This is a genomic window from Streptomyces sp. NRRL F-5135, assembly GCF_000719775.1.
Lineage (GTDB): Bacteria > Actinomycetota > Actinomycetes > Streptomycetales > Streptomycetaceae > Streptomyces > Streptomyces hebeiensis.
Genome location: NZ_JOHR01000014.1, coordinates 1 through 113,775, shown reverse-complemented (window position 1 = coordinate 113,775; position 113,775 = coordinate 1). Strand labels below are relative to the sequence as shown.

Below are 113,775 nucleotides of genomic sequence, written 5' to 3'. Positions count from 1 at the left end.
CCCAGGTGGACGTGGGCTTCTGGGGCGGTGCCGTACCGGACAACCTGGCGGATCTCCGGCCGCTGCACGACGCCGGGGTCTTCGGCTTCAAGTGCTTCCTGTCCCCGTCCGGTGTGGCCGAGTTTCCCGAGCTCGGCCCGGCGGAGCTCGACCGCGCGCTCACGGAGATCGCCGGTTTCGACGGGCTGCTGATCGTGCACGCGGAGGACCCGGGCGCACTGGCCGCGGCGCCCGCGCGCCCGGGCCCCGCCTACGCGGACTTCCTGGCGTCCCGGCCGCGCGGTGCCGAGAACGCGGCGATCGAGACCCTGATCACCGTCGCGAGACGGCTCGACGCCCGGGTGCACGTCCTGCACCTGTCGTCGTCGGACGCGCTGCCCCTGATCGCCGCCGCCAGGAGCGAGGGCGTACGGATCACCGTCGAGTCCTGTCCGCACTTCCTCACGCTCACCGCCGAGGAGGTTCCGGACGGGGCCACCGAGTTCAAGTGCTGTCCGCCGATCCGGGAGGCCGCGAACCAGGACGCGCTCTGGCAGGGGCTCGTGAACGGCACCATCGACTGCGTCGTCTCCGACCACTCGCCCTGCACCGCCGATCTCAAGACGCCCGACTTCGCCACCGCGTGGGGCGGCATCTCCTCGCTCCAGCTCGGGCTGCCGGCGGTCTGGACCGAAGCGCGCCGGCGCGGGCTGCCTCTGGACGATGTCGTCCGCTGGATGTCGACCGGGCCGGCGGAACTCGCGGGACTCGCCTCCAAGGGGGCGATCGAGGCGGGCCGTGACGCCGACTTCGCGGTCCTCGCCCCCGAGGCCACGTTCACCGTCGACCCGGCGGAGCTGCACCACCGCAACCGGGTGACGGCGTACGCGGGGAAGACCCTGTACGGCGTCGTCCGCTCGACCTGGCTGCGCGGCAGCCGGATCTTCGGTTCCGATGTGTTCGGCGCCGGTGTCCCCGGTCGCCGTCTCTTCGCCGAGCCGCCCTCCGGCCGACTGCTCGAAAGGACCTCATGACCGCGCCGGCTCCCGTCCCCCCGACCACTGCGGCCACGGCCCCGGCCACCGCCGTGCCCCCCGCTCCCGCCGTCCCGACGTCGTTCACCGGCGCCGCGGCCCCGTACCGCGGCGGCGACCCGTACGCCGACTACCGGACGGCGGACCTCCCCTTCACCCACCTCGTGGATCTCGCGGACCGGCGCCTGGGCGCTTCCGTGATCGCCGCGAACGACGAGTTCTTCGCCGAGCGCGAGAACATGCTGAAGCCGGGCCCCGCCGCGTTCGATCCGGAGCGCTTCGGCCACAAGGGCAAGATCATGGACGGCTGGGAGACCCGGCGCAGGCGCGGCACGGACGCCGGGCGGCCCCACCCCGCCGAGGACGACCACGACTGGGCGCTGGTACGGCTCGGCGCGCCCGGGGTCGTCCGCGGGATCGTCGTGGACACGGCCCATTTCCGGGGCAACCACCCGAAGGCCGTCTCGGTCGACGGCACCTCGCTGCCGGGGGCGCCGTCGCCGGACGACCTGCTGGCGGACGAGGTGACCTGGACGCCGCTCGTCCCGCGCACGGACATCGGCGGTCACGCGGCCAACGGCTTCGCCGTCGACGCGGAGCGTCGCCTCACCCACCTGCGGGTCCGCCAGCACCCCGACGGCGGGATCGCCCGGCTGCGGGTGTACGGCGAGGTGGCACCGGACCCGGGCTGGCTCGCGGCCCTCGGTACGTTCGATCTCGTGGCGCTGGAGAACGGCGGCCGGGTCGAGGACGTCTCCGACCGCTTCTACTCACCCGCCGTCCACACCATCCTGCCGGGGCGCTCCCGGAGGATGGACGACGGCTGGGAGACCCGGCGCCGCCGGGACCGGGGGCACGACTGGATCCGGTACCGGCTGGCCGAGCAGGGGGAGATCCGTGCGGTGGAGATCGACACCGCGTATCTGAAGGGGAACGCGGCGGGCTGGGCGTCCCTGTCCGCGCGGGACGACGGCCCGGCGGCGGACGACTGGACGGAGGTCCTGCCCAGGACCCGGCTGCAGCCGGATACGAACCACCGCTTCGTGCTGCCGGCCCCGGTGGTCGCCACGGAGGTGCGCCTGGACATCCTCCCGGACGGCGGAATCTCCCGGCTCCGCCTGTTCGGCTCCCTCACGGACGCCGGCGCGGCCCGCCTGACGGCCCGCCACCGCCGGCTGGGCGGCTGAATCCGGCCGGTCCGGCCGGACCGGCCGCCCAGGGGCCCGGTGACCGAAGTCGGTACCTGCGCGACTTTGGTGGCCGCCTCGCCGCCGCGCGCCCGGCACCGCGCCCGAGCTGCGTAGATTGGGCGCCATGACACGTACGGAGTACCCCTGGCTGCTCCCCGCCGAGCTGATCGGCGCGGACGGCCCCGAGCTGCCCGGCGACCGGGGCCCGGCCCGGACGCGCCGTACCGTGCGGGACTGGTGCGTGGACACCCTGATGTTCCTCGTGGCCGCCGCCATCGGCCTGCTCGCCGTCGAGTCGACCGAACAGGCGGGCAACAGCGAGACCGTCGTCGTCGTCGACCTGCTCGTGGGCGGTCTCGCCTGCTGCGCGCTGTGGGCGCGGCGGCGCCGGCCGACGGAGGTCGCCGTCGTGCTGGCCGTGGTGTCCGCCGTCGCCCCCGCCGCCTCCGCCGCCGCGCTCGCGAGCCTGTTCGGGGTGGCCGTGCACCGGCCGCTGCGACCCGTGCTGGTCGTCGGCGGGCTGTCGCTCGTGGCGGGCAGCGCCCAGACCGTCCTGCGGCCCGACCCGTCCGTGTCCCTGTACGCCGCGCTGGCCGCCACCGTCGTCATGCTCCTGCTCGCGATCGGCTGGGGCCTGCTGGTGCGGGCCCGGCGCCAGCTCGTCGTCGCGCTGCGCGAGCGGGCCCGCCGCGCGGAGGCCGAGGCGGAACTGCGCGCGCAGCAGGCGCAGCGGCTCGCGCGAGAGGCCATCGCCCGGGAGATGCACGATGTGCTCGCCCACCGGCTGACACTGCTCAGCGTTCACGCGGGCGCCCTCGAATTCCGGCCCGACGCCCCCGCGCCCGAGGTCGCGCGGGCGGCCGGGGTGATCCGGGACAGCGCCCACGAGGCGCTCCAGGACCTCCGTACGATCATCGGCGTCCTGCGGGCACCCGGCGCCGCCGACGAGGGCGAGCGCCCCCAGCCCACGCTCGCCACCCTGGACGACCTGGTCGCCGAGTCCCGCGCGGCCGGGATGAAGGTCACGCTCGACCGGCGGATCGGGGACCAGGCCGCCGTCCCCGCCGCCCTGGGCCGTACGGCGTACCGCATCGCGCAGGAGGCCCTGACCAACGCCCGTAAACACGCGCCCGGCACCGAGGCCACCGTCGAGCTGGGCGGTGGCCCCGGCGACGGGCTCACGGTCGCGGTGCGCAACGAGGCGCCCCTCGGCGAGGCTCCGAAAGTGCCCGGGTCCGGCCAGGGGCTGATCGGCCTGACCGAGCGCGCGGCGCTGGCCGGCGGGCGGTTCGAGCACGGTCCCACGGACGACGGCGGGTTCACGGTCCGTGCCTGGCTACCGTGGACGCCATGACCATCCGGCTGATCGTCGTCGACGACGACCCACTCGTGCGCGCGGGACTGACCCTGATGCTCGGCGGCGCCGACGACATCGAACTCGTGGGGGAGGCGGCCGACGGCGCCGAGGCCCTGGCCCTCGCCGAGCGCGCCGCGCCCGACGTGGTGCTGATGGACATCCGGATGCCGGGCATGGACGGGCTGACCGCCACGGACGCGCTGCGCCGGCGCCCGGACGCCCCGCACGTCCTCGTCCTGACCACCTTCCACGCCGACGAGCAGGTGCTGCGGGCGTTGCGCGCCGGCGCGGCGGGCTTCGTGCTCAAGGACACGCCGCCCGCCGAGATCGTCACCGCCGTACGGCGGGTGGCGGCCGGTGACCCGGTGCTCTCGCCCGCCGTCACCCGCCGGCTGATCGCCCAGGTGGCGGGGGCGCCCGCCGACGACCGCAGGAACTCCGCGCTGGCCCGGCTGGCCATGCTCGCCGAACGCGAGCGGGAGGTCGCGCTCGCTGTCGGACAGGGCCGCTCCAACGCGCAGATCGCCGCCGAGCTCTATATGAGCGTGCCCACCGTCAAGGCTCACGTCTCCCGGGTGCTGGCCAAGCTCGGTCTCAACAACCGTGTCCAGATAGCGCTGTTGGCGCACGACGCGGAGCCGGCCGCGGAGGAGGGGGGCGCCCCGCCCCGCCCCGGCCCGTAGGCTGGGCCCATGGCCATCATCGAACTCGCGGCGTTGGGCGCGGACTTCACCGCCGACCCCCATCCGTTCTACGCGAAGCTGCGCGACGCGGGCCCCGTCCACGAGGTGCGCGGCGCGGACGGCGGGCGGTTCTGGCTCGTGGTCGGGTACGAGGAGGCCCGCGCGGCCCTCGCCGATCCCCGGCTGTCCAAGTCGATGGCCACGGTGGGCGGCCATGAGGCTGCGGAGTCGATCATGGGCCCCCATGTGCTGGTCCTCGACCCGCCGGACCACACCCGGCTGCGCAAGCTGGTCGCCCCCGAGTTCACCACACGCCGCGTCGAGGCGCTGCGCCCGCGCATCCAGCGGATCGCCGACGAACTGCTGGACGCGGCGGTCCCGGCGGGCAGCGGCGACCTGGTCGACGCGTTCGCCTTCCCGCTGCCCATCATCGTCATCTGTGAGCTGCTCGGAATCCCGCCCGGCGACCGGGAGAGCTTCCGAGCCTGGTCGAACAAGATCCTCACACCGACCGGACCGGACGACGCGCGGGAGGGCTCCCTGCTGCTCCGCGCGTACCTCGACGACCTCATCGAGGACAAGCGCCGCTCGGAACCCGCCGACGATCTGCTCTCCACCCTGCTGCGGACGCGTGCGGAGAACGGCGACCGGCTCTCGGCGGAGGAACTACGCGCCTCGGCGTACCTGCTGCTGATCGCCGGTCACGAGACGACCGTCAACCTGATCTCCAACGCCACCCGGTCACTGCTCACCCATCCCGCCCAGCTTTCCGCGCTGCGGGCCGACTTCGGACTGCTCGACGCGACGATCGAGGAGGCCCTGCGCTACGAGGGTCCGGTCGAGACGAGCACGCTGCGGTTCACGCTGGAACCGGTGACGATCGGGGACACGGTCGTCCCGGAAGGCGACAAGGTCCTGGTCTCACTGGCGGCGGCGAACCGCGATCGGACCGTCTTCCCGGCCCCGGACACCTTCGACATCAGGCGGTCGGAGCAGCCGGGCCGGAGCCGCGGCCATGTCGCCTTCGGCCACGGCATCCACTTCTGTCTGGGCGCGCCGCTGGCCCGGCTGGAGGCCCGGATCGCCCTGCGCACGCTGCTGGAACGCTGCCCGGACCTGGCGCTCGACACGACGGCGGGACCGTACGAATGGCTGCCGGGCCTGCTGCTCAGAGGAGTGCGCGAGCTGCCGGTGCGGTGGTAGGGGCGCGCCCCGCGCCGTGGTCGCCCCGTGGTCGCCCCTGCCTCAGTCGTCGGCGCCCGGGATCTCCGTCAGCGCCACGGGGCGGCGCTCGCGCCGGGAGAGTTCGCACGCCTCCGCGATCCGCAGCGCGTGCAGCGCCTCCCGGCCGTCGCACGGATTGGCCAGCTCTCCGCCGACGACCTGGAGGAACGCGTTCAGCTCCGCCTCGTACGCCGGGGCGAACCGCTCCAGGAAGCCGGGCCACGGGTTGTCGCAGGGCGGCGGGCCCTTCGGCTCGGTGGAGGTGATGGGCGTACGGTCGTCCAGGCCGACCGCGAACTGGTCCAGCTCACCGGCCAGTTCCATCCGCACGTCGTACCCCGCGCCGTTGCAGCGGGTCGCCGTGGCCGTCGCGAGCGTGCCGTCGTCCAGGGTGAGCACGGCGGCCGCCGTGTCCACGTCGCCCGCCTCCCGGAACATCTCCGGCCCCGCGTCCGAGCCCGTCGCGTACACCTCCACCACCTCGCGCCCGGTGACCCAGCGCAGGATGTCGAAGTCATGGACCAGACAGTCGCGGTAGAGACCGCCGGACAGCGGCAGGTAGGCCGCGGGCGGCGGCGCCGGGTCCGAGGTGATCGCCCGGACCGTGTGCAGCCGCCCGAGCCGGCCCGACCTGACGAGTTCGCGCGCCGCGCCGTACCCCTCGTCGAAGCGGCGCATGAACCCCAGCTGCAGCAGCGTGCCCGCCGACTCCACCGCGCGCAGCGCGCCCAGCGTGCCCGTGAGGTCGAGAGCGATCGGCTTCTCGCAGAAGGCGGGCAGCCCCGCCCGCGCCGCGCGGGCGATCAGGTCGGCGTGGGAGGCGGTGGCCGAGGCGATCACGACGGCGTCCACGCCCCAGGAGAAGACCTCGTCCACCGAGGGGGCGGCCGTCGAACGGGTCCGCTCGGCGACCCGCGCCGCCTGTGCGGAGTCGGTGTCCGCGACCACCAGGGAACCGACCTCGCGGTGCCGGCTGAGCACGTCAGCGTGGAAAGTGCCGATACGGCCCGTGCCGATGAGTCCGATGCGCATGGCCATAAGGTGGCCGGGCAAGGTCACGGTGTCAAGCGTTTGTCCTGACAACCGGACTTCTCGACTTCCGGTCAACATGCCGGGCGACTACGCTCGCCCCGTGTCCCATCAGCCGAGATCAACGCACACCGGACAGGACGGCCCCGCCCCGGACCCGCACGCGTCCCTCCCGCTCACCGTGGACCGCACCAGCCCCGTCCCGCTCTACTTCCAGCTCGCGCAGCAGCTGGAGGCGGCCATCGAACAGGGCCGGCTGGCCCCGGGCAGCCTGCTCGGCAACGAGATCGACCTGGCGGGCCGGCTCGGGCTGTCCCGCCCCACCGTCCGGCAGGCCATCCAGTCCCTCGTCGACAAGGGGCTGCTGGTGAGGCGTCGCGGGGTCGGCACCCAGGTCCTGCACAGCCAGGTGCGCAGGCCGCTCGAGCTGAGCAGCCTCTTCGACGACCTGGAGGCCGCCGGTCAGCGGCCCACCACCCGGGTGCTGCGCAACACGCTGGTGCCCGCGCCCGCCGAGGTCGCGGCGGCGCTCGGGGTGAGCGAGGGCACGGAGGTGGCGTTCGTGGAGCGGCTGCGGTACGCGCACGACGAGCCGATGGCGTATCTGCGCAACCACCTGCCCGCGGGCCTGTTCGCGTGCGACACCGAACGGCTGGAGGCGACCGGCCTGTACCGGGTCATGCGGTCCGCGGGCATCACCCTGCACAGCGCCCGGCAGCGGGTCGGCGCCCGGGCGGCGACCGCCGCGGAGGCCGAGCGGCTGGCCGAGCCGGCCGGGGCACCGCTGCTGACGATGGAGCGGACGACGTTCGACGACACCGGCCGGGCCGTGGAGTTCGGCTCGCACACGTACCGCGCCTCGCGCTACACCTTCGAATTCCAGCTGCTCGTCCGCCCTTGAGGAGGTTCGGACACATCCCTTGACGGGCGGTGCCGCCCTCGCTAGAACTCCTCGGGAGCGGTGCGGGGCCTCGGACGGGCGGGCGGGACCGGTCCGGACCGGCCCGCGCGGACGGGCCCGCGCCCGGACTCGTTTCGATGCCCCTGGTAACCGAAGACCGGTGCCCAGGTACCCGATGACCGGACGCTGAACCGCGATGAACCATACTTGGGCGGCCGGGCCGGCAGGGAACGCGTTCCGGCCGCACCGAGGAGCACCAGCGAGAAGGGCACGGCGTCGTGGCAAGGGTTCGGACAGGGGTACGCGCGGTATGCGCCGTGCTCGCGGCGGCACTCGGGGTGTCCGCACTCGCGGGGTGCAGCAGCACCGGCGGCAAGCGCGCCGAGGATCGGGCCAAGCAGGCCGCCGCCGAGGGACGGTCCGCCGTCGACACCCCCAAGTGGACGGTGGCCATGGTCACCCACTCGGGAGACGGCGACACGTTCTGGGACATCGTCCAGAGCGGCGCCAAGCAGGCCGCCGTCAAGGACAACATCAACTTTCTCTACGCGCACAGCGACGAGGGCCAGCAGCAGGCCCAGCTCGTGCAGTCGTACATCGACAAGGGGGTCGACGGTCTGATCGTCACCCTCGCCAAGCCCGATGCCATGAAGGGCGTGGTCGCCAAGGCCGTCAAGGCCGGGATCCCGGTGATCACCGTGAACTCCGGTACCGAGCAGTCCAAGGCGTTCGGCGCGCTCAGCCACATAGGCCAGGACGAGTCCATCGCGGGCGAGGCCGTCGGCGAGGAGCTGAGCGAGCGGGGCAGGAAGAAGGTGCTCTGCGTCATCCACGAGCAGGGCAACGTCGGCCACGAGCAGCGCTGCGGCGGTGCGAAGAAGACCTTCGACGGGACGCTGCAGAACCTGTACGTCGAGGGCACCAACATGCCCGGTGTCCGGGCGTCCATCGAGGCGAAGCTCCAGGCCGACCCGGGTATCGACGCCGTCGTCACCCTGGGGGCGCCCTTCGCGGACGCCGCCGTACAGGCCAAGAAGACGGCGGGCAGCAAGGCCGAGATCGACACCTTCGACCTCAACGCCAAGGTCGCCGCCGAGCTGAAGTCCGGCACGCTGGGCTTCGCCGTCGACCAGCAGCCGTACCTCCAGGGGTACGAGGCGGTCGACCTGCTCTGGCTCTACCGGTACAACGGCGATGTGCTGGGCGGCGGCCGGCCGGTGCTGACCGGACCGCAGGTCATCACGCGGAAGGACGCCGCGGCGCTGGAGGAGTACACGAAGCGGGGGACGCGATGACGGCGACCGCGTCACCGGCGCGGGGCACGCCGGAGGGGCCGCGGGTGACGGCGGGGGGTGGCGACGAGCGGCTGCTCCGTGTCTCGCCCCTGCGCCGGCTGCTCGGCCGGCCCGAGCTGGGCGCGGTCGTCGGCGCCGTGGCCGTCTTCCTCTTCTTCTCCTTCACCGCGGACTCCTTCCTGCGGCCGTCCAGCATCGGGACGGTGCTGTACGCGGCGTCCATCCTCGGGATCATGGCGGTGCCGGTGGCGCTGCTGATGATCGGCGGGGAGTTCGACCTGTCGGCCGGCGTGATGGTGACCAGCTCGGCGCTGATCTCCTCGATGTTCAGCTTCCAGATGACGGCGAACGTCTGGGTCGGGGTCCTGGTGTCGCTCCTGGTCACGCTGGGCCTCGGGGCGTTCAACGGGATCATGCTGACGCGGACGAGGCTGCCGAGCTTCATCATCACGCTGGGCACGTTCCTGATGCTGACCGGCCTCAACCTGGGCCTGACGAAGCTGATCAGCGGCACGGTCTCCACGAAGACCATCGGCGACATGGAGGGCTTCCCCGCCGCGCGGAAGCTCTTCGCCTCGTCCCTGACCATCGGGGGCGTCGACCTGAAGGTCACCATCCTGTGGTGGGCGGCGCTGGTGGCGCTGGCGAGCTGGATCCTGCTCCGTACCCGCTACGGCAACTGGATCTTCGCGGTCGGCGGCAACGCGGACGCGGCGCGCGCCGTGGGCGTCCCGGTCCGGGGGACGAAGATCGGGCTCTACATGGGCGTGGCCCTGTGCGCCTGGGTGGCGGGGCAGCACCTGCTGTTCTCGTTCGACGTCGTCCAGTCCGGGGAGGGCGTCGGCAACGAGCTCAAGTACATCGTCGCGGCCGTCATCGGCGGCTGCCTGATCACGGGCGGCTACGGCTCGGCCGTGGGGTCCGCGGTCGGCGCGTTCATCTTCGGCATGACCGACAAGGGCATCGTGTACGCGGAGTGGAACCCGGACTGGTTCCAGTTCTTCCTGGGCGCGATGCTCCTGCTGGCCACCCTGCTCAACGCCTGGGTACGCAAGCGCGCGGAGGCTTCACGATGACGGCTGGGACAGCTGAGACGGCCGGGACTGGCGGGGCGGCGGAGACTGGTGGGACCGCCGGGACGGCTCTGGTCGAGCTCGACGGCGTGGCCAAGTTCTACGGCAACATCCGCGCCCTGGAGGGCGTCTCGCTGGAGGTCCACGCCGGCGAGATCAGCTGTGTGCTCGGTGACAACGGCGCCGGCAAGTCCACCCTGATCAAGATCATCGCGGGGCTGCACCGGCATGACGCGGGCGACCTGCTGATCGACGGGGTCACGACCACCCTCGGCTCGCCGCGCGAGGCGCTGGACCGCGGCATCGCCACGGTCTACCAGGACCTGGCCGTCGTTCCGCTGATGCCGGTGTGGCGCAACTTCTTCCTCGGCTCGGAGCCCACGAAGGGACGCGGCCCCTTCAAGCGGCTCGACGTGACCCTGATGCGCGAGACCACGCGCGCGGCGCTGCTGCGCATGGGCATCGACCTGCGCGACGTCGACCAGCCGATCGGGACCCTGTCCGGCGGGGAGCGGCAGTGCGTGGCGATCGCCCGCGCCGTCCACTTCGGCGCGAAGGTGCTGGTCCTGGACGAGCCGACCGCGGCGCTGGGCGTGAAGCAGTCCGGGGTGGTGCTCAAATACGTGGCGGCCGCGCGGGACGCGGGCCTGGGCGTGGTGCTGATCACCCACAACCCGCACCACGCGTACCTGGTCGGGGACCGTTTCGTACTGCTCAAGCGAGGCGCGATGGCGGGCAGCCATACGAAGGACTCGATCACGCTGGACGAGCTGACGCGCCAGATGGCGGGCGGCTCGGAGCTGGAGGAACTGAGCCACGAACTGGAACGGGCGACGGGACCGGAGCCGGACGTGACGGCGTCGAACGTCTCGGCGTCGGACGGGACGGCACCGGGCGAGGCGTCCGGGAAGCCTCTGCGACCCGCCTGACGTCGCCGTACGGCCCGTGCCGGGCGCGAGGAGCGCCGCGCGCCCCGCACAGCCCCCGGGCTCTGTTCGGGCCGCTCGACGCCCGCGCCCGGGGCGGATGGCACAATCTGCGACGGCGGGCGCCGTCCGCCGCCGGTGCCCGCCCGGGCCAGCCGGCCCCCGACCCCGCAGGGACGACACCACTCGTGCGAGTACCCAGGCCGTGTGTCAGAAGCAGCGCCGTCCGCCCCCGGGGCGGGCCCCGGCGTGTCCGGCCCGCTGTCCGGGGTGGCGCACCGGCGGCCGACGCCGGGGGGCGGACCCGATGAGCACCTACCGTGACTTCGCCGCCGCCCACCGCGGCGCCGCCCGCGCCACCGTGCTGCGTACCGTCGGCGCCAGGGAGCGCCGCTCCCTGCTCACCGCGCCCCGCGTCCCGACCGTCGGCATCGACATCGGCGGTACGAAGGTGATGGCCGGGGTCGTCGACCCCGACGGGATCATCCTGGAGAAGGTCCGCACGGAGACGCCGGACAAGTCCAAGAGCCCACGGGTCGTCGAGGACACCATCGTGGAGCTGGTGCTGGACCTCTCCGACCGCCATGACGTGCACGCGGTCGGCATCGGCGCGGCCGGCTGGGTCGACGCCGACCGGTCCAAGGTGCTCTTCGCGCCGCATCTCGCCTGGCGCGACGAGCCCCTGCGCGACGCGCTCTCCGCGCGGCTCGCGGTGCCCGTGATGGTCGACAACGACGCCAACACCGCCGCCTGGGCCGAATGGCGCTTCGGCGCGGGCCGGGGCGAGGACCACCTCGTCATGATCACGCTGGGCACCGGCATCGGCGGTGCCATCCTGGAGGACGGCCAGGTCAAGCGCGGCAAGTTCGGGGTCGCCGGGGAGTTCGGCCATATGCAGGTCGTGCCCGGCGGCCACCGCTGCCCCTGCGGCAACCGCGGCTGCTGGGAGCAGTACAGCTCCGGCAACGCCCTCGTACGGGAGGCCAGGGAGCTGGCCGCCGCCGACTCGCCGGTGGCGTACAACATCATCGACCGCGTCAAGGGCAACGTCCACGAGATCACGGGCCCGCTGATCACCGAGCTCGCCCGCGAGGGCGACGCCATGTGCATCGAGCTGTTCCAGGACATCGGACAGTGGCTCGGCGTCGGCATCGCCAATCTCGCCGCCGCCCTCGACCCGTCCTGCTTCGTCATCGGCGGTGGCGTGAGCGCGGCGGACGACCTGCTGATCGGGCCCGCCCGGGACGCGTTCCGCCGCCATCTCACCGGCCGTGGCTACCGCCCCGAGGCGCGGATCGTCAAGGCGCAGCTCGGCCCCGAGGCCGGCATGGTCGGCGCCGCCGATCTCGCCCGTCTGGTGGCCCGCCGCTTCCGCCGCGCCAATCGCCGCCGCGTGGAGCGCCACGAACGGTACGAGCGCTACGCGCAGGCCATCCGTACCGCCCGCTCGACCCAGGGGCCGCCGTCATGACCGTGGACCGTACCCCCGCCGCCGTGGACCGCACCCCGGCGGCCGCCGACCAGGTTCCGCCGGCCGACGGGCAGCCGGCGTCCGGAGAAGGCCCGCCGGCCGCGGGCGGCGGCAGGCCCCCCGAGGACCGCCGCCACCGCAATCGCCGCCGCTGGCTGACGGCGATCGTCATCGTCCTGCTCATCGGCATCCCGGCCGGCTATCTGGTGATCTCCGCGGAGCAGAGCCGGGACAGCGGCCGGAACAAGCAGGTCGAGTCCTCGGCCACCGGTCTCCAGCCGACGCGCCCGTCCAGGATGAAGCAGCGCGTCTTCGAGGTGCCGATTCCCCACGGGGCCACCCGTGTGCGCTACTTCGAGACGAGCAACTGGAAGACCAGCCGGCTGTACGTGCAGTTCGACGTGACCTCCGCGCGGCTGGACGGCTTCCTGAGCGAGCTGGGGACGAGCCGGTCGGCGCTCGAGGACGGCTCCGTCACCATCACCCCCCGCGACCGGCGCACCGTGGGCTGGAACTTCGATCTGCCGGGCCACCACTGGGCGGGCGTCCGCCATGTCCAGCAGGACCCGCGGCCCAGCCAGGACGTCGTCGTCGATCTGACCGACCCCGGCTTCCCGCGCGTGTACGTCGTCTCCACGACCACCCCCTGACGCCCCCGGGGCCCGGACGGTCCGGCGGCCGTCATCCGTCCGCCTGCGTCGGGGCGGGCGCGAGCGGACCGATGACCGCAGGACGCCGCCGGGCGTGTTGTTCGTGCTCTGTAGCGGAATGCGGTGGGAGGTCCTGCCGCCGGTGAAGGGGCAGGCGGGCCGTCCGCGCCGCGAGCCACGGGCAGTGTCGTGCAACATGCGCACAAACAGTGTGTGTTCTGCTCAGCAGCGGGTTGACTGCGCCGAAACACTTCGGCAGGGCACCTGCCGTGCAAAGGAGCACGCATGCCGGACAACCCCGTGGTCGAGAGAGCCGGCGTCGACCACGATCCCCAGCGCCGGACACGGCGCCGCAACGCCATGGCCGCCGTGGTGGGATCCGTCCTGGAGTGGTACGACTTCTTCCTGTTCAGCACCTCCGCGGCGCTGGTGTTCAACAAGATCTACTTCTCGGGTGAGTCCGAGTTCGTCGCCACTCTCGCCTCGTTCGCCACCTTCGCCGTCGGTTTCGCCGCACGTCCCGTCGGCGGGCTGATCCTGGCCCACTTCGGCGACCGCTGGGGACGCAAACCGGTGCTGATGGTGACACTGCTGATGATGGGCTTCGGCACCCTGGCCATCGGCGTGCTGCCGACGTACGAGCAGATAGGCGTGTGGGCACCCGCGCTGCTCGTCGCCTGCCGGATTCTGCAGGGACTCGGTGTCGGCGCCGAACTCGGCGGGGCCTATGTGTGGACCACCGAGAGCGCCAAGCCGGGCAACCGGGGCCTTTACGCGTCGCTGCCCGGCGCCGGCGAGTTCCTCGGCGTGGTGTGCGCGTCCGGATCCATGGCGGTCGTCGCCTCGCTGCCCGAGGAGCAGTTCCTCAGCTGGGGGTGGCGGCTGCCCTACCTTGCCTCGGTGCTCGTGGTGATCGGCGGCGTCGTCCTGCGGTACGTCTCCGAGGAGAGCGAGAGCTTCCAGGACGCCGTGGCCGAGGGAAGGACGGAGAAGGCTCCTCTGGTGAAGGCGGTCCGCCACCACGGCCGGCGGATTCTGCTCATGATCGGTGCCGGCTGTGCCACCGCCGTCGCCTCGTACTCGATCCAGGGCTACCTGCCCGCCTACGCCACCCAGGAGCTCGGGCTGCCGAGCAACGTGGCCGTCATCGCCATCACCGTCGCCTCCGCCGTCTCCATCCTCGGTGTGCCGCTCTGCGGCTGGCTGTGCGACCGGATCGGCCGGCGCCCGCTGATGATCGCCGGCGGTCTGGCCATCGCCGTGTTCGCCGGACCGTTCTGGCTCCTGGTGGGCACGAAGTCAACGCCACTGATCGTGATGGCCGTGGTCCTCGGGTTCGCCGTCATGCTCAATTCGATGATCTTCGGACCGGCGGGCTCGTTCTTCTCCGAGCTGCTGCCCACCGAAGTCCGCTACACCGGTCTGGTCCTAGCCCGCGAAACCACCGCCGTGCTCTTCTCCGGCACGGCGCCGTTCATCGCCACCCTGCTGGTACACGCGGGCGGCGGAAGCCCATGGCTGCTGGCCGGATACATGGCCCTCTCGGGAATCGTCACCGCCGTGTCGGTGCTGCTGCTCCCGGAGACCGCGCCCCGCGCCCTGCGCCGCAAGGCGCTCAGGAGCGGCGCCGGGGACGGCCGCGCACCGGCCGACAACGAGTACACAGAGGTGTGAGAAGAAGTGGCAGAGCCAGAAGTGCTGTGCGTCGGTGAGGCCATGGTCCTGGTGGCCCCCGCGCGGGGCGAGCGTCTCGCCACCGCACGCGGTGCGGCCATCGGGGTCGCCGGAGCCGAGTCGACCGTCGCGCAGTACCTTTCCGACCTCGGCCACCGCACCGCGTGGGCGAGCCGAGTGGGCACCGACCCACTGGGGGAGCGGGTGCTGGCCGCGATCGCGCGCTCAGGCGTCGACGTCGGCCACGTCGAGCGGGACCGCTCGGCACCGACCGGTGTGTACTTCAAGGACCCCGGCCCGGAGGGCACCCGGGTGCACTACTACCGGACCGGCTCGGCCGCCTCCAGGATGACCCCCGCCTATCTCGACCGCCTCCCGTTGTCCACGGCGCGCCTGGTGCACCTGTCCGGGGTGACGCCCGCCCTGTCGGACGGCTGTGCCGCGACATCGACAGCCTTGTTCGAACGCGCGCGTGCGGCCGGGGCGAGCTGCTCGTTCGACGTCAACTACCGGGCCGCACTGTGGAGTACGCGGCAAGCCGCCGGGCCGCTGCTCGCCCTGGCACGCCAGGCGGACGTCGTCTTCGTCGGCCTGGACGAGGCCCGGCACGTCTGGGGAACCGGGACCGCCGAGCAGGTGCGAGAGCTGGTCGGGCCCGGGGTGCGTCTCGTGGTGAAGGACGCGGACATCGGCGCCACGCACTTCCCGCCCGGGGGCGGCCCGGCCGTCTTCGTCCCCGCGAACCCGGTCGAGGTGGTCGAACCCGTCGGTGCGGGGGACGCCTTCGCGGCCGGTTACCTCTCCGCCTGGCTGCGCGGCGCCGAGCCGGCCGACCGGCTGCGGTTCGGTCACCGGTTGGCCGCTTTCGCCCTGGGCGTGGTCGGGGACCACGCGGACGCCTCCGTCCTGCGTACGACGGGGGCCGCCGGATGAGCCAGACCGTGGAACGCGCCATCCGTGTCCTGGAGCTGATCAGCGAGAGCCCCCGGCATCCGGTGGACGTCGCCGCGAGCCTGGACGTCCACCGGACCACGGCGCTGCGCCTGTTGCGGGACCTGTGCCAGGGCGGGCTCGCCCGGAAGCGGGAGGACGGCTCGTTCGCCGTCGGCTACCGGCTGGCCGGCCTGGCGCAGTCCGCACTCGAACAGTTCGATCTGCGGACCATCGCCCACCCGCACCTGCTGGAGCTGGGCCGCAAGCTCCGCCTCACCGTGCACATCGCCACCGTCGAGGAGGGCCGCGTCTTCTACGTCGACAAGGTCGACCCGCAGAGTGGGGTACGGCTGTACTCGCAGATCGGCAAACCAGTCGTGCTGCACACCTCCGGCGTCGGCAAGGTGCTCCTGGCCTACATGCCCGCGGAGGAGCGCGCCCATGTCCTGGACGGCTACGCCTACGAGCGGTTCACCGACGCGACGGTGACGACCGCCGACGACTTCGCCGCCCAGCTGCGCGAGATCCGCGGACGCGGCTGGGCGACGGACGACGGAGAGTACGAGCCCTTCATCAACTGCGTTGCCGTCCCGGTCCGGGACGGCACGGGCGCGGTGCGCACCGCCCTGTCCGTCACGGCGCTGAAAGCGCAGGTCGACCTCGCCCGGCTGCAAGAGCTGCTGCCGACGATCCGGACCACCGCCCACACCATCTCCCGAGCACTTGGCTGGACCCAATGACCATGGACCCAGTGGCGACGAACCACACCACCGCACACGACCGGCTGTTCCAGGAGGCGTTCGAGAACATCCCCCTCATGGCGATCCTGCGCGGTTTCGACCCGCAACGCACGGTGGAGGTGAGCCGGCGGGCCTGGGAAGTCGGCATCCGGCTCGTCGAAGTGCCCGTCCAGAGCGATGCCGCGGTAGCGGCGCTGGAGGCGGCGGTGGCAGCCGGCGAGGAGCACGGCGCCGCGGTGGGCGCCGGCACGGTGACCACCCTCGACCGCCTGGAGCGAGCTGTGGCGGCCGGGGCACGCTTCACCGTCGCCCCCGGGTTCTCCCGCGAGATCGCGGAGGCTTCGCTCGCCGCGGGCCTGCCGCATCTGCCGGGCGTGGCGACCGCCACCGAGATCCAGCAGGCCCGAGCGCTCGGTCTGACCTGGCTCAAAGCCTTCCCCGCCACCGATCTCGGGTCCGGCTGGATCACCTCGATGGCCGGCCCGTTCCCCGAGGCTCGCTTCGTGGCGACCGGAGGCATGGGCCCGCGGAACACCCTGGAGTTCCTCGACGCCGGAGCCGCCGCCGTCTCGCTCGGCTCGGCCCTGGCCGACCCCGCCCAGTTCGAGCGGCTTCCCAAGCTGATAGAGGACCTCAACCGAAAGGCACAACGATGAGGATCACGGCACTGGAGACCTTCTCCGTCGCACCACGCTGGCTGTTCCTGGCCATCCGTACCGACGAGGGGATCACCGGCTGGGGCGAACCGGTGATCGAAGGCCGCTCGGCCACCGTCGCGGCCGCCGTCGAAGAGCTCTCGGACTACCTCATCGGCGAGGACCCGTACCGGATCGAGGACCACTGGCAGGTGCTCACCAAAGGCGGCTTCTACCGCGGCGGCCCGATCCTGTCCAGCGCGGTGGCCGGCATCGACCAAGCACTGTGGGACATCAAGGGCAAGGCCCTCGGCGTGCCCGTCTACGAGTTGCTCGGCGGCGCGGTGCGCGACCGCATGCGGACCTACTCCTGGATCGCCGGCGACGAGCCGGACCGGGTCGCCGAGCACGCCCGCGAGCGCATGGAGCAGGGATTCGACGCTGTCAAGATGAACGGCACCGGCAGAGTGCGCGCCCTGGAGTCCAAGGCCGAACTCGACATGCTGGTGGGCCGCGTCGCCGCCGTGCGAGAGGCCATCGGCGACGCGGCCGACATCGCCGTCGACTTCCACGGGCGCGTTTCCCCCGCCCTGGCCCGCGAGGCCTGTCGTCTGCTGGAGCCGCTGCACCCGCTCTTCGTCGAGGAGCCGATCGTGCCCGAGCTGACCGGCGACTTCGCGCGCGTCTGCGCCTCCACGGTCGTCCCGATCGCCACGGGCGAACGGCTGTACTCCCGCTGGGACTTCCGCGAGGTTCTCGGATCCGGCGTCGCCGTCGTCCAACCCGACCTGTCACACGCGGGTGGCATCTCGGAGGTCCGCAGAATCGCCGCGATGGCCGAGGCGTACGGCGTCACCCTGGCCCCGCACTGCCCGCTCGGGCCGATCGCTTTCGCCGCCTCCTTGCAGATCGACTTCGCCACACCCAATGCCCTCATACAGGAAACGAGCCTCGGCATCCACTACAACGCCGACCACGACCTGCTGGACTACCTCCTCGACACCAGCGTCTTCGACTTCGCCGACAGCCACATCGCCCGACCGACCGGCCCCGGCCTGGGCATCGAGATCGACGAGAACGCCGTACGCGAGGCCGCCGAGGCCGGTCAGCGGTGGCGCAACCCGATATGGCGCCATGCCGACGGCTCCTTGGCCGAGTGGTAGGAGCGACCCGATACGAGCATGCGTCGCACACGTCCGCCGACGGGGGCGGGTCCTCGTCGGCGGACGTGCGGCCGGAGTTGAGATCGCGGGGCGAGTCCGCCCGACCGCGTCGCGCGGTGGCGCTGTCAGCCAGGGTGAACAGGTCGTGTGCCGCCCGGATGAACCGGTAGCCCGGCGCGGAGGACCTCGGTGGCCCCCGGTTTGACGGTCCCGAGCGCCCGCCGGCTGTGGGATCGCGCCGTCTCCGTCCTCACGAGTGTGTCGCGATCTGTCAGTGTGTCGCGATCTGTGCACGGGCGAGCTGGTCGAGGTCTGTGAGGGCCTTGGCGAGCAGGCTCAGCATGGTGAGTTCGGCGCGGGTCGGGTCCTGGTCGCGGATGGCATCGAGTACCGCGCGGTGGCCGGGAACGGGGTCGTCGGCGCCGCCGTGGCTGTGAACCACGCGGTCACGTTCCCTCAGGCTGGGTTCCAGGAGCATGTCCATCCGCCGCAGCAGTTCGTTGCCGGTGGAGGCGAGCAGCGCGCGGTGGAAGGCCGTGTCGGCCTCGGCGGCGGCCGCGGAGTCCACCTTCGCCTGTCCCATGGCTTCCAGGGCGGCTTCGAGGGCGGCCAGGTCGGCGTCGGTGCGGTGCAAGGCGGCCCGGTGCGCCGCGGCGGGTTCGATGATGGCGCGGACGTCGGCGAGGTCGCGCAACAGCTGGGTGCCGTCGCCCGCCTCCATCCGCCAGCGGATGACATCGGCGTCGAGAAGATTCCACTGTGCGCGTTCCCTGACGAAGGTGCCGCGCTTTTGCCGTGCGTCGGTCAGGCCCTTGCCGGCGAGGACCTTGAGCGCTTCGCGCATGACGGTCAGGCTCACGTCCAACTCCGCTCCCAGGGCGCCGATGGCCAGGGTCTCGCCCTCGGCGATCTCACCCCTGACAATGCGCGCACCGAGTGAGTGCACGACCTGTCCGTGCACACCACGGCCGGAGTAGGACGCCATGCGGTTCTCCTCGGGTTGGAAGGCTGACGGGGCGCTTGCCGGGGTGGTGGGTGAGCCTTCGGCGAGCTTGGCGTGTCGTCGTCCCCAAGTCCACCGGTGAACATTATATATGAATACATTGTGACAGAGGGTTGGGTCGACCTGACGATGACTTCACCCCGATCAGCGACGACCACGCCGTCGACTGCCTCCGGAGCCGGCGATGACTGAGCTGGGCCGCCGGTCGGTGCTCAAGGCAGGGGCGGCCGCGGGGCCGGGGCTTCTCGCCGCACCGGCGCTCGCGGGATGCGGCTCCGGTTCGGCCGGCTCGGCACCCTGATGAAGCCGTCTACGCCGTACACCCCACCAGCATCGGGGCGCGCGTACCGTACGGGGCAGGAAGAAGGCTCACCGTGGACGCCACCCTCAAGACCGTCATCGGCCGCGACGGCGGTGACCTGCGAGGAGACCGGAGAGGTGCTGCAGGGCACGGCTGGACAGATCGACGTATACCTGGGCTTTCGTCGGCAGGTCCGGCAGTGCCGGAGCGGGCCATGGCCCGCTAGGTCCACCCCGGCGATGTGACATCTCGTGACAGATGAGAGGGTCTGGCGGGTGAGTGAGACACCGACGCGCACCCTGCAATACCGCTTTGACGGGCCGGAACAGGCCCCGGTCCTGGTCCTTGGTCCCTCACTCGGTACCACATGGCATATGTGGGACCGGCAGGTCCCCGAGCTGGCCCGCCAGTGGCGGGTCCTCCGGTTCGACCTGCCCGGTCACGGGGGCGCGCCCGCCCATGCCGCCACCAGCGTCCCGGAGCTGGCGGAGCGGCTGCTGGCCACGCTCGACGGGCTCGGGGTGCAGCGCTTCGGATACGTCGGGTGCTCCATCGCCGGTGCCATCGGCGCGGAACTGGCACTGCGCAGACCCGACCGGATCGCCTCGCTCGCGCTGGTGGCCGCCTCGCCCCGGTTCGGTACGGCCGACGAGTTCCGGCAGCGGGGCGTGATCGTCCGGGCCAACGGTCTGGACCCGATGGCCCGCACCGCACCCGAGCGCTGGTTCACCCCCGGTTTCGCCGCCGCTCAGCCGGCCATCGTCGAATGGGCCGTCCAGATGGTCCGTACGACCGACCCCGGCTGCTACATCGCCGCGTGCGAGGCGCTCGCCGCCTTCGACATCAGGGCGGAGCTGGGCCGGATCGGGGTGCCCACGCTGGTGCTGGTCGGCGCCGAGGACCAGGTCACCGGACCGGCCGAGGCCCGTACCCTGGTCGCCGGGATACGGGACGCCCGGCTGGCGCTGGTCCCCGGGGCCTCCCACCTGGCACCCGTCGAGCAGCCGGCGGCGGTCACCGACCTGCTCGTCCACCACTTCTCCACCGCCTGGTACAACCCGTCCGACACCGCCACCGGGCTCACCGTGATGCCCGACCGGCCGGCCGGGCCGGCGGCCTCCGCCGCGGTCGGCCCGGTCGCCGAGATAGCCCCCGCCCCGGAGCAGCCCGCGGCCGTCCCCGCGGGGCGGCCCGACCCGTACGACGCGGGGATGCGGGTCCGCAGGGAGGTCCTCGGGGACGCCCACGTGGACCGCGCCGCGGCCACCGCGGCGGCGGACGGGTTCGGCGGGGACTTCCAGGAGTTCATCACCCGCTACGCCTGGGGCGAGGTCTGGACGCGGGACGGCCTGGACCGCCGTACGCGCAGCGCCGTGACCCTCACCGCACTGGTCTCCGGCGGTCACCTGGACGAGCTGGCGTTCCACACCCGCGCCGCCCTGCGCAACGGGCTCACCCCGGACGAGATCAAGGAAGTGCTGCTCCACGCGGCGATCTACTGCGGCGTCCCCGCCGCCAACACGGCGTTCAAGGTCGCGGGCGCGGTGATCCGGGAGGAGACCACGCCCGACGCGTAGCAGGATGGCGGGGGGAAAGCCGGGAGGGAGGAGGACGGGGCGCGCCTCGTCCCGTACGCCCCGCGCGGCGAACGACGCACAGGAACGAAAGGGTGGTCAGCGGTGCGGTTCACCAAGAAGACGCATGCCTGTGTCCGGCTCGAGAAGGACGGGCGCACGCTCGTCATCGACCCCGGCGCCTTCACGGAGGAGGACGCCACGGACGGCGCGGACGCCATCCTCATCACGCACGAGCATCCGGACCACTTCGACGAGGGCCGGCTCAGGGCCGGTCTCGACGCCCGTCCGGGCGCCGAGCTGTGGACGCTGCGCAGCGTCGCCGAGCGGGTCTCCGCCGCCTACCCCGGGCGGGTCCACACGGTCGGCGAGGGGGACACGTTCTCGGCGGCCGGCTTCGACGTCCGGGTGTACGGACAACTGCACGCCGTGATCCACCCCGACCTGCCGCGCGTCACCAACGTGGGTTACCTGGTGGACGGCTCGCTGTTCCACCCGGGCGACGCGCTGACCGTTCCCGGCCACCCGGTGGAGACCCTGTTGCTGCCCCTCCAGGCGCCCTGGAGCAAGATCTCCGAGGTGATCGAGTACGTGCGCGAGGTCAAGCCCGTGCGCACGTACGACGTCCACGACGCCTTGCTCACGGAGCTCGCCCGGCCCGTCTACGACACCCACCTCGGCAATCTGAGCGGTGCGGAGCACCACCGGCTCGCCCCGGGCGGTTCCGCCGACCTGTGAGGACCTGTGAGGAGCCGGGAGGACCTGTGAGGAACCGCCGCGGACCGTGACCCCGCGTGACGGCCGTGCCGTGACTGTCGTACCCCGCCGATAGGCTGTTTTCATGCGCATCGCCACCTGGAACGTCAATTCGATCACCGCCCGGCTGCCCCGGCTGCTGGCCTGGCTGGAGAGCAGCGGCCCCGATGTGCTCTGCCTCCAGGAGGCCAAGTGCACCGAGGAGCAGTTCCCCGTCGACCGCCTCCGGGAGCTGGGCTACGAGAGCGCGGTCAACGCGACCGGCAGGTGGAACGGGGTGGCGCTGCTGTCCCGGGTCGGCCTGGAGGACGTCGTCAAGGGCCTGCCGGACGGCCCGGACTACGAGGGCGTTCAGGAGCCCCGGGCCGTCTCCGCCACCTGCGGACCGGTCCGCCTCTGGTCGGTCTACGTGCCCAACGGCCGCGAGGTCGGTCATGGTCACTACGCGTACAAGCTGCGCTGGCTCCAGGCGCTGCGCGCGGCCGTCGCCGCGGACTCCGCGGGCGCCCGGCCGTTCGCCGTCCTCGGGGACTTCAACGTCGCGCCGACGGACGAGGACGTGTGGGACCTCTCCCGCTTCGAGGGAGCCACACACGTCACCCCGGGCGAGCGGGCGGAACTCGCCGCCCTGCGCGAGGGCGGCCTGTCCGACGTGGTGCCCCGGCCGCTCAAGTACGACCATCCGTACACCTACTGGGACTACCGCGAGCTCGGCTTTCCCAAGAACAAGGGCATGCGCATCGACCTGGTGTACGGGAACGGGCCCTTCGAGGCGGCTGTCAAGGACAGCTATGTGGACCGCGAGGAACGCAAGGGCAAGGGCGCCTCGGACCATGCTCCGGTGGTCGTGGATCTCGACGTCTGAGATGTCCGGGACATCTGGCACGCTCTTGCGCGAGCGGCCGAGTCCCCGTCCGGCGCGCGTCGCACGGGGCTGACACGCCTCCGCGGCGACGGGCGGGGGCCCGTGCCGCCATGCCGCCGCGTCGCTCAGGGGAAGAACATGATCCCGAACGCGGCCACGACGATGATGGCCAGGATGATCAGGACGATCGTCCACGTCCCCCGGTGCGCCGCCGGCTGCCCGCCCGTCCCGCCGCGGGGCCGGTCCTCCGGGAGCCGCGCGTGCTCCGGCCTGTCCCGGGTGTAGAAGTCGTTGTCGCTCATGAGATTCCCCTTGGTCGAGGCCGGCAGGGCCACGTCCGGGCAGGGGCCCTGCGGAGTGCGCTGTTCCGCCGTTTACCCGTGACGAGAACGCGTAGACGTCCACGCGCCGCTCGCTCAGGATGTCTCGGACAGCGCTCCCTACTCCTTATAAAGTATGACCAATCGGGCGAAAAGTCGCGGGTGAGGGAACGCGTCCCTCGTTGGGCGCGTCTTCCCTGCCACGAGCGGGGACAGGCTGGTTACGGCGGAGCGCCGGACACGGCGCCAGGCGTGACCCGGCGCCACTCGGACGCCGACCATCGAAAGGGCGGCCATGAACATCTCCTTCTTCCGCGGCCGGCGCGACCGGCACGGGGCCGGCTCCGGAGCACCGCGTGCGGAATCGGCGGGCGGCGAGCCGGCCGGCGTGGCCGCGCTGCTGTCCGAGTGCGAGCTGCTCCGGGCGAGGGCCGGGCAGGACGGACTCGTCCTGGACGACTCCCCGGCCTCGCTGGCGGCGCTCGACCAGCTGCCTCCGCGCTGGCGGGACGACCCCGAGGAACTGCCCTGGCTGGGCAACGACGCGGGCCTCTACCTCGGCACGGTGATCGTCCGTACCGTCCCGGGCGCCGCCTGGCACGTCTGGCCGAGCGGCCATCCGGTGGTGCGACTGGCCTCCGGACGGGAGATCGAGGTGGTCGAGGCGGGCGTCGAGTGGGCGGGCACCGGCGCGCCCGAGCTCTCCCAGGTGTACGGGGAGGCGGCGGAGCGATGAGGCACGGCACGGGCCCGAGGCGGAGGCGGCCTCGCGCCGAGGGGTGCCTTGCCCGCCGACGTGTGCCTCGCCCCGATGGCGCCTCGCGCTGAGGCGGGGCCGTGCGGTGGGGGCATGCAGAGGAGCAGTAAATACGGCTTATCCCCGCTGGTGCGTGTCGGGCGCGAAGTGCCCCGGGCCGCTGGATAGCTTGCGCTGACCTCGACACAGCCGAGAGTGGGTGGGGCAGCGCATGGCCGTCGATTCGTTGATCGAACTGCGGGGCGTCAACAAGTACTACGGGCAGTCGCACGTCCTCCAGGACATCGACCTCACGGTCAGCCGCGGGGAAGTGGTCGTGGTCATCGGTCCCTCCGGTTCGGGCAAGTCGACGCTCTGCCGCACCGTCAACCGGCTGGAGACGATCGAGTCGGGCCGGATCCTGATCGACGGCCGGCCGCTGCCCGAGGAGGGCCGGGGGCTCGCCCGGCTCCGCGCCGAGGTGGGCATGGTCTTTCAGTCCTTCAACCTCTTCGCGCACCGGACGGTGCTGGCCAACGTCTCGCTCGCCCAGATCAAGGTCCGCGGGCGCAAGAAGGAGGACGCGGACCGGCGTTCCCTGCGCCTGCTCGACCGCGTCGGGCTCGCGTCGCAGGCCGACAAGCTGCCCGCCCAGCTCTCCGGCGGTCAGCAGCAGCGCGTGGCCATCGCCCGGGCGCTGGCGATGGACCCCAAGGTCATGCTGTTCGACGAGCCGACCTCTGCCCTCGACCCTGAGATGATCAACGAGGTGCTGGAGGTCATGCGGCAGCTCGCCCGCGAGGGCATGACCATGGTCGTCGTCACCCACGAGATGGGATTCGCCCGCTCCGCCGCCAACCGCGTCGTGTTCATGGCGGACGGCCGCATCGTCGAGGACCGCACGCCGGACGACTTCTTCACCGCCCCGGAGAGCGAACGGGCCAGGGACTTCCTCTCCAAGATCCTCAAGCACTGAGGGGTGCGGCTGATGACGACCCGCTGCACGCCGGGTAAGGGACGGCGTACGCGACGCGCCTCCACGGCGCTCCGGCTCGCGCACCTGCTCCGGCTCGCGCACCTGCCCCGCCTCGCGCACCTGCCCCGGCCGGCGCGCCCGCTCGGGCCCGCGCTCCGGCGCCTGCTCACCCTGCTCGTGTCGTGTCTCGCCCTGGCCGCCGCCGGCTGCGGGAAGGCGGGCAGCCCGCCGGCGAAGGGCCCCGCACCCGGCTCCCTGCCGCACTACCGGGTCGACCACGGCTTCCGGCTGCCGGCCTCACCCACCTGGAACAGGGCCGAGCGGCGCGGCCACCTCGTCATCGGCGTCAAGGAGGACCAGCCGTACATGGAGGAGAGGGACCCCGCCACCGGAACGTACTCCGGCTTCGACATCGAGATCGCCAGGATGACCGCCGCCTCCCTCGGCTTCGACCCCGGCACCATCCAGTTCCGGACGATCGCCTCGGCCAACCGGGAGACCGCCCTGCAGAACGGCCAGGTCGACTACTACGTGGGCACCTACACCATCAACGCGAACCGCAAGAAGCTCGTCGGCTTCGCCGGTCCCTACTACATGGCGGGCCAGTCCCTCCTGGTCCGCACCGGCGAGCACGACATCCACGGGCCGCGGGACCTCGACCACAAGCGGGTGTGCTCGGCCGCCGGCTCCACCCCGTACCAGCGGATCGAGCACGACTACCCGCGCGTCCAGCTCGTCGGGTACGACACGTACTCGGCCTGCGTGGACAACCTGCTCACCTACCAGGTCGACGCCGTCACCACCGACGACACCATCCTCCAGGGCTACGCGGCCAAGGTGCCGGAGGAACTGAAGGTGGTCGGCAACCCCTTCTCCAAGGAGCCGTACGGCATCGGCGTGCCCAAGAACGACAACGCCCTGCGCCTGGCGCTGGACGACGCGCTCGCCGCCAACGAGCGCGACGGCAACTGGCAGAAGGCGTACGACGCGACCCTCGGGCTCTCCGGCCGTCCCGCCACCCCGCCCCCGCCCATCGACCGCTACCCGGCGAGCTGAGGGCCGCCATGGACGTACTCACCCAGAACTTCTCCCTCTACGCCAGGGGCTTCCTCGGCACCCTGGAGCTCACCGTCTACGCGTCGCTGCTCGCGCTGGCCCTGGGTTTCGTGATGGCCGCCTGCCGGGTCTCGCCCGTCGGGTCCCTGCGGGCGCTGGGCACCGTGTGGGTCACCGTGCTGCGCAACACCCCGCTGACCCTGCTGTTCTTCGCGGTCGTGCTCGGACTGCCGCGCTTCGGCCTCGTGCTGCCCTTCCAACTGTTCGCGGTCCTCGCGCTCGGCTGCTACACCTCGGCGTTCATCTGCGAGGTGCTGCGCTCGGGCATCAACACCGTGCCCGTCGGGCAGGGCGAGGCGGCCCGCAGCCTGGGGATGAGCTTCGGGCAGACGCTGGGCGGGATCGTCCTGCCCCAGGCGTTCCGCTCGGTCATCCCGCCCATCGGCTCGACCCTGATCGCCCTCGCCAAGAACTCGGCCATCGCGGGCGCGTTCAGCGTCACCGAGCTGCTCGGCACGTACAAGCCGCTGAACGAGATGGGTTACGGCATCGTCTGGACCTTCGTCTGGATCGCCGTCGGCTATCTGATCATCACCCTGGCCATCAGTGGCCTCTTCCACGTCCTGGAAAAGCGTTACGGAGCCGCCCGATGAGCCGGTCGAGCAGCGTGGGATCACCGACCCCTCCGAGTCCCCCGAACCGGAAGGGGCGCGCGGGCGGGACCCGTACGGCGGTCCGGGGGGACCGGCGGACGGCGCTGTACGACCTCCCGGGGCCCCTGGCCCGCCGGCGCCACCGCGCGTACGGCCTGCTGACGGCGGCGGCGCTCGCCGCGCTGCTCGGCTGGCTGGTGTACCTGCTCTTCGCCACCGGCCAGTTCACCGCCACCAAATGGGCCCCCTTCGCGTACGTGGGCATCCAGGACCTGCTGCTGCGCGGCCTCGGCAACACCCTCAAGGCGTTCGCGTACGCGGCGGTGCTCTCGCTCGCGCTCGGCGCGGTCCTCGCCTGCGGCCGGCTGTCCGACCACCGGGCGGTGCGCGTCCTCGCCACGCTCGTGGTCGAGTTCTTCCGTGCCATGCCGGTACTCGTGATGATCTTCTTCATCTTCGTGGCGCTGAAGGTGCAGCCCCTGCCCGCGCTGGTGGCGGGGCTGACGCTCTACAACGGCTCCGTGCTCGCCGAGGTGTTCCGCACCGGCGTCAACTCGGTCGAGCGCGGTCAGCGGGAGGCGGCGTACGCGCTCGGCATGCGCAAGACGCAGGTCATGACGTACGTGCTGGTGCCGCAGGCGGTACGCGCCATGCTGCCCACGATCATCAGCCAGCTGGTGGTCGCTCTGAAGGACACATCGCTCGGGTTCCTGATCACCTATGAGGAGTTCCTCCATGCCGGAAAGCTCATCGCTTCGAACCTCGACTACGATTTGCCGTTCATCCCCGTGGTGATGGTGATCTCACCGATCTACATCGGGATGTGCATGCTGCTCTCCTGGTTCGCCCACTGGCTGGCCGGGCGGCAGCGGCGCAACCCGCGGACGAGGGCCGCGGGCGCCGTCCCGGCGTCTCCCGAGACGCTGTTGCCGGGCGTGCGTTAGTCCGTCCGGTCCCTGGCACCAGGGCCGGCGGCCCCCCGGCGCGGCAGCCGGAGATCACTTCTCGTACGGCGGTACCCGCGCGGTGACGGCGGGAGCGCCGCCGGGCGGGGAGAAGGTCAGCTGCGCGCCGGGCGGGTCGTGCCCCGTCTCAGGCGGCACCGGCCACCGGGGCCGGTTCCCGGGCCGCCCGGGTCACGTCGGCGACCAGCTCCACCACGTCCGGGCCGTACGCGTGCGAGTTGACCACCTTCAGCAGCAGGCAGAACGAGTTGTCCCCGTAACGGCGGCTCAGCCGCTCGTGGTGGCGGGCCAGGTAGCGCGAGGCCGCCTGGTTGGTGATGGCGCGCTGGCCGCAGAAGAGGAACACCGGCCGCCCGCCCTCACCGGCGGTCAGCCGCGCCAGCAGCACGTACTCGACGACACCCGAGTCCACGCGGTAGACCTCGGAACCGATCCGGAAGGAGCCGCGGTCGGGACCGGACTCGGTCGTGGTGTCGACCGTGACACCGGGCAGCAGGGAAGCGAGATGGGCGGCCGTACGGCGGTTGGAGTAGGGTCCGCCGAGACAGAACTCCGTACGCTCACCGAACCCTTGGCGCGCGGTGTCGTGCCGCGCGATGTCGGCGTGCGCCCCGCAGTCCTTGATCAGCGCGGCCAGCTCCAGCAGCGCGAAGACGTCGTAGCGGTGCACCGCCCCCTCACTGGCCGACTCCCGGTTGACGACGAGCAGACATTCCGAGTGGCCCGGCAGCCCGAAGAACGCCTGCTTCCTGCGCAGCCTGCGCCGCAGCCCAGGTAGCTCCGCTACAAGGGCTTCCGGCCGCCTTGCGATCACACGCACCGGACGCCGCTCCTTGACGGGCAAACCTTGCCGGTCGCGGCACTAGTAGTGCTTCGCCGCACGGGGCCCCTCGACCGTACGAGGTGCGGGCGCCGCGACCGTACGAGGTGCGAGCCGTGCGACCGTACGGCGTGCCGCGCCGTGTCCGCACCGTCCGGCCGAACACGGGTCTCACTGCAGCCCGGTCGTGAGACATGGTTATCTTGCGCGGAACGGTTTTCCGACGGGTCCGACAGGAGGTCCCTATGCGTCGCTCGGCTGCGCGGAAGGTTTCGGCGGTGCTCGTCACCGCGGCCATGGTCTCGGTGGGCGCCGCCGCGCCACCCTCGGCCCGGCAGCCCGACCGGACGCCGGAGAAGACACCGGTGGCGGCGGGCTACGGGGGAGCGGTGGCGAGCGTCGACGCCGACGCCTCGGCCGCGGGCATCGAGGTGCTCAGGCGCGGCGGCAACGCGGTGGACGCGGCCGTGGCCACCGCCGCCGCGCTCGGGGTCACCGAGCCGTACTCCGCGGGCATCGGCGGAGGCGGCTACTTCGTCTACTACGACGCCAAGTCCCGTACGGTGCACACGATCGACGGCCGCGAGACCGCGCCCGCGTCGGCGGACAGCTCGCTCTTCCTGGAGAACGGCCGGCCGATACCGTTCGCCGAGGCGATGACCAGCGGCCGGGGCGTCGGTACCCCCGGCACGGTCGCCACCTGGGAGACGGCGCGGGCGGCCTGGGGGAGCCGGTCGCTGGGACAGCTGCTGAAACCGGCGGAGCGGCTGGCGAAGGACGGGTTCACCGTCGACGCCACGTTCCGCTCGCAGACCGAGTCCAACCAGGCGCGGTTCGCGGACTTCCCGGACACGGCGAAGCTGTTCCTGCCCGGTGGCGAGCTGCCCGTCGTGGGCTCGGTGTTCAAGAACCCCGACCTGGCGCGCACCTACGGGGAGCTGAGCCGGAAGGGCGCCGGCGCGCTGTACCGGGGCGGGCTGGCGCGGGACATCGTCCGCACGGTGCGGACGCCTCCCGTCGACCCGGCCGCGCAGCGGACCGTACGGTCCGGGGACCTGACCGAGCGGGACCTCGCCACGTACCGGACGAAGCGGCTGGCGCCGACGAAGGTGTCGTACCGCGGCCTCGACGTCTACGGCATGGCGCCGTCGTCGTCGGGCGGCACGAGTGTGGGCGAGGCGCTCAACATCCTGGAGCGCACGGACCTCTCGCGGGCGACCCAGGCGCAGTACCTGCACCGCTTCATCGAGGCCAGCCGGATCGCCTTCGCCGACCGGGGCCGCTGGGTCGGTGACCCGGCGTTCGAGGACGTCCCCGTGAAGGGGCTGCTCTCACAGCGCTTCGCCGACGCGCGCGGCTGCCTGATCAAGGACGACGCGGTGCTCAAGAGCCCGCTCGCACCGGGCGATCCGAACGACCCGACGCCGTGCGCGACGGGCGGAACGGCGGCGCCGACCACGTACGAGGGCGAGAACACCACGCATCTGACGGCCGCCGACAAGTGGGGCAACGTCGTCGCGTACACGCTGACCATAGAGTCGACGGGCGGCAGCGCGATCACCGTGCCGGGACGGGGCTTCCTGCTCAACAACGAGCTGACGGACTTCTCCTTCGCCCCGGCGAACCCGGCGGTGCACGACCCGAACCTGCCGGGCCCCGGCAAGCGGCCCCGCTCGTCCATCTCGCCGACGATCGTGCTCGACCGGCACGACCGGCCGGTCCTGGCGGTCGGCTCGCCGGGCGGCGCGACGATCATCACCACCGTGCTCCAGACCCTGACGGGCCGGCTCGACCGGGGCCTGCCGCTGGTCGACGCGATCGCGGCGCCCCGGGCGAGCCAGCGCAACACGGCGGCGACGGAGCTGGAACCCGGCCTGTGGAACAGCCCGCTGCGCGGCAAGCTCGAGGCGCTGGGGCACACGTTCACCCAGAACCCGGAGATCGGCGCGGCGACGGGTGTGCAACGCCTGCCGGACGGCCGCTGGCTGGCGGCGGCCGAGAAGGTCCGCAGGGGAGGAGGCTCGGCGATGGTGGTCCACCCCGCGGGAGGCGGACAGTAGGGTCCGTCGGTACGGGCGGGGCGGTCGCCGTCCCGCCCGCGCGCCCCTCGGATCCGTCCGGGGACGTGTCCCGGTGCTCGTTCGCGTGCTCGTCCGGGAGTCGGCCGGGGCCGGCCGGGCCCGGCGGCCGGGCCGGCCCGCCGAACCCGTCCGGGCGCCTGTCCTGGTGTCCGCGCGGGTGGGCCGCGTAGTCTCCCCTCCGTGACGACCAACCTCGAGGAAATCGGCCGCAGCCGCTACGTCAGCCTCACCACCTACCGCAAGGACGGCACGGGGGTCGCCACCCCCGTCTGGCACGCGGTCGCGGGAGGGGAGCTGTTCGTCTGGACGAACACCGACTCCTGGAAGGTGCGGCGGATCCGCGCCAACCCCCGGGTCACCGTGAGCGTGTGCGATGTGCGCGGACGCGTCAAGCCGGGCACCGAGACCGTGGAGGGCACGGCACGGCTGCTGGACGCGCCGGGCACGGAGAAGGTGCGGGGGCTCATCTCCCGCAAGTACGGCTGGCAGTTCTGGCTGGTCGACGTGCCGGCCAGGATCGTCCGGCGCGGCGGTCGTCCGCACACGGGCATCGCCGTCTCCTTCTGAGGCCCTGGTCGTCCTTGCGCCGGGGCGGCGTCCCGCCTCGGCGGAACGGCGCCGTCCGGCTCCGGCGGTGAGGTCGCCGCAGCATCGCCGAAAACCGCGCGTAGCCGCCCCGTAACACGACTGAGGTCGAATCCTTACGGACCCGGGACGGCTCACACGGTGGGAGCGGCGATGGAGGGACGGCAACTCCCGGCGGAAACAGTGGTGTTCGCGCGGTATCTGAGAGAGCTGACGGCCCGGCTCGACCCGGGCGGCGGCTGGTACGGGGTCTTCGTCCGGCGCGACCCCGACGGCCTGCGCGCCTGCCTCGACGGGGCCGACGTCCCGCCCTGGGACGTCGTGGAGTCGTTGCTCCACGACCTCACGGCCGGGGGTGACGCCCGGGCGCACGCGCGCGAGTCCGTGCGGGCGCGGGCGCTGCACACCGCCTCCGCCGCCGCGCACGACCGGCGGCCCGGGGGCGCCGAATCGCTTTCCGAGCGGCTGCGGTTGATGACCGGCGAGCGGGCGCGCGCGGCGGGCCGCGCCGAGGAGCTGATACGGCTGATGCGCGCGGCCCCCGAGGGCTCGCCCCGGGCCGAACAGCTCGCCGGTGACCTCGCCTGGGTCCGTGACGACCACGCCCGCGCCGCCGCACGCTGCGCGGAACTTCGGGAGAGGTGGGCGGCGTTGGCGACGCCGGGCCGGACCGACGGCACCGGGGCCCGTGCCCCCGTCACGCCGGGCGGCTCCGGCGAACAGACCGTCGACACCACCGCGTCCCGGAGGAACAAGCGGGACGCGGCGGCCCGGCGGCGGCCGCGCGGCGCCCGGTTCGCCGGACTCGACCTCGACGACACGGCGGAGCCGGGCATCGACGAGGCCCCGCCCGTGCCGCTCCCCGTCGCCCCCGCCGCGCCCCGTGGGGCACGCTTCGGCGGGTCGGCCGGCACGCCCGCGGAGCGGGTGCCGCGCGACCGGGCCCAGGCCCACCCGCACGCGCCCGAGGACCTGCGGGCCGCCGCCGAGACGGTCGCCACCCTGGTCCGGCTGCGCGCCGACGGCCGCACCGGGGAGGCGCACATCGTCCTGTGCGAGGCCGCCGGCCGGCCGGCGGGACAACTGCCGCCGCTCGCGGCCGAACTGCACCGGGCCGGGCTCGACGCGGACTGGTCCGAGGTGTTGTGGGAAGCCGCCTCGTTGCCACCCGTCCAACTCGCCGCCGCGGCGGGCGCGCTCGCCGGAGCCGGCCGGGACGCCGACTGCCGGCACCTGCTGCGCCAGGGAGTGTCCCGGCCCGCCGAGGAGATCGCCGGAGCGGCGCTGGCCCTGGGGGAGGCGGGCCGGGCGCGGGAGGCACGGGCGCTGCTCACCGCCTTCGTACAGGCGCGCACACCGAAGGACGCGGCGCTCGTCGCCGCGCTCGACCCGCGCACCCTGGTGCCCCAGCTGATCGACGCGGCGCGGGCCGTCTCCGTGTCCCGGGAACGCGATCTCGTGCATGCCCTGCGCATGGCGGGCATCGCCCCCGCCTGAGCCGGGCCCGCGGCCGGCCGTTCCGACACCGTTCCGGCGCCGGCCGAACGACGCCGGAACGTCCGAGGTCCGAGCGCGGCCCCTGCGCCGTATGCCCCCTGATCGCGGGCGTTTCGCCCGATGTCGACCGCTCGGGTGTGAAACGTGATCGACTCTGCGGGTTGCCGACGATGGTCTTGCCCCTGTCTGTGGCGGGGCTTACGTTCTCCTCCTACGCACGGGCTCTACGTGCGTAGCGCTCATCGACGTACCCGCCGAAGGAGCAGCCCATGGCCAGAGTCGTACGCGCCGCACTCGTCCAGGCGGCCTGGACCGGCGACACCGAATCCATGATCGCCAAACATGAGGAGCACGCCCGTGCGGCGGCCCGGCAGGGCGCGCGGGTCATCGGTTTCCAGGAGGTGTTCAACGCCCCCTATTTCTGCCAGGTGCAGGATCCGGAGCACTACCGGTGGGCGGAGCCCGTGCCGGACGGCCCGACGGTGACCAGGATGCGGGCGCTCGCCCGGGAGACCGGGATGGTGATGGTCGTCCCCGTCTTCGAGATCGAGGGGCCGGGCTTCTACTACAACACCGCGGCGGTGATCGACGCCGACGGCACCTACCTCGGCAAGTACCGCAAGCACCACATCCCCCAGCTCAAGGGATTCTGGGAGAAGTACTACTTCAAGCCCGGCAACCTCGGCTGGCCCGTCCATGACACGGCCGTCGGCCGGATCGGCGTCTACATCTGCTACGACCGCCACTTCCCCGAGGGCTGGCGGCAGCTCGGACTCAACGGCGCGCAGCTGGTCTACAACCCCTCGGCCACCTCCCGCGGCCTCTCGGGTCACCTCTGGCAGCTGGAACAGCCGGCGGCGGCCGTCGCGAACGAGTACTTCATCGCGGCGATCAACCGCGTAGGCCAGGAGGAGTACGGCGACAACGACTTCTACGGAACGAGCTACTTCGTGGACCCGCGCGGTCAGTTCGTCGGCGATGTCGCCAGCGACAAGGAGGAGGAACTCGTCGTCCGGGACCTGGACTTCGAGCTGATCGACGAGGTCCGCCGGCAGTGGGCCTTCTACCGGGACCGCCGCCCCGACGCGTACGAAGGGCTGGTACGGCCATGACGCGGCCCGTCTCCGCCGGGTCGGAGCCCGGTGCCGTGGCCGCCGACGCGACGGGAGCCTCCGCCGCGACGGGAGCCGCCAAGACGCCAGGAGCCGCCGACGCGCCAGGAGCAGCGGGCGGGACCGGGGCGGCGGGCGCGGCCGGAGCCGCGGGCGGGGCCGGGGGCGCGGGCGGGGCCGGGGGCGCGGGCGGGGCCGGAGCCGCGGGCGCCGGTCTGCACAGCCGCCACCGCGCGGTCCTCCCCGACTGGCTGGCGCTCTACTACGACCGCCCCATCGAGATCACCCACGGCGAGGGGCGCCACGTGTGGGACGCCGAGGGCAACCGTTACCTCGACTTCTTCGGCGGCATCCTCACCACGATGACCGCCCACGCCCTCCCCGAGGTCACCAAGGCCGTGAGCGAGCAGGCCGCCCGCGTCATCCACTCCTCCACGCTCTACCTCAACCGCCCCATGGTCGAACTCGCCGAGCGGATCGCCGCCCTCTCCGGCATCCCGGACGCGCGGGTCTTCTTCACCACCTCGGGCACCGAGGCGAACGACACCGCGCTGCTGCTGGCCACCGCGTACCGCGGCTCGAACCAGATCCTCGCGATGCGCAACAGCTACCACGGCCGGTCCTTCTCCACCGTCTCCGTCACCGGCAACCGCGGCTGGTCGCCCACCGCGCTGTCCCCGCTCCAGACGCTGTACGTGCACGGCGGCGTCCGGCACCGGGGCCCGTACGCGGGGCTCACCGACGAACGTTTCACCGAGGCGTGCGTCGCCGACCTGGAGGACCTGCTCGGGCACGTCCGTCCGCCCGCCGCGCTGATCGCCGAGCCGGTCCAGGGCGTCGGCGGCTTCACCGCCCCGCCGGACGGGCTGTACGCGGCCTTCCGTGAGGTCCTCGCCCGGCACGGCGTCCTGTGGATCAGCGACGAGGTGCAGACCGGCTGGGGGCGCACCGGCGACCACTTCTGGGGCTGGCAGGCGCACGACCGCAACGGCCCGCCCGACCTGCTCACCTTCGCCAAGGGCATCGGCAACGGCATGTCGATCGGCGGGGTCGTCGCCCGCGCGGAGGTCATGAACTGCCTGGACGCCAACTCCATCTCGACCTTCGGCGGCAGCCCGGTCACCATGGCGGCCGGCCTCGCCAACCTTTCGTACCTGCTGGAGCACGACCTCCAGGGCAACGCCCGCCGGGTCGGCGGACTGCTGATCGAGCGGCTGCGCGCCATCGGCGCGGGGGCGGCCGCGGTACGGGAAGTGCGCGGCCGGGGGCTGATGATCGGGATCGAGCTGGTCAGGCCCGGCTCCGGCGAAGCGGCTCCGGAGGCCGTCTCGGCCGTGCTGGAGGCGGCGCGCGGGGGCGGGCTGCTGCTCGGCAAGGGCGGCGGCCACAACACCAGCGTGCTGCGGATCGCCCCGCCGCTGTCGCTCACCGTCGCCGAGGCGGAAGAGGGCGCGTCCATCCTCGAACGGGCCCTGCACTGCGCCTGACCACCGCGCCGGATCACACGGCCTGATCCCGGGCCGGGTCGTGGCGTCCGCCCGGCCCGGCCCCTCCCCGGTCCGCTCCGGTCCCGCCCGGCCCGGTCCGGCCGACCGTACGAAAGGGAGCGCCACCACCATGAGCAGTACCCGCACCCTGATCCGTGGCGGACTCGTCATCACCGCCGCGGAGGAGACCCACGCCGACGTGCTCATCGAGGACGGCCGTATCGCGGCCCTCGCCGCGCACGGTTCCGGCGCCGCGGAGGGCTGGACCGCCGACCGCACGATCGACGCACGCGGCAAGTACGTCCTCCCGGGCGGTGTCGACGCCCATACGCACATGGAGATGCCGTTCGGCGGCACCTTCGCCGCCGACACCTTCGAGTCGGGCACCCGCGCCGCCGCCTGGGGCGGTACGACCACCATCGTGGACTTCGCCGTCCAGGCCCCGGGGCAGGCGCTGCGCGAGGGGCTGGACGCCTGGTACGCCAAGGCCGACGGCGTCTGCGCGATCGACTACGCCTTCCACATGATCATGGCGGACGTCAATGAGAGTTCGCTCAAGGAGATGGACCTCCTGGTCCAGGAGGGCATCACCTCGTTCAAGCTGTTCATGGCGTACCCGGGCGTCTTCTACAGCGACGACGGCCGCATCCTGCGCGCCATGCAGCGGGCCTCCGGCAACGGCGGGCTGATCATGATGCACGCCGAGAACGGCATCGCGATCGACGTCCTGGTCGAACAGGCCCTGGCCGCCGGCCGTACCGACCCGCGCCACCACGGCGAGGTGCGGAAGGTGCTGCTGGAGGCCGAGGCGACCCACCGGGCGATCCAGCTCGCACGGGTGGCGGACGCGCCGCTGTACGTCGTGCACGTCTCGGCCGAGGAGGCGGTCGCCGAACTGGCCGCCGCCCGCGACAAGGGTCTGCCCGTGTTCGGCGAGACGTGCCCGCAGTACCTCTTCCTGTCCACCGACAACCTCGCGGAACCGGACTTCGAGGGCGCCAAGTACGTGTGCTCCACCCCGTTGCGCCCCAAGGAGCACCAGGCGGCGCTCTGGCGCGGGCTGCGCACCGACGACCTCCAGGTCGTCTCCACGGACCACTGCCCGTTCTGCTTCGCCGGGCAGAAGGAACTGGGCCGGAGCGACTTCTCCAAGATCCCCAACGGACTGCCGGGGGTGGAGAACAGGATGGACCTGCTCCACCAGGCCGTGGTGGAGGGGAAGCTGACCCGCCGTCGCTGGATCGACATCGCCTGCGCCGCCCCCGCCCGGATGTTCGGCCTCTACCCGCGCAAGGGCACCATCGCCCCGGGCGCGGACGCCGATGTCGTCGTCTACGACCCGGACGCCGGGCAGACCCTCTCCGCCGCGACCCACCACATGGCCGTCGACTACTCGGCGTACGAGGGCAAGAAGATCACCGGGCAGGTGGAGACGGTGCTCTCCCGGGGCGAACTCGTCATCGACCGGCGGGAGTTCACCGGCAGCGCGGGACACGGCCGGTTCACCCCCCGGGCCACCTGCCAGTACCTGACCTGAGCGAACGGGAGAGACCGGACCATGGACTTCGGACTCGTTCTCCAGACGGACCCGCCCGCCTCGGCGGTCGTGGACCTCATGCGGCGCGCGGAGCGCAACGGCTTCCGCTACGGCTGGACCTTCGACTCGGCCGTGCTCTGGCAGGAGCCGTTCGTCATCTACAGCCGCGTCCTGGAACACACCACCGACCTGATCGTGGGCCCCATGGTCACCAACCCGTCCACCAGGACCTGGGAGGTGACCGCGTCCACCTTCGCCACGCTCAACGACATGTACGGCAACCGCACGGTGTGCGGCATCGGGCGCGGCGACTCCGCGATGCGGGTGATGGGCCGCAGTCCCAACACACTGGCGCGGCTGGGCGAGGCCATGGACGCCATCCGCGACCTGGCCGAGGGGCGCGAGGCGGTCGTCGACGGCCGGGCGGTCCGGCTGCCCTGGGTGCGGGAGGGGAGGCTGCCGGTGTGGATGGCCGCGTACGGACCCAGGGCGCTGGCCCTGGCGGGGGAGAAGGCCGACGGCTTCATCCTCCAGCTCGCGGACCCGTTCCTCACCGAGTGGATGGTCCGGGCGGTCCGCACGGCCGCCTCGGACGCCGGGCGCGACCCCGGCTCCGTCACCATCTGTGTCGCCGCGCCCGCCTACGTCGGCGACGACCTCGCGCACGCGCGGGAGCAGTGCCGGTGGTTCGGCGGGATGGTCGGCAACCACGTGGCCGACCTCGTGGCGCGGTACGGGGCACGGTCCCCTCTGGTGCCGGACGCGCTCACGGACTACATCGAGCGGCGCGCGGGCTACGACTACGGCCACCACGGCCGGGCGGGCAATCCGTCCGCGGACTTCGTGCCCGACGAGATCGTGGACCGGTTCTGCCTGCTGGGGCCCGCCGAGGCACACATCGAGAAGCTGACGGCGCTGCGGGCGCTGGGCGTCGACCAGTTCGCGCTCTACGACATGCACGACGCGAAGGAGGCGACGATCGACGCCTACGGAGCGCGGATCATCCCCGCGCTCACCGGGTGAGCGTCCGCCGAAGGGCGGACCGGGGGGCCCCTACGGCCGGGGCCAGGGGTGACCGGTGAGGCGTTCGATGTCCGTGTTGAACTGCTGGAGGTCCTCGATGAAGCGCCGCAGCCGCTCCGGAGACCAGTCCGCGACGACATCGGCCACGCCGGAGACGATGTGCTCGCGCTGTTCGGCGAGGCGCCTGCTGCCCTCCTCGGTGACGCGGTACTTGCGGGCCACCCCGCCCTCCGGGTCGAGCATGCGCTCCACCAGTCCCTTCCGGAGGAGGGCCGACGTCTGCCGGGTGAAGGTGGATGGGGCGAGCCCGAAGGCCTCGACGAGGTCCGGAATGGACATCGGGCCCTGAGCTTCGAGCCTGCCGAGCAGCACGTACGCGCTGCGGTCCAGAAGGTTGCCGCCGCGCGTGCCGCGGAGCGCCGTCTGCTCCCTGTGTCGCACCAGGATCAGCAACTCCTGCTCGATGTGTCGCGCCGCCGCTCGGGCATCCACGCCGCTCTCCTCCGTCTCAGCACGCCGATGTCGCCCCACCCTAAGGCCAGGAATGCGCCATCCGGCGAGAGTGCATCATGCACCCTTGATGCATGATGCACAGCGCCGGTAGCGTGCGCGGCGTGACATTCCGGCCCGTGCGAGCCGGGAGCGAGCAGCGCCGACTCACCGCGCGAGGAGATGCCAGATGGCTGACAACGACCAGATCCTGCGACTGCCGATGCCCGGCCCCACCCCGCTGGAGCCGCCCGCCGAATGGGAGGGGCTGCGCCGGCGGTGTCCGGTCGCGGACGTCGAACTCCCCAGCGGGGACAGGGCGAAGTTCCTGTCCCGCTACGACGACGTCAGGGCCATCCTGTCCGACCCCCGGTTCGCCCGCCCGACCGCGGCCGACGAGGGCGCCGCCCGGATCGCCCCCGAGGGCGCGGGCGGTCCCGCCGCCGACGGTGACAGCTCACTGGCCATCCCCCAGACCGGCGAACCGCACCAGCGGTGGCGCCGCCGGGTGAGCAAGTACTTCACCGCCAAACGGATGGCCCAGCTGCGTCCCGCCATGACGCGGACGGCGGAAGCCCTCATCGACGACATGGTCGCCCAGGGACAGCCGGGCGACCTCAAGGCGGCGCTCGGCTTTCCGCTGCCCGTCTACGTCATCTGCGACATCCTCGGAGTCCCCGCGGAGGACCGGGACCGCTTCTCGCACTGGTCCGACGCCTTCCTCAACGTCACCCGTCTCTCGGGCGAGCAGAGCGCGGCGTCCCAGGCCGAGTTCACCGCGTACATGTCCGCGCACATCGCCGCCACGCGCGCCGAACCGGGCGAGGACCTGATCAGCATGCTGATCAAGGAGACCGGGACGGACGGCGCGGGCATGTCCGACGCGGAGCTGCTGACCACCGCCATGGGCCTGCTGGTGGCCGGTCACGAGACCACCGCGAACATGATCGGCAAGATGACCGCCATGCTGCTCGCCGACCGCGGGCGGTGGGAGCGCCTGCTGGAGGATCCGTCCCTGGTGCGCGGCGCGGTCGAGGAGGCCCTGCGCCTCGACGCCAACCTCGGCTTCGGCCTGCGGCGCTACCTCACCGAGGACGTCGAGGTCGCGGGCGAGGTGTTGCCGAGCGGCACCACCGTCGTGTGCGGCATGCCGTCCGCCAACCGTGACGAGCGGGCCTTCGACGACCCGGACGACATGGTGCTCACCCGGACCCCGAACCCGCATCTGACCTTCGGCGCGGGGCCGCACTCCTGCCTGGGACAGGCGCTGGCCCGCACCGAACTCCAGGTCGTCCTCGAGGTCATGCTCCGCAAACTGCCGGGCCTCCGCCTGGCCGTGCCCGTCGAGGAACTGCCGCGCGTCGAAGGTCTCCTCGTCGGCGGGCTGACGGCGGTACCCGTGCGGTGGTGAACCGAGCCGACGGATCCCCCCCGATGACCGCGGGCCCGGGGAACGTGCCCGTGGCGCCCCCTCCCCGGACCTTTCCCCGGTCCTCTCCCCAAACCTCGGGTCGAGCGGCGAGGCGCCGGCTGTCGGCAGCAGCACGCACCGGACCCGTACGGTCCGGTACGTTCCGGACGCCCGGCGTCAGGCGGTGTCGCCGCGGAGGCTCGCGGCCCGCCGCTGGACCGCGAGCAGAGCGCCTTCCCTGTGCCCCGGCACCTGGCGGCGCAGCTCGGTGAGCGCCGGAGCCAGCGAGCCGGCCGCCGCCGGCTCGCGCAGCTGCTCCCACTGGTGGTGGGCGCGGTCGACGGCGGCGACGACGTCGTCGTCCTCCGGGCGCTGACCGGCCGCGAGCCGGGCCTCGGCGGCGGCCATCCACCACGCACAGCTGCGGGCCGGGTCCCGGGCGAGGCGGGCGAGGTCCGCGCGCACCTCCAGCCAGTGGACCGCTTCCGCCGAGCCGGGGCCGTGCAGGCGGATCGCCTCGCTCTCCCACAGGGCCACGATCGACGCGGCCTCGGTGTACCGGCCGGCCCGGGCGGCGGCCAGGATCGCCGGATGCGGGTCGTCCGGGCCTGGTTCGTGCGCAGGTGGCTCGTGGGGAGGCTGTTCGTACGGACGCGGCTCGTGCCCAGGCTGTTCGTCCGCGGGCGCCTCGGTCGTGCGGGCGCCGGCTACGGGTGCGCCGTCCTGGGGCGTTCCGGTCCGGGGCGTTACGGTTCGGGACGCCCCGGACCGGGGTGCCCCGGACACAGGGGCCGGGGGCACGGGCACGGGTGACTCGATCTCGTGGTCCTCGGCCCGGAACGCCGCCGCCTCCGCGGCGGGCACGCTCTCGCCGGTGTGCGTCGCGGTGCCCGGATACGGCGCCGGTGCCGGCTCATGGAACCCGGGCGGGGCGCCGTGCCCGGCCCCGGCGCCGTACCCCGGCACCACCGCGGGCGGCGAGGCATCGACCGCCAGGAACACCGCGCCCTCCACCGCCGCGCGCGCGGCGGCCTGCTCGTGCAGGTGAGCGAGGGACGGTCGCGCCCCGCTGCGCCATATCGCCGCCCATGCCGTCACATAGGCGGGAGCGGCGACCGTACGACGCGGCGGTGGCTGCACGCGCCCGTAGAGGCGCGTGCCGTACCCCACGGCGAGCCCTTCGACGCCGAGCAGCTGCCAGGCGTCCGCGTCGGCCACCAGGTCGACGACCACGGTGGTGGTGCCCGGCCGGCGCAGCTTCAGCTCGCTGGTCAGCCAGTGCCAGGGCAGCCCCGTGTAACGCAGCGTTTTCGGCGTCGTACGGGCCAGCGCGAGGTGCATCAGGCGCTGCTTGTGGTCCAGGTGCAGTTGCCCCGTGATGTAGAGGGACAGCGGCCCATTCGTCGCCGCCGCGGCGCGTATGCGCGTCAGGACGGTCTGCGGGGCCGCCGGATCGGCGAGTTCGATCACCGTGGCGGCGGCCGTCCCCGTCAGCGCGCTCGGGGCCACGGCCGCGAGCGGCGGCAGCGCCGACGCCGCGTCGATGAGACAGCCTTTGCCCGCCGGGGCCGCCGCGAGCAGCAACGCGGTCCCCGCCTCCATGTCCCCTTCGGTCATCACCACCCCAGAACAATAATTCTCCGGCGAGGCCCGCCGTTCACCGCGTCGGCCCGAGGGGCGCGCCCTGATCCTCCGCGGTCCCTGTGCCCGGACCGGGCCGTCCACGATGAGCACCTTCCGGGGCCACTTCCGGCGGCCGTCGCCGGGGACCGTCTCCTGTGAGCAAGGACACTCGGGGACCGAACTCCCAAGAAGGGCAAGGAATGTGAGACCCGCCGACCCCGGTACGGCGTGGCCCTCGGCGGCAGGGATCTCTCGCCCTCGGCCGGGTCTGTGACGATGTGACACCGTCGCGCCCGGGCGGGCCCCGTCCCGCACGGACCGCCCCGGCCGGCAGTCGCCCCTGTCGGTGGTGCGGCGCCGGGCACACCGCCGTGCCCGACGTCCCGCCGATCCGCTTCCCCGAGCCTGCCGGGCTCTTCACGAAGTCTCCGCCGCCGTGCCTTCACCCGCGCCCGTATCCCCACCCGCGTCCCCGTCCGGACCCGGGCCCGCCTCCGGGCCCGCCCCCGCCCCTCTCCCGGCCTCTCCGGCGGAGAAGGCCGTACCACCCGGCCGCCGTCCGACGGCCGCGGTTCGCTCCCTCGTCGCCCGCCGTCGGCCGGCGGGCGGGGAGGACCGCGCGCCGTGGCGCTCGTTGCGCCACCGCGGCATGCGCTGGTGGTCGGCCGCCAACCTCGTCTCCAACGCGGGCACGTGGATGCAGCTCACCGTGCAGAACCTGCTGGTCCTCCAGGTCACCGGCTCCGCGACGGCCACCGGCCTGTCACTGGCCGTACAGGCGGCGCCCGGTCTGCTGCTGGGGGCGGCGGGCGGCGCGGCCGTCGACCGCTGGCCCCGCAAGGCCACCGCCGCGGTCAGCCAGGCGGTCCTCGGCCTCGTCGCCTTCACGACCGCCGCGCTCGTGGCGTTCGACCAGATCAACTACGGGTCGCTGATGGTCCTGGCCGCGGTCACCGGCCTGATCGCCACGGTGGACGGCCCCGCCTGCGCCCTGCTCGGAAACGACCTGGTGCCCGCCGAGGACGTACCCTCCGCCATCGCGGTCGGCTCCCTGGTGCACAGTGTGGGGCGGCTGGGCGGCACGGCCCTGGCCGGTCTGGCCGTCGGCTTTCTCGGCACGCAGGCGGCCTACGCGGCCAACGGGCTGTCCTTCCTGTTCGTCGCCGCGGTCATCCCCTTTCTCCGGCCCGCCCGCGCGACGTCCCCCGGCCCCTCCGGCCGGGCGCACGCGCCGTCGGACCCGTCGGCCGGGCCCGTGAGCGCCCCGGAAGTGTCGATCGGTCCCCGCACGCGGGACGGGCTGAGGTTCTTCCTGAGCCGGCCGCGACTGGTGGCCCTGACCGCGGTCACCGGACTGAGCGCCGTCTTCGGCCGGAACTACGGGCTGACCCTGGCGGTGCTCGTCACGGGGCCGCTGGGCGCGGGTGCCGCCGCCTTCGGCACCGTCTCCTCCGTACTCGCCGTCGGCGGCATGCTCGGCGCGGTCCTCGCCGCGCGGCTGCGCGCTCCCTCGGTCACGCTCGTCGCCGCCCTGGCGGCCACGGGCGCGCTGCTCCAGGTCTTCGCGGGGCTGTCCCCGACACTGGCCGTGCTGCTCGCCCTGGTGCTGCCGATGGCGGTGGTGGAATCGGTCTCCGACACGGCGGGGAACACGGTGCTGCAGACCGATCCACCGGCGGCTCTGCGAGGCAGGGTCCTGGGAGTGTGGCGCAGCGCCGGCACGCTCTGGGGGTTGGTGGGGCCACCGTTGCTCGGTCTGCTGCTGGAGGTGGCGGGGGCCCGCGGGGCCCTGGTGATCGGCGGACTGATCATCGTGGGCGCCGTGGGCGCGGGAGGCGTGCTGCGCGTACGCGGCCCCGTCGGCCGGGCGGCCCCCGCCTCGGCGCCCTGCCGCTCCCCGGCCTGACTCCGGGACCGCCGCCCGCTCCGTCCATGGGCGGCGGGGCGGCGGTGGAAGCTGTCGTCCGGGCCGTCCGTTCCGTCAGCGCCGCGTTCGTGGACGTACCACCGTCGGCGGGACCGGCTGACGCCGGCGGCCGGCCGTGGGCCGGGGCCTTCGCCCGGGCCCGACCTGGTCCTGGGCGGCCGCGCGGTGATGGGGCGGGGCCTGCCGGAAGAGCGCCGGGTCGCGGACGAGGCCCCGGAACCCGAAGCGGGCAGCGGCCGGGCCGGTACTCGGCTCCGCTCGCCGGGGAGGTCGGCCCCAGGCGGCTGTCCTGGCCGCGGAACGCCGGATCAGCGCCTCGCGGCCGTGAACGACCGGGGCCCGGCCCGGCTGGTCAGGCCTGACCCCCGGCGCGAAGGGCCCGCGCCAGCCACGTCAGCTCCTCGGTCGCGTCGGGCCATGAGTTCTGCCCGCGCACGCGGGCGACGAGCCTGCGGTAGCGCTCCGCCCCTGCCTCGATGCCGGCCTCCAGACTGCGCAGCACGGCGGCCCGGTCGGCGTCGCCGAACAGTTCGGACAGCACCTCGGCCGCCTCCGGCCCCTCGGGAGCGAATCCGCGTTCTCTGGCCTCCGCGACGGTCAGCACGACCTGCCTGGCCCACCAGATGGACGCCCCGGGCGGACGGGCCTGCCCCGGTACGGGCGTGTTGAGCTCCAGCCACGTGCGCAATCGGGTGCGGAAGCCGGGGTCCCGCACCAGTTCGGCCAGTTCGATCCAGGCGTCGACCTGCTCAGGTGCGGGATCATCGGGCAGTTCGACGCTGAACGTACGCATGCGGTCACGCAGGTGCGAATCGACGCCGAGACCGCCGAACACCTCCTTCTTGAACTCGTCGATGATCTGCTCACGTTCGGCGGCGGAAAGCCGCGCCAACCGGTTCATCAGTGCTGTCTCCTCAGCGGTGGAACCACGTTTCGCCACGGTGGACAGGACGGCCCGGCTCACTTTGAGCGAGCGGATCCGCGCGTCGAGCGCGGCCACGTGCGCGTCGGCGACCTCGGCGACCGTGGCCCGGCCGCTCAGGACCCGGCACACGTCGTCGAGCCCGAGGCCCAGCTCCCGCAGGGTGCGGACCAGCTCGACGCGGGCCACGGACCCGGCGTCGTACAGCCGGTAGCCGCTCGCGGAGCGGGCCACGGGCGGTACCGCTCCCTCGTCCGACCAGAAGCGCAGGGTACGCACCGGAAGTCCGGTGCGGTGCGCGAGCCGGCCGATGGTGAGCAGGTCGGGGCGTTCGTCGTCCATGGGCGAGATCCTGGACCCTCCAGCCACTGGAAACTCAAGCGCCTTGAGCGCCCCGTCCGCGAGTTCTCCCGTTCGCCCCTGGTAGAACTGCTGTGCGCACAGCGCCCGTTGGCACGTCGTACGCCAGGAGCAGCCCGGATGAAAACCCAGGGCGACCACCTTCAGGAGCTGTACGGTCTCCCCGCCTTCACCTTTCCCCGCCCGGCGAGACGGCGAGGCTGCCCGAGCCCGACGCCGTGGCCTGGCGGATCGGCCACGAGAGGTGGTCGTGCCGAGAGGTGTGGGAGGACACCTTCGGCCGGTTCCGCGGTGCGCGCGGGAGATGACGTGGACGCCATCGAGTGGGGAGGAGACGGCGAGGCGCGCGATGTCGTCCTCGGGCTGAGGTTTCCCGCACTGCGTCACGACTCGCTGCGCAGGCTGGTCGTGGAGAGCAGTGGTCTGTCGGCCCACGTCGTGCGCGGCGTGGGGGGCGAGCGAACTGCCCGCCCTGGTCCACCTCGAACTGTGGCTGGGCCGCTCGGACGACGGTGGGGACTGCGAGGTGGCCGATCCGGAGCCGATTCTGTCCGGTGCCCGGTTGCCCCGGCTGCGGCGCCTGGCCCTGCGCAACAGCGAGATCCAGGACGAGGTCGCCGCCGCCGCGGCGTCCGCCCCGGTGGTCGCCCGGCTCGACGTGCTCGACCTGTCCATGGGCGTCCTGAGTGACGACGGCGCGGCCACGCTCCTCGACGGCAGGCCGCTGACCCACCTCAAGAAGCTGGACCTGCATCATCACTTCCTCAGCGAGCCCTTCCAGGACCGCATACGCCAAGCGCTCGAACCCGCGGGCGTCGAGGTGGACCTCGACCAGGACTGCGTCCTGGACATCAACGGCCTCCGTCTGCCCGGCAAACGGTACGAACTCCGCGAGCCCGACATCTGTGTCGGACCGGACAGTTACTGAGGGGGTGACTCCTCGGCGAGCCGCGTGAGGGCGTGTGCGAGGTGGCCGAAAGTAGTCGTTTTCCGGAGGGCAGGGAGGATCATGTGGCCATGGCGAGCAATGTGTATTTCGATGTGACGGCCGACGGCCAGCCCCTCGGGCGGATCGTGTTCAAGCTGTTCGACGACGTGGTGCCCAAGACGGCGAAGAATTTCCGGGAGCTGGCCACGGGGGAGCACGGTTTCGGCTATGCGAGGTCGCCCTTCCACCGGGTCATCCCCGGCTTCATGCTCCAAGGCGGCGACTTCACCAAGGGCAACGGCACCGGCGGCAAGAGCATTTACGGTGAGAGGTTCGCGGACGAGAACTTCCAGCTGAAGCACGACAGGCCCTTCCTGCTCAGCATGGCCAACGCGGGGAAGAACACCAACGGCTCGCAGTTCTTCATCACCACCGTCGTCACCTCCTGGCTGGACGGGGCCCACGTCGTGTTCGGCGAGGTCGTGGAGGGCACAGACGTCGTCAAGGCGGTCGAGAAGCTCGGCAGCTCGTCGGGCAAGACCTCGAAGAAGATCGTCGTTTCGGCCAGCGGGACGGTGTGACACCGGGCCGGACGGCACAGCCGGGGCGGCAGCAGTCGTCCTTCGACAGGAACGACCGGGCGGGCCGGGCGGCCGGTCGGTGGCCCGACGGGCCGGCCGGTGCCACACCGCCCGCCGAGCCCACCGAGTTCGAGGACGTCGAGCACCAGGTCGCGGGGCAGGCCCAGGGCGTCGGCTTGCCGCAGTGAGTCCCGCAGCGCGCGGACGGCCCCGGCGAGGCTGTTGTTGGCGATCAGCTTGAGCGCGGCGGCGGTGGCGGCGTCATCGACGCGCAGCACCGTGCCCAGTGCTTCCGGAACAGATCGGGCTCGATCGAGCGCGTCCTGGTCAGCGGCGGCGAGAATCCGCAGGGCGCCGACGGCGACAGCCGGCACGGAGCCGAGCACCGGCGCGTGGATGTAGGACCGGCCGATTCGCCGGACCGGCCTTGTTGCCTCGGCCGGGGCGATGGTGCTGGTGTTCAGGACGGTCGTGTCCGTTCGTAGCGAGTCGTGGACCTCGTCGAGGACTGCCCGAGGACCCACGGCTCGAACGCCGCTTCCTCGGGCTGGACGACATGGTCGTCGCCCTGCCCGAGGGCCATCCGCAGGCCGGTCGCGGCCCGCTGTACATGCGGACGCCCGCCGACCGGATCTGGGTCGAGGACAACGACGGCTCGGCAGCGCTGCTGCGCCGGCACGCCGCCCGCGCCGGAGCCACCGCCCGCATCGACCTCACCGCGGCCGGTCTGCTCGGCAAGATCGCCCTGGTCGCCACCGGCCACGCCATCGCCAGCGGTGTCCAGCACACCGAAAGCGAGTACGGACGCGCTGTCCGCCTCGGCGTCGCTCAGGCCAGGCTGCTGTGCCAGGGTCCGCAAGGCAAGACCCGCTGGGTCGTGGAACGGACCTTCGCCTGGCTCCACCAGTTCAAACGCCTGCGCATCCGCTACGAGACACGCGCCGACCTCCACCTTGGCCCGGCCGCGGCGACCGAGACCGCCGCCCTGCGCCGAGCCCGCGCCGAGAAGGCAGGAACGCTGCCCTACAAGAAGGTGCCTCAGTCGTTGGGTAGAACGGCATGACCAACGAAACGGAGACGGACATGACGGATCAGGTGGACCCCTGGGACGACCCCGACCACCCCTGGAACAAAACGAATCCGGAGCCCGAACCGCCTTGTGGTGGCTGCACCGACTGCCAGCAGGCACGGCCCATGTTCGATCTCGTTTTTGACGGTGCCGACCGCCTGTGGCAGCGCTACCAGGATCCCGCCCAGTTCTCCTCCACCGCCAACGGCAGCGGGCTGCACCGGACGACCTGTGGGCATATCCGTCTCGCCGGGCTTTTCGGTGCCGGCCTCGGCGGCCCGCACGGGGCCACCGGCGGGCTTGTCGGTCAGGGCGACGGCACGGGCCAGGGTCCAGTCGATGCCGGACGAGGCGCGGACGACCTGGTCGACGCCGGTGTGGTCCTCGAAGCCTGCCTTGATGTTCGACAGCTTGATGAACGCCTTGACCAGCGGGTTGAGCCGGGCCCAGTCGTCGCCCGCGCCCTGCGTAGACGTCAGCACGATGCGGCGGATGCCCTGCTCGCCCATGACGGTGAGAGTGTGGCGGGCGGCGTCGGTCATGAACATCGGCGGGCTGACCGGCTTGGCCCACGGGTTGTCGGAGGCGCGGGCGTTGGCCAGCGCGCTGATCACCGCCTCGGTGCCTTCGGCGGCCCGGCGGATGGCGTCGATGTTCGCAGGGGTGCCCTGGATCAGCTCGACGCCGGCCGGTGCCCGCACCTTGTCGGGGTTGCGGACAAGGGCGCGGACGCGGTGGCCGCGCTGGGTCGCGTACTCCAGCACGTGGGCGCCGGTGCGGCCGCTGCCGCCGAAGACCAGGAGGTTACTCATGGTGATCAAACGCCTTTCGGGCAGTTCAGGAGTGGATCAGGCGGCCGGCCGACCGGTCAGGGCAGAGCCCAGGCGGCGGGCCTCGTCGTGCGACTTGGTCATGGACGCCTCGTGCATCGGAAGCAGCGGGGCCAGCATCGGCACGTGCGGGGCCATGGTCAGCTCGGGGGTGTGCTCGGCGGGGTCGGTGGTGCGGACGGTGATACCCGCCGCGCTGAGGTGCGGGGCGGGGGAGACGGCCAGGTCGCGGTGGACGACCGCGACCTTCCACTCGTCACGGAAGGACCGGGCGACCTGACGGGAGACGGATGCCTCGCCGAGTGAGGACGCGTCGATGTGCAGCAGGTAGGACATGGAGAATTCAGCCTTTCAAAACGATCAAGGGTGGGTCGGGGAGTGACCGGTGGAGGTCAGCTGCGGGCCGGTACGGCGCAGCCGTCGGGGCCGCAGACCGGAGCGTCGCCGTCGGTGCCGAGGGTGAGCGGGCGGGACTCGTCCCAGGCCGTGCGCAGCACGTCGAGAAGGCCGTCGCTGTCCTGGGCCCCGGGGATGCCGTACTTGCCGTCGACGACGATGAAGGGCACGCCCGTGGCGCCACGGCGCTGGGCGCGGGCGGCATCGTCGCGGACCTGCCGCTGGTAGCGGTGCTCGGTGAGCGCCCGGCGGGTGCCCTCGCGGTCCAGAGCGACCTCCTGGCCCAGGTCGAGCAGGTCGTCCATGCTGAAGACGGGGCGGGCCTGGCCGAAGTAGGCGCGGAAGATCGCGTCCCAGGCTTCGCGGTTCTTGCCCTCGGCGGAGGCGTGGGCGAGGAACTCGTGCGCCAGGTCGGTGTTGCCGACCAGGTTGTCCAGCACCCTGTAGGGGCGGAGTTCCTCGTCGGCCAGCGCCTCGATCCGACGCGTGGACGCCTCGGCCTGGGAGCCGCCGATGCCGTGCCGGCGCAGCAGCGCGTCACGGACGCTGAACGTCTCACCGTAGCATCTGGTCCGTTGTGCCCTCAGGGGCCCGAACGACGTGGGCGCTGGGTGGGTTCGGGACGGAGCAAGGAGCAGCGGACGCAGGCATGCTCGTGGATGCGGGGAGTTCCGAATGCGCGTCCGCAGATGCCGATCGAGAGCTTCCGTTTCTCGAAGTGCCCGAGGAACTGGTCCCACTCTTCGACGGTGGGCGCCCGGTATTCCTCAGCAGGCCGCTTGGCCCGACGGCGGGCGATGAAGGCTCGATGGGCTTCGATCGCATCGTGCGGGTGGATGGCTAATGGTGGAGTCGGGTATGGGAACCGTCCGAATGCCTGGGGCTGGACTTGGGTGGGGTGAAAACGCTGGCCTGGCCTCTGATCGGTGGTGGTCCCTGGTGGGCAGAGCACGGCGATGCCGTCAGGTAGCTGGTGTGCTTTGCGTTGCCCGGTAGCGCGATGGCGATGTCCCGTAGCGGCTGACGAATGCCTGGCGGAGCGTTTCAGCGGTTTTGAAGCCGCAGCGTGCAGCCACGCTCGCCACGGGTATTGAGGTCGACGTCAGGAGGTGAGCGGCGGCTGCGGTGCGTGCGTCGCGGACGAATCGGCCTGGTGCTTTTCCAAGGTGGTCGATGAACAGGCGGGTCAGGTGGCGTTCGCCCACCCCCGCCTCGGCTGCCAGTGCGGTTGCGGTCAGGTCGCCGGCCAGGTGGCTGACGATGTGGTCGACGGCTCGCTTGACCAGGTTGTTCGTGGGTGCTGGGGTGGCTGTGAACATGCTCATCTGTGCCTGGTTGCCCGGCCGTTGCAGATAGGTGACCAGCCCGCGGGCCACTGCGCGCGCCAGTTCCGCGCCATGGTCTTCGTCGATGAAGGCCAGGGTGAGGTCGAGGGCGCTGGTGACGCCCGCCGCGGTGGACACGCTTCCGTCGCGGATGTAGATCGGAGCGGGATCCACGGTGATCTCCGGGTAGGTGCGGGCCAACTGCTCGGCATTTTGCCAGTGAGTCGTGGCGCGTTTGCCGTTGAGCAGACCAGCGGCAGCCAGGACGGTCGCCCCCGTGCAGACCGAGGCCACCCTGCGGCTCTCCCTGGCCAGACGGCGGACATGGCCGATGATCCTCGGATTGTCCGCCGCGGCATCGTGGCCGAAGCCTCCCGAGACGATCAGCGTGTCCAGCGGTCCCCTCAGCCGCTCCAGGGACCGCTGGCCCTGCAGGGTGAGCCCCGGGTCGCACGTGATCGCACGGCCTCCCGGGGTGGCCACGCTCACGGCATAGGCAGGGCTGGCTCCGAGCCGGTTGGCGGTGATCAAGCTTGTCGTCACGCAAGCGATGTCCAGCAACTCGGCCTCGTCGTATCCGACGACGACCACCACTCGTTCCTCCATGACCAGGACCCTATGTCGGAAAGACTTGTATCCCAAGAATTCCGACCTGGTCACTGTCTTCCCTTGGCGCTCCCACGGCCTGGGGCCGAAGGTGACGGCATGACCAAGACACTCGCCTTCGTGCTCTATCCCGGCATCACCCCGCTCGACCTGGTCGGGCCGCTCCAGGTGCTGTCGGCGCTGGCCCAGATCGACCCGTCCTTCGAGGTGGCCGTCGTCGGCCAGGACCTCGCCCCCCTGAACACCGACACTCCGCTGAAGCTGACGCCGAGCCACACCTTCGACCAGGTCACCGAACCCTTCGCGCTGATCGTGCCCGGCGGGACCGAGCCCACCCTCGCCGCCCTGGCCAACGAGCCCCTGCTGGACTGGATCCGCCGGGCCGCGCGGACGGCTGAGGTCGTCGGCTCGGTGTGCACCGGCTCCCTGATCCTGGGCGCCGCCGGCCTGCTCGACGGTCGACAGGCCACCACTCACTGGGGCGTCCGCGACCTACTGGCCAAGTTCGGAGCGACGCCCGTCGCCGAACGCTGGGTCGAGGCCGGCCCCGTGCTCACCGCCGCCGGAGTGTCAGCGGGTATCGACATGGCCCTCCACCTGGTTGAACGCCTCGCGGGCGAGCAGACCGCCCGCACGGTCCAGCTCCTCATCGAGTACGACCCGCAGCCACCCCTGGGCGGCATCGACTGGCGGTCCGTCGACCTCGACTTCTTCACGCCCCGATTCCAGGCCATGCTGGAATCGGTCCTGGCAGACCATCCCGCCCTCCTGGCCCGCCTGACAACCTGAGCACCACCGCGGCCGGGAAGGCCCCCAGCACGGTGCCGCACCACGTCGAACCCGAAGCACCATCGGGCGCGGACGGTCGGCCGGCCACCCCAACGCAGGTCGAGCGTGGCGTCAGCCCAGGGCTCGTGAACTCCTTCCCCTCGTAGATGCCATGGAGCGGGTCATCACATGTTGGGATGCACTTCGCGATCAGTGCTGCTGGCCCGTCGGCTGACGTCGGCGGCGTAGGCGGCCCAGTCCCCTGCTGATGCCTGCTGCCACTGGACAGCGACCTTGATGTGGACACCGAGCATCCGGGCCAGGATCGCGGCGGGGACTTCGGTGGCGAGGGTGAACAGCGCGGTGGACCGATCCTGTTGGGGCCGAATGTCGATCTTGTGAAGCCGCAGACCGATCTGACTGTCACTGAGCGGACGGCCGGGCTGTCCGCCGGGGAAGAGCCAGGGGACGTCGTCAGGGGTGCCGATCTTGGCCTTGCCGCCTCGGGTCGCGACGAGCTCGCGGACCAGGGCGGCCAGTGGCATCGGGAGGATGACGGGCGAGGTGCCGAAGGAGATCGCAACGGTCTCGTCGGTGATGTCGACATCATCGACGGTGAGCTGGCTGATGGTGGCGATCTTCTGTGCGTAGAGGATCAGCAGCAGTCCTGCGACGCGGTCTGGGGTGGGCAGCATGTCGTCGTTGAGGAGGCGGCGTGCATCGGCCCAGCGTTTCTCGCTGTCGATGGTGCCCTGCGGGCCGGTCCGGCGAACGGTGCCGTAGGCCAGCCCGTGGGCATGAGCACGGAGCGGTCCACCCGGCACCACGACTTCACCGAGAGGGCCTTGGTACGGTCCGGCGTCGACCTCGCCCGAGTCGCTCTGCAGCAGGCCCACAGGCCGCGTAGAACAACGGCGGCGGCGAGGCCCGCGCCGGCGCCGGGCGACGACCGTGAAGCGGGACGGGTGGGAGCCCTCCGGGGTCGCCGCCGGGCTGGCCGGGCTGATGGCCGACCGGGCCCGGGAGCTCCCGGCCGCCGGCGGCAGCGTTCTGGACCGCCGGCCCGACATCGCCGCGGCCGTCGCCTTCCGCCCCGAGACCGGGCAGCTGGACCTGTGCCCGGACTCCCCGGCCTGCGCCACCCAGCTCCGGCTCATCACCGCGCGGATCGTCGCCACGGCCAACGAGTCGGCCGGCACCAACGCGGTGCGCACTGTGCGAGTCCTGCCGCCCGGCACCGCGCCCGCGCCCCGGACCACGCCGGAGGCCCCGGCCGCCGCGCCGGACGCTCCGCAGATGAACTTCACGGTGGACAGCAGTTCTCCGGTGCGCGGGTGGCGGGCGGTGAGGTCCATCGCTGGCGGCGCCGATTCGGGCGGTGCGCGGCACGCGGATGACCTTGAGTACTCCATCCCGTGAGCACTACCAGAATCGACATAGCGACGGTAAAAATCGACATCGTGTAGACTTTTCCTGGAGGGAGCGGTTCGGCTCCTCGCAGGACTTTTCTGGAGGAACAGTGCAAAAGCAGAACTGGCTGATCACCGGCGTCAGCACGGGCCTCGGACGTGCCTTCGCCGAGGCCGCCCTGGCCGCAGGTCACACCGTCGTCGGCACAGTCCGCTCCGAGGAGGGCCTGCGGGCCTTCGAAGAACTCAGGCCCGGTAACGCTCACGGTCGCCTGCTGGACGTGACGGACGATGACGCCGTCCCCGGTGTGGTCGCGGAGGTGGAGCAGAGCGTCGGCCCTTTGGATGTCGTCGTCGCCAACGCCGGCTACGGCCTGGAGGGCACCTTCGAGGAAACCCCGCTGGCCGAGGTGCGGCGGCAGTTCGAGGTCAATGTGTTCGGGGCGGTGGCCACCCTGCGGGCGGCGCTGCCGCACATGCGCCGACGTCGCCGCGGACACCTGATGGCCGTCACCTCCATGGGCGGGCTCATGGCGGTGCCCGGCATGTCCGCTTACTGCGGCAGCAAGTTCGCCCTGGAGGGCATCCTGGAGGCGCTGGGCAAGGAAGTCGCGCAGTTCGGAATCCATGTGACGGCGATCGAGCCCGGCTCCTTCCGCACCGACTGGGCCGGACGGTCCATGACACGCGCCGCGCGGACCGTCGACGACTACGACGAGTTGTTCACCCCCATCCGTGAGGCGCGGCAGAAGGCCAGCGGCAACCAGCTGGGCGATCCGGCCAAGGCCGGGGACGCCCTCGTGCACATCACCTCGGTCGAGCAGCCGCCGGCCCACCTCGTCCTGGGCTCGGACGCGCTGCGGCTGGTCACCGCCGCCCGCACGGCCGTGGACGAGGACATCCGCGCATGGGAGGCACTCTCCCGTACGACGGACTTCGCCGAGGGTGCTCAGCTCTGATGCCCGGCCACCACCCCGCGCGCGGCCGTCGCGCCGCCGAACGCAAGGGCGATGTCCGGGAGCGGGCCATCCTCGACACCTGCGAAGCCCTGCTGGAGCAAAAGGGCTACGACGCCATGACCGTCGGCGACATCGCCCAGGGCGCCGGCATCACACGCGGCGCCCTGTACTTCTACTACGGCTCCAAGCAAGAAGTGGTCACGGCACTCGTGGCCCGGACCGTCGAGCACCTGTGGGAACGGTCCCGGGCCACCGCGCAGACGGACGAGCCCCGCCAGGCCATCACGGCAGCCATGCGGCGCACGGTCGAGCTGTGGAACGAGCACGGCCTGGTCATGCGCACGGCGATCGACCTGTCGTTGACCGTGCCGGAGATCGGCGAGCTGTGGAACCACACAGCCGACCTGTTCATCACGGCCATCACCGCCGTCCTCGAACGCGCCGGCATCCAGGCCGGCACCGCACCGGACCAGGCCTCAGCGATGGCACGCGCCCTGTGCTGGATGATCGAACGGACCTTCTACCACGCCTCACAGGAATCCCGTGAGAAGCTCCAAGACGCGTCGGCGACATGCGAACACATCTGGCTGACCAGCGCCGGCCTGATCACCTGAGGCATCTGCCATGGACGCGGTGAGACGCGGAACCATGAAGTTCCGGTCGGCCCTTGCCCAGTGAAGTGGACACCCGTTCGTGTCGTTATGCGGCGAGGGCGCTGGTGGCCAGCTGCTGTTCGTAGGCGATCCGAGCCCCAGCTCCTCACTCCGGGTCCGCCGCCGGCCTGCCCTCGGGAGCGCGCCGCGCGGGCACACGGTGGCCCGGGCGCTCAGGCCCAGGTCGAGGTGGGCGGCCGCCAGGTCGTTGTGGGCGAGCACCTCGTAGGTCGCGGAGAGCACGAGCGCCGCCGCGTGCGGCAGCCGGTGCAACAGGTCCTGGATGCTCGGCCGTACCTCGCGCGAGGGGCCCGGTGGCGGAGCGGGTGGGGCGCCGGCCAGGTGATGCAGGTGGTTACTCTCGGTGTCCGACAGGCGCAGGGCACGGGCCAGCCCGGACAGGACCTCACGCGAGGGGCGCGGGCCTGTTCCAGCCGCGCGTAGTACTCGGTCGAGATGAACGCAGACGCAGGCTGACTGCCATGAATGACTCACCCACCACCGACATCCCCACGTCTGCCGCTGCGAGCCTGCTGGCCGGCAAGGTCGTCTTCGTCAGCGGTGCCGGTCGCGGCATCGGCGCCGCGGCGGCGCGACTGTTCGCCCGCGAAGGCGCAAAGGTGCTGCTCGCGGCCCGCACGGAGACCCAGCTGAAGACGGTGACCGAGGAGATCCGGGCGGCGGGCGGCACCGCGGAGTACGTGGTGTGCGACCTGGCCGACCCGGCGAGCGTACGCGTCGGCGTGAAACGCGCCCTGGAGGTGTACGGCCGGCTCGACGCCGCCTTCAACAACGCGGGGGCCGGCCATCAGCCCGGCCCCCTGGACCAGACACCGGAGGCGGACTTCGATCATGTCTACCGGGTGAACCTCAAGGGCGTCTGGCCGGCCATGGCCGCCCAGGTCGCCGCGATTCGGACCACCGCCGGCACGGGTGCCATCGTCAACACCTCCTCGGTCGGCAGCCTCGCGGGCAACTCCGCACTGCCCGCCTACGGTGCGATGAAGCGGGCCGTCAACAGCCTCACCGAGTCCGCCGCCGTCACCTACGGACCCGAGGGCATCCGCGTCAACGCCCTCGCCCCGGCACCACACTCACCGAGATGATCCAGAACTGGGAAGCGCAGACCCCGGGCGTCGTCGACCAGCTCACCGCGCACACCCCGCTGCGTCGCGCGGCCGAACCCAGCGAGATCGCCGAGGCCGCCGCCTGGCTGCTGAGCGGCCGCGCCTCCTACGTCACCGGAGTGGTCCTCTCCGTCGACGGCGGCATGCAAGCCGCCTGAGCCGGCCCCGACCACCTCCCGGGCGAACGCCGGCCGACGCACCACGCCTCCGGCCCAGTCGGTCCGCCCGGGCTCCATGAATACGCACCCTAAAACGCGCATATGAGAGGTGGTCTTCCAGCCTGATCGCGCACAGCTCGCCGATGCGGCAGCCGGTTTCCAGGGTGACCGACGCCATCGCCAGCATCCGGACCCAGCGGGGGTAGCCGCAGGTGCGCATCCGTTCGACGTCGACTGGCTCTTTGCGGGGCGGCTCCTCCTGCCCCTGCTCTCCCGAAGCCGCCGCGGCCGACGTTCGGTACGCCGGTATCTCTCGGACGGGGGCATGGCACGGCCGGACCACATCACGGTCCGCGATAGTTGACGGTTACCGCGTTGCGGTGGCCAGTGCCGCGCGGATGGCGTCCTCGCCGACCGGCTGGCCCTTCTCGTTCGAGTACGGCCCGTAGGGTGTTCCCCACACCGGCGTGCCCGTCGCCTGCCGCCAGCTGTCGGCCAGCGTTCCCGCGTCTACCACGCTGTAGCCGATGGAGTCGATGAATTCCGTCACCGCCGCCTTCGCCGGTGCGGAGTCTCCGGCGATCGGCAGGTAGGAGCGGTCGGCCGCCCCTGCCGGGCGGGCGAGTGACTGCAGGTGCTTGAAGAAGATGTTGTTGAACGCCTTTACGAGCAGGGCGTCGGGGACGTACCGCAGGAGCAACTCGCTTGAGGTGAGGGATTTGCTGTCGAGCTCGGGGATGTGCCCGTCACGCTCGGGGCCGTAGTTGCAGGTGTCGATGACCGTCTTCCCGGCCAGTGGTGCGGCGGGCACGTGGGGAAAGGCGCTGACCGGCACTGTGACCACGACAATGTCACCGGCCGCCGCGGCCTCTTCGCTCGTCGCCGCGGACGCCCGCGGTCCCAGTTCCGCGGCCGTGTCCACGAGCGTTTCCGGACCGCGCGAGTTGCTGAGCACCACCTGGTGCCCGGCCCCGACAGCGAGTCGCGCGATGGTCCTGCCGATGCTTCCGCTTCCGATGAATCCCACAGTCGTCATAATCTCAACGTCCTTCAGAAGAGCCGAACTTGCCGGTTGCCGGGCTCGTTACGATCCGGGTCCCCGCCGTCAGCCGGCGGGGAAGTAATGGCCGTTGTCCAGATCGGCGAGCAGACTGGGCCGGGCGGGTTCCCAGCCGAGGGTCCGGCGGGTGATGAGGTTGGAGGCCGGATAGCTCTGCGTGACGATATTGGTGAGGAACCCGAAGTACCCCGGCGTCATCAGGGCATCGTTGGGAACGCTCACGGCGGGCAGGCCCAGACGGCTGGCGATGGCCTCGGCGATGTCGCGGAACATGATGCCCCCGTCCTCGACCGCGTGCCAGTATGTGCCGGCCTGCCCTTTCTCCAGCGCCAGGCGGAACAAGACGGCGGCATCGCGGATGTGCACGGCGTTCCACAGGTTCGTGCCGTCGCCGGGGTAGCCGACGAACCCCTTCTCCCTCGCGAGCGCGATCAGCGTGGGGAGGAAGCCGACACGATCGGTCGTGCTGTGCGCGATGTTGGCGATCCGTACGACCGAAGACCGCACCCCCTGCTCCGCCAGGTCGACAACGGCCCTTTCCACGACGTTGCGGACCCGCAGGGTGCCCCTGTGCTCCTCGCCGGCGGGGAGGGCAGGGTCCTCCTCGGTGGCCGACCGCCCCAGGTTCCCGGGCGAGCCTATGCTTCCTGCCGTGACCAGCGGCTTTCCGGTTCCCGCGAGTGCCTCGCCGTACGCGAGCATGATCGGGAGCTCCGCAGCGGCCACGGCGTCCATCCCGCCGGAGGGCAGCAGATCCTGCCTGTGGGCGACGTGGATGACGCCATCGGAGCCCGAGGCTGCCTCCTTGAGCCCGTCGAGATCCTGAAGATCGCCGCGACGCACCTTCGCGCCGAGCGCGGACAGGGCCGCCGCGGAAGCGTCCGACCGGGCCAGGCCGGTGACCTCGTGCCCGGCGGCGATGAGCTCGGGGATGATGTACGAACCGGAATGGCCGGTCCCCCCAGCGACGAATACGCGCATTTAACTGTCCTTGTGAGGGTAGGTGCAGGGGCTTACCGTGCCGTAAGTGAACTGGCGTAATGCGGCACGAGAGGTAGTGGTAGGGGGTGCGCTCAGCCGAGAAGGGTGATGCCGAGGGAGAAATTGGCGTGCTTGACGGAGTGGTTCATGAGGCCCAGTTCCAGCAGGCCGACGTTCTCCAGTGCCCGCGCCATGAACAGTTCCCCAATGTCCCAGGGGCGCAGCCCCAGGATCTCGACGAACGTCGACACGCGTGCCTTCGCCTGCGCGTCGTCGCCGGCGATGAATACATCCAGAGGGCGGTCCTCGGCCGGGCCGGCCGCCAGAACGTGGGAGAACACAGTGTTGAACGCTTTGACGACATGCGCGTCGTCGGGAGCCGCCTTGGCGATCTCCTGTGCGCCGGAACTGTCGTCGGGGACGACGAAGCCCTGCAGGTCGGGGGCTACGGGGTTGGTGATGTCGACGATGACCTTGCCGCGCAGCGCGTCCCCGTGCTCCCTCACCACCGCCGCCGCACCGGCGTACGGCACGGCGAGGACAACGATGTCCCCGGCCGGGGCGGTGCCGGCCGTCCCGACCGTGGCGCCGCCGAGCGCAGCGGCCAATTCCTTGGCCTTGGCCGGGTCGCGGCCGATGATCTCGACCGCGTTGCCTCCGGCGAGCGCCCGGGCGGCCAGGACGCGGGCCACGTTCCCCAGGCCGATAATGCTGATGCTGCTCATGGAGTTCCTGCTTTCTGGAGCTGGATAGGACGCCATGCCCACACCGTCGTTGTTAACGGTTGCGTCGTCGACGCCGTCGAATGACGCGATGGGGGGCGTTAAATTTACGGATGCGCTCATTCTGGGCCTGGGCCCTCCGATATCAAATTTTTGTGCCGAATTCGCTCGGACCATTAGGTACCTATTCAGCTTGCCATTGGCCTGAGTGGGCGTCCAAGACCTCTTTCAGTGCTGGTGATACCTTGGAGGCATCACCGGCTGGAGGCGCCATGGATCTGGACCTGCGCAAACTGCGTTACTTCGTTGCTGTGGCCGACCAGTTGCACTTCGGCCGCGCCGCCGATGAGCTGCACATCGCGCAGCCGGTGCTCAGCCGGCAGATCCGTGCGCTCGAGCAGGATCTCGGCGCCTCGCTGTTCACCAGGGATCGCCACGGCGTGGAGCTGACAGATGCGGGCCGGCAACTGCTGGCCGACGCCGGTCCGCTGCTCGCCTCAACCCACGCGGTCCGCCGCCGGGTGTCCGCGGCCGCCGGCGGCAAGCGGCGGCTGATGGTCGGTTTCCGGGCCGGCGTTGCCGTCACCCCGGCGGCCCGTGCGTTCGAGGACCGGCACCCGGACGTGGTCGTGGACCTGCAGCGGATCGAGGGGGACGACCAGGCTGCGATGCTGCTCGACGGCCGTATCGATGTCGGCTACGTGCGGCTGCCCATCGACGAGGCCGGCCTGCGCGTCACCCCGCTGTATACCGAGCCTCGGGTAGCGGTACTGCCCGCCGGACACCGGTTTGCCGGCAAGGAGGGGGTCACCGAGGCCGACCTGGCCGGCGAACCGCTGGTCTGGCACGGTGACCCGGGCACGCAGCCCACCAAGCGCCCGCTCCCCAATGCCGGGTACTCGGTGCGCGGGGTGGACGAGACGCTCGAGCATGTCGCGGCCGGCCGGGGCATTTCCTTCCTGGCCCGTTCGGCGTCCGTGTTCTACTCGCATCCGGACGTCGTCTATGTGCCCGTCCCAGGTCTGGCGCCCGACCAGGTGTGTCTCGCGGTGGCGGCGTCTCACACCTCGCCGGTAGTAGATGACTTCGTCACCGCGGCTCGGTCGACGGCCGAGATCACGGCAGAATGTGGGAACTACGAGATGTGGCAGCGTGGAGGCGACGTCGCCTCAAGGCACGCTTGAGTAGTTCGACTGCCCCCGTTCATCAGGCGCTGGGGAGTGAAGTGGCCTGGCGGAATGGTGCTGTTGCGGCTGACCTCAGACCTGGTTCCGTCTTCGGCCGGCAGTTATCTGAGGGGCCCCGAAGCACCTGAGACCGACTGGAAGTGCGTGCTGCGGACGCGGCTCAAGTCGTCCGTGCCACCCGCGTACTGGGTGGGCATTGTCAGCTCCGCCTCGGGACGTTCCTGAGGCGCTGGAACATGGGGGAAACGCCTCATGCGTCACCGCACCATCGTGGCAGGCTTCGCCGGGGCCCTCGCCTTGCCCGCGCTCGCGATTCCGGGGGCCGCCCAGGCAGATGAGGTCTCGGGCGACATCAGGATCACGAAGGTGGTCGTCAACGGAGGGAACAACATCGTCCTGGGGACCACGGGCGTGAAGACGTTCACCATCGCGGTGACCGCCACGGACGACTCGGGCATCGAGGTCGGAAGGACCTTCCCGGTCATGTGGCACAGGCCCCTCCCGAACGGCGACTACTACGGTCTCGTGGTGCCCGACGACATCGCGGGCAAGTGCGTGCGCGAGAGCTTCACCACGACCACCTGCACCTACACACTGGAAATCAACCCGCGCATCGACCTCGACAACACCACGGCCGGGACCTGGACCGTGGGAGCCCACGCCCTGGCCAACGACGGTGACTACATCACCAAGGATTCCGCCGCGAAGGCGAAGGTCCTGCGCAACTCCAGGCTGACGGTCAACGCCTCGCCGGAACCGGTGAAGAAGAACAAGACGATCACCGTCACGGGCGCCCTGACCCCCGCCAACTGGGAGACCTACAAGTACGGGGGCTACACGAAGCAGCCGGTGAAGCTGCAGTTCAAGAAGAAGGGCACCAGCACCTACAAGACCCCCAAGACCGTCGCGACGGACAGCAAGGGCAACCTGAGGACGACGACGAAGGCCACGGCGGACGGCTACTTCCGCTACTCCTTCGCAGGCACGTCCACCACCCCGGCGGTTGCCTCCGCGGCGGATTACGTCGACGTGAAGTAACTCTCAGGAGGAACATCTATCCCCAGCAAGCCCAGAAGGCTCAGGCCGGAGACCCTTCGGTCTGAGCCTCCGTCCAGGTCCGATCCTGAGGGCGGATTCGACCGTCCGACGCGCGTAAACAGCGAGGTGAGACCCCGTATGTTCACCACCCGCCCCACCCTCCAGGGCACCTTCGGCATGGTGTCCTCCACCCACTGGCTCGCTTCACAGACCGCGATGGCCGTCCTGGAGGACGGCGGCAACGCCTACGACGCGGCGGTCGCCGCCGGCTTCGTCCTGCACGTCGTCGAACCCCATCTCAACGGCCCCGCCGGCGAGGTGCCGATCATCCTCGCGCCCGCCGGGGGCGAGGTCCGGGTGCTGTGCGGCCAGGGGCCCGCCCCCGCCGGCGCCACCATCGAGCACTACCGCTCGCTCGGCCTCGAACTCGTCCCCGGCACCGGCCCGCTGGCCGCCGCCGTGCCGGGCGCCTTCGACGCCTGGATGGTGCTGCTCCGCGACCACGGCACCCGCGCACCGGCCCAGGTGCTGCGGTACGCCATCGGCTACGCCGAGGACGGCCACCCGGCCGTCGAGCGCGTCGGGCAGACCGTGGAGACCGTCCGCGAACTCTTCGAGACGGAGTGGACCTCCTCCGCCGACGTCTATCTGCCCGGCGGCGAATTCCCGGCGCCCGGCGAGCTGTTCCGCAACCCCGCCCTCGCGGCGACCTGGCGCCGGCTGCTGGCCGAGGCCGAGGCGGCGGGGGACGACCGGGTGGCCCAGATCGAAGCCGCGCGCGCGGTCTGGCGCGAGGGCTTCATAGCCGAGGCGCTGCTGCGCCAGTCCGCCCGCCCCACCATGGACACCAGCGGGCGGCACCACACCGGCACGCTCACCGCCGCCGACCTGGCCGGCTGGTCGGCCGCGTACGAGGAGCCCGCCCGGTACGAATGGGACGGCTGGACCGTGTGCAAGGCCGGCGCCTGGAGCCAGGGCCCGGCCTTCCTCCAGCAGCTCGCCCTGCTGCCGTCACGCGCCGCGGACCTGCCCGCGTACGGCTCCGCCGACTACGTCCACCTGCTGATCGAGGGCTGCAAGCTCGCCATGGCCGACCGGGAGGCGTGGTACGGGGACGCCGCCGGGACACCGCTGGCGACGCTGCTCTCGGAGCCGTACAACGCGGAGCGCCGCGCGCTCGTCGGGGAGCGGGCCTCGTACGAGCTGCGCCCCGGCAGCCCCGACGGCCGTACCCCGCTCCTCAGCGCCCACGCGCGCGCCGTCGCCGCCGACGCGCCCGGCCTCGACGCGCCCGGAGGACCGGCGGTCGGCGTCGGCGAGCCGACCGTCGCCCGGGACGGCGCCACCCGGGGCGACACCTGCCACCTCGACATCGTCGACCGCTGGGGCAACATGATCGCCGCCACGCCCAGCGGTGGCTGGCTCCAGTCGAACCCGGTGGTGCCCGAGCTGGGCTTCCCACTCGGTACGCGGCTCCAGATGGCCTGGCTGGACCCCGGCCTGCCGAACTCCCTCACCCCGGGCCGTCGGCCCCGGACCACGCTCACCCCGTCCCTGGCGCTGCGCGACGGCGTCCCGGTACTGGCGTTCGGCACCCCGGGCGGGGACCAGCAGGACCAGTGGCAGCTGCATTTCTTCCTGTCCGTCGCCCTGCGTCCGGCCGTCCGCGGCGGCCTCGACCTCCAGGGCGCCATCGACGCGCCCAACTGGCACAACGAGTCCTTCCCCGGCTCCTTCTACCCTCGTGGGATGCGGCCGGGCAGCGTGACCGTCGAGGCCCGGATGCCCGAGGACGTCGTCGCGGAGCTGCGCCGGCGCGGCCATGAGGTGACCGTCGGCGAACCCTGGTCGGAGGGGCGGCTCTGCGCGGTGGCACGCGACCCCGGGACCGGCGTCCTGTCGGCCGCCGCGAATCCGAGGGGGATGCAGGGCTACGCGGTCGGACGCTGATCCGGCGCGGGCCGGCGCCGCGATCCCCGCCCGGCGTCCCGTTCCGCACATCACCATGATTGGCTGGGGGACATGATCGATGACTCTGTGTACGGAACGATACCGCTGCCAGGTGCGGCCCACGGCCCCCGCGTCTCCGATGTCGAGGAAGCGGTCCGCGCGGCCGCCGCCGCCGAGATCATGCCGCGCCACCGGCAGCTCGCCGCGCACGAGATCATCGAGAAGAGCGGCCCGCACGACCTGGTGACCGTCGCCGACCGGCGCGCGGAGGAGCACCTCACCGCCGCCCTCACCGCGCTGCTGCCGGGCTCCCTGGTGGTGGGCGAGGAGGCGGTGCACGCGGATCCGGGGGCGTACGGCGCGCTGCGCGGCGACGCGCCCGTGTGGATCGTGGACCCGGTCGACGGCACCCGCCAGTTCGTCCGCGGCGAGCCGGGCTTCTGCACGCTCGTCGCCCTCGCCCAGGGCGGTGAGCTGCTGGCCTCCTGGACGTACGCGCCGGCCCTGGACGAGATGGCCGTCGCGGTGCTCGGCCGGGGCGCCCGGCTCAACGGCGCTCCGCTGCGTTCCGGGAACCCCGAGCCCGGCGCGGTCCTCGAAGTCGCCATGTCGCACCCCGACTACACCTCCGACGCGCAGAAGAGGGCCCTGCTCGGTCTGCGCACCGAGGGCTTCGCGCCCCGCTCCTGCGGCGCGGCGGGGCTCGAGTACCTCGGGGTGGCGCGCGGCCGGCTCGACGCGGTGGCCTTCAACTGGGAGCTGGCGTGGGACCACGCCGCCGGGCTGTTGCTGGTGACGGAGGCGGGCGGCACGCAGACGACGCTCACGGGCGAGCCGTACCGCATCGCGGGCGACAACGTGCTCCCGTTCACGGCGGCCAGGGACGAGGCGACGGCGAAGCGCGTCCGGGACTGCCTGCGCGCCGGGGGCGCCTGAACGGGCGGGAACGGGCGCGCGGCCGGGGCGGGCCGAGGTGTACCGGTGGCCGGGCTGTCGGTACCCGGGAATATCCTGTGTCCCCTCGGCTGACAAAGGAGTCCGGAGGTGACGTCGATGCTCGACGCCGTCGTCGTGGGGGCGGGACCGAACGGGCTGACGGCCGCGGTGGAGCTGGCCAGGCGCGGCCTCTCCGTGGCGGTGTTCGAGGCCAAGGAGACCGTGGGCGGGGGCGCCAGGACCGAGGAGCTGACGCTGCCCGGTTTCCGGCACGACCCGTGTTCCGCGGTGCATCCGCTCGGCGCCGGTTCGCCCGTCTTCTCGACCATGCCCCTCGCCCGCTACGGACTGGACTGGGTGCACCCCGTGCTGCCGATGGCGCACCCCTTCGACGACGGTACGGCCGCCGTGCTCGCCCGGTCGGTCGGCGAGACGGCCGCCTCCTTCGGGTCGCGTGACGCGGGGGCGTACCGGCGGCTCGTCGCCCCGTTCCTCGGCAAGTGGGACACCCTCGCGCGGGACTTCATGTCCCTGCCGCTGACCGCGCTGCCCCGCGACCCGGTCACCCTCGCCCGGTTCGGACTGGCCGGGCTGCCGCCCTCGACCTGGCTCTCGTCGCGCTTCCGCGAGGAGAAGGCGAAGGCCCTGTTCGCCGGGCTCGTCGCGCATGTCATCGCCCCCTTGGGCGGCTTCGCCACCGGCGCGGTCGGGCTGATCTTCGCGCTCGCCGCGCACGCGGTCGGCTGGCCGGCGGCGCGCGGCGGCTCGCAGTCGATCTCCGACGCGCTCGCCGCCTACCTGCGCGACCTGGGCGGCACGGTCCACACCGGGTTCGAGGTCAAGCGTCTGGACGACCTGCCGCCCGCCCGGGCGTACGTCTTCGACACCGCGCCGACCGCGCTCGCCCGGATCGCCGGCCTGGGCAGGGCCTACGACGGCTACCGCTACGGCGCCGCCGTCTTCAAGATCGACTACGCCCTGGACGGGCCCGTGCCCTGGACGGCCGAGGCGCCGCGCCGGGCCGGTACGGTCCAGATCGGCCCCACCAGCCGGGACATCGGCGCGGCGCTGCGCGCGGTCACGGCGGGCCGTACGCCCACGCCACCGTTCCTGATCACCGCCCAGCCCAGCCTGGCCGACCCCTCCCGCGCCCCCGGCGACCGGCAGGTCTTCTGGGCGTACGGGCACGTTCCGCACGGCTGGCGGGGCGACTTCACGGACTCGGTCGAGCGCCAGATCGAGCGCTTCGCGCCCGGGTTCCGCGACCGGGTGCTGGCCCGCGCCACGGCCGGCCCGCCCCAACTCGCCGAGCGCAACGCCAACTACGTGGGCGGGGACATCGCCTGCGGCGCGGCCTCCGGCCTCCAGCTCCTGGTCCGCTCCAAGCTGTCCCTGTCCCCGTACACCACGCCCCACCCGGCCGTCTTCCTCTGCTCGTCCGCGACCCCGCCGGGCCCCGGCGTGCACGGCATGTCGGGCCACAACGCGGCGAAGGCGGTCTGGCGACGGCTCCGCGCGAGCTGAGCCGGCCGTCCGCGACGGGTACGGGCCGGGGGCGGCAGCGCGTTGTCCCGGCCTCGTTCGACCTCGGCCGCTTGGCGTGCACCGCCTGTATACTCATTGCATGCAATCGTGGGGGCAGTCGTGACGTCGGGCCGGGAGAAGGCGTACGCGTTCCTCAAGGAGAACGTCCTCACCGACCCCGATCTACAGGGCGGTTTCCTCTCCGAGCAGGAGATCGCGGACCGTATCGGGGTCTCCCGCACCCCCATCCGCGAGGCGCTGCTGCTGCTCGCCGCGGAAGATCTGGTACGGCTCGTTCCCAAGCGCGGGGCGCAGATCGTCCCCCTGTCGGGGCGGGAGATCACCGAGCTGATGGAGCTGCGCGGCATCGTCGAGCGGTACGCGGCCGAGCAGTTGGTCCCGGGCGGCCGGGCCCCCGTGGCCGAGCTGACCGAACTGCTGGAGCGTCAGCGTGTGCTCAGCGGGCCCGAGCACGCCAAGGAGTTCATCGCCGTGGACCACCTCTTCCACGCGACGATGGTCTCGGCGGTGGGGAACGCGCTGCTCAGCAAGCATTACGACGGGCTGCGCAGCCGGCAGATCCGGGCCGGGGTGGTGGCGCTGTACAACCAGCGCGGCCGACAGGAGGCCGTGCTCACCGAGCACCGGGCGATCCTGGCCGCGATCGCCGAGGGCGACGCGGCGGCGGCGTGCACCGCGATCGACGGCCATCTGGATTCCACGCTCAAGGTGCTGCTGGCGGGCTGAGCCCCGTCCCGCCGGTACGCGCCCGCCGGTGTCCGGCGCGGGCTCCCGTGTCGGGCGCGGCTTCCGGGGGCGGGCCGGGGCGGGCCCCCGGGCGGACGGCAGACGGATCCGGTGGCCCCGGCGGCGTATCGGACGGCCCGTCGGGTTCCTGATCGGCGGGCGGCCCGGCGGCCCGGCGGCACCGCTCCGGCGAGCGCGAGCGCGACGGGGACGGCCGCACGGCAGGCCGCCCCCGGTCCGGCCGTCAGGATCGGCTGCCCCGGCCGGGCCGAGGCCGGCGGCCGGGCCGCCCGGGCAGGGCGGGACCAGGGCCCCGGCCGACCCTTACGACTCCGTCGGCCGGCCCGTCAGCCGTGCCGCTCCGACGGCTCCGGCCGGGCCGTGCCCTCGATGACGGCCGGCCGGCGGTTGGCCAGCACCGGAACCGCCCGGCGGACCGAGGCGACCTCGTCCGTGTCGATCTCGCCGAGCAGCAGCCCGGGGCCCTCGTCGAGCCGCTCCCGTACCGTGCCGTCGGGGCCGATGAGCGCGCTGTGGCCGATCCCTGTGGGTGCCTTCGAGGGCACGGCGATGCCCGACGCCGCCGGGTCGGCCTGGCCCACGGCGGCCAGCCAGACGGTGGCGTCCAGCGCCCGGGCCCGGGTCAGCAGCTCCCACTGCTCGCGCTTGCCGGGGCCCGCGCCCCAGGACGCCGGGAGCAGGGACGCGACGGCGCCGGCGTCGGCGTGCGCCCGGAAGAGCTCGGGGAAGCGGACGTCGTAGCAGGTGGCGAGGCCGAGCCGGAGGCCGTCCACATCGATGGTGACGACCCGGGAGCCGGGTGCGACGGTGTCCGACTCGGCGAATCCGAAGGCGTCGTACAGATGGATCTTGTCGTAGGACGCCTCCACCCCGGGGCCCGTGGCCAGCAGGGTGTTGGTCACCTTCCCGTCCGGTGCGGGGGTGAACATGCCCGCGACCACGACCAGGCCGCTCTCCTCGGCGATCTGGCGGACCGCCGTGGCCCAGGGGCCGTCGAGGGGTTCGGCCACGGGCGCCAGGGACGTCCCGAACCAGGCCATCGTGGCCTCGGGGAAGACGACGACGCGGGCGCCGGCGGCGGCGGCGCGCCGGGTCTGTTCGGCGACCAGCTCCAGGTTCTCCTCGGGGCGGGGGCCTGTGGTGAGCTGGCTCAGCGCGATGCGCATGGGGTTCCTCTCTCGTACGGGGCGGGTGCGGACGCGAGGTGCGGTGGTGCCCGTACGGCGAGTACGGGGGTCGGGGCCGGGCGGCCCCGGACATTGCCCGGCCGGGCTCGACCGGGGTGGGCCGGACCCAGCCGGACCAGTGGGACCCGGCCGGGCTCGGCCGGGCTCAGCCCGCCCGGGACGGGTGCGGCGCCTCGGCCCGGTGGCCCGGCGCTTCCTCCTCGTCCTCCTCGCCGGCGGGTGCCGCGTCCCGGCCCAGACACAGCCCGAGGACCGTGACCACGGCCGTCACCACGATGTAGAGGGCCAGCGGGAGCCAGCTGTCGTACGCGTCCAGCAGGGCCGTGAACAGCAGCGGCGCCACGGCTCCGCCGATCACCCCGGCCAGGGTGTACGCGAGCGAGGAGCCGGTGTACCGCAGCCGCGGGGAGAACTGCTCGGCGATGAAGGCCGCCTGCGGCCCGTACATCAATGAGTGGATCGCCAGTGCCACCACGACACCGAGCGCGAGGAGGGGCCAGCTCCCGCCGTTCACCATGGGGAAGAACACGAACGGCCACACCCCGGCCGCCACGGCGGAACAGCCGTACAGCAGACGCCGGTTGACCCGGTCGGAGAGGGCTCCGGCCAGCGGGATCAGGAACACCTGGAGCGAGGAGCCGATGAGGACGGCGGCCAGGGCCGAGCCCCGGGACATGCCCAGCTCGCCGGTCGCGTAGGTCAGGACGAAGACGGTGAAGAGCGCGTACAGCACGTCCGGCGCGACCCGGCTCAGGATCGCGGCGATCAGCCGGCGCGGCTGGGTGGTCAGCACCTCCCGGATCGGGGCCTCGGGGCGGGTCTTGCTCGCCTCCATGGCCTGGAAGACGGGGGTCTCCTCCAGCTTGGTGCGGATCCACAGACCGAAGACGACCAGCACACCGGAGAGCAGGAACGCCACGCGCCAGCCCCAGGACTCGAACTGGCTCTCCGTCAGCAGCGCGCCGAGCGCCGCCAGCACGCCGTTGGCCATCAGGTTGCCGGCGGGCGGGCCGACCTGCGCGGCGGACGCGTAGAAGCCGCGCTTGCGCGGATCGCCGAACTCGCTCGACAGCAGGACCGCGCCGCCCCACTCGCCGCCGACGCCGACGCCCTGCGCGAAGCGCAGCAGGACGAGGATGATGGGCGCGGTCACGCCCATCGTGGCGTACGACGGGAGCAGGCCGATGAGCAGCGTCGCGACCCCGATCAGGACCAGGGTGGCGATGAGGACCTTCTTGCGGCCGATCTTGTCCCCGAGCCGGCCGAAGACGAACCCGCCCAGCGGCCGGGAGACGTAGCCGACCGCGTACGTCGAGAACGCGAGCAGTGTGCCGGTGGCGGGGTCCTCGGCGGGGAAGAAGACCTTGCCGAAGACCAGCGCGGCGGCGGCGGAGTAGATGGCGAAGTCGTACCACTCCAATGCGGTCCCGGTGAGGCTGGCGAAGAAGGCGCGGCGGACCGAGGAGGCCCCGGGCGGGGCCTGGTCCGTGCGCGGGGTGGTGTGGTTCACGACTTCCGACCTCCGGTTGAGGGCACACGATCGAGTCTGCACGATCGACCTTTCGGCATACTTCTTGTATACAGGTCGTATGCGCAACCCTTCCGCGCAAAGTTAACCTCCTTGATACCGCGACCGATGTGGAGAGACCCCGTGGCGCTGCTGACCTTCGAACTGCCCGACGGAACCACCAGGGACGTCGACGTCGTCCAGGTGCTCAACGCCGGCTACGCCGGCCGCAGCCAGGCCGATGTCGCCGCGCACGTGGCGGAGCTGGCCGAGCTGGGCGTGCCCGCGCCGTCCGTGACCCCCGCCCTCTACCCCGTCTCGCCCTACCTCGCGCAGCACACCGAGAGGGTCAGCGTCCAGCACGGCCGGACCTCGGGCGAGGCCGAGTGGGCCCTGGTGGTCGACGGGGACGGCGAACTGCTGCTGACGGCCGCCTGTGACCACACCGACCGCGAGCTGGAGGTGCACGGGGTGGCGTGGAGCAAGAACGCGAGCCCCGACGTCCTGGCCCGCCGCGCCTGGCGCCTCGGCGACGTGCAGGACCGGCTCGACGCGCTCACGCTCAAGGCGTGGGTGGGCCACGAGGGCCGGGAGACCCTCATCCAGGACGGCACCCTGGCCGAGCTGCTGACCCCCGCCTACTGGGCCGAGGTGCTGCGCGAGCGCGGCGATCTGCTGCCGGGCACGGTCCTGATCTCCGGCACCATCCCGATGGCCGAGGGCGTGGACCAGTTCGCCGACCGCTGGCGCGTCGAGCTGGGCGACCCGGCCACGGGCGACACCATCGCTCTCGCCTACGACGTGGTGCGGATGCCGGAGCCCATCGGCTGAGCGGCCTCGGGCTCGTCCCGGACGTACGGAACCGCCCTGACCGGTGTGACTCCGGTCGGGGCGGTTCGGTTGGTGCGGGTGCGGGTGCGGGTGCGGGCGTGGTCAAGGCCAGGGCGCCGGGGGCCGCCCGGCGCCCCGGGGGGCCGGCTGTCCCACTCGCAAGCGCCCGAGCGGGGCAGCCGGTCCTGTCGCCGCGACCTACGGCGTCCTACCGCGACCGCCGCGACCCGGCGGGTCAGCCGGCGAGCGCGGCCAGCGCCTGGTTCAGCGTCGCCGACGGACGCATCACGTCCGACGCCTTCGCCGGGTCCGGGTGGTAGTAGCCGCCGATCTCGACCGGCGAGCCCTGCACCGCGAGCAGCTCCTCGACGATCGTCCCCTCCTGCTCGGTCAGCGTCTTGGCCAGCCCGGCGAACGCCTCGGCGAGCCGCGCGTCGTCGGTCTGCTTCGCCAGCTCCTGCGCCCAGTACAGGGCCAGGTAGAAGTGGCTGCCACGGTTGTCGATGCCACCCACGCGGCGGCTCGGCGACTTGTCCTGGTCCAGGAACGTGGCGGTCGCGCGGTCCAGCGTGTCGGCCAGCACCTGGGCGCGGGCGTTGCCGGTGGTCTGCGCCAGGTGCTCGAAGCTGACCGCCAGGGCCAGGAACTCGCCCAGGCTGTCCCAGCGCAGGTAGTTCTCCTTCACCAGCTGCTGGACGTGCTTGGGCGCGGACCCGCCGGCACCCGTCTCGAACAGCCCGCCGCCGTTCATGAGCGGCACGACGGACAGCATCTTCGCGCTGGTGCCCAGCTCCAGGATCGGGAACAGGTCCGTCAGGTAGTCACGCAGCACGTTGCCGGTGACGGAGATCGTGTTCTCGCCCCGGCGGATGCGCTCCAGGGAGAAGGCGATCGCGTCGACCGGCGACATGATCTCGATCCGCAGGCCCTCGGTGTCGTGCTCGGGCAGGTACGCCTTGACCTTCTCGATCAGCTTCGCGTCGTGCGCGCGGCCCTCGTCCAGCCAGAACACCGCCGGGTCGCCGGTCGCGCGGGCGCGCGTGACGGCCAGCTTCACCCAGTCCTTGATCGGCAGGTCCTTGGTCTGGCACATGCGCCAGATGTCGCCCGCGCTCACGGTGTGCTCGAGGACGGCCTCGCCCTTGGCGTCGACCACCCGCACCGTGCCGGTGGTGGGGATCTCGAAGGTCTTGTCGTGGCTGCCGTACTCCTCGGCCTTCTGCGCCATCAGGCCGACGTTGGGCACCGAGCCCATCGTCGCCGGGTCGAAGGCGCCGTTGGCGCGGCAGTCCTCGATCACGACCTGGTAGATCCCGGCGTAGCTGCTGTCCGGGATCACGGCGAGGGTGTCGGCCTCCTGGCCGTCCGGGCCCCACATGTGGCCGGCGGTACGGATCATGGCCGGCATCGAGGCGTCCACGATGACATCGCTCGGCACGTGCAGGTTGGTGATGCCGCGGTCGGAGTCGACCATCGCCAGCTCAGGGCCCTCGGCGAGCTCGGCGTCGAAGGACTCCTTGATCTTCGCGCCGTCGGGCAGCGACTCCAGGCCCTTGAAGATGCCACCGAGCCCGTCGTTCGGGGTCAGGCCGGCCGCGGCCAGGGCCTCGCCGTACGCCGCGAACGTCTTCGGGAAGAAGGCCCGTACGACATGGCCGAAGATGATCGGGTCGGAGACCTTCATCATCGTCGCCTTCAGGTGCACCGAGAACAGCACGCCCTCGGCCTTGGCGCGGGCGATCTGCGCCTTCAGGAACTCGCGCAGCACCGCCACCCGCAGCACGGACGCGTCGACGACCTCGCCCGCCAGCACCGGCACCGACTCGCGCAGGACGGTGGTGGTGCCGTCGTCACCGGCCAGCTCGATGCGGAGCGAGCCCTCCTCGGCGATGACCGCGGACTTCTCACTGGAGCGGAAGTCGTCGGCGTCCATGTGCGCGACGTTCGTCTTCGAGTCGGCCGACCAGGCGCCCATCCGGTGCGGGTGCGCCTTGGCGTAGTTCTTCACCGAGGCGGGGGCGCGGCGGTCGGAGTTGCCCTCGCGCAGCACCGGGTTGACCGCGCTGCCCTTGACCTTGTCGTACCGCGCGCGGACGTCCTTCTCCTCGTCGGTCCGCGGGTCGTCCGGGTAGTCCGGCAGCGCGTAGCCCTGCGCCTGGAGCTCGGTGATGGCGGCCTTGAGCTGCGGGATCGACGCCGAGATGTTCGGCAGCTTGATGATGTTCGCACCGGGCGTCCTGGCCAGCTCGCCCAGTTCCGCGAGGGCGTCGTCGATCCGCTGGCCCTCCTCGAGGTACTCGGGGAAGCCGGCGATGATCCGCCCGGCCAGCGAGATGTCCCGGCTCTCCACGGCGACACCGGCGGTCGAGGCGTACGCCTCGATCACGGGCAGGAACGAATACGTCGCCAGGGCCGGGGCCTCGTCGGTGTGCGTATAGATGATGGTCGAGTCAGTCACCGGGTGCTCCGCTCCACGTCTGCAACATTGCTCGACATCAAGATATCTCCCCGGTGCCCCCTTCCCGAAAGGGCCCTGCCGCCCCGGACGGGGAGCCGAGGCTGATGTCGTTTTCTCGCCAGCCGGACCGCTCCCGGTGCACGATGCTGGAGCCATGCAGCCCGTTCCGAGCCCCGTCCCCAGTTCCGTCCCCAGTTCCGTCCCGAGCGTCGTCCCCGGATCCACCCCGCCGGCCGTGGCGGAGGCGCCGGACGCGACGGCCGCGGCAGATGCGACGGATGCGACGGAGGCGGCGGGTGCGACGGAGGCGGCGGATCCGCCCGCTCGCCCCGCCACCCCGGCACGTTCCGCCATGCACACCGACCACGAGCGGTGTCTGCGGGCCGTCCGGTCCAAGGACGCCCGCTTCGACGGATGGTTCTTCACGGCCGTCCTGACCACCCGGATCTACTGCAGGCCGAGCTGCCCGGTGGTCCCGCCCAAGGCCCGGAACATGCGGTTCTACCCCAGCGCGGCCGCCTGCCAGCAGGCCGGGTTCCGGGCGTGCAAGCGCTGCCGGCCCGACACCAGCCCCGGCTCCCCGGAGTGGAACGCGCGGGCCGACTCCGTCGCCCGCGCGATGCGGCTCATCCAGGACGGCGTGGTCGACCGCGAGGGCGTGCACGGGCTCGCCGGGCGGCTCGGCTACTCCGCGCGCCAGATCGAACGGCAGCTGCTCGCCGAGCTGGGCGCGGGCCCGCTCGCCCTGGCCCGCGCCCAGCGGGCCCAGACCGCGCGCCTGCTCATCGAGACCACCGGGCTGCCCATGGCCGAGATCGCCTTCGCCGCGGGCTTCTCCTCGATCCGGACGTTCAACGACACCGTCCGGGAGGTCTTCGCGCTGTCACCGAGCGAGCTGCGGGCCCGGAGCGCCGACGGGCGGCGGCGCCGGGCCGATGCCTCGGCAGCCCCGTCCGCGGACCGCTCCACCGACCGGCCGGCCGACCGCTCGGCTCCCGGGGTGATCTCCCTGCGCCTGCCCTTCCGCGCGCCCCTCACCCCCGACAACCTCTTCGGGCACCTCGCCGCGACAGCCGTCCCCGGCGTCGAGGAGTGGCGGGACGGCGCGTACCGCCGCACGCTGTCACTCCCGTACGGGCACGGCATCGTCGCTCTCGGCCCCCGCCCCGACCACATCGCCTGTCGGCTCTCCCTCACGGACCTGCGGGACCTCACGGTCGCCATCAGCGGCTGCCGCCGGCTGCTCGACCTGGACGCCGACCCGGTCGCCGTGGACGAGCGGCTGCGCGCCGACCCGCTGCTGGCACCCCTGGTCGACAAGGCCCCCGGGCGGCGCGTGCCGCGTACCGTCGACGCCGCGGAGTTCGCCGTACGGGCCGTGCTCGGCCAGCAGGTGTCCACCGCCGCCGCCCGCACCCACGCGGCCCGGCTGGTCACCGCGCACGGCGTGCCAGTCCACGACCCCGAGGGCGGACTCACCCATCTCTTCCCCACGTCCGAGGCGCTGGCCGCGCTCGACCCGGAGACGCTGGCCTTCCCGCGCAGCCGGCGCACCACCCTGACCACGCTGGTCGCCGCGCTCGCCGACGGCACCCTCCGGCTCGGCCCCGACAGCGACTGGGACCGGGCCAGGGCCCGGCTCGCGGCGCTGCCCGGATTCGGACCATGGACGGTCGAGGTGATCGCGATGCGCGCGCTCGCCGACCCCGACGCCTTCCTGCCGACCGACCTCGGGACGCGGCGGGCGGCGCGGGAGCTGGGCCTGCCGGCCACCCCCGCGGCGCTCACCGCCCGCGCGGCGGACTGGCGGCCCTGGCGCGCCTACGCCGTCCAGTACCTGTGGGCCACCTCCGACCATCCCGTCAACCACCTTCCCGCGTAAGGACGTTCCGCCATGTCCCCCACCCCTCACGTCGTGCACACCGTGGCCGACAGCCCGTACGGTCCGCTGACGCTCGTCGCGACCGACTCCGTACTGAGCGGCCTCTACATGGCCGGGCAGCGGCACCGGCCGCCGCAGGAGACCTTCGGCGAGCCGGACCCCCGGCCGTTCACGGAGGCGCTGCGCCAGCTCGACGCGTACTTCGCGGGCGAACTGACCCGGTTCGACCTGCCCCTGCGGCTGACCGGCACCGACTTCCAGCGCGGCGTCTGGGAGCGGTTGCGCGCGATCCCGTACGGCGAGACGCGCAGTTACGGCGAACTGGCCGAGGCCCTCGGCAAGCCGGGCGCCTCGCGGGCGGTCGGCCTGGCCAACGGCAAGAACCCCATCGGGATCGTGGTGCCGTGCCACCGGGTGATCGGCTCCACCGGGAGTCTGACGGGGTACGGGGGCGGGCTCGACCGCAAGCGGCGGCTGCTGGCGTTCGAGGGCGCGGCGGCCGGCGCGTCGGCCGGTCCGGCGACGGCGCGGACTCCGGAGCCGGCGCGGACTCCGGCGGCCCGCCGGACACCCGTCGCCGCGCCGGACGCCGCGACGCTCTTCTGACCGTATGCCGCACCAGGGATTGAGCGGACGCCCCGTCAGCGCCGCCGCTCCGGCGTGAACGGGTCCGGGGTCCCGCCCGTCCAGCGGTGCAGCACCGCCCGGCCGGTCTGCCGGGTGTTCTCGCCGGACCCCGTCGTGCCGCTCGTGGCGACATAGAAACGGCCGTCGTCCAGCGAGACCAGTCCGTACTGCCCGGCCGCGCGGTAGCCGTAGACACCGCTCGCGGCATCGTGCAGTCCGGTGGCGCGGAGGTGCAGGTTCTGCCCCGGTTCCGACGGCCGCTGCCCGCGCACGGGGCCCAGGACCGGCCGCTTCGACCCGTCGACGACGAAGAGGGAGTAGTTGGGGAACGTGGTCTTCGTCCCTTTGTACGCGGCCATCAGCCAGTCGCCGCTCTTCGCGTCGTACTCCAGATTCTGCACGCCGTAGGTGGTGTTGCCGGTGTACACGAAGTACTTGCCGTCGGGAGCCGCGGGGCCGCTGGTGTGCGGGGCGCTCTCGGTCAGCGGCTTCTCGTACCCCCTCCACGCGCTGATGTCGTACTGGAGCAGCACCTGGTTGTCGTTGTCCTCGCGGCCGGTGTTGGCGTACACGCCGTAGGCCACCGTCAGTTTCTCGCCGCCCGCGCGGTCGAAGGACGGGCCGAACGCCACGCCGTCGATGCCGCTGCACCCGTACCGGTGGTCGGCGGTGTCGGCGGTGTCGCCGTCGAAGTCCCCGTCACCGTCCATGTCGGCGGTGTAGTCCGCCACGACCTCCTTGAGGTGAACCGTGGAGACCACGCCGGTGGACTGGGCGTCCATGTCCATCCTCGTGATGCGGTCCGCGTCGAAGACCGCGATGTAGAACGCCTTCGCCGCCTTGTACTCGAGGGAGCCGTAGACCCGGCCGTCGCCCTTGTTGAAGTCCAGGTCCCCGAGGTGACCGGTGAAGCCCGTGACCGAGCCGATGGGCTTGCCGCTCATGTCCGTCTTCACCAGGAGATTGGTGAAGGAGAAGTACATGTGACCCTTGCGGCGGTCGACGGCCGTCCCCTGGAGATGGCCGGACTTCCAGGAACCGCCGTCGACGGCCGTGGGCAGGGTGAGCGGCGCCGAGGCCGGCGGGAGCGGCCGCTCCGTCCGGCCGCTGCCCCGCTCCACGGCCCCGGCCGGCCCCACGCCCACGACGGCGGCGGACATCATGACAACGGACGTGAACAGGGCCGCCGACCGGCCGCGGGCATGCGTTCGCATGTTTCCTCCGAGATCCTGGGGAGTTTCAGGATGGTGCCGGACGGGTGTGCACAGGGGACCAACACGGCATGAACGGGGCGCATTTTGCCGCAGGGACGCCAGATTGCCCAGGGGGACGGAGAGTTGAAGGCCGGGGCCCGCGAAACGCCGGAGACCCGCGCACGGTTTGACGGGTCGGCGCACGGCGCGTGGGCCTTCGCGGGGCGCCGCCGTGGGACATCAGGTCAAGCGCTTCGCGCTCCGATCGCCTCGCTCAGGGCGGCCTGCTCGGCGTCGGGCAGCCGGCGCTCCGCGTGGAGCATGCGCAGCGCCGTCGTGACCGCCTCCTCGTCCTCGGCCGTGCCGAGGCTCCCCGCCCAGACGGGGAGCAGCAGGCTCAGCGCGTCGAGGTCGGCCCGCGCGCACAGGCGCACCAGCAGGGCGTGCACGGGGTCCGCTCCGGTGCCGTCCCCACCGTCCCCACCGTCCCCACCGTCCCCGCCGTCCCTGCCGCCGACGGCCCGCAGGCCCCGCGCGACGGAGAGCCGTACCCAGTCCCGGTACTGCCCGGGAGGCACGTCCGAGAGGTGCCGGGCCGCCGACGCGAAATGGGTTCGGGCCTCTTCGACGTCTCCGAGGTCCAGATGGGCCCGGCCCATGGCGCCGTGGAGCGAGGCGTAGAAGGGGCGCACGCGTTCGTCCCCGACCTGGTCGGCACGGGTCAGGCACTCCCGGTTCCAGTGCAGGGTCTCGCGCGGCGTCCGCTGATGACGCGCCAGGTAGTGCGCGGCGACGCACGCCTCGTAGTCGTCGGTGGCGGCCTCCCACGCGGTCAGGAACAGCCCGCGTGCCTCCTCCGTTCGTCCGCCCGCCTCGGCGGCCATGCCCCGCGCGCACAGCTGTACGACGGCGTTCCCGGGGTCCATCGTCGTCTCCACGCCTGTTTCCTCGCCCGTCTCCTGGCCGGTCTGCCGGCCCGTCTCCCGGACCGTTTCCTCCGACGACACGTCAGGACTCCTCGTCGGCCGGGCCCACGGGCATCACCAGCGTGGTGAAACTGCCCTGGTCCGCCGAGCGCACCACGACAGGTTCGGCGGCGGAGGCGATCTCCAGCAGCACGTCGGGGCCGACGCCCGCGTCGAGGGCCGGGGCCAGGACGGACGGGTCGAAGCGGATACGGAGGGCCGGCGCGCCCAGGCACACGGCGGCCAGGGTCACCGCGCCGGAGCCCACGGAGCCCACGGAGCCGTCCGGGTCACGGGAGCCGCTGGAGCCGCCCGAGTCGCTGGAGTCGTCGCTGCCGTCAGCGCCGTCAGCGCCGTCCGGGCCATCGGCCCGGGAAACCGTCGCCTTGTCCTCAGCGAGCCGGATCTCGACGGCCCGCGCGTCCCCGAGTCCCTCGACCGCGTCGAGCAGGGCCGTACGGTCCACGAGCAGCCGGTGCCGGGCCGGGGACAGGGCGGCCAGCATCTCCCGGTAGGCCGGGAACTCGTCCGCGCACAGGGGCAGTTCTCGTGACACGTCATCTGACACGTCATCTGACGCGTCATCGGCGGCGGCACCGGTACCGTCAGCCGCCAGCGCGTCGGCCCGCACATCGTCCTCCACCATGGCCCCGAGCCCGCCATGGGCCCAGGCCGCCGCCTGGCTCCCCGCCCCTGCCGCCGGGGTCTGGGCGCCATGGATCCTGGCCCCGTCCGGGCCCGCCTCGATCGTGACCGCCGCGTGCCGCGCCGCCCACGTGCCGGTCTCCGTCAGGGCCGCCGCCTCCACCAGCAGCTTCCTGGGCGGGCCCGCCACCGTCGTCACCGGTCTGAGGACCCGGACGGACAGCCGGTAGCGGTCGGTCGCCACCAGCCGTACCTCGTCGGCATCGATCTCGACCAGAACACAGCCGAGAACGGGGAGTTCCGGGTCCCGGGCGACGGCCGGCACGACCTGCCGCACGGCACTCGCCAGCTCCGCGCCGCCGATACGTACCCGGGTCGGCGGCTCCGCCGCGCCATCGGCCGTGGCCGCCCCGGTGAGGGACCGCAGCGCCGCCGCGATCGTGGCGTCCGCCGTCCGCGACCTGTCCCGTACGGTTCCGCGGTGCCGCTCCAGCACCGCCCGGGCCTCCTCCGCGTCACCGTCGAGGACGACCGTGACATCGGCGAGCGGCATGCCCGCCTCCCGCAGGCTCCGCAGCATTCTGGCGCGGATCTCCTGGTCGGGGTTGTAGTAGCGGTAGCCGGTCGCCTCGTCCACCCGCGCGGGTTCGAGGACGCGGCAGTCGTCGTAGAAGCGCAGCGCGCTCGGCGCGAGGCCGACGCGCCGGGCGAAGGCGCTGATGCTCAGCAGTTTGGTCAGGCCCTGGGTGTTGCTCGTCGTGATGCCGTCCATGGCGGTGATTGTGGGCGTTCGAGGAACCTGAAGGTCAACTGTTCGCTCTCCGCCGCAAAGCCCGCGCGCCCCGGCCGAGGGCTCCTACCGCGTCCGCCGGCCGTTCACCAGCTCCACCGCGCCCGTACCGTCCGCCAGCGCCTCGAGCGCCGCCAGCACGCGGGGCCCCAGCGACCCGAGCAGGAACGTGGGAATCTGCTCGCGCTCCAACAGCTGCCACGACAGCAGCTCTTCCTCCTGGACCCGGATCGCCGCGAGCTGTTCGGCGGTCAGCACCCCGCCGTCGTACAGATACGCCGCGACCGGGGGCCGGGCGTCGCTCTGCACCCAGTCGACGGCGAGCAGCCGCCCCGGCTCGATGTCCAGGCCGATCTCCTCCAACGTCTCCCGGCGGGCGCCCTGACGCGGGGTCTCGCCGGCGTCGGACTCGATGGTCCCGCCGGGCAGGGCCCAGCCCTCGCGGTAGTTGGGCTCCACGGCCAGTACCCGGCCCTCGGCGTCCCGGCACAGCATGGCGGCGCCGGCCAGGATGCGGGGGAGGCCGGCGATGTAAGCGGCGTAGTCGGTGTCCGTGTCCGTCACACGGGCAGCCTAGCCGCTGAGGGACGCGGACCCGCGAGCGGTGCGGGGGCCGTGGACGGCGCGCGGGCCCCCGGAAGCGCGTGGGTCCCACCCGGCCGTCGCGTTCCGGGCCGCCGGGGCCGGCCATGTCACGGCCATGGGCAGACGGTGATCCCTGCGGATAGGGTCGGGGCGGCACGACCGCCTGTTCGACGGCAAGGGGCGCATGGTGACGGACGGAGCAGCAACGGAGGCCGCGCGCGTGCTCGTCGCGGCGGACAAGTTCAAGGGCTCGCTCACGGCGGTACAGGTGGCGGAGCGGGTGACGGCGGGACTGCGCCGGGTCGTGCCCGGGGCCGCCGTCGAGACGCTGCCCGTCGCCGACGGTGGCGACGGCACGGTGGCGGCGGCCGTCGCGGCCGGTTTCGAACGGCGTGAGGTACGGGTCACCGGGCCGCTCGGCGACGAGCTGACCGCGGCGTACGCCCTGCGCGACGGCACGGCCGTGGTCGAGATGGCCGAGGCGTCGGGCCTCCAGTGCCTGCCGGAGGGCGTCTTCGCCCCGCTCACGGCCACGACGTACGGCACCGGCGAGCTGCTGCGCGCCGCGCTCGACGCGGGGGCCCGCGCCATCGTCCTCGGTGTCGGAGGGAGCGCGACGACCGACGGCGGCGCGGGCATGCTCACCGCGCTCGGCGCGCGGCTGCTGGACGCGGCCGGCCGGCCGGCCGGGCCGGGGGGCGGCGCCCTGCGCGACCTGGCCACGGCCGATCTCTCCGGTCTGGACACCAGGCTCGCCACGACGGAGATCGTGCTGGCCAGTGATGTCGACAACCCGCTGACCGGCCCCAAGGGCGCCGCCGCGGTCTACGGACCGCAGAAGGGCGCGGCGCCCGAGGACGTCCGTACGCTCGACGCGGCCCTGGCCCACTACGCCACGGTCCTGGAGCGGGCCGTCGGCCCGGGCGCCGCCGACCTGGCCCTCGCTCCCGGCGCGGGCGCGGCGGGCGGCATCGGCTACGGCGCGCTCGTCGGCCTCGGCGCGGGCTTCCGCCCCGGTATCGAGGTCATGCTGGACGTCCTGGGCTTCGCCCCGGCGCTCGCGCGGGCGACCCTGGTCATCACCGGCGAGGGCTCGCTGGACGAACAGACCCTGCACGGAAAGGCCCCGGCGGGCGTGGCGTCGGCGGCCCGGGCGGCCGGCGTGGAGGTCGTCGCGGTCTGCGGCCGGCTGACGCTGCCGCCGCACGCCCTGCACCGGGCGGGGATCGCCCGCGTCTACGCCCTCACCGATCTGGAACCGGACCCGGCGGTGTGCATGGCCCAGGCCGGCCCCCTGCTGGAACGCCTGGCGGAGGACATCGCACGGGAGAAGCTGACCCGCTGACGGGCGGGACGTGCCGCCCCGCCGACCGGGACATGCTGGCCCTCTGAGGGCGGACGCCGCCGCCCCGCCGACCGCAAGGGGTCGCCGCCCCACCGACCGGGACGGGTCGGCTGCCGCCGGGCAGCCCGCGACCGGCCGGTGCGGCTCCCCTGCGCCACGCCGAAAGCGGCCCGGCCGCCCCACAGGGCCCGATCGCCCCGCGACGGTCCGACCGCGCGCGGGAGGGGCCCGGCCATGCGCGGGTGTCACACGCGGGAGGGCCCGGGTGCCTCACGCACCCGGGCCCTCCCGCGTTCCGCCGTATCCGTGACCGCTCCCGCTACGGCAGCTGCGCCGCCCGCGCCTCGCGGCGGTTGTCGCGGAAGGTGTTCACCCGCCGCGCCGTGGCGAAGAGCGGGATCACCGCGCCCGTCACCACCTGGAGCGCGCAGCCGGTCTGGAGCAGCAGCTGACCGCCGGGCGCGTCGAACGCCCAGGCCGCCAGCAGCCCCATCGCGGCCACGATCCAGCTCAGCATCGCCACCGCGAGGACGCCCCGCGGCTTCGGGTACTCGACCCGGCTCACCATCAGCCACGCCACACCGATGATCGCCAGCGTGGTCGGTACGAAGGGAAGCTCCAGCAGGACGATGGAGATCACCGTCAGCGCCCCGAAGGGCGACGGCATCCCCTGGAACATGCCGTCCTTCATCGTCACGCACGAGAATCTCGCGAGACGCAGCACGACAGCCAGCAGCACCACCACCGCGGCCAGCGCCGAGACCCGCTGATGGGCGTCGTCCGCGACCATGCCGTACACCAGGACGAAGTACGCCGGGGCCAGGCCGAAGCTGATCAGGTCGGACAGGTTGTCCAGCTCCGCGCCCATCGGGGAGCTGCGCAGCTTGCGCGCCACGAGCCCGTCGAACAGGTCGAAGATCGCCGCGGCCAGCATCAGGATCACGGCCGTGGCCGCGGAGTGCCGCGCCATACCGCTCTCGTCGCTGCCCGTGAGGTGCGGGATCAGGATGCCGGTGGTGGTGAAGTACACCGCCATGAAGCCGCAGGTGGCGTTGCCGAGGGTGAGGGTGTCCGCTATCGACAGCCGCAGTGAGAGCGGCATGTCCTCCGCGTCGTCCTCCGTCTCCGTCGCGGCCTCCGCCTCGACGGCCCAGCCCGCCTGTGTGTCGGGATCAATCACGGTCAATGCGAGTCACCCCCGCGGTCGTGGTCTGACCGACCTCGACGTCGACCTCGACACCCTCGGGGAGGTAGAGGTCGACGCGCGAGCCGAACCGGATCAGACCGATGCGCTCGCCCTGTTCCACCTTGGTCCCCTGGGGCAGGTACGGGACGATGCGCCGGGCCACCGCGCCCGCGATCTGCACCATCTCGATGTCGCCCAGTTCGGTGTCGAAGTGCCAGACGACGCGCTCGTTGTTCTCGCTCTCCTTGTTGAACGCGGGGACGAACCCGCCCGGGACGTGTTCCACGGACGTCACCGTGCCGGCGAGGGGGGCGCGGTTGACGTGGACGTTCAGCGGGCTCATGAAGATGGCGACCCGGGTGCGCCCGTCCTTCCACGGCATGATGCTCTGCACCACGCCGTCGGCCGGGGAGATGACCCGGCCCTGAGCGATCTCGCGCTCGGGGTCGCGGAAGAACCACAGCATGCCCGCCGCGAGCGCCGTGGCGGGCACGGCGAGGGCGGCGGCACGCCGGGAGCGGCGGGCGCGGGCGAGGCTGACGGCGGCCGTGGCGACGGTCGGCAGGAGCCACGGCGATGCTCCGCGCGCGAGGCGGACCGGGCCGCGAGGTGCAGAGGTTTGGCTGTGGGGCATGGTTGACCTTCGTAGCGGATGATGCCGCGCTGGCAACGGGGGGACGGCGGCTTTCCAGCGATGGTATCGGTTGCGAGCCGTAACTGAGCAAGCCAGCCGACGAGTCGGGCGGCTTGAAGCCGCTGCGGAAGAACGACAGGGTGTGATCTTCTTCGCGGTCGAAGCAGATCAAAAGCGACAATCAACCCTGGAAACGGTACTCCTCCAAAAGCCGTCGGCCAATGATCATTTTCTGGATCTCGGCGGTCCCCTCGCCGATCAGCAGCATCGGGGCCTCCCGGTAGAGGCGCTCGATCTCGTACTCCTTGGAGAATCCGTACCCGCCGTGGATCCGGAACGAGTCCTCCACGACCTCCTTGCAGTACTCGGCGGCCAGGTACTTCGCCATCCCCGCCTCCAGGTCGTTTCGTTCCCCGGAGTCCTTTTTGCGGGCCGCGCCCACCATCATGGCGTGGGCCGCCTCGACCTTCGTGGCCATCTCGGCCAGCTTGAACTGGATCGCCTGGTGCTGCGCGATCGGCCGGCCGAAGGTGTGCCGTGCCTGCGCGTAGGCGATGCCCAGCTCGAAGGCGCGCAGCGCGACGCCGCAGCCGCGCGCCGCGACGTTCACCCGGCCGACCTCGACTCCGTCCATCATTTGGTAAAACCCTCGGCCGGTGGTCCCGCCGAGGACGCGATGGGCGGGAATGCGCAGATCATCCATGATCAGCTCGGTGGTGTCGACGCCCTTGTAACCCATCTTGTCGATCTTCCCGGGGATGGTGAGCCCCGGCCGTACGGTGCCGAACCCCGGCTCCTTCTCGATCAGGAACGTGGTCATCGACCGGTGCGGAGCCGTGCCCTCCGGATGGCCCTCGTCGCTGCGGCACAACACGGCCACGAGCGAGGACGTCCCGCCGTTGGTCAGCCACATCTTCTGGCCGTTCAGGACGTAGTCGTCCCCGTCCCGGACCGCCTTGGAGGTGATCGCCGAGACGTCCGAGCCGAGCCCCGGCTCGGACATCGAGAACGCGCCGCGCACCTCGCCGGCCGCCATCCGCGGCAGGAACGTCCGCCTCTGTTCCTCCGTGCCGTGCCGCTCCAGCAGGTACGCCACGATGAAGTGGGTGTTGACGATGCCCGAGACGGACATCCAGCCCCGGGCGATCTCCTCCACGCACAGCGCGTACGTGAGCAGCGACTCGCCCAGACCGCCGTACTCCTCGGGGATCATCAGCCCGAACAGGCCGAGTTCCGTGAGGCCCTCGACGATCCGCGCCGGGTACTCGTCACGGTGCTCCAGCTCCGTGGCGACCGGAAGGATCTCCTTGTCGACGAATTCCCTGACGGTGGTGAGGATCTCCCGCTGTACGTCGGTCAGTCCCGCGGTCCGGGCGAGTCGGCTCATCGGTGGTCACTTCTCCCGGGGTTCGGGGCGGCCGGGCTGCTCCCCGCCGCGCTCCTTGACGTACACCGCGGTGGGGACCATCACCTTGCGCCGGAACACGCACACGAGCGTGCCGTCCTGGTTGTGGCCCCTGGTCTCCACGGAGACGATGCCGCGGTCGTTCTTGGACGTCGACGGTGTCTTCTCCAGGACCGTCGTCTCGCCGTACACCGTGTCGCCGTGGAACGTCGGTGCCACGTGCCGCAGCGAGGTCACCTCCAGATTGGCGATGGCCTTGCCGGAGACGTCCGGCACGGACATGCCCAGCAGCAGCGAGTAGACGTAGTTCCCGACGACGACGTTCCGGCCGAAGTCGGTGGTCTTCTCGGCGTAGTTGCTGTCCAGGTGCAGCGGATGGTGATTCATGGTCAGCAGGCAGAAGAGATGGTCGTCGTACTCGGTGACCGTCTTGCCCGGCCAGTGCTTGTAGACCGCGCCGACCTCGAACTCCTCGAAAGTACGACCGAACCGCATGGCGCTCATGCCTCCGGGGCCTCGAACGAGGTGGTGCGCCGCAGCCCGGCGGCCCGGCCCTTGCCCGCGATCACCAGCGCCATCTTCCGGCTGGCCTCGTCGATCATCTCGTCACCGAGCATCGCGGAGCCCTTCTTCCCGCCCGCCTCCGAGGTGTGGTGGGCGTAGGCGTCCAGGATCAGCTCGGCGTGGTCGTAGTCCTCCTGCGACGGCGAGAAGATCTCGTTCGCCGCCTCGATCTGGCCCGGGTGCAGCACCCACTTGCCGTCGAAGCCGAGCGCCGCCGCGCGGCCCGCCACCTCCCGGAAGCCGTCCACGTCGCGGATCTGGAGGTAGGGCCCGTCGACCGCCTGGAGGTCGTGGGTGCGCGCCGCCATCAGGATGCGCATCAGGATGTAGTGGTAGGCGTCGGCGTCGTAGCCGGCCGGCTGCCGGCCGACGACCAGGGACTTCATGTTGATGGAGGCCATGAAGTCGGCGGGCCCGAAGACAATGGTCTCCAGGCGCGGCGAGGACGCCGCGATGTCGTCCACGTTCACCAGGCCCTTGGCGTTCTCGATCTGCGCCTCGATCCCGATCCGGCCCACCTCGAAGCCCATCGTCCGCTCGATCTGGGTGAGCAGCAGGTCCAGCGCGACAACCTGCCGCGCGTCCTGGACCTTCGGCAGCATCACGCAGTCGAGGTTCTGCCCCGCCCCCTCCACGACCGTGATCACGTCGCGGTACGTCCACTGCGTCGTCCAGTCGTTGACCCGCACCACCCGGGTCTTGCCCGTCCAGTCGCCCGTGTTGAGCGCGTCCACGATGGAGTGCCGGGCCCCTTCTTTTGCGAGCGGCGCGCAGGCGTCCTCCAGGTCGAGGAAGACCTGGTCGGCCGGGAGCCCCTGGGCTTTCTCCAGGAACCGCGGGCTCGAGCCCGGCACGGCGAGGCACGAGCGGCGCGGCCGGGGCTGCTCGGTGCCGTCGCCGCCGGCGCTCGCGGGGGCGGCGGAGCCGGCGGCGCTCGTGGCGCCGGAGCGGCGGGCGGAGCTGACAGGCGCGGTCATACGGGGACCTCCCACGGGTCGAGCTTGTTGGCTTTGCGGATCTCGTCGACGATACGGCCGACGATCCCGGTGATTCCGAAGTCCTTCGGGGTGAACACGGCGGCCACGCCCGCCGCCCGCAGCGCGTCGGCGTCCGCCCGCGGGACGATCCCGCCGACGATCACGGGCACGTCGCCCGCGCCGGCCGCCCGCAGCCGGGCGAGGACGTCCGGCACCAGCGCGGTGTGCGACCCCGACAGGATCGACAGCCCCACGCAGTGCACGTCCTCGGCGAGCGCGGCGGACACGATCTGCTCGGGCGTGAGCCGGATGCCCTGGTACACCACCTCGAAGCCGGCGTCCCTGGCCCGGACGGCGATCTGCTCCGCGCCGTTGGAGTGCCCGTCCAGCCCGGGCTTGCCGACCAGCAGCCGCAGCCGCCCGGCCCCGAGCTCGGCCGCGGTGCCCGCCACCCGCTCCCGTACGGCCGCGAGCGGCGAGCCCGCCTCGGCGCTCACCGCGACCGGCGCCCCGCCCACCCCCGTGGGCGCGCGGAACTCGCCGAACACGTCGCGCAGCGCCCAGGACCACTCGCCGGTGGTCACCCCGGCGCGCGCGCACTCCAGCGTCGCGGGCATCAGGTTGTCCGTGCCCGCCGCGGCCTTCTTCAGCGCGGCCAGCGCCTCCGCCGCCCGCGCCTCGTCGCGGCCGGCCCGCCAGGCGTGCAGCGCGGCCACCACCCGGGCCTCGGTCGCCGGGTCCACCGTCTCGACCGCCGTGTCCAGGTCGGCGGTGAGCGGGCTGGGCTCGGTCGACTCGTAACAGTTGACGCCGACGACCTTCTCCTCGCCCGACTCGATGCGAGCCCGCCGCTCGGCGTGCGCGGCGACCAGCCGCGACTTCAGATAGCCGGACTCGACGGCCGCCGGCACCCCGCCCATCTCCTCGATCCGGCCGATCTCGGCGCACGCCTCCTCGGTCAGGGCCGCCACCTTCTCCTCGACGACGCGCGAGCCCTCGAAGAGGTCCGGGTACTCCAGCAGATCGCTCTCGTGCGCCAGCACCTGCTGGATCCGCAGCGACCACTGCTGGTCCCAGGGCCTGGGCAGGCCCAGCGCCTCGTTCCACGCGGGCAGCTGGACGGCGCGGGCGCGGGCGTCCTTGGAGAGGGTGACCGCCAGCATCTCCAGCACGATCCGCTGGACGTTGTTCTCCGGCTGCGCCTCCGTCAGCCCGAGCGAGTTGACCTGGACGCCGTAGCGGAAGCGGCGCTGCCGGGGGTCCTCGACCCCGTACCGCTCGCGGGTGACGCGGTCCCAGATCCGCGAGAACGCCCGCATCTTGCACATCTCCTCGACGAACCGCACCCCGGCGTTGACGAAGAAGGAGATCCTGCCGACCACCTCCCCCTCGCGGCCCTCGGGGACCCGCCCGGAGGCGAACACCGCGTCGAGCACCGTGATCGCCGTGGACACCGCGTAGGCGATCTCCTGGACGGGCGTGGCCCCCGCCTCCTGGAGGTGGTAGCCGCAGATGTTGATGGGGTTCCAGCCGGGCAGGTGGCGCACGCTGTACGTGATGAGGTCCGTGGTCAGCCGCAGGCTCGGGCCGGGCGGGAAGACATGGGTGCCGCGGGAGAGGTACTCCTTGACGATGTCGTTCTGCGTCGTCCCCCGGAGCCCGCCGAGGTCCGCGCCCTGCTCCTCCGCCACCACCTGGTAGAGCGCCAGCAGCCACATGGCGGTGGCGTTGATGGTCATCGAGGTGTTCGTGCGGTCCAGCGGGATGCCCTCGAGCAGCCGCCGCATGTCGCCGAGGTGCGACACCGGCACGCCCACCCGGCCGACCTCGCCGCGGGCGAGCACGTGGTCGGGGTCGTAGCCGGTCTGGGTGGGCAGGTCGAAGGCGACGGACAGGCCCGTCTGGCCCTTGGCGAGGTTGCGCCGGTAGAGCGCGTTGGACGCCTCGGCGGTGGAGTGGCCGGCGTAGGTGCGCATGAGCCAGGGCCGGTCCTTGGCGCGGGCCGCGTCGGGGGACGGGGAGCGGGCCTGGTCGGGGGACGCGGAGCGGGCCTCCTGGCGGGACGGGGCAGGGGCCTCGTCGACGGACGGGGAAGCGGGCGCGCCGGAGGACGGGGGAGCAGCCTCGTGACGGTCGGTCATCGCGCGCCTCACACGTTCCGGAAGCGGTTGATCGCGTCGATGTGCCGGGCCCGCAGCTCCTCGTCCCGCACGCCCAGGCCCTCCCGGGGCGCCAGCGCCAGCACCCCGACCTTGCCCTGGTGCAGGTTGCGGTGGACGTCGTACGCGGCCTGGCCGGTGTCCCCGAGCGCGTACACCTTCGACAGCGTCGGGTGGATCCTGCCCTTGGCGATCAGCCGGTTGGCCTCCCACGCCTCGCGGTAGTTGGCGAAGTGCGAACCGATGATCCGTTTGAGGGACATCCACAGATAGCGGTTGTCGTACTCGTGCGTGTAACCGGAGGTCGAGGCGCAGGTGACGACCGTGCCGCCCTTGCGGGTGACGTACACGCTGGCGCCGAACGTCTCGCGCCCCGGGTGCTCGAAGACGATGTCCACGTCCTCGCCGCCGGTCAGCTCGCGGATGCGCTTGCCGAACCGTTTCCACTCACGCGGATCCTGCTCCCGCTCGTCCTTCCAGAACGCGTAGCCCTCGGCAGTCCGGTCGATGACCGCCTCCGCGCCCATCCGCCGGCACAGCTCCGCCTTCCGTTCGCTGGAGACCACACAGACCGGGTTCGCGCCGCCGGCCAGCGCGAACTGGGTGGCGTACGAACCGAGCCCGCCGCTCGCGCCCCAGATCAGCACGTTGTCGCCCTGCTTCATCCCGGCGCCGTTGCGCGACACCAGCTGCCGGTACGCGGTCGAGTTGACCAGGCCGGGAGCCGCCGCCTCCTCCCAGCTCAGGTGGAGGGGCTTGGGCATCAGCTGGTTGGATTTCACCAGCGCCAGCTCCGCGAGGCCGCCGAAGTTGGTCTCGAAGCCCCAGATCCGCTGTTCGGGGTCGAGCATCGTGTCGTTGTGGCCGTCGGAGGACTCCAGCTCGACGGAGAGGCAGTGCGCCACGACCTCGTCGCCCGGGTGCCACGCGCCCACCCCCGGTCCGGTGCGCAGGACGACACCGGAGAGGTCGGAGCCGATGACGTGGTACGGCAGGTCGTGCCGTTTGGCCAGGTCGCCGAGGGTGCCGTAGCGCTCCAGGAAGCCGAAGGTCGGCAGGGGCTCGAAGATCGAGGTCCACACGGAGTTGTAGTTCACGGAGCTGGCCATGACGGCCACGAGTGCCTCGCCGGGGCCGAGTTCGGGCACCGGCACCTCGTCGAGGTGCAGGGACTCGCGGGGGTCCTTGTCCCGGGTGGGCAGGCCGGCGAACATCTCCGTCTCGTCCTTGTGCACGGTGACCGCGCGGTACGAGGCGGGCAGGGGCAGTGCGGCGAAGTCGGCGGACGTGCTGTCCGGCGACTGGATCGCGTCCAGGATTTCCTTCACGGTGTCGCCTCCGGTGAAACCGAGGTGCGTCGGGGGACCGCCGGACCGGCGGCCGGGTGCGGTGGAGGGGTGCCGTCCGTCGGTCCGGCGGGTGACGCGGGGGGTGTGCGTGCGGTGCATGCGGTACGTGCGATGCGTGTGATGCGATGCGTGCGGATGGCGCCGGGTGGCGGCGCCGGGTGGGCGCGGGAAATGCCTGTGACGCAGGCGTCCGGAGCGTGGGCGAGATGGCCCACGGGAACAGCCGGACACCCTCAACGTATGGCACGCCGTGACAGCCCGCAAGGCACTGGGTGCCAGATTTTGCTCTCACTTGTCATCCGCATGGCACGCATGAGCAATCTGTACCGCCCGAAGCCCGCGTCATATCACCGTGTGCGGTCAGGTGGGTGCGGGGAGTGCGTGTGGGTGCTCGGGGCGGGCCGCCGCGTCCGCCGGTCCGGGTGCCCCGCTCAGGTGCCCTTGAGAGCCTGCTTGATGGTCCGCATGACCTCGTCCAGGGGCGCGTCCGTCCGCGCCACCGTCACCAGCACGTCGCCGCTCGTCCGCGCCGTGGCCGACGGCTGGGACGGCGCGCCGCCCAGGGCCCGGCCGGCCCCGGCCCCGGTGCCGAAGGTCTCGCGGACGATCGCGAACGCGTGGTCGAGCTGCGCTTCGAGGTCGCCCTCGCCGCCGGCCCGCAGCCAGCGGCGCAGCACATGGTTGTGCGCCGTGACGACGGCGGACGCCGCCACCTCCGCCATCAGCGGGTCGTCGTTGCCGTCGGCGTGGTCCCGCTCGTCGAAGTGGCCCAGCAGATAGCGCGTGAACAGCCGCTCGTAGCGGGCCACCGAGGCGATCTCGCGCTCACGGAGCGTGGGCACCTCGCGGGTGAGGCGGTAGCGCTCCACGGACACGGCGGGGGAGGCCGCGTACATGCGCATGACCTCTTTGATGCCCCGGCAGACGGTGTCCAGCGGGTGCTCGTGGGCCGGCGCCGCGTTGAGCACCGCCTCCGCGCGTACGAGCGTGTCGTCGTGGTCCGGGAAGATCGCCTCTTCCTTCGAGCGGAAGTGCCGGAAGAACGTCCGGCGCGCGACACCGGCCGCGGCGGCGATCTCGTCGACCGTGGTCGCCTCGTACCCCTTGGTCGCGAAGAGCTCCATGGCCGCTGCCGCCAGCTCCCGCCGCATCTTCAGGCGTTGGGCGGCGGCGCGCACGCCCGCGGCGCTCTCGGGAGCGTCGGACCTGCTGCGCGTACGGGTGGACTTGGCGGGCTGGGACATGAGGTGAACGTACTGCATCGGCGCAGGAGGGCGCGCCCGTGGGGGCGAAGCGGGCGGCGGCGCGCCCGGTTCCGTCCCGCCCGGGCGCGCCCGGTCCGGCGCCGTTCAGCGCCGCGTGTGCTCCCGGAAGCCGCGCCCCGTCTTGCGCCCCAGGCAGCCCGCGGCCACCAGCCGCTCCAGCAGCGACGCCGGCGCCAGCCCCGGGTCGCGGAACTCACGGTGCAGCCCGCGCTCGATGGCCAGGGACACATCGAGACCGACCACGTCGAGCAGTTCGAAGGGCCCCATCGGATAGCCGCCGCCCAGCCTCATCGCGGTGTCGATGTCGTCGGGTGTCGCGTAGTGCTGTTCGAGCATCTTCACCGCGTTGTTCAAGTAGGGGAAGAGCAGGGCGTTCACGATGAACCCGGCGCGGTCGCCGCAGTCGACCGGATGCTTGCGGACCGTGGCGCACACCTCGCGCGCCGTGGCGTGCACGTCGTCGGCGGTCAGGACCGTGCGCACCACCTCGACCAGTTTCATGGCCGGGGCCGGGTTGAAGAAGTGCATCCCGATGACGTCGGCGGGGCGCGAGGTCGCCCGCGCGCAGGCCACCACGGGGAGGGAAGACGTCGTCGTGGCCAGCACCGCGCCGGGCCGGCACACCTTGTCGAGCCGGGCGAAGAGCGCCCGTTTGACCTCCAGGTCCTCGGCCACGGCCTCGATGACCAGGTCCGCCTCGGCGAGCGCGTCGAGCGAGTCGGCCGGGACGATACGGGACAGCGTTCCGTCCCGGGCCCCGGCGGTCAGCCGGCCCTTGGCGACGGAGCGGTTCAGGGACGACCCGATCCGGGCGGTGGCCGCCACCGCCTTCTCCGGCGTACGGGCCGCCAGGACCACCTCGTACCCGGCTCTGGCGAAGACCTCGGCGATACCGCCCGCCATCGTGCCCGACCCCACGACGCCCACCGAGGCGACGGGCCTGCCCGGCACGGTGTCCGGCGCGGCAGTCGGCGTACGGGCGTCCGGCACGGCCGTCCCGTTGCCCGGCGCCGCGTAGGTGTAGAAGCCGCGTCCGGACTTGCGGCCGGTCAGCCCGGCCTCGCTGAGCTGCCGCAGCACGGGCGCGGGCGCGTGCAGCCGGTCGTGGGTGGCCGCGTACATCGCCTCCAGCACGGTCCGGGCGGTGTCCAGACCGATCAGGTCGAGCAGCGTGAGCGGGCCCATCGGCAGCCCGCAGCCCAGCCGCATCGCGGCATCGATGTCTTCCCGGGTGGCGTATCCGGCCTCGTACATCGCGGCGGCCTGGTTGAGATAGCCGAAGAGCAGACCGTCCGCGACGAAGCCGGGCCGGTCGCCCACCGCGACGGGCTCCTTGCCCAGCTGCCGGGCGAGCGCGGTGACGGCCGCGACGGCCCGGGGCGAGGTCAGGACGGAGGAGACCACCTCGACCAGCCTCATGGCCGGGGCCGGATTGAAGAAATGGAGCCCCAGCAGCCGTTCGGGGTGCGCCGATTCGGCCGCGAGCCGGGTCACCGACAGCGCGTTGGTGCCGGTGGCCAGCACCGCCGCGGGGCTGACGATGCCGTCCAGCTCCCGGAAGACGCGCTGCTTGGTCTCGTACGACTCGGGCACGACCTCGATCACCAACTCGGCGTCGGCGGCGGCCCGGAGGTCGGAGAAGGTGCGCAGTCGCGCGAGGACCGTACGCCGTTCCCCGGCGCCGAGCCGCCCGCGCTCCACGGCGCGTGAGGTGGCGGCCTCGATCGAGGCGACGGCACGCGCGGCGGCGGCGTCGCTGATGTCGATGCCGATGACCTCGTGGCCGGCCCGGACGAGCACGTCGGCGATGCCGGTGCCCATGGTGCCGAGGCCGACGACGGCGATGGGGGAAAACCGTGAGGGAGGGGCTGGAGGGGCGGGAGAGGCATGAGGGGCGGAAGAGGCGAGAGGGGCGTCCATGAGGACTCCTGAGGGGAGAGTGACGACTGGTGTCCCGGTGCCGGGTTGTAACGGGTGCGTGCCGTGCGGCCGGATGGTTCACCGGGAGCCGTACGCGTACCGGCGTGCGGTGGCGTGACCGCGCCCCGGGGGTGTGCGTGGGGGCGCGCGTGGCGGGAGAAAGAACGGCAGGCCCTGTCCCGTGGCCCGGCCGGTTGGAACCGACTGCTCTCACGACGGCTGCGTCACCAGGCCGCCGTGAGTCGCGGGTCGATGACCCGCTCATCTGAGGTTAACCCCCGAGTAACGAGCGCGCCAGACGGGGGAAGATGTGGGCTGGGTCACTCGGTGCGCGGCGACGGCCCGGCGCGGGGGCGCGGGGTGTGGTGGGGGCGGGCGGGCATACGCGCCGGTGATCTCCGGGCGGCGGATCGCTACCCTGGGGCCATGGACGAGGACTTACGTTCGCTCCTTGACCGGGTGCGGGACGAATCCGGAGGCTCGCTCGCCTACCAGCGGCTGGTCAGGGCCGAGGACCGGGACGAGCTCGCCGCCGTCCTCACCGCGCGTGAACAGCCCCTCTGGGCCCGGGAACTCGCCGCCTTCCGGCTCGGCTGCGCCGGGGACCGCCGGGCGTTCGAGACGCTCGTGCTGCTGCTCAACCACCGCGACCCCGAACGCTGTGTCTCGGCCTCCTACGCCCTGGCCCGCCTCGGCGACCCCCGGACGCCCAGGGCCGCCGCCGCGCTGGCCACCAACACCCTGCGCACCGCCTACGCGATGCACCCCGTCCGGCTGCTCACCGAACTGCGCGCGCCCGAGTCCGTGCCCGCGCTGATCGCCACGCTCTCGGGGCTCCTGACGCCGGACGAGCCGCACTGGCGGGTGGCACTGGCGTGCGTCGAGGGCCTGGGCCGCCTCGGGGACGCGCGGGCGCGTCCCGTACTCGAGGCCGCCCGCGACCACCCCCGACTCGCCACCGCCGCCGCGACCGCGCTGGGCCGGCTTCCGTAAGAGGCCGCGCGACCCGGACGGGCAGAGCGCAAGGACCCTCAAGTCCGGCGAGATCCGGGCGAAAGGGTCCTGGGCCCGCGTCACAGCAGTGTCAACTGGGTGGCGCCCGCCGCCGGTTCGCGATCCGGGCCCGGCTCCGGCGGTGCGGTGATGCGCCGGGCCGCGCCCCGGCCGGCCGGGCCGATCCCGAACTCGGCCGCGAACTCGTGCACCTGGCGGGTGACCCGCCGCTGGTACCACGTCGGCGCGTACGCGCCGCCCGCGTACATCCGCTCGTACCGCGTCACCAGGCGCGGATGGTGCTCCGCCAGCCACGTCATGAACCACTCGCGCGCCCCCGGCCGCAGGTGCAGGACGAGCGGGGTCACCGACCCGGCCCCGGCCGCGGCGATCTCCCGTACCGTCTCGCGCAGCTGAGCGGGGTCGTCGCCGAGGAAGGGGACGACCGGGGCCATCAGCACGCCGCAGCCGATCCCGCTGTCCGCCATGGCGCGTACGACGTCCAGGCGTCGCCGCGGTGACGGTGTGCCCGGCTCGACCGTGCGCCACAGGTCCTCGTCGACGAAGCCGACCGAGACCGAGACGCCCACGTCCGTGACGGCCGCGGCCTCCCGCAGCGACTCCAGGTCGCGCAGGATGAGCGTGCCCTTGGTGAGGATGGAGAAGGGGTTCGCCCGCTCGCGCAGGGCCGCGATGATCCCCGGCATCAGCCGGTACCGGCCCTCCGCCCGCTGGTAGCAGTCGACGTTCGTGCCCATCGCGATGTGCGCGCCCTGCCAGCGCGGGGACGCCAGCTGCCGGCGGACCAGCTCGGGCGCGTTGACCTTGACGACGATCTGGGAGTCGAAGCCCAGCCCCGTGTCGAGGTCCAGATAGCTGTGCGTCTTGCGCGCGAAACAGTACACGCAGGCGTGCGAGCAGCCGCGGTACGGATTCACCGTCCATTCGAACGGCATGCGGGACGCGCCCGGCACCCGGTTGATGATCGAACGTGCGCGGATCTCGTGAAAGGTGATGCCGCGGAATTCGGGGGTGTCGAAGGTGCGTGTGATCACCGCATCGGTGCCGAAGAGTGCATTCTCCCCGGCCGTCGAGGCGTTCTCGACCAGATTGTCCCAGCGCATGGGTGCCTCCTCGGTAGTGCTGCCCAAACAATAGAACAAACGTTCCCTTGATCGCCGCGACCTCGATTTGGCGGGTGTACCCGAGGGTGGTTGGGTGGCCGCAACTCACTGGAAAACCGAGTGCTGGAGGAAGAGAGCCATGGCTCAGGTAGAGGCCACGACGGAGCGGATCATCGCGGCGGACGCGGAGACGGTGTTCGACGTGCTGGCCGACTACGAGCACACCCGTGCGAAGCTGCTGCCGGCCCCCTTCAGCGAGTACGAGGTGCGCGAGGGCGGCGACGGCGAGGGCACTCTCGTGCACTGGAAGCTCCAGGCCACCAGCAAGCGTGTGCGTGACTGCCTGCTGGAGGTGACCGAGCCGAGCGACGGCCGGCTCGTGGAGAAGGACCGCAACTCCTCGATGGTCACCACCTGGACCGTCACTCCGGCCGGTGAGGGCCGTTCGAAGGCCGTCGTGACCACCGTCTGGAACGGCGCGGGCGGCATCGGCGGCTTCTTCGAGCGCACCTTCGCGCCCAAGGGGCTGGCGCGCATCTACGACCAGGTGCTCGCCAACCTCGCGGCCGAGACCGAGGGTGCGGCCGGGGGCGCGGCCGGCGCGAGCCAGTAGTCCCCGCGCGGGGCGGGGCGGGGCGGGGCGCGCTGCCCGCCCGCGACCGTCACCGCGCCGTCACCGCTCCCGACCGACGGACGCCGGCCGCCACCGGCGTCCGTCGGTACGGGCCCCGGCGCCGTCGGCCCGCCCGGCGTCGCCGTTGCCCCGGTCGCCATTTCGGGTGTTTTCCCGGACCGACCACCTCGGGGCCCGCGCTCGCCGCCCCGTCCGCCGGTGGCCACCGTGCTCCGCGGGGCGGGGGCGCGCGTACGGAGCGCGACCTTCGGCCGGGACACGAAGACTGACTGATTTCCAGTCAACTGTTGACCCGGCCACGGTGGTGCGCGGGCGTGCTGCTGATTGGTTCATTGCCCGGCGCGACGCACGCGGCGGGCCTTACCGTGGAGGGCGGAGCCGCGCACACCGGCGGCAGGGAAGGAGCCTTCCACGCATGGACCGTGGTAATCCGTCCGGGCGGCCACAGCGGCTCGGCGCGGCCGGCCGGATCCCGCTCGCCGTGGTCGTCGTGGACGGCGACGGCCTCGTGTCGCACTGGTCGACGGGCGCACGACGGCTTTTCGGCCATTCCCGGGACGAGGCCGTCGGGCAGCCGGCGAGCGATCTGATGCCGGTGGCCGGTGCGCTCGCGCGGAACGAACAGGGCGTGGCCCACGGGACGTACGACGCCGATGGCGAGCTGGGGCCCGGGCTGCACTTCCGCGGCCTCTACCCGACCTCGGGCCGCGCGAAGGTCTCCAGGCCGGGGCCGGGGCCGGGCGGGCTCGACGTGCTCTGGTGGGCCTATCCGCTGGTCGGACCGGGCCCCGGGCGCCATCTGTTCCTCGCGGCGGACGCGGCCCGGTTCCGCGCGGACAGCGGGACACCGTACGACCAGGAGGCGCACGCGAACCGCGACGGGCACGCGAACCGCGACGCGCACGCGAACCGCGGTGCGGACGGGAACCGCGACGCCGACGTGGACCGCGACGCCGACGGGAACCGCGAGGGCGGCGCACGTGGCGACGTCCTGCGGGTCAGCCCCGGCTTCGCCCTGCACACCGAGTTCCCGGACTCCGACGCGCTGGCCCGGCGCCTGCCGGACATCCTGCCGAACATGGGCCCCGCCGAGTCCGGCCGCATCATCGCGCAGGTTCTCGAACTCGGTTATCCGGTACTGGAGTTCAGCCACCAGGAACGCGTGCCCGTCACCCCCGACTGGGGCGTGCCCCGGCGCGTGCGGGGGCGGTCGGGAGCGGGTGGACCACGCTCCGGGACGGTGCCGACCGACACGGCCCCGGGCCGGTTACGGCGGACGGCCGCTCCCCCTCCTCAGCTCGACCTGGAGTACGCGGAGGTGCGTGAGCGGCTGGAGTTCCTCAACGAGGTGAGCGGCCGGATCGGTTCGTCGCTCGACCTGGCCACCACCATCCGCGAGGTCACCAGCGCCGCGGTGCCCCGCTTCACCGACTTCGCCGGCACCCACCTGCGCGCCGCCGTGCTCGCGGGGGAGGGGTTCCCGGACGGCCCGCCCGATGTGACCACCGTCTGGCACCGGGTGTGGGTCGAGCACAACGACGAGCCGGGGCGGTGGGACGACACGGTCCCGGTCGGCGAGGCCATCGCCTTCCCCGAGCACACCCCGTTCTTCCAGTGCATGGTCACCGGGGAGCCGGTTCTGATCCCGCGTATCGGCGAGGAGATGGGCGACCGGATCTCGGGCGAGTTCGAGAAGCGGGACCTGCGCCCGCTCATCAACCACCGCTCCATGCTGCTCGTGCCGCTGAAGGCGCGCGATGTGGTGCTCGGCTTCATGGTGCTGATGCGCCGGCCCGACCGGGAGCCGTTCGACGACATGGACCGCACGACCGGGGCGGAACTCGCGGCGCGGGCCGGCCTCGTCCTCGACAACGCCCGCATGTACACCCACCAGGAGAACGTCGCCGAGACGCTCCAGGACAGCATGCTGCCGCGGGTCGGTCCGCGGATGGCCGGCTGCGACATCGCCACCCGCTACCTGCCGGGCGCGCGGCTGGGCCGGGTGGGCGGCGACTGGTTCGACGCCGTCAAGCTGCCCGGCTCGCGCACCGCGCTGGTCGTCGGCGACGTGATGGGCCACGGCCTCAAGTCGGCCGCGATGATGGGCCAGTTGAGGACCGCCGTGCGGACCATGGCGACCATGGAGATGCCGCCCGCCCAACTGCTGCGCAACCTGGACGACGTGGCGCAGCGGCTCGGGGAGACCTACCTGGCGACCTGTCTCTACGCGGTCTACGACCCGATCAGGTCGGAGCTCCAGATCGCCAACGCCGGGCACATCCCGCCCGTGCTCGTCCGGGCCGAGGACGGCGGCGCCCACGTGCTCGACCTGCCGACCGGGGCGCCCATAGGCGTGGGCGGCGTGGCCTTCGAGACGGCTACCGTACGCGTGGGACCGGGCGACCGGCTGGTGCTGTGCACCGACGGCCTGGTCGAGGTGCGCGGCGCGGACATCGGGGACGGCCTGGCGGCGCTGTGCGCGTCCGCCGCGCACCCGGCGGCCTCCATGGACGACGCCTGCGACGCCATCATCCGCGCGCTGAACACGCGGGACGGACGCAAGGACGACGTGGCCCTGCTGATGGCGCGGCTCAACGGCATCCCCGGCGCGGACGTGGCCGAGTTCCAGCTGGAGCCGGACCCACGGGAGGTGGCGCGGGCCCGGCGGCTGGTGCGCGGGCAGCTGTCCGCGTGGGGGCTGTCCGGCGCGGCCGAGCCGGCCGAGCTGATGGTCAGCGAGCTGGTCACCAACGCCATGAACCACGCCCGCTCCCACCGGGTGGGGCTGCGTCTGGTCCGTACGGACGCGCTGCTGTGCGAGGTCCTCGACGACGAGCCGGCCCCGGCGGCCCTGCTGGACGCGGGGGCGGAGGACGAGTTCGGCCGTGGGCTGCGGGTGGTGAGCAGCCTGGCCCGGGAGTGGGGCAGCAGCAGTTCGGCCCGGGGGAAGACGGTCTGGTTCGAACAGGCCCTGACGCGGACGCCGACGCGGCCCGGTGGGCCGCGGACGGGCTGAGGGCCCTCGCCCTGTGGAGGGGTCGGTCCGGCGCGGCGAGGTCGTGGTGACACGTGCGGAGAAGCGGCTCTCCCGTGGTGACGCGCGGCGGGACGCGGCTTCCCTGTGGTGATCCGATGAATTCCGTGTCCCTTCCCTTGTCCCGGACCCGCGCGGACGGTAGTCCAGTCCCTCGAAAACGCGCTGGACGCCGGGCCGACCTGGGGAGACGTATACGTATGCACGTGTCAGAGCGTTACCGCGAGGCGTGGGAGGGGTATTGGCGGGGCACCTCCGGTACCCAGGGTGCGGCGATATGGGACGTCGACCCCTCGCTCGCCGCCGCCCCCCACTGCGCCCTGCTGCTGCCGTACGCCGATGCCTCGCTGCCCGTGGTGGACCTGGGCTGCGGCAACGGCACCCAGACCCGCTACCTGGCCACGCGGTTCGCCCGCGCGACCGGTGTGGACCTCTCGCACGCGGCGATCGCGCACGCGCGGCACGCGGATCCGGCCGGCCGCGCGGAGTTCGAGCAACTCGACCTGGTGGACCGCGCCGCGGTACGGGAGCTGGGCGGTCGGCTCGGGGACAGCAACGTCTATATGCGGGCGGTGATCCACCAGAGCGAACCCCAGGACCGGCCCCAGGTCGCCGCGGCCGTGGCGGAACTGCTCGGCGAGCGCGGCCGGGCCTTCGTCGCGGAGCTGACCTCCGCGGCCAAGGACGTGCTGCGGCAGGCGGCGCAGCGGTCGGGCGGGCCGCCCGAGAAGCTGCGGCGGGTCTTCGAGCACGGGCTCAAGCCGGGCAGCGCCGAGGACGAGGAGACGCCCGCGCTGCTGCGCGCGGCAGGCCTGACCATCCTGGCGGACGGCGACACCGGCCTCGCCCAGACGGAGCGGATGCCGGACGGGACCCTGCTCGAACTGCCGGCGCGGTGGTACGTCCTCGCCCGGGCGTAGCGGCCGTCCGTACGGGGGCCGGACGCACGGGCTTCGTGGGTACGCGGCGGGTGTCGCGCCACGTACCCACGCGAGGGACGGAACGTCCTGACCGGTCAGCGGCCGGCTCACGAGTCCCGGCGTTCGCCCCGGGCGGAAGGCCGTTCCGGCCGACGGACCACCGACCGTAGTGTTCGATCATGCTGATACCGACCGTTTCCGTACAGGCGGAACCCCGGAACGCGGCTACCTGGACCGCCCTCGCCCGCAGAGTGGAGGCGGCGGGGTACGACGCGTTGCTGACCGCGGACCATCCGGGCGTGACGGCCTCCCCGTTCGTGGCGCTGGCCGCCGCCGCGGCCGTGACCGAGAGGATCGGCCTCGGTTCGTACGTCTCCCACGCGGGCATCCGCGAACCGCTGTTGCTGGCCTCCGACGTGGCCACCCTGGATCTTCTCTCCGACGGGCGCGCGCGGCTGGCGCTGGGCGCGGGCCACACCCCGGCCGAATGGGCCATGCTCGGCTCCGAGCGGCCCGATGTCGCCGGACGCGTGCGCCGCTTTCTCGCCGTGGCCGAGGCGTGCCGGGCGCTCCTCGCCGGGGAGACGGTCACCGTCACCGGGCCGGAGGTCCGGGCGTACGAGGCTCGGCTGACCGAGCCCCGGCCGGTCCAACGGCCGGTGCCGTTCACCTTCGGCGGTGGCAATTCCGCCTTGCTGCGCTGGGCGGGCGAGCACGCGGACGTGGTCGGCTTCAGCGGCCTGGGCCGCACACTGGCCGACGGGCACCACCACGAGGCCCGGTGGGACGGTGCAGCCATCGACCGCCAGGCGGACCTGGTCGAGCGGAGTGCCGCGGGCCGGGCCGTGCCCCCGGCCCGTGAGGCGCTCGTCCAGGTCGTGGAGATCACCGACGACGCGGAAGCGGCCGCGCACCGGCTCGCCGAGCGGTTCGACACGTCCGCGGACGCCGTGCTCGCCGCGCCGTACGCGTGGGTCGGCACAGTGGGGGAGATCGCCGAGTCCCTGGCCGAGCACCGCCGGCGCTGGGGGATCAGCCGCTATGTCGTGCGCGAACCGCATCTGAAGGCGGCCGACCAGGTGCTCGCCGGGCTCGTGCGCACGGCCGCCGCCCCGCCCGGGGCCTGAGCGTGGTCGGACGTCCGGGTGAGGTCGGACGGACCCACGTGGCCGGACGCGCCCGCGCGCACCGGCTCGCCTGCGTGGGAGGGGTCGACCTGCTGCTGAGGAGGGCAGCCGCCGCTTCCGTGAGCGGCCCTCGTCGCGGTGAGCGGCCGTCGCCGCGGACCGGCGGGTTGTCGGTGCCGCCCCGCATACTGATGCCAGGAGATCACTCCTGACGGGACCGGGCGGGACGGGCCGGCTTCGACCGGGCGGGGTCCGGGGCCGAGCGGAGGAGAGGAAGGGAGCGGGCCGGTGAAGATCCTCATCAGCGCCGACATGGAGGGCGCCACGGGCGTGACCTGGCCGGCCGACGTGCTGCCCGGCACGCCCCAATGGGAGCGGTGCCGGGCCATGTTCACCTCGGATGTGAACGCGGCCGTGCTGGGCTTCCTGGACGGCGGCGCGGACGAGGTGCTCATCAACGAGGCCCACTGGTCGATGCGCAATCTGCTGCTGGAGCGGCTGGACGAGCGCGCGCAGATGCTGACCGGCCGTCACAAGTCGCTCTCCATGGTCGAGGGGGTCCAGCACGGCGACGTGGACGGCGTCGCCTTCGTCGGGTACCACACGGGCGCCGGTACGGAGGGCGTCCTCGCGCACACGTACCTCGCCAACGCCCTCACCGGCGTCTGGCTGAACGGGGCGCGCGCGAGCGAGGGCCTGCTGAACGCGCACGTGGTCGCCGAGTTCGGCGTCCCCGTGGTGCTGGTCACCGGTGACGACCTGACCTGCCGGGACGCCGAGGGCTACGCGCCGGACGCCCGCAAGGTCGCCGTGAAGGACCATGTCTCGCGGTACGCGGCGGTCTGCCGTACCCCGGCCCGCACCGCCGCCGACATCCGTGCCGCGGCGAAGGAGGCGGCGGCGCTGGCCCGGCGCGGCGAACCGGCCGAAGGGGGGCCCTTCACCATGGAGATGGAGTTCGACGCCGCCCACCTCTCCGACGTCTCCACGGTCGTCCCCGGTGTGGAGCCCAGTGGTGAACGGCGGGTCAGGTACACCAGCGGGACGATGTATGAGGCCATTCGCACCTTCAAAGCCGTGACGACGATCGTCTCATCGGCGATGGAAGAGCAGTATGGGTGACATGAGCTCCATGAACGGCAGCGACGCGAACGGTACGACAGGTGCGGTCGAGGTTCCCGAGGCCACTGAGGTCGACCAAGCTTCCGCCTCCGGCTCCGCCCAAGCCTCCGCCTCCGCCGCCGGCGACGCGTTGGACGCGCGTGCGCTGGACGAGGTCGTCACCTTCACCTCCGACCTGATCCGTATCGACACCACCAACCGGGGGAGCGGCGACTGCCGCGAGCGCCCGGCCGCCGAATACGTCGCGGAGCGGCTGGCCGAGGCGGGCCTCGAGCCCGTCCTCCTGGAGCGCGCGCCCGGCCGGACCAACGTGGTGGCCAGGATCGAGGGCACCGACCCGGCCGCCGACGCGCTGCTCGTCCACGGGCATCTCGACGTGGTCCCCGCCGAGCCCGCCGACTGGACCGTGCACCCGTTCTCCGGCGAGGTCAGGGACGACGTCGTCTGGGGCCGGGGCGCGGTCGACATGAAGAACATGGACGCGATGGTGCTGTCCGTCGTCCGCGCCTGGGCCAGGGCCGGGATCCGGCCGCGCCGGGACATCGTCCTCGCCTACACCGCCGACGAGGAGGCGAGCGCCGCCGACGGCGCGGGCTTCCTGGCCGACCGGCACCCCGGCCTGTTCGAGGGCTGCACGGAGGGCATCAGCGAATCCGGGGCGTACACCTTCCACGCCGGCCCCGGAATGACGCTCTATCCGATCGGCGCCGGTGAGCGCGGCACCGCCTGGCTCAAGCTGACCGCCGAGGGCAGGGCCGGCCACGGCTCCAAGCTGAACGACGCCAACGCGGTCAGCAGGCTCGCCGCCGCCATCACCAGGATCGCCGACCACCACTGGCCGGTCCGGCTCACCCCGACCGTGCGCGCCGCCCTGGTGGAGATCGCCGCGCTGCACGGCATAGAGGCGGACCTCGACGGCATGGACGCCGAGGGCTTCGACGTGGACGGCCTGCTGGGCAAGCTCGGCCGGGCGGCCGAGCTGATCGCGCCGACGGTGCGCAACAGCGCCAACCCGACCGTCCTGGAAGCCGGTTACAAGGTCAATGTGATCCCGGGCCGGGCCACCGCCTACGTCGACGGCCGGACGGTGCCGGGCGGCGAGGAGGAGTTCCGCACCACGCTGGACCGGCTGACCGGGCCGGACGTGGCCTGGGAGTTCCACCACCGGGAGGTCGGGCTCCAGGCGCCGGTCGACTCCCCGACCTTCGCCAAGCTGCGCGCGGCCGTCGAGCGCTTCGACCCGGCCGGACACGCCGTGCCGTTCTGCATGTCGGGCGGCACGGACGCCAAGCAGTTCTCCCGGCTCGGCATCACCGGCTACGGCTTCTCCCCGCTCCGACTGCCGCCCGGGTTCGACTACCAGGCGCTGTTCCACAGCGTGGACGAGCGCGTGCCCGTCGAGGCGCTGCGTTTCGGCGCGCGCGTCCTCGACCACTATCTGAAGACGGCCTGACCGCCTAGGCTCGCGTCCGCCCGTCGGCCGATCGAGGATTGAGGAGCATCGCCATGCTGACCACGGGGGGTTACGGCACGTGGCCGTCACCGATCGACGCCACGCTCGCCGCGTCGCGCGACGGCCGGCCCGAGTACGTCGGGACGGTCGGTGAGGAAGTGTGGTGGACGGCGCCGCGGCCCGCCGAGGCGGGGCGGCGCGCGCTCGTCCGGCTGCGGGCCGACGGCCACGAGGAGTCGGTGCTGCCGCCGCCGTGGAACGTCCGCAGCCGGGTGATCGAGTACGGCGGCACGCCCTGGGCGGGCGCCGAGCGGGCCGAGGGCGGGCCGCTCCTCGTCTTCGTGGACTTCGCCGACCAGCGGCTGTACGCGTACGAGCCGGACGGAACGGCTCCGCCCCGGCCGCTCACACCCCTCTCCCCGACCGGCGGCGGACTGCGCTGGGCCGACCCCCGGATCCACCTGGACCGGGGCGAGGCCTGGTGCGTGCTGGAGGAGTTCACCGGTGAGGGGCCGACGGACGTCCGGCGGGTGATCGCGGCCGTACCGCTGGACGGTTCGGCCGCCGAGGACCGCGCGGCCGTGACGGAACTGTCCGACGACCGGCACCGCTTTGTCACGGGGCCCCGGCTCTCGCCCGACGGACGGCACGTCGCCTGGATCGCCTGGGACCACCCGCGGATGCCGTGGGACGGCACGGTGGTGATGCTGGGTGAGGTGCCGGACATGGCCGGCGGGCCGGGTGCCGGGGAACCGGCCCGCGCGGGCGGAGCGAGCGGGCCGCGCAGTGCGCCGTTCACGGACGTCAGGCCGGTCGTCGGGGACACCGACGAATCGGTCGCCCAGGTCGAGTGGGCACCCGACGGATCGCTCCTCTTCGTCTCGGACCTCAGTGGCTGGTGGGAGGTGCGGCGCGTCCGTCTCGACGACCTGGCTCCGGGAGTCGTCCGCGGCACCGCCCTCCGCCCCGGCCGGAGCGAGGAGTTCGGCGGTCCGCTGTGGAAGATCGGCCTCCAGTGGTTCCAGCCGCTGGCGAACGGGCTGATCGCCGTTATCCACGGCAAGGGCACCACCGCGCTCGGCCTGCTCGACCCCGCCACCGGCGAACTGGTGGACGCCGAGGGGCCGTGGACCGAATGGGCCGCCACCCTCGCCGTGCGCGGCGACAGGGTCATCGGGGTGGCGGCGAGCCCGCGCAGCGGGTACGAGGTGGTGGAGTTCGACGCGGCGACCGCCACCGGCACCGACGCCGGGAGCGCCATCGGCACCGACGCGGCGACCGCCACCGGCACCGGCGTCGGCACCGGAACCGACGCGGAAGCCGACGCCGAAACCGCTGCCCGCACGGGCCGGGTCCGGGTGATCGGCTCGGCGCACCGGGACGTGGTGGATCCCGCGTACTACCCCGAGCCCCACAGCCGTACGTTCGACGGACCGGACGGCCGCGAGATCCACGCCCACATCCACCCCCCGCACCACCCCGGCCACCGCGCGCCGGAAGGCGAGCTGCCGCCCTACGTGGTGTGGGCGCACGGAGGTCCCACCGGCCATGCCCCGCTCGTCCTCGACCTGGAGATCGCCTACTTCACCTCGCGGGGCATCGGTGTCGCCGAGGTCAACTACGGCGGCTCCACCGGCTACGGGCGTGCCTACCGCAACCGGCTGCGCGGCCAGTGGGGCGTCGTGGATGTCGAGGACTGCGCGGCCGTCGCGCGGGCCCTGGCGGCCGAGGGCACCGCGGACCCGGCCCGGCTCGCCGTGCGCGGCGGCAGCGCGGGCGGCTGGACGGCGGCGGCGTCCCTCACCACCACCGACGTCTACGCCTGCGGCACGATCATGTTCCCCATTCTCGACCTGCTGGGCTGGGCCACCGACGAGACGCACGACTTCGAGTCCCAGTACCTGGAGTCGCTGGTCGGGCCGCTCGCCGAGGTGCCCGAGCGGTACCGCGACCGCTCGCCGCTGTACCACGCCGGCGACATCACGGCGCCCTTCCTGCTGTTGCAGGGCCTGGACGACGTGATCTGCCCGCCCGCGCAGTGCGAGCGGTTCCTGGCCCGAACGGCCGAAGGCGACGTGCCGCACGCGTACATCGCCTTCGAGGGGGAGGGACACGGCTTCCGCCGGGCGGACACGATGGTCCGCGCCCTGGAGGCCGAACTGTCCCTGTACGCTCAGACGTTCGGTATCGAACGCACCGATGTCCCCCGGCTGGAACTGACGAAAGGCCGACGGTGACCGATCTGACCCGGCCACGGCCCCTGGTCCGGGCCCCGCGGCTGCGGCCGGGGGCCAGGGTCGCCGTCGTGGCCCCCAGCGGACCGGTCCCCGCCGACCGGCTCGCCACCGGCCTGGACATTCTGCGCGGCTGGGATCTCGACCCCGTGGTCGCCCCGCACGTCCTGGACACCCACCCCCGGCTCGGCCACCTCGCCGGGCGCGACGAGGACCGGGCGCGCGACCTCCAGGAGGCGTGGTGCGATCCGTCCGTCTCGGCCGTCCTGTGCGCCCGGGGAGGTTACGGCGCCCAGCGCATGGTCGACCTCCTGGACTGGGACGCGATGCGGGCCGCCGGCCCCAAGGTCTTCGTCGGCTACAGCGACATCACCGCGCTGCACGAGGCGTTCGCCGTGCGGATGGGACTGGCCACCCTGCACGGGCCGATGACCGCGACCGTCACCTTCCTCAAGGACGCCGCGACCCAGGACAGCCTGCGCGCCACGCTGTTCGAGCCCGAGTCGGTCCGGACCCTGGGTTTGCCCACGGCCCGGGGCCTGCTCCCCGGCCGGGCCAGGGGCGTCACGCTCGGCGGGTGCGTCAGCCTGCTCGCCGCCGACCTCGGCACACCGTACGCCCGCGCGTCGGCCGACGGCGGGCTGCTGCTGATCGAGGACGTGGGGGAGGAGCCGTATCGCCTCGACCGGATCCTCACCCAGCTGCTGCGCTCCGGCTGGCTGTCGGGGGTGGCCGGGATCGCGCTCGGCTCCTGGGCGGAGTGCGGACCGTACGAGGAGGTCAGGACGGTGCTGCTGGACCGGCTCGGCGGGCTGGGCGTACCGGTCGTCGAGGAGCTGGGCTTCGGCCACGGGCCGACGGCGCTGACGATGCCGTTGGGCGTCCCGGGAACGCTGGACGCGGAGAGCGCCACACTCACCCTGGACGAGCCCGCCCTGACCTGACGACCCCGCTCCTCGCGGCCGTCGTCGGCCGGCGTGGCCGCGCGTCGGCGTACGGGGCACCTTCCTCGCCGGCGGGCTGCCGGCCCTCGGCGCCCCGCGCGGTGCCGTTCGGCGGGCGGCTGCTGCCCGGGCGGGCCACACGCGGCGGTCCGCTCCCGGCCGGGCACCGCGCCGGGTGCGTTTCCCGGGACCGGCCGGCCGGAGCCGCACGGGAGCGGAAGACGTGACTCCGGCGCCGCGGCGGCGCGGCTCCCGCCGGGACCGGTCCGGGCGGGAGGCGGTGGACGCTTTCTCGCGGGTGGCGTGTTCACCGGCGCGTCCGCCCGGACGTGTGTCCGTGTCCGGACCGGCGTCGGCGCGTCTAAGCTGGCCCGATGCCCAAACTTCCCGGCCTCCCGGACGTCGGCCCCGGTTCCCCTCCGGTTCCGCTCGCCGAAGGCGCCCGTACGTTCCTGACCGCCTACCGGCCGCAGGACGCGGCGGAGTTCACCGCGCACGCCAGGGCCGGCCGCGCACTGCACCGCCCCTGGCTGTTCCCGCCGGAGACGGCGGAGGCGTACGCCGCGTACGCGGGCCGCCTCATCGAGGACCCGACCGCGGCGGGCTTCCTCGTCCGGGACCGCGCGGACGGCCGGATCGCGGGGTTCATCAACATCAACAACATCGTCCGGGGCGGGTTCCGCTGCGGGGCGCTCGGCTATGGCGCGTTCGCGCACGCGGCGGGCCGGGGGCTGATGGGGGAGGGGCTCGGGCTGGTGCTGCGCCAGGCGTTCGGCCCACTCGAACTGCACCGGCTGGAAGCCAACATCCAGCCGGGCAACACCGCGTCCCTCGCGCTCGTCCGCCGTGCGGGCTTCCGGCGGGAGGGCTTCTCCCCGGACTTCCTCTTCGTCGACGGCGCGTGGCGTGACCACGAACGCTGGGCCATCACGGCGGAGATGCCGACGGAAGCCACCGGCTGAGCCGGCCCCGGCGGGGACGTTTCCCCGGCGGGACCCGCCGACGGTGCCGGCGTCGCCCGCCTACCGCCTTACTGTCGGACTGTGCCGGCTGTGCGTTTTCCCACAACCGCGTTGAGGACCGAGAGTACGGCGGAGAGGATGACGCGCATGCGGAATATCGTGGTGATCGACGCGCCCTCCAACCTGGGCCTCCGCCCGCCGGCCCCCGGCACCGTGCCGGGCTGCTACAAGCTCGCCGGCGCCCTGCGCGAGCAGCGGCTCCTCGAGCGGCTCCGGGCGTTCGAGGGCGGGGTCGTGGTCCCGCCCCGCTACGACCGCGGCGACTGGCGGGAAGGGGACGACGTCTTCAACGCGGCCGCGATCGCCGCGTACACGCCCCGGCTGGCGGACCGGATCGAACGCCACGTGAGGGCCGGTGACTTCCCGCTCGTACTCGGCGGTGACTGCTCCATCCAGCTCGGCGCGTCGCTCGCGCTGCGCCGCCTCGGGCGGTACGGCCTGGCGGCCGTCGACGCCTCCGCCGACTTCCGGCACCCCGGCAACTCCGACCGGATCGGCGCGGCGGGCGGCGAGGAACTGGCCCTGGCCACGGGGCGCGGCCGGCGGGACCTGACCGACCTGGAGGGGCTGCGGCCGTACCTGCGCGACGAGGACGTCCGGCTCTTCGGGATCAGGGACGGCGACGAGGACCTCGCGGAGCTGGCGGAGCTGAGGATCCCCACCCTGACGGTGGGTGAGCTGCGTGAGTGGGGCGTCGCGGACGTGACGGAAGCCACGCTGATGACCCTGGAGGCGCCGGTGACCGAGGGGTTCTGGGTGCATCTGGACGCGGACGTGCTCGACCCCGAGGTGATGCCCGCCGTGGACAGCCCGGACCCGGGCGGGCTGCTGCCGGACGAACTCGCCGTCCTGCTGCGGACCCTGGTCGGCTCCGAGCGCTGCGTCGGCATGAACGTGACCATCTACGACCCGGACCTCGACCCGCTGGGCACGGCGGGCGCACTGCTCGCGGACCTGGTCGTGGGGGCCTTCATCGACGAGAACGACGTGACGCCGTAGGGCGGCGGGGGAACCGGCCGCCGCCGGCCGAGCGGACCGTACGGCCCGCCGCCCGGCCGGCGGGCGGTACCGACGGACTACTGGGCGGCGGCGTTGCGGTCGACGTACTCGAAGATCGAACCATCGGGGTGCAGGGCGATCAGATTGCGCCCCGCCGGCGTGGGCACCGGGCCGGCGAGGACCTGGCCACCGACCTCCGTGAGGGTCGTCAGGGCTTCGTCGACGTCCTTGACGGCGATGGTCGCCGTCACCTTGCGCAGGACGTCTATCTCCGAAGCGGGGCCGCTCATCAGGAGGAAGCAGCCCACGGCGGCGACCGAGACCCCACCGCGCTCGAAGCGGAGGGCGGAGGTTCCGGTGAGGCGTTCGTAGAACGCCACCGAGGTCTCCAGGTCGTCGACGCAGATGCGCAGCGTGGTTCCCAGGATTTCCATACGCAGCAGGTTAGTTGGCCGGGCCGCCGCGCGGGGCAGCCGGTGGGTGCCGGACGTTTCGCGACGGCCGCCGGAGGCCCGGTCGGCCGAGCTCGCGTCGGTGTCCCGCGCTTGCACGCGCGCCCACGTCCGCGGCGCTCCTCGTACGGCGCCCCTCACACGCGGCAGAGGATCTCGCCGTGCGGGGTCATGAACCAGGCGTCGGCGGCGCCGCCCCACTCGCGCCACGCGTCCGCGATCGCGGCCAGCCGCTCCCGGGACGTATGGCCGTCGCGGACCGCCACGTCCGCGTAGCTCGACGCGAGCGTGCGGTCCGCCCACAGGCCGCTCCACCAGGCGAGTTCGTCGGGGCGCGCGAAGCACCAGGTGGCGGCGGTCGCGGCGACCTCGGTGAAACCGGCCCGCCGAGCCCAGGACAGCAGCCGTCGTCCCGCGTCCGGCTCGCCCCCGTTCGCGCGCGCCACCCCGCGGTACAGCTCCAGCCACTCGTCCAGCGCCGGTACGTGCGGGAACCAGGCGAAGGCGCCGTAGTCCGCGTCGCGCGCCGCCACGACTCCGCCCGGCCGGCACACGCGGCGCATCTCGCTCAGCGCGCGTACGGGGTCGCCGACGTGCTGGAGGACCTGGTGCGCGTGGACGACGTCGAAGGAGTCGTCGGGGAAGTCCAGATCGTGGACGTCCGCGACCGCGAAGCGGACGTTGGTCGCACCCGCCGTCGTGGCGGCCTCCCGCGCCCGCTCCAGGACGCCCCCGGCCGCGTCCACCGCCGTCACCGTGCCCGGCGCGACGAGCGCCGCCAGGTCGGCGGTGATGGTCCCCGGCCCGCAGCCCACGTCCAGCACGTTCTGGCCCGGTCGCAGTTCGGGGAGCAGGTACGCCGCGGAGTTGGCGGCGGTGCGCCAGCGGTGCGAGCGCAGCACCGACTCGTGGTGCCCGTGCGTGTATACGGCGGTCTCCTTCGGCATGGCCGGACTCCCTCGCGTCGAGTAGTGGGCCCACCGTACGCGGGCATGCCGGATGGCGAGACGCATGTATCGCTATATGGGCGGCCTATGTGGTCGGCCTGTCCTCCCCGGAAGGCGAGCCGTGCCGCGTCGCCCACGTCTCCCGGCTGAGTTCGTAGGCCACGTCTCCGTGCTCCGAGCCCTCGATCGTGTCCGGCCAGTCCTCGAAGAAGGTACGGACGTACGTCAGGCCGGTCTTCTCCAGCACGCGTCGCGACGCGGTGTTGACCGTCATGGTCTGCGCGGTCACGCGTTCCGTACCGAGGTCGGTGAACGCCTTGCGGACCAGGGCGCGTGCCCCCTCCGTGGCGTACCCGCGCCCCCACGCCGCCCGGCGCAGGCGGTAGCCCAGCTCGACCTCGTGCCAGCCCGTTCCGGCACCCGGGTCCAGCGAGAACCATCCGAGCCAGGTCCCCGTCGTCCGCTCCTCCGCCGCCCAGAATCCCCGGCCGAGCATCCTCGGCAGCGTCTCGTTCCGCACTGTCTCGCGGGTCACCGGGCGGCCCGCGTCGATGAACCTCCGCACTCCTGGGTCGTTGTCGAGCGCGACCAGCCGGTCCAGGTCGTCCGGGACGAAGGAACGCAGCCGCAGCCGGGGCGTGAGAAGAAAGTCCATGGCCGTGATGGTCCGGCCGGAGCGTCCTGGCCGTCCACCGCGTTTTCCCCGCGGCGGCATCCGCTTCCGCGTATCGGTGTCCGCTCTCCGCGACGGGGGCCGCTGCCCTACAGCAGCGTTCGCGGCCGGTAGACCGTCAGCGCTTCGAGATCCTTGTCCACGGTCAACTCGGGCGGGGCCTCGGCCAGTTCGCCGTCGAACGCCAGCGGCGTGCCCGGCTCGATGTCCCTGATCCGCAGTCGGCGCATCCGCTCCGCCGCGTGCACCGGGGAACGGCTCAGCGGCCCGGCGAGCGCGGCGGCCAGCAGCCGCATCCCCGGCAGCCGGCCGCCGTGCACGATGCGTACGTCCAGCAGACCGTCCGCGAGGTCGTGCCGGTGGCCCGGTGTGGGGCCCACCTGCTGGTAGAGGCAGTTGCCCGCGAACAGCAGCCACAGCTTCCGGCGCCGCCCCTCGAACGTCGCGTCCAGCTGGTGCTCGCCGCGCAGCACCTTCCCCGCCGCGAGGAGTCCGGCCGGCCAGCCGCCGATCCGCGGTGCCCAGTGCTCCCGCACCCGCACCAGTTCCGGATACACGCCCAGGCTGAAGGTGTTGACGAAGTGGCCGTGCGCCGCGCCGTCCGGACCGGGGGTGAAGCGTCCCAGGTCCACGCGTACGGCTTCGCCCGCGTCCAGCGCGCGCACCGTGTCCCGGACGCTCTCGATGCCGAGGTCGTACGCGAAGTGGTTGAACGTGCCGCCGGGGAAGACGGCCAGCGGCAGCCCGTACCGTACGGCGACGCCGGCGGCCCGGTTGATCGTGCCGTCCCCGCCGAGCACCCCCAGCGCCCGGCAGCGGTCGGCGGCCTTCTCCAGCTCGGCGTCCACCTCGTCCGGTTCGCACTCCACGACCTCCGCGTACGGCAGCGCGTCGCGCAGCAGCGTGGCGGTGTCGGCCGAGCCGGAGGCGCGGTTGGCGACCACGACCAGGCCCCGGCCGCCGGGCAGTTCCGGGGCCGTCGCGAACGGCCTGCCCGGCGCGGGAAGTTGCGACCGGGTCGGGACCAGCCCCCGTACCGCGTACGCCGCGCCCACGCCCAGAGCCGCGCCCGCCAGCACATCGCTCGGATAGTGCACGCCCGTGTAGACGCGGGAGAGTGCCACGGCGGCGGCGACCGGTGCGACCAGGGCACCCCATCCCTTGGACTCCAGTGCCACGCCCGTCGCGAAGGCCGCGGCCGAGGCCGAGTGCCCGGACGGGAAGGAGGTCGTGAACGGCTGCCGCTTCAGCCGCCGTATCACCGGAACGGCGTCCAGCACCGGCCGCTGCCTGCGCACCGCGCGCTTGCCCACGGTGTTGATGGCGGCCGAGGCCAGCCCCAGGGACGCCACGCCCCGCAGCGCCGCCCGGCGCGCGCGGGCGCTCCCGCCCAGGGCCGCCATCCCGGCCGCCGCGCCGAACCAGAGCAGTCCGTGGTTGGCGCTGCGGCTCAGCCGGGGCAGCACGAGGTCCGCCCCGGGCCAGTGCCGGACGGCGACGGAGCGGAACACTCGCTGGTCCCAGGATTCGAGGAGAGTGGCGACCCGGGTGCGGGTGCCCGGGGCCGCGGGGCCGCGGCCGGGGAAGGCTGAGGTCAAGGAGGTCTCCGACATGGAACGCGGGTACCCCGCCGGGGACGGGGGCAAGCGGTCGGTACGGCAACCGTGTGCGGGTACGCATCTCTGTGGTGCCTGCGGTGCCTGCGGTGCCTGCGGTGCCTGCGGTGCCCCCGGGCTGCCCGGGGGTGCTCGGGGTGCCCGGGGTCCTGGGGCGCACGGTGAGGCAAAGGTACGTAACCTGCCTGACAGGGGCCTCGTCGATCTGCGGCTCTCCCGGCCGAAGACCGGCGGACGGCCGGTCCGGCGGACCGGAGACCCGCGGAAGGCGGTGAGCGGCGGTATGCGGCAGGCGGCGTCGCCGGAGGACCCGGCCACCGTGCGGTTCGGCCCGCCGGTTCCCGAGCCGGGGCTGCCCCCGCTGCCCGAGCTGGTGGACGCGTGCGCGGCCGGGGCCCGGCGTGCCGGACCGGAACCGCCCGGCGGCGGTGCGGTCCTGCGCGAGGCGGCCCGCGGTTACTGGGGGCGGCGCGGGCTGGAGACCGGCGTGGACGACGTGATCGCCGCGCCGGGCGCGCAGCCGCTGCTGTTCGCGCTGCTCGCCGCGTACGAGGGGGACGTGCTGATGCCCCGGCCCTGTCCGGCCTCGTGGACGGCGCAGGCCCAGTTGCTGCGGCGGCCCGCCTACCACGTGCCGGCCCCGGTGGACGCGGGCGGAGTGCCGGACCCGTTCGCGCTGCTGGAGACGGTGCGCAGGGTACGGGCCGAGGGCGGCGCCCCCCGGGTGCTGCTGCTCTGCCCGGCCGACGATCCGACCGGGACGGTGGCACCGCCCGAGCTGGTGCACGAGGTGTGCGAGGCGGCACGGGGGGCGGGGCTGCACATCATCAGCGACGAGACCTGGCGCGACACGGTGCACCGGCCGCACGAGACGGTGCTGCTCGGCCCGGCCCAGATGTGGCCCGGCGACGTGACGGTGGTCTGTGACCTGGCGGGCGCCTTGCTCCCGGCCGGCTGGCCCGCGGCGGTCGCGCGCTGTCCGGCCGCCTCCGCGGGGAGCGCGTCACGGGCCCGGACGCTCGACGTCCTCGCCGCGCTCGGCTCCCTGGTCGCGGGACCCGTGGCCCCGGCCGCCACCCTCGCGCTGGACGAACCGGAACCCGTCACTGCCAGGCTGCGCGCCGCGGCGGCCCTGCACGCGCGGGTGTCCGCCGCCGCGCACGACGCGGTACTGGCCTCGGGCGCGGTCGCCCGGCCCCCGCAGGCGGGTCGTCACCTCTACGCGGACCTCGGCCCGCTGCGCGCACGGCTGGCGGACCTGGGCGTCACCGACTCCGTCGAGCTGGAGTCCCACCTGACCACCCGCCTGGGGACCCCCGTACCGGGCGGCCACCGCTTCGGGGACGATCCGGACGAACTGCGCGTACGCCTGTCGACGGGACCGCTGCTGGGCTCCACGGCCGAGGAGTGCCTGGAGTCCCTGGCGGCCGCGGACCCCGTGGAACTGCCGCATGTCGCGGGGGCGCTGGGCAGGCTCGCGGACGTTTTCGGCGAACTGAGCTGATCCGGGCCGGCCGCGGGACCGAGGGACCGACCCTCCCGGCTCGGCCTACCGGCCCGGCGCGGCCGGGCTCTCCGGGGCGCCGGGGGCCGGCGGGTCGGCCCGGGCGTTCCGGTCGGCCGGCCCCTTCCGGGCCCCGCTCCCGTTCCCACTCCCGCTCTCGGCCCCGGACCCGGTGTCGTCCTGGGCCGGCCGGCGGAGCCGGCTCCAGAGCGCCGGGACCGCGCTGAGCAGCAGCGTCAGCGCAACCGCCGCCAGCACCCCCTCCCACGCCTCGTGGAAGAGCGAGCCGCCGAGCACCCCGATGAGCTGGTACGTCGCCGCCCAGGCCAGGCACGCCGGCGCGTTGCCCCGCGCGAACCGGCGCAGCGGCCATTCGGCCAGCAGGCACGCCAGCATCACCGGTATCCGGCCCGCCGGCACCAGCCGGGACAGCACCAGCACCATCACCCCGTGCTCGCGCAGCTTGCCCTGGGCCTGCTCCAGGCGGTCCGGCGGGGCGCTGCCACGTATCGCGTCCAGCCAGCGCGAGCCGTTCTTCGAACGGAATCCCCGCCGCCCCAGCCAGTACAGCGCCACATCGCCCGAGAACGCCGCCACCGACGCCACGGCGAAGACCAGGAGCATGGGGAACGGATTGGTCTGGTGGAAGGCGACCACCGCCGCCGAACTGACCACCGCGCCCGTCGGCACCACCGGCACCAACGCGCCCAGCACCACCAGCAGGAACAGCGACGGATAGCCCGCGGCCTGCGTCGACTCGGACGGCAGCCGTATGGCCTCGGCCAGGCGGGAGAGGTGGTCCGGCAGGCCGTCGATCACCGCCGGGCCTCCGGTCGTACGCTCTCGCCGTGCCGCAGCGGATGGACGGTCACCTTGGGCGCCAGCCGTGCCGCCTTCCGTACGAACTCGTCGCCCGGCGCGTAGAACTCGTGCGGCCGGACGCCGTCCATTCCGATCGGCCAGTACGTGCCGTAGTGCACCGGCACCGCGGCGCCCGGCGCCAGTCGTGCCAGTGCCTCGGCCGCCCGTCCGGCGTCCAGGTGGCCGGGCCCCAGGTACGGTCCCCAGCCGCCGACCGGCAGCAGCGCCACGTCGACGGGACCGACGGCGTCCGCCATGGTGTCGAAGAGACCGGTGTCGCCGGCGAAGTACGTACGGATCTCGCCGTCGATCACATAGCCGAGCGCGGGGGAGCGCTGCGGCCCCACCGGCAGCCGCCGTCCGTCGTGCCGGGCGGGTACGGCCCGTACGCGCACCGGCCCCAGGTCCACCTCGTCACCCGGTCCGACCTCGGTGATCCGCAGCCCGGCCGGGTTCCCGCGCCCGCCCAGCCGGCGCAGTCCGGGGACGGCCGCCCCGGCGCCGCGCGGCACGACGAGCCGGGTGCCGGGCGCGAGCCGGGCCAGCGAACCCAGGTGCAGATGGTCGGAGTGCAGGTGCGAGACGAGCACGGCGTCCGCTACTCCCGCCTCCGGCGGGGGCACCCGACCGCACCGACGGCGCAGATGCGCGAGCCGGCGCGCGAACAGCGGGTCCGTGAGGACGCGTACGCCGGAGTCCTCGACCGTGCAGGTGGCGTGACCCCACCAGGTGATGACCGTTCCCAAAGCCCGACCCCAGTTCCGTAGCCCGTCCGCGGTCCCGCGCTCGTATCCTCACTCACGCCGCACTACGCCTCACTCACGCGTGACTCACTCGGGCGCGCCGCGCTTGGTGCGTCTGCCTCGGACTCTCCTTCGTACACCTGTCGGACCACCTGCCGCACCACCGGCCGCGGCGGCGGGTCCGCACTCAGCGTACGGCCGACGGGGCGCGCGGTGGAGCGGGTGCGCCTGTCACGCGCTATCGGCCGCCGGGTGCGCGCCTGCCTCGGGGACGGCCCGCCGAGTAGGGTCTGCGGACAGGCCATGACAGGCCGGCGTCGGGGGAAGACGGATGTGGGGGGACGACGCATGGGCGAGATACGGGTGGCCGCGATCGCCAGCTTGACTCCACTCGAGGAACTGGACAGTGCCCCGTTCCTGGTGGACACGCACGGGCAGCACGCGATGTGCGCGCGCTGGGCGGCGGACAAGGGCTTCGTCGTCACCCGGCAACTGCTGGTCTACCGCATGCGGCCGGACCACCGCGGGCTGTGGGTGGACGTCGACGCGGGGCTCGTGGACCTCTTCGTCGCCGCGAACGAGCGGGTACTGGACCGGGCCCTGACGTCGGTCGCGGCCTTCGCCGCCGAGTGCGAACGGCGAGGTGTGGGGCTGGAGACGGCCGGGATGGACGAGCCGTACTACGACGCGGAGATGAAGGCGGGCGTGCACCGGAGGCTGTCGATGCCGACGGCGGGGTACGCGAAACGGTGAGCGGGTGAGCGGAGGCCCCGGCCCGCCCGGCCGCGCCGGGCCAGGACCTCGGGAACCCGGACTCCCCCGCCCCTTCCGCCGCCGGGCCGTCCCGTCTCCGGCGCCCCTCCGCCCCGCCCCGCCCCGCTCGCCGCC

Annotated in this window: 99 protein-coding genes and 7 pseudogenes (1 of these 106 only partly in view); 66 read left to right on the top strand and 40 right to left on the bottom strand. The window is 72.7% G+C overall.

Annotated features, from left to right (window positions below):
• The 5 genes from allB to IG02_RS0124495 all read left to right on the top strand — a co-directional run.
• Positions 1-1,013, top strand: the 3' portion of a protein-coding gene (gene allB / locus IG02_RS0124515) for an allantoinase AllB (RefSeq protein WP_030752097.1). 358 nt of this gene lie to the left of the window's left edge; only the last 1,013 of its 1,371 coding nucleotides appear in the window; its start codon lies off the left edge, out of view; the stop codon is at positions 1,011-1,013.
• A complete protein-coding gene (gene alc / locus IG02_RS0124510) occupies positions 1,010-2,200 on the top strand; it encodes an allantoicase (protein WP_078854780.1) in 1,191 nt (396 codons plus the stop codon). The genes allB and alc overlap by 4 nt, the downstream gene beginning before the upstream one ends.
• A 127-nt stretch (positions 2,201-2,327) precedes the next feature.
• Positions 2,328-3,557 carry a sensor histidine kinase gene (locus tag IG02_RS0124505; RefSeq protein WP_030752082.1) on the top strand — a complete coding sequence of 410 codons (1,230 nt, stop codon included), beginning with the start codon at positions 2,328-2,330 and terminating at the stop codon, positions 3,555-3,557.
• Entirely contained in the window at positions 3,554-4,243 is a 690-nt protein-coding gene (locus IG02_RS0124500; protein ID WP_030752079.1) for a response regulator, read from the top strand. The genes IG02_RS0124505 and IG02_RS0124500 overlap by 4 nt, the downstream gene beginning before the upstream one ends.
• Positions 4,244-4,252: 9 nt before the next feature.
• Positions 4,253-5,446: a cytochrome P450 family protein gene (locus IG02_RS0124495; RefSeq protein WP_030752076.1), complete on the top strand. Its 1,194-nt coding sequence runs from the start codon at positions 4,253-4,255 to the stop codon at positions 5,444-5,446.
• Positions 5,447-5,488: 42 nt separating this feature from the next.
• On the opposite strand, the gene IG02_RS0124490 is transcribed toward IG02_RS0124495, so the two are convergent.
• Positions 5,489-6,499: a Gfo/Idh/MocA family oxidoreductase gene (locus tag IG02_RS0124490; RefSeq protein ID WP_030752073.1), complete on the bottom strand. Its 1,011-nt coding sequence runs from the start codon at positions 6,497-6,499 to the stop codon at positions 5,489-5,491.
• Between the two features lie 76 nt (positions 6,500-6,575).
• Here IG02_RS0124490 and IG02_RS0124485 point away from each other — a divergent pair, with 76 nt between their 5' ends.
• The 11 genes from IG02_RS0124485 (at position 6,576) to dgoD (ending at position 17,957) form a co-directional block, all read left to right on the top strand.
• A complete protein-coding gene (locus IG02_RS0124485; protein WP_078854779.1) occupies positions 6,576-7,397 on the top strand; it encodes a GntR family transcriptional regulator in 822 nt (273 codons plus the stop codon).
• Between the two features lie 278 nt (positions 7,398-7,675).
• Positions 7,676-8,692, top strand: coding sequence for a sugar ABC transporter substrate-binding protein (locus IG02_RS0124480; RefSeq protein ID WP_030752065.1), 1,017 nt, complete (start codon positions 7,676-7,678; stop codon positions 8,690-8,692).
• Positions 8,689-9,768: an ABC transporter permease gene (locus IG02_RS0124475; protein WP_078854778.1), complete on the top strand. Its 1,080-nt coding sequence runs from the start codon at positions 8,689-8,691 to the stop codon at positions 9,766-9,768. Before IG02_RS0124480 ends, IG02_RS0124475 begins: the two co-directional genes overlap by 4 nt.
• Positions 9,765-10,694 carry an ATP-binding cassette domain-containing protein gene (locus tag IG02_RS0124470; protein ID WP_051765668.1) on the top strand — a complete coding sequence of 310 codons (930 nt, stop codon included), beginning with the start codon at positions 9,765-9,767 and terminating at the stop codon, positions 10,692-10,694. The genes IG02_RS0124475 and IG02_RS0124470 overlap by 4 nt, the downstream gene beginning before the upstream one ends.
• A gap of 304 nt (positions 10,695-10,998) precedes the next feature.
• On the top strand, positions 10,999-12,162 hold the full coding sequence (locus IG02_RS0124465) for an ROK family glucokinase (protein ID WP_030752056.1): 1,164 nt from the start codon (positions 10,999-11,001) through the stop codon (positions 12,160-12,162).
• Positions 12,159-12,812, top strand: a complete 654-nt coding sequence (locus IG02_RS0124460) for a hypothetical protein (protein WP_420707789.1) — start codon at positions 12,159-12,161, stop codon at positions 12,810-12,812. The genes IG02_RS0124465 and IG02_RS0124460 overlap by 4 nt, the downstream gene beginning before the upstream one ends.
• Positions 12,813-13,097: 285 nt before the next feature.
• The gene (locus IG02_RS0124455) at positions 13,098-14,486 is read left to right on the top strand and encodes an MFS transporter (RefSeq protein ID WP_051765666.1); all 1,389 of its coding nucleotides are present in this window, start codon (positions 13,098-13,100) and stop codon (positions 14,484-14,486) included.
• A gap of 6 nt (positions 14,487-14,492) precedes the next feature.
• Complete coding sequence (locus tag IG02_RS0124450) at positions 14,493-15,419, top strand: sugar kinase (RefSeq protein WP_234314894.1); 927 nt, start codon at positions 14,493-14,495, stop codon at positions 15,417-15,419.
• Positions 15,416-16,159, top strand: a complete 744-nt coding sequence (locus tag IG02_RS0124445) for an IclR family transcriptional regulator (RefSeq protein ID WP_030752045.1) — start codon at positions 15,416-15,418, stop codon at positions 16,157-16,159. The genes IG02_RS0124450 and IG02_RS0124445 overlap by 4 nt, the downstream gene beginning before the upstream one ends.
• Positions 16,156-16,815: a bifunctional 4-hydroxy-2-oxoglutarate aldolase/2-dehydro-3-deoxy-phosphogluconate aldolase gene (locus IG02_RS0124440; RefSeq protein ID WP_030752043.1), complete on the top strand. Its 660-nt coding sequence runs from the start codon at positions 16,156-16,158 to the stop codon at positions 16,813-16,815. The genes IG02_RS0124445 and IG02_RS0124440 overlap by 4 nt, the downstream gene beginning before the upstream one ends.
• Entirely contained in the window at positions 16,812-17,957 is a 1,146-nt protein-coding gene (gene dgoD, locus IG02_RS0124435; RefSeq protein ID WP_030752040.1) for a galactonate dehydratase, read from the top strand. Before IG02_RS0124440 ends, dgoD begins: the two co-directional genes overlap by 4 nt.
• Positions 17,958-18,228: 271 nt before the next feature.
• Here dgoD and IG02_RS0124430 read toward each other — a convergent pair whose 3' ends face one another.
• Positions 18,229-18,942 (bottom strand): FadR/GntR family transcriptional regulator, encoded by a 714-nt coding sequence (locus tag IG02_RS0124430; protein WP_030752038.1) that lies wholly within the window; start codon positions 18,940-18,942, stop codon positions 18,229-18,231.
• A gap of 594 nt (positions 18,943-19,536) precedes the next feature.
• Here IG02_RS0124430 and pcaC point away from each other — a divergent pair.
• The 3 genes from pcaC to IG02_RS0124415 all read left to right on the top strand — a co-directional run bounded on the left by pcaC (position 19,537) and on the right by IG02_RS0124415 (position 22,456).
• Positions 19,537-20,838 (top strand): 4-carboxymuconolactone decarboxylase, encoded by a 1,302-nt coding sequence (pcaC, locus tag IG02_RS0124425; protein WP_030752035.1) that lies wholly within the window; start codon positions 19,537-19,539, stop codon positions 20,836-20,838.
• A gap of 102 nt (positions 20,839-20,940) precedes the next feature.
• Positions 20,941-21,573, top strand: coding sequence for an MBL fold metallo-hydrolase (locus IG02_RS0124420; RefSeq protein ID WP_030752032.1), 633 nt, complete (start codon positions 20,941-20,943; stop codon positions 21,571-21,573).
• Between the two features lie 103 nt (positions 21,574-21,676).
• A complete protein-coding gene (locus IG02_RS0124415; RefSeq protein WP_030752029.1) occupies positions 21,677-22,456 on the top strand; it encodes an exodeoxyribonuclease III in 780 nt (259 codons plus the stop codon).
• Between the two features lie 125 nt (positions 22,457-22,581).
• Here the strand turns inward: IG02_RS0124415 and IG02_RS42255 are convergent, their stop codons facing one another.
• The gene (locus tag IG02_RS42255) at positions 22,582-22,758 is read right to left on the bottom strand and encodes a hypothetical protein (RefSeq protein ID WP_199814081.1); all 177 of its coding nucleotides are present in this window, start codon (positions 22,756-22,758) and stop codon (positions 22,582-22,584) included.
• Between the two features lie 313 nt (positions 22,759-23,071).
• Here IG02_RS42255 and IG02_RS0124405 point away from each other — a divergent pair, with 313 nt between their 5' ends.
• The 5 genes from IG02_RS0124405 (at position 23,072) to IG02_RS0124385 (ending at position 27,141) form a co-directional block, all read left to right on the top strand.
• Positions 23,072-23,512 carry a DUF6278 family protein gene (locus tag IG02_RS0124405; protein WP_030752027.1) on the top strand — a complete coding sequence of 147 codons (441 nt, stop codon included), beginning with the start codon at positions 23,072-23,074 and terminating at the stop codon, positions 23,510-23,512.
• 232 nt (positions 23,513-23,744) lie between these two features.
• Complete coding sequence (locus IG02_RS0124400; RefSeq protein WP_030752024.1) at positions 23,745-24,488, top strand: amino acid ABC transporter ATP-binding protein; 744 nt, start codon at positions 23,745-23,747, stop codon at positions 24,486-24,488.
• Between the two features lie 12 nt (positions 24,489-24,500).
• The gene (locus IG02_RS0124395; RefSeq protein ID WP_107055695.1) at positions 24,501-25,544 is read left to right on the top strand and encodes a glutamate ABC transporter substrate-binding protein; all 1,044 of its coding nucleotides are present in this window, start codon (positions 24,501-24,503) and stop codon (positions 25,542-25,544) included.
• Positions 25,545-25,552: 8 nt separating this feature from the next.
• Entirely contained in the window at positions 25,553-26,197 is a 645-nt protein-coding gene (locus tag IG02_RS0124390; protein WP_030752018.1) for an amino acid ABC transporter permease, read from the top strand.
• Positions 26,194-27,141, top strand: coding sequence for an amino acid ABC transporter permease (locus tag IG02_RS0124385; RefSeq protein ID WP_078854776.1), 948 nt, complete (start codon positions 26,194-26,196; stop codon positions 27,139-27,141). The genes IG02_RS0124390 and IG02_RS0124385 overlap by 4 nt, the downstream gene beginning before the upstream one ends.
• Before the next feature lie 148 nt (positions 27,142-27,289).
• Here the strand turns inward: IG02_RS0124385 and IG02_RS0124375 are convergent, their stop codons facing one another.
• Positions 27,290-27,982, bottom strand: a complete 693-nt coding sequence (locus tag IG02_RS0124375; protein WP_051765664.1) for a hypothetical protein — start codon at positions 27,980-27,982, stop codon at positions 27,290-27,292.
• Between the two features lie 245 nt (positions 27,983-28,227).
• On the opposite strand from IG02_RS0124375, the gene ggt reads away from it, so the two are divergent.
• The 7 genes from ggt to IG02_RS0124340 all read left to right on the top strand — a co-directional run bounded on the left by ggt (position 28,228) and on the right by IG02_RS0124340 (position 37,304).
• Positions 28,228-30,042 carry a gamma-glutamyltransferase gene (ggt, locus tag IG02_RS0124370; protein ID WP_030752009.1) on the top strand — a complete coding sequence of 605 codons (1,815 nt, stop codon included), beginning with the start codon at positions 28,228-28,230 and terminating at the stop codon, positions 30,040-30,042.
• A gap of 201 nt (positions 30,043-30,243) precedes the next feature.
• The gene (locus tag IG02_RS0124365) at positions 30,244-30,630 is read left to right on the top strand and encodes a PPOX class F420-dependent oxidoreductase (protein ID WP_030752006.1); all 387 of its coding nucleotides are present in this window, start codon (positions 30,244-30,246) and stop codon (positions 30,628-30,630) included.
• A gap of 171 nt (positions 30,631-30,801) precedes the next feature.
• Positions 30,802-32,145 carry a hypothetical protein gene (locus IG02_RS0124360; protein ID WP_037804121.1) on the top strand — a complete coding sequence of 448 codons (1,344 nt, stop codon included), beginning with the start codon at positions 30,802-30,804 and terminating at the stop codon, positions 32,143-32,145.
• A gap of 269 nt (positions 32,146-32,414) precedes the next feature.
• The gene (locus tag IG02_RS0124355; RefSeq protein ID WP_030752001.1) at positions 32,415-33,257 is read left to right on the top strand and encodes a nitrilase-related carbon-nitrogen hydrolase; all 843 of its coding nucleotides are present in this window, start codon (positions 32,415-32,417) and stop codon (positions 33,255-33,257) included.
• A complete protein-coding gene (locus tag IG02_RS0124350; protein WP_234314893.1) occupies positions 33,254-34,744 on the top strand; it encodes an aspartate aminotransferase family protein in 1,491 nt (496 codons plus the stop codon). Before IG02_RS0124355 ends, IG02_RS0124350 begins: the two co-directional genes overlap by 4 nt.
• Before the next feature lie 130 nt (positions 34,745-34,874).
• Complete coding sequence (gene hydA, locus IG02_RS0124345) at positions 34,875-36,281, top strand: dihydropyrimidinase (protein WP_030751997.1); 1,407 nt, start codon at positions 34,875-34,877, stop codon at positions 36,279-36,281.
• A 21-nt stretch (positions 36,282-36,302) separates the two neighbouring features.
• Entirely contained in the window at positions 36,303-37,304 is a 1,002-nt protein-coding gene (locus IG02_RS0124340) for a TIGR03842 family LLM class F420-dependent oxidoreductase (RefSeq protein ID WP_030751995.1), read from the top strand.
• A gap of 30 nt (positions 37,305-37,334) precedes the next feature.
• Here the strand turns inward: IG02_RS0124340 and IG02_RS0124335 are convergent, their stop codons facing one another.
• Positions 37,335-37,796 carry a MarR family winged helix-turn-helix transcriptional regulator gene (locus IG02_RS0124335; RefSeq protein WP_030751993.1) on the bottom strand — a complete coding sequence of 154 codons (462 nt, stop codon included), beginning with the start codon at positions 37,794-37,796 and terminating at the stop codon, positions 37,335-37,337.
• A 187-nt stretch (positions 37,797-37,983) separates the two neighbouring features.
• On the opposite strand from IG02_RS0124335, the gene IG02_RS0124330 reads away from it, so the two are divergent.
• A complete protein-coding gene (locus tag IG02_RS0124330; protein WP_030751991.1) occupies positions 37,984-39,204 on the top strand; it encodes a cytochrome P450 in 1,221 nt (406 codons plus the stop codon).
• A gap of 177 nt (positions 39,205-39,381) precedes the next feature.
• On the opposite strand, the gene IG02_RS41755 is transcribed toward IG02_RS0124330, so the two are convergent.
• Positions 39,382-40,821, bottom strand: coding sequence for a hypothetical protein (locus IG02_RS41755; RefSeq protein ID WP_030751989.1), 1,440 nt, complete (start codon positions 40,819-40,821; stop codon positions 39,382-39,384).
• 655 nt (positions 40,822-41,476) lie between these two features.
• Here IG02_RS41755 and IG02_RS0124320 point away from each other — a divergent pair.
• On the top strand, positions 41,477-42,733 hold the full coding sequence (locus IG02_RS0124320; protein ID WP_037804118.1) for an MFS transporter: 1,257 nt from the start codon (positions 41,477-41,479) through the stop codon (positions 42,731-42,733).
• Positions 42,734-43,106: 373 nt separating this feature from the next.
• Here IG02_RS0124320 and IG02_RS0124315 read toward each other — a convergent pair whose 3' ends face one another.
• Entirely contained in the window at positions 43,107-44,018 is a 912-nt protein-coding gene (locus tag IG02_RS0124315) for a MerR family transcriptional regulator (protein WP_030751982.1), read from the bottom strand.
• Between the two features lie 138 nt (positions 44,019-44,156).
• Here IG02_RS0124315 and IG02_RS36925 point away from each other — a divergent pair.
• Both IG02_RS36925 and IG02_RS0124305 read left to right on the top strand, forming a co-directional pair.
• Positions 44,157-44,964 (top strand): annotated as a pseudogene (locus IG02_RS36925) (leucine-rich repeat domain-containing protein).
• Positions 44,965-45,053: 89 nt separating this feature from the next.
• Complete coding sequence (locus tag IG02_RS0124305) at positions 45,054-45,545, top strand: peptidylprolyl isomerase (protein WP_030751979.1); 492 nt, start codon at positions 45,054-45,056, stop codon at positions 45,543-45,545.
• Positions 45,546-45,634: 89 nt separating this feature from the next.
• Here the strand turns inward: IG02_RS0124305 and IG02_RS39790 are convergent.
• Positions 45,635-46,054 (bottom strand): annotated as a pseudogene (locus IG02_RS39790) (NAD(P)-binding domain-containing protein); the annotation flags it as partial.
• On the opposite strand from IG02_RS39790, the pseudogene IG02_RS39785 reads away from it, so the two are divergent.
• Together IG02_RS39785 and IG02_RS43090 are read left to right on the top strand one after the other, a co-directional pair.
• A pseudogene (locus tag IG02_RS39785) lies at positions 46,051-46,317 on the top strand (LysR substrate-binding domain-containing protein); the annotation flags it as partial. The pseudogenes IG02_RS39790 and IG02_RS39785 overlap by 4 nt on opposite strands.
• An 87-nt stretch (positions 46,318-46,404) precedes the next feature.
• Positions 46,405-46,608 (top strand): annotated as a pseudogene (locus tag IG02_RS43090) (transposase); the annotation flags it as partial.
• On the opposite strand, the gene IG02_RS0124290 reads toward IG02_RS43090, so the two are convergent.
• From IG02_RS0124290 to IG02_RS0124280, 3 genes are read right to left on the bottom strand one after another with little or no spacing between them, the layout of a single operon-like run.
• Complete coding sequence (locus IG02_RS0124290) at positions 46,584-47,426, bottom strand: NAD(P)-dependent oxidoreductase (protein WP_234314892.1); 843 nt, start codon at positions 47,424-47,426, stop codon at positions 46,584-46,586. The pseudogene IG02_RS43090 and the gene IG02_RS0124290 overlap by 25 nt on opposite strands.
• Positions 47,427-47,462: 36 nt before the next feature.
• Entirely contained in the window at positions 47,463-47,780 is a 318-nt protein-coding gene (locus IG02_RS0124285) for a hypothetical protein (protein ID WP_030751968.1), read from the bottom strand.
• A 56-nt stretch (positions 47,781-47,836) separates the two neighbouring features.
• Positions 47,837-48,580 (bottom strand): DsbA family oxidoreductase, encoded by a 744-nt coding sequence (locus IG02_RS0124280; protein ID WP_234314891.1) that lies wholly within the window; start codon positions 48,578-48,580, stop codon positions 47,837-47,839.
• Between IG02_RS0124280 and IG02_RS42245 the strand changes: the two genes are divergently transcribed.
• Complete coding sequence (locus IG02_RS42245; protein ID WP_199814086.1) at positions 48,490-48,684, top strand: hypothetical protein; 195 nt, start codon at positions 48,490-48,492, stop codon at positions 48,682-48,684. The two genes, IG02_RS0124280 and IG02_RS42245, sit on opposite strands and share 91 nt — an antisense overlap.
• Positions 48,685-48,802: 118 nt before the next feature.
• Here the strand turns inward: IG02_RS42245 and IG02_RS0124275 are convergent, their stop codons facing one another.
• On the bottom strand, positions 48,803-49,771 hold the full coding sequence (locus IG02_RS0124275; protein WP_030751963.1) for a GlxA family transcriptional regulator: 969 nt from the start codon (positions 49,769-49,771) through the stop codon (positions 48,803-48,805).
• A 99-nt stretch (positions 49,772-49,870) separates the two neighbouring features.
• Here IG02_RS0124275 and IG02_RS0124270 point away from each other — a divergent pair, with 99 nt between their 5' ends.
• Positions 49,871-50,560: a DJ-1/PfpI family protein gene (locus tag IG02_RS0124270; RefSeq protein WP_030751960.1), complete on the top strand. Its 690-nt coding sequence runs from the start codon at positions 49,871-49,873 to the stop codon at positions 50,558-50,560.
• Positions 50,561-50,724: 164 nt separating this feature from the next.
• Here IG02_RS0124270 and IG02_RS0124265 read toward each other — a convergent pair whose 3' ends face one another.
• The gene (locus IG02_RS0124265) at positions 50,725-51,435 is read right to left on the bottom strand and encodes a hypothetical protein (protein WP_030751958.1); all 711 of its coding nucleotides are present in this window, start codon (positions 51,433-51,435) and stop codon (positions 50,725-50,727) included.
• A gap of 55 nt (positions 51,436-51,490) precedes the next feature.
• Here IG02_RS0124265 and IG02_RS0124260 point away from each other — a divergent pair, with 55 nt between their 5' ends.
• The 3 genes from IG02_RS0124260 to IG02_RS0124250 all read left to right on the top strand — a co-directional run bounded on the left by IG02_RS0124260 (position 51,491) and on the right by IG02_RS0124250 (position 53,521).
• Entirely contained in the window at positions 51,491-51,958 is a 468-nt protein-coding gene (locus tag IG02_RS0124260) for a DciA family protein (protein WP_051765662.1), read from the top strand.
• A gap of 100 nt (positions 51,959-52,058) precedes the next feature.
• A complete protein-coding gene (locus tag IG02_RS0124255) occupies positions 52,059-52,907 on the top strand; it encodes an oxidoreductase (RefSeq protein WP_030751952.1) in 849 nt (282 codons plus the stop codon).
• Positions 52,907-53,521: a TetR/AcrR family transcriptional regulator gene (locus IG02_RS0124250; RefSeq protein ID WP_030751949.1), complete on the top strand. Its 615-nt coding sequence runs from the start codon at positions 52,907-52,909 to the stop codon at positions 53,519-53,521. Before IG02_RS0124255 ends, IG02_RS0124250 begins: the two co-directional genes overlap by 1 nt.
• Positions 53,522-53,743: 222 nt before the next feature.
• Here IG02_RS0124250 and IG02_RS39775 read toward each other — a convergent pair.
• Positions 53,744-54,024 (bottom strand): annotated as a pseudogene (locus tag IG02_RS39775) (transcriptional regulator); the annotation flags it as partial.
• An 18-nt stretch (positions 54,025-54,042) separates the two neighbouring features.
• Between IG02_RS39775 and IG02_RS36915 the strand changes: the two are divergent.
• A pseudogene (locus IG02_RS36915) lies at positions 54,043-54,845 on the top strand (SDR family NAD(P)-dependent oxidoreductase).
• Between the two features lie 367 nt (positions 54,846-55,212).
• Here IG02_RS36915 and IG02_RS0124240 read toward each other — a convergent pair.
• From IG02_RS0124240 to IG02_RS0124230, 3 genes are all read right to left on the bottom strand, one after another.
• Positions 55,213-55,872, bottom strand: a complete 660-nt coding sequence (locus IG02_RS0124240; protein WP_037804164.1) for an NADPH-dependent F420 reductase — start codon at positions 55,870-55,872, stop codon at positions 55,213-55,215.
• A 78-nt stretch (positions 55,873-55,950) separates the two neighbouring features.
• On the bottom strand, positions 55,951-56,886 hold the full coding sequence (locus IG02_RS0124235) for an SDR family oxidoreductase (protein ID WP_030751942.1): 936 nt from the start codon (positions 56,884-56,886) through the stop codon (positions 55,951-55,953).
• A 92-nt stretch (positions 56,887-56,978) separates the two neighbouring features.
• Positions 56,979-57,611, bottom strand: a complete 633-nt coding sequence (locus tag IG02_RS0124230) for an NADPH-dependent F420 reductase (protein WP_030751939.1) — start codon at positions 57,609-57,611, stop codon at positions 56,979-56,981.
• A gap of 269 nt (positions 57,612-57,880) precedes the next feature.
• Here IG02_RS0124230 and IG02_RS0124225 point away from each other — a divergent pair, with 269 nt between their 5' ends.
• The 6 genes from IG02_RS0124225 (at position 57,881) to IG02_RS0124200 (ending at position 64,990) form a co-directional block, all read left to right on the top strand.
• The gene (locus IG02_RS0124225; protein ID WP_030751936.1) at positions 57,881-58,792 is read left to right on the top strand and encodes a LysR family transcriptional regulator; all 912 of its coding nucleotides are present in this window, start codon (positions 57,881-57,883) and stop codon (positions 58,790-58,792) included.
• A gap of 255 nt (positions 58,793-59,047) precedes the next feature.
• The gene (locus IG02_RS0124220; protein WP_030751933.1) at positions 59,048-59,833 is read left to right on the top strand and encodes a DUF5707 domain-containing protein; all 786 of its coding nucleotides are present in this window, start codon (positions 59,048-59,050) and stop codon (positions 59,831-59,833) included.
• 138 nt (positions 59,834-59,971) lie between these two features.
• Positions 59,972-61,783, top strand: coding sequence for a gamma-glutamyltransferase family protein (locus IG02_RS0124215; RefSeq protein ID WP_030751930.1), 1,812 nt, complete (start codon positions 59,972-59,974; stop codon positions 61,781-61,783).
• 72 nt (positions 61,784-61,855) lie between these two features.
• Positions 61,856-62,719, top strand: a complete 864-nt coding sequence (locus IG02_RS0124210; RefSeq protein WP_030751927.1) for an inositol monophosphatase family protein — start codon at positions 61,856-61,858, stop codon at positions 62,717-62,719.
• A 108-nt stretch (positions 62,720-62,827) separates the two neighbouring features.
• A complete protein-coding gene (locus IG02_RS0124205) occupies positions 62,828-64,243 on the top strand; it encodes a phytoene desaturase family protein (RefSeq protein ID WP_030751924.1) in 1,416 nt (471 codons plus the stop codon).
• 120 nt (positions 64,244-64,363) lie between these two features.
• Positions 64,364-64,990, top strand: a complete 627-nt coding sequence (locus IG02_RS0124200) for a GntR family transcriptional regulator (protein ID WP_030751921.1) — start codon at positions 64,364-64,366, stop codon at positions 64,988-64,990.
• Positions 64,991-65,337: 347 nt separating this feature from the next.
• Here IG02_RS0124200 and IG02_RS0124195 read toward each other — a convergent pair whose 3' ends face one another.
• Together IG02_RS0124195 and IG02_RS0124190 are read right to left on the bottom strand one after the other, a co-directional pair.
• Positions 65,338-66,177, bottom strand: a complete 840-nt coding sequence (locus tag IG02_RS0124195; protein WP_051765659.1) for a carbon-nitrogen hydrolase family protein — start codon at positions 66,175-66,177, stop codon at positions 65,338-65,340.
• A 166-nt stretch (positions 66,178-66,343) separates the two neighbouring features.
• Positions 66,344-67,708, bottom strand: a complete 1,365-nt coding sequence (locus tag IG02_RS0124190; protein WP_030751914.1) for an MFS transporter — start codon at positions 67,706-67,708, stop codon at positions 66,344-66,346.
• Between the two features lie 141 nt (positions 67,709-67,849).
• Between IG02_RS0124190 and IG02_RS0124185 the strand changes: the two genes are divergently transcribed.
• Positions 67,850-68,536: a DUF2848 domain-containing protein gene (locus IG02_RS0124185; protein WP_199814080.1), complete on the top strand. Its 687-nt coding sequence runs from the start codon at positions 67,850-67,852 to the stop codon at positions 68,534-68,536.
• 235 nt (positions 68,537-68,771) lie between these two features.
• Here the strand turns inward: IG02_RS0124185 and IG02_RS0124180 are convergent, their stop codons facing one another.
• The gene (locus IG02_RS0124180) at positions 68,772-70,994 is read right to left on the bottom strand and encodes an NADP-dependent isocitrate dehydrogenase (protein WP_030751911.1); all 2,223 of its coding nucleotides are present in this window, start codon (positions 70,992-70,994) and stop codon (positions 68,772-68,774) included.
• 352 nt (positions 70,995-71,346) lie between these two features.
• Here IG02_RS0124180 and IG02_RS0124175 point away from each other — a divergent pair, with 352 nt between their 5' ends.
• Both IG02_RS0124175 and IG02_RS0124170 read left to right on the top strand, forming a co-directional pair.
• Positions 71,347-72,876, top strand: coding sequence for an AlkA N-terminal domain-containing protein (locus tag IG02_RS0124175; protein WP_030751909.1), 1,530 nt, complete (start codon positions 71,347-71,349; stop codon positions 72,874-72,876).
• Positions 72,877-72,888: 12 nt separating this feature from the next.
• The gene (locus IG02_RS0124170) at positions 72,889-73,482 is read left to right on the top strand and encodes a methylated-DNA--[protein]-cysteine S-methyltransferase (RefSeq protein WP_078854774.1); all 594 of its coding nucleotides are present in this window, start codon (positions 72,889-72,891) and stop codon (positions 73,480-73,482) included.
• A gap of 35 nt (positions 73,483-73,517) precedes the next feature.
• Here the strand turns inward: IG02_RS0124170 and IG02_RS0124165 are convergent, their stop codons facing one another.
• The 4 genes from IG02_RS0124165 to IG02_RS0124145 form a co-directional block, all read right to left on the bottom strand.
• The gene (locus IG02_RS0124165; RefSeq protein WP_030751903.1) at positions 73,518-74,717 is read right to left on the bottom strand and encodes a hypothetical protein; all 1,200 of its coding nucleotides are present in this window, start codon (positions 74,715-74,717) and stop codon (positions 73,518-73,520) included.
• Positions 74,718-74,941: 224 nt separating this feature from the next.
• Positions 74,942-75,703: a hypothetical protein gene (locus tag IG02_RS0124160; RefSeq protein WP_234314890.1), complete on the bottom strand. Its 762-nt coding sequence runs from the start codon at positions 75,701-75,703 to the stop codon at positions 74,942-74,944.
• Between the two features lies 1 nt (position 75,704).
• On the bottom strand, positions 75,705-77,078 hold the full coding sequence (locus IG02_RS42240) for a MerR family transcriptional regulator (RefSeq protein WP_051765657.1): 1,374 nt from the start codon (positions 77,076-77,078) through the stop codon (positions 75,705-75,707).
• A gap of 84 nt (positions 77,079-77,162) precedes the next feature.
• Entirely contained in the window at positions 77,163-77,660 is a 498-nt protein-coding gene (locus IG02_RS0124145) for an NUDIX domain-containing protein (RefSeq protein ID WP_030751897.1), read from the bottom strand.
• Positions 77,661-77,868: 208 nt separating this feature from the next.
• Between IG02_RS0124145 and IG02_RS0124140 the strand changes: the two genes are divergently transcribed.
• On the top strand, positions 77,869-79,026 hold the full coding sequence (locus IG02_RS0124140) for a glycerate kinase (protein ID WP_030751894.1): 1,158 nt from the start codon (positions 77,869-77,871) through the stop codon (positions 79,024-79,026).
• A gap of 319 nt (positions 79,027-79,345) precedes the next feature.
• Here the strand turns inward: IG02_RS0124140 and pssA are convergent, their stop codons facing one another.
• The 9 genes from pssA to IG02_RS0124095 form a co-directional block, all read right to left on the bottom strand.
• On the bottom strand, positions 79,346-80,212 hold the full coding sequence (gene pssA, locus IG02_RS0124135) for a CDP-diacylglycerol--serine O-phosphatidyltransferase (protein ID WP_199814079.1): 867 nt from the start codon (positions 80,210-80,212) through the stop codon (positions 79,346-79,348).
• A complete protein-coding gene (locus IG02_RS0124130; protein ID WP_030751888.1) occupies positions 80,199-80,846 on the bottom strand; it encodes a phosphatidylserine decarboxylase in 648 nt (215 codons plus the stop codon). Before IG02_RS0124130 ends, pssA begins: the two co-directional genes overlap by 14 nt.
• A gap of 181 nt (positions 80,847-81,027) precedes the next feature.
• Positions 81,028-82,233 (bottom strand): acyl-CoA dehydrogenase family protein, encoded by a 1,206-nt coding sequence (locus IG02_RS0124125; RefSeq protein WP_030751886.1) that lies wholly within the window; start codon positions 82,231-82,233, stop codon positions 81,028-81,030.
• A gap of 6 nt (positions 82,234-82,239) precedes the next feature.
• A complete protein-coding gene (locus IG02_RS0124120; RefSeq protein ID WP_030751882.1) occupies positions 82,240-82,746 on the bottom strand; it encodes a MaoC family dehydratase in 507 nt (168 codons plus the stop codon).
• Between the two features lie 5 nt (positions 82,747-82,751).
• Positions 82,752-83,792 carry an HpcH/HpaI aldolase/citrate lyase family protein gene (locus IG02_RS0124115; protein ID WP_234314889.1) on the bottom strand — a complete coding sequence of 347 codons (1,041 nt, stop codon included), beginning with the start codon at positions 83,790-83,792 and terminating at the stop codon, positions 82,752-82,754.
• Positions 83,789-85,768 carry a protein meaA gene (locus tag IG02_RS0124110; RefSeq protein ID WP_030751875.1) on the bottom strand — a complete coding sequence of 660 codons (1,980 nt, stop codon included), beginning with the start codon at positions 85,766-85,768 and terminating at the stop codon, positions 83,789-83,791. The genes IG02_RS0124115 and IG02_RS0124110 overlap by 4 nt, the downstream gene beginning before the upstream one ends.
• Before the next feature lie 173 nt (positions 85,769-85,941).
• Entirely contained in the window at positions 85,942-87,279 is a 1,338-nt protein-coding gene (ccrA, locus tag IG02_RS0124105) for a crotonyl-CoA carboxylase/reductase (RefSeq protein WP_030751872.1), read from the bottom strand.
• Between the two features lie 452 nt (positions 87,280-87,731).
• Positions 87,732-88,544 carry a TetR family transcriptional regulator gene (locus tag IG02_RS0124100; protein WP_030751870.1) on the bottom strand — a complete coding sequence of 271 codons (813 nt, stop codon included), beginning with the start codon at positions 88,542-88,544 and terminating at the stop codon, positions 87,732-87,734.
• Positions 88,545-88,649: 105 nt separating this feature from the next.
• Positions 88,650-90,485 (bottom strand): 3-hydroxyacyl-CoA dehydrogenase family protein, encoded by a 1,836-nt coding sequence (locus tag IG02_RS0124095; RefSeq protein ID WP_078854772.1) that lies wholly within the window; start codon positions 90,483-90,485, stop codon positions 88,650-88,652.
• A gap of 426 nt (positions 90,486-90,911) precedes the next feature.
• Between IG02_RS0124095 and IG02_RS0124090 the strand changes: the two genes are divergently transcribed.
• Positions 90,912-91,478: an adenylosuccinate lyase gene (locus IG02_RS0124090; protein ID WP_030751867.1), complete on the top strand. Its 567-nt coding sequence runs from the start codon at positions 90,912-90,914 to the stop codon at positions 91,476-91,478.
• An 80-nt stretch (positions 91,479-91,558) separates the two neighbouring features.
• On the opposite strand, the gene IG02_RS0124085 is transcribed toward IG02_RS0124090, so the two are convergent.
• Entirely contained in the window at positions 91,559-92,602 is a 1,044-nt protein-coding gene (locus tag IG02_RS0124085; RefSeq protein WP_030751865.1) for an Rv2578c family radical SAM protein, read from the bottom strand.
• Positions 92,603-92,741: 139 nt separating this feature from the next.
• On the opposite strand from IG02_RS0124085, the gene IG02_RS0124080 reads away from it, so the two are divergent.
• The 10 genes from IG02_RS0124080 (at position 92,742) to IG02_RS0124030 (ending at position 106,091) form a co-directional block, all read left to right on the top strand.
• Complete coding sequence (locus IG02_RS0124080) at positions 92,742-93,215, top strand: SRPBCC family protein (RefSeq protein ID WP_030751864.1); 474 nt, start codon at positions 92,742-92,744, stop codon at positions 93,213-93,215.
• Positions 93,216-93,651: 436 nt separating this feature from the next.
• Positions 93,652-96,252, top strand: coding sequence for an ATP-binding SpoIIE family protein phosphatase (locus IG02_RS36905; RefSeq protein ID WP_037804108.1), 2,601 nt, complete (start codon positions 93,652-93,654; stop codon positions 96,250-96,252).
• A 218-nt stretch (positions 96,253-96,470) separates the two neighbouring features.
• On the top strand, positions 96,471-97,190 hold the full coding sequence (locus tag IG02_RS0124070; RefSeq protein ID WP_030751861.1) for a class I SAM-dependent methyltransferase: 720 nt from the start codon (positions 96,471-96,473) through the stop codon (positions 97,188-97,190).
• 179 nt (positions 97,191-97,369) lie between these two features.
• Positions 97,370-98,317, top strand: coding sequence for an LLM class flavin-dependent oxidoreductase (locus tag IG02_RS0124065; RefSeq protein WP_030751858.1), 948 nt, complete (start codon positions 97,370-97,372; stop codon positions 98,315-98,317).
• Positions 98,318-98,605: 288 nt separating this feature from the next.
• Positions 98,606-99,439 carry a M55 family metallopeptidase gene (locus IG02_RS0124060; protein ID WP_030751855.1) on the top strand — a complete coding sequence of 278 codons (834 nt, stop codon included), beginning with the start codon at positions 98,606-98,608 and terminating at the stop codon, positions 99,437-99,439.
• Between the two features lie 10 nt (positions 99,440-99,449).
• Entirely contained in the window at positions 99,450-100,892 is a 1,443-nt protein-coding gene (locus IG02_RS0124055) for a M20/M25/M40 family metallo-hydrolase (protein ID WP_078854797.1), read from the top strand.
• A 53-nt stretch (positions 100,893-100,945) separates the two neighbouring features.
• A complete protein-coding gene (locus IG02_RS36900; protein WP_037804106.1) occupies positions 100,946-103,129 on the top strand; it encodes a S9 family peptidase in 2,184 nt (727 codons plus the stop codon).
• A 5-nt stretch (positions 103,130-103,134) separates the two neighbouring features.
• The gene (locus tag IG02_RS0124040) at positions 103,135-104,070 is read left to right on the top strand and encodes a S66 peptidase family protein (protein WP_030751850.1); all 936 of its coding nucleotides are present in this window, start codon (positions 103,135-103,137) and stop codon (positions 104,068-104,070) included.
• A gap of 374 nt (positions 104,071-104,444) precedes the next feature.
• Positions 104,445-105,032, top strand: coding sequence for a GNAT family N-acetyltransferase (locus IG02_RS0124035; RefSeq protein ID WP_051765651.1), 588 nt, complete (start codon positions 104,445-104,447; stop codon positions 105,030-105,032).
• 147 nt (positions 105,033-105,179) lie between these two features.
• Entirely contained in the window at positions 105,180-106,091 is a 912-nt protein-coding gene (locus IG02_RS0124030; protein WP_030751847.1) for an arginase family protein, read from the top strand.
• Positions 106,092-106,168: 77 nt separating this feature from the next.
• On the opposite strand, the gene IG02_RS0124025 is transcribed toward IG02_RS0124030, so the two are convergent.
• From IG02_RS0124025 to IG02_RS0124010, 4 genes are all read right to left on the bottom strand, one after another.
• Positions 106,169-106,525 (bottom strand): VOC family protein, encoded by a 357-nt coding sequence (locus IG02_RS0124025; RefSeq protein ID WP_030751843.1) that lies wholly within the window; start codon positions 106,523-106,525, stop codon positions 106,169-106,171.
• A 155-nt stretch (positions 106,526-106,680) separates the two neighbouring features.
• Entirely contained in the window at positions 106,681-107,490 is an 810-nt protein-coding gene (locus IG02_RS0124020) for a class I SAM-dependent methyltransferase (RefSeq protein ID WP_030751839.1), read from the bottom strand.
• A gap of 85 nt (positions 107,491-107,575) precedes the next feature.
• Positions 107,576-108,145: a GNAT family N-acetyltransferase gene (locus IG02_RS0124015; RefSeq protein ID WP_030751837.1), complete on the bottom strand. Its 570-nt coding sequence runs from the start codon at positions 108,143-108,145 to the stop codon at positions 107,576-107,578.
• Between the two features lie 107 nt (positions 108,146-108,252).
• Positions 108,253-109,776 (bottom strand): bifunctional phosphatase PAP2/diacylglycerol kinase family protein, encoded by a 1,524-nt coding sequence (locus tag IG02_RS0124010; protein WP_051765649.1) that lies wholly within the window; start codon positions 109,774-109,776, stop codon positions 108,253-108,255.
• Between the two features lie 286 nt (positions 109,777-110,062).
• Between IG02_RS0124010 and IG02_RS0124005 the strand changes: the two genes are divergently transcribed.
• Positions 110,063-111,283, top strand: a complete 1,221-nt coding sequence (locus tag IG02_RS0124005) for an aminotransferase class I/II-fold pyridoxal phosphate-dependent enzyme (protein WP_030751832.1) — start codon at positions 110,063-110,065, stop codon at positions 111,281-111,283.
• A gap of 180 nt (positions 111,284-111,463) precedes the next feature.
• Here IG02_RS0124005 and IG02_RS0124000 read toward each other — a convergent pair.
• Both IG02_RS0124000 and IG02_RS0123995 read right to left on the bottom strand, forming a co-directional pair.
• Positions 111,464-112,069 (bottom strand): annotated as a pseudogene (locus IG02_RS0124000) (DedA family protein); the annotation flags it as partial.
• 29 nt (positions 112,070-112,098) lie between these two features.
• The gene (locus IG02_RS0123995; protein WP_030751826.1) at positions 112,099-112,890 is read right to left on the bottom strand and encodes an MBL fold metallo-hydrolase; all 792 of its coding nucleotides are present in this window, start codon (positions 112,888-112,890) and stop codon (positions 112,099-112,101) included.
• A 345-nt stretch (positions 112,891-113,235) separates the two neighbouring features.
• Here IG02_RS0123995 and IG02_RS0123990 point away from each other — a divergent pair, with 345 nt between their 5' ends.
• Positions 113,236-113,640, top strand: a complete 405-nt coding sequence (locus tag IG02_RS0123990; protein WP_030751822.1) for a hypothetical protein — start codon at positions 113,236-113,238, stop codon at positions 113,638-113,640.
• Positions 113,641-113,775 lie beyond the last annotated feature (135 nt).

Bases quoted from the DNA above. Each gene is read 5' to 3' on its own strand.
- alc (WP_078854780.1), top strand. From the start codon at position 1,010: ATGACCGCGCCGGCTCCCGTCCCCCCGACCACTGCGGCCACGGCCCCG.
- IG02_RS0124505 (WP_030752082.1), top strand. From the start codon at position 2,328: ATGACACGTACGGAGTACCCCTGGCTGCTCCCCGCCGAGCTGATCGGC.
- IG02_RS0124500 (WP_030752079.1), top strand. From the start codon at position 3,554: ATGACCATCCGGCTGATCGTCGTCGACGACGACCCACTCGTGCGCGCG.
- IG02_RS0124495 (WP_030752076.1), top strand. From the start codon at position 4,253: ATGGCCATCATCGAACTCGCGGCGTTGGGCGCGGACTTCACCGCCGAC.
- IG02_RS0124490 (WP_030752073.1), bottom strand. From the start codon at position 6,499: ATGCGCATCGGACTCATCGGCACGGGCCGTATCGGCACTTTCCACGCT.
- IG02_RS0124485 (WP_078854779.1), top strand. From the start codon at position 6,576: ATGCCGGGCGACTACGCTCGCCCCGTGTCCCATCAGCCGAGATCAACG.
- IG02_RS0124475 (WP_078854778.1), top strand. From the start codon at position 8,689: ATGACGGCGACCGCGTCACCGGCGCGGGGCACGCCGGAGGGGCCGCGG.
- IG02_RS0124470 (WP_051765668.1), top strand. From the start codon at position 9,765: ATGACGGCTGGGACAGCTGAGACGGCCGGGACTGGCGGGGCGGCGGAG.
- IG02_RS0124465 (WP_030752056.1), top strand. From the start codon at position 10,999: ATGAGCACCTACCGTGACTTCGCCGCCGCCCACCGCGGCGCCGCCCGC.
- IG02_RS0124460 (WP_420707789.1), top strand. From the start codon at position 12,159: ATGACCGTGGACCGTACCCCCGCCGCCGTGGACCGCACCCCGGCGGCC.
- IG02_RS0124455 (WP_051765666.1), top strand. From the start codon at position 13,098: ATGCCGGACAACCCCGTGGTCGAGAGAGCCGGCGTCGACCACGATCCC.
- IG02_RS0124445 (WP_030752045.1), top strand. From the start codon at position 15,416: ATGAGCCAGACCGTGGAACGCGCCATCCGTGTCCTGGAGCTGATCAGC.
- IG02_RS0124440 (WP_030752043.1), top strand. From the start codon at position 16,156: ATGACCATGGACCCAGTGGCGACGAACCACACCACCGCACACGACCGG.
- dgoD (WP_030752040.1), top strand. From the start codon at position 16,812: ATGAGGATCACGGCACTGGAGACCTTCTCCGTCGCACCACGCTGGCTG.
- IG02_RS0124430 (WP_030752038.1), bottom strand. From the start codon at position 18,942: ATGGCGTCCTACTCCGGCCGTGGTGTGCACGGACAGGTCGTGCACTCA.
- IG02_RS0124415 (WP_030752029.1), top strand. From the start codon at position 21,677: ATGCGCATCGCCACCTGGAACGTCAATTCGATCACCGCCCGGCTGCCC.
- IG02_RS42255 (WP_199814081.1), bottom strand. From the start codon at position 22,758: ATGAGCGACAACGACTTCTACACCCGGGACAGGCCGGAGCACGCGCGG.
- IG02_RS0124405 (WP_030752027.1), top strand. From the start codon at position 23,072: ATGAACATCTCCTTCTTCCGCGGCCGGCGCGACCGGCACGGGGCCGGC.
- IG02_RS0124400 (WP_030752024.1), top strand. From the start codon at position 23,745: ATGGCCGTCGATTCGTTGATCGAACTGCGGGGCGTCAACAAGTACTAC.
- IG02_RS0124395 (WP_107055695.1), top strand. From the start codon at position 24,501: ATGACGACCCGCTGCACGCCGGGTAAGGGACGGCGTACGCGACGCGCC.
- IG02_RS0124390 (WP_030752018.1), top strand. From the start codon at position 25,553: ATGGACGTACTCACCCAGAACTTCTCCCTCTACGCCAGGGGCTTCCTC.
- IG02_RS0124385 (WP_078854776.1), top strand. From the start codon at position 26,194: ATGAGCCGGTCGAGCAGCGTGGGATCACCGACCCCTCCGAGTCCCCCG.
- ggt (WP_030752009.1), top strand. From the start codon at position 28,228: ATGCGTCGCTCGGCTGCGCGGAAGGTTTCGGCGGTGCTCGTCACCGCG.
- IG02_RS0124360 (WP_037804121.1), top strand. From the start codon at position 30,802: ATGGAGGGACGGCAACTCCCGGCGGAAACAGTGGTGTTCGCGCGGTAT.
- IG02_RS0124355 (WP_030752001.1), top strand. From the start codon at position 32,415: ATGGCCAGAGTCGTACGCGCCGCACTCGTCCAGGCGGCCTGGACCGGC.
- IG02_RS0124350 (WP_234314893.1), top strand. From the start codon at position 33,254: ATGACGCGGCCCGTCTCCGCCGGGTCGGAGCCCGGTGCCGTGGCCGCC.
- hydA (WP_030751997.1), top strand. From the start codon at position 34,875: ATGAGCAGTACCCGCACCCTGATCCGTGGCGGACTCGTCATCACCGCC.
- IG02_RS0124340 (WP_030751995.1), top strand. From the start codon at position 36,303: ATGGACTTCGGACTCGTTCTCCAGACGGACCCGCCCGCCTCGGCGGTC.
- IG02_RS0124330 (WP_030751991.1), top strand. From the start codon at position 37,984: ATGGCTGACAACGACCAGATCCTGCGACTGCCGATGCCCGGCCCCACC.
- IG02_RS41755 (WP_030751989.1), bottom strand. From the start codon at position 40,821: ATGACCGAAGGGGACATGGAGGCGGGGACCGCGTTGCTGCTCGCGGCG.
- IG02_RS0124320 (WP_037804118.1), top strand. From the start codon at position 41,477: ATGCGCTGGTGGTCGGCCGCCAACCTCGTCTCCAACGCGGGCACGTGG.
- IG02_RS0124315 (WP_030751982.1), bottom strand. From the start codon at position 44,018: ATGGACGACGAACGCCCCGACCTGCTCACCATCGGCCGGCTCGCGCAC.
- IG02_RS0124305 (WP_030751979.1), top strand. From the start codon at position 45,054: ATGGCGAGCAATGTGTATTTCGATGTGACGGCCGACGGCCAGCCCCTC.
- IG02_RS0124290 (WP_234314892.1), bottom strand. From the start codon at position 47,426: ATGAGTAACCTCCTGGTCTTCGGCGGCAGCGGCCGCACCGGCGCCCAC.
- IG02_RS0124285 (WP_030751968.1), bottom strand. From the start codon at position 47,780: ATGTCCTACCTGCTGCACATCGACGCGTCCTCACTCGGCGAGGCATCC.
- IG02_RS42245 (WP_199814086.1), top strand. From the start codon at position 48,490: ATGCTCGTGGATGCGGGGAGTTCCGAATGCGCGTCCGCAGATGCCGAT.
- IG02_RS0124275 (WP_030751963.1), bottom strand. From the start codon at position 49,771: ATGGAGGAACGAGTGGTGGTCGTCGTCGGATACGACGAGGCCGAGTTG.
- IG02_RS0124270 (WP_030751960.1), top strand. From the start codon at position 49,871: ATGACCAAGACACTCGCCTTCGTGCTCTATCCCGGCATCACCCCGCTC.
- IG02_RS0124250 (WP_030751949.1), top strand. From the start codon at position 52,907: ATGCCCGGCCACCACCCCGCGCGCGGCCGTCGCGCCGCCGAACGCAAG.
- IG02_RS0124235 (WP_030751942.1), bottom strand. From the start codon at position 56,886: ATGCGCGTATTCGTCGCTGGGGGGACCGGCCATTCCGGTTCGTACATC.
- IG02_RS0124230 (WP_030751939.1), bottom strand. From the start codon at position 57,611: ATGAGCAGCATCAGCATTATCGGCCTGGGGAACGTGGCCCGCGTCCTG.
- IG02_RS0124225 (WP_030751936.1), top strand. From the start codon at position 57,881: ATGGATCTGGACCTGCGCAAACTGCGTTACTTCGTTGCTGTGGCCGAC.
- IG02_RS0124220 (WP_030751933.1), top strand. From the start codon at position 59,048: ATGCGTCACCGCACCATCGTGGCAGGCTTCGCCGGGGCCCTCGCCTTG.
- IG02_RS0124215 (WP_030751930.1), top strand. From the start codon at position 59,972: ATGTTCACCACCCGCCCCACCCTCCAGGGCACCTTCGGCATGGTGTCC.
- IG02_RS0124210 (WP_030751927.1), top strand. From the start codon at position 61,856: ATGATCGATGACTCTGTGTACGGAACGATACCGCTGCCAGGTGCGGCC.
- IG02_RS0124195 (WP_051765659.1), bottom strand. From the start codon at position 66,177: ATGCGCATCGCGCTGAGCCAGCTCACCACAGGCCCCCGCCCCGAGGAG.
- IG02_RS0124175 (WP_030751909.1), top strand. From the start codon at position 71,347: ATGCACACCGACCACGAGCGGTGTCTGCGGGCCGTCCGGTCCAAGGAC.
- IG02_RS0124170 (WP_078854774.1), top strand. From the start codon at position 72,889: ATGTCCCCCACCCCTCACGTCGTGCACACCGTGGCCGACAGCCCGTAC.
- IG02_RS0124165 (WP_030751903.1), bottom strand. From the start codon at position 74,717: ATGCGAACGCATGCCCGCGGCCGGTCGGCGGCCCTGTTCACGTCCGTT.
- IG02_RS42240 (WP_051765657.1), bottom strand. From the start codon at position 77,078: ATGGACGGCATCACGACGAGCAACACCCAGGGCCTGACCAAACTGCTG.
- IG02_RS0124130 (WP_030751888.1), bottom strand. From the start codon at position 80,846: ATGCCCCACAGCCAAACCTCTGCACCTCGCGGCCCGGTCCGCCTCGCG.
- IG02_RS0124125 (WP_030751886.1), bottom strand. From the start codon at position 82,233: ATGAGCCGACTCGCCCGGACCGCGGGACTGACCGACGTACAGCGGGAG.
- IG02_RS0124120 (WP_030751882.1), bottom strand. From the start codon at position 82,746: ATGCGGTTCGGTCGTACTTTCGAGGAGTTCGAGGTCGGCGCGGTCTAC.
- IG02_RS0124115 (WP_234314889.1), bottom strand. From the start codon at position 83,792: ATGACCGCGCCTGTCAGCTCCGCCCGCCGCTCCGGCGCCACGAGCGCC.
- IG02_RS0124110 (WP_030751875.1), bottom strand. From the start codon at position 85,768: ATGCGCACCTACGCCGGCCACTCCACCGCCGAGGCGTCCAACGCGCTC.
- IG02_RS0124100 (WP_030751870.1), bottom strand. From the start codon at position 88,544: ATGTCCCAGCCCGCCAAGTCCACCCGTACGCGCAGCAGGTCCGACGCT.
- IG02_RS0124095 (WP_078854772.1), bottom strand. From the start codon at position 90,485: ATGGACGCCCCTCTCGCCTCTTCCGCCCCTCATGCCTCTCCCGCCCCT.
- IG02_RS0124090 (WP_030751867.1), top strand. From the start codon at position 90,912: ATGGACGAGGACTTACGTTCGCTCCTTGACCGGGTGCGGGACGAATCC.
- IG02_RS0124085 (WP_030751865.1), bottom strand. From the start codon at position 92,602: ATGCGCTGGGACAATCTGGTCGAGAACGCCTCGACGGCCGGGGAGAAT.
- IG02_RS0124080 (WP_030751864.1), top strand. From the start codon at position 92,742: ATGGCTCAGGTAGAGGCCACGACGGAGCGGATCATCGCGGCGGACGCG.
- IG02_RS36905 (WP_037804108.1), top strand. From the start codon at position 93,652: ATGGACCGTGGTAATCCGTCCGGGCGGCCACAGCGGCTCGGCGCGGCC.
- IG02_RS0124070 (WP_030751861.1), top strand. From the start codon at position 96,471: ATGCACGTGTCAGAGCGTTACCGCGAGGCGTGGGAGGGGTATTGGCGG.
- IG02_RS0124065 (WP_030751858.1), top strand. From the start codon at position 97,370: ATGCTGATACCGACCGTTTCCGTACAGGCGGAACCCCGGAACGCGGCT.
- IG02_RS0124055 (WP_078854797.1), top strand. From the start codon at position 99,450: ATGAACGGCAGCGACGCGAACGGTACGACAGGTGCGGTCGAGGTTCCC.
- IG02_RS36900 (WP_037804106.1), top strand. From the start codon at position 100,946: ATGCTGACCACGGGGGGTTACGGCACGTGGCCGTCACCGATCGACGCC.
- IG02_RS0124035 (WP_051765651.1), top strand. From the start codon at position 104,445: ATGCCCAAACTTCCCGGCCTCCCGGACGTCGGCCCCGGTTCCCCTCCG.
- IG02_RS0124030 (WP_030751847.1), top strand. From the start codon at position 105,180: ATGCGGAATATCGTGGTGATCGACGCGCCCTCCAACCTGGGCCTCCGC.
- IG02_RS0124025 (WP_030751843.1), bottom strand. From the start codon at position 106,525: ATGGAAATCCTGGGAACCACGCTGCGCATCTGCGTCGACGACCTGGAG.
- IG02_RS0124020 (WP_030751839.1), bottom strand. From the start codon at position 107,490: ATGCCGAAGGAGACCGCCGTATACACGCACGGGCACCACGAGTCGGTG.
- IG02_RS0124015 (WP_030751837.1), bottom strand. From the start codon at position 108,145: ATGGACTTTCTTCTCACGCCCCGGCTGCGGCTGCGTTCCTTCGTCCCG.
- IG02_RS0124010 (WP_051765649.1), bottom strand. From the start codon at position 109,776: ATGTCGGAGACCTCCTTGACCTCAGCCTTCCCCGGCCGCGGCCCCGCG.
- IG02_RS0124005 (WP_030751832.1), top strand. From the start codon at position 110,063: ATGCGGCAGGCGGCGTCGCCGGAGGACCCGGCCACCGTGCGGTTCGGC.
- IG02_RS0123990 (WP_030751822.1), top strand. From the start codon at position 113,236: ATGGGCGAGATACGGGTGGCCGCGATCGCCAGCTTGACTCCACTCGAG.